At 70.2% G+C, this 111,796-nt stretch carries 107 protein-coding genes (2 of these 107 running past the window's edge); 54 read left to right on the forward strand and 53 right to left on the reverse strand.

Annotated features, from left to right (window positions below; genetic code table 11):
• A protein-coding gene (locus ACN6M5_RS10565) for a VOC family protein (protein WP_434949613.1) crosses the window boundary here: on the reverse strand, nt 1–101 show its 5' end (the start). The gene continues 313 nt to the left of window position 1, outside the view; 101 of the gene's 414 nt are visible here — the first part of the coding sequence; the start codon lies at nt 99–101; its stop codon lies off the left edge, out of view.
• A gap of 127 nt (nt 102–228) precedes the next feature.
• Between ACN6M5_RS10565 and ACN6M5_RS10570 the strand changes: the two genes are divergently transcribed.
• Entirely contained in the window at nt 229–690 is a 462-nt protein-coding gene (locus ACN6M5_RS10570) for a pyridoxamine 5'-phosphate oxidase family protein (protein ID WP_434949615.1), read from the forward strand.
• 58 nt (nt 691–748) lie between these two features.
• Here ACN6M5_RS10570 and mmsB read toward each other — a convergent pair whose 3' ends face one another.
• The 3 genes from mmsB to chvE form a co-directional block, all read right to left on the reverse strand.
• Nucleotides 749–1,924 carry a multiple monosaccharide ABC transporter permease gene (gene mmsB, locus ACN6M5_RS10575; protein WP_085369049.1) on the reverse strand — a complete coding sequence of 392 codons (1,176 nt, stop codon included), beginning with the start codon at nt 1,922–1,924 and terminating at the stop codon, nt 749–751.
• On the reverse strand, nt 1,921–3,465 hold the full coding sequence (gene mmsA, locus ACN6M5_RS10580; protein WP_085369050.1) for a multiple monosaccharide ABC transporter ATP-binding protein: 1,545 nt from the start codon (nt 3,463–3,465) through the stop codon (nt 1,921–1,923). Before mmsA ends, mmsB begins: the two co-directional genes overlap by 4 nt.
• A gap of 74 nt (nt 3,466–3,539) precedes the next feature.
• Nucleotides 3,540–4,667, reverse strand: a complete 1,128-nt coding sequence (chvE, locus tag ACN6M5_RS10585) for a multiple monosaccharide ABC transporter substrate-binding protein (protein WP_281727771.1) — start codon at nt 4,665–4,667, stop codon at nt 3,540–3,542.
• Nucleotides 4,668–5,032: 365 nt separating this feature from the next.
• On the opposite strand from chvE, the gene ACN6M5_RS10590 reads away from it, so the two are divergent.
• Complete coding sequence (locus tag ACN6M5_RS10590; RefSeq protein WP_168690289.1) at nt 5,033–6,061, forward strand: LacI family DNA-binding transcriptional regulator; 1,029 nt, start codon at nt 5,033–5,035, stop codon at nt 6,059–6,061.
• Between the two features lie 14 nt (nt 6,062–6,075).
• On the opposite strand, the gene ACN6M5_RS10595 is transcribed toward ACN6M5_RS10590, so the two are convergent.
• Nucleotides 6,076–6,276, reverse strand: coding sequence for a hypothetical protein (locus ACN6M5_RS10595; RefSeq protein WP_434949619.1), 201 nt, complete (start codon nt 6,274–6,276; stop codon nt 6,076–6,078).
• Nucleotides 6,277–6,375: 99 nt separating this feature from the next.
• On the opposite strand from ACN6M5_RS10595, the gene ACN6M5_RS10600 reads away from it, so the two are divergent.
• The gene (locus ACN6M5_RS10600) at nt 6,376–7,467 is read left to right on the forward strand and encodes a DUF5937 family protein (RefSeq protein WP_434949621.1); all 1,092 of its coding nucleotides are present in this window, start codon (nt 6,376–6,378) and stop codon (nt 7,465–7,467) included.
• A gap of 6 nt (nt 7,468–7,473) precedes the next feature.
• Here the strand turns inward: ACN6M5_RS10600 and ACN6M5_RS10605 are convergent, their stop codons facing one another.
• Nucleotides 7,474–8,325, reverse strand: coding sequence for a phosphotransferase family protein (locus ACN6M5_RS10605; protein WP_434949622.1), 852 nt, complete (start codon nt 8,323–8,325; stop codon nt 7,474–7,476).
• 85 nt (nt 8,326–8,410) lie between these two features.
• Here ACN6M5_RS10605 and ACN6M5_RS10610 point away from each other — a divergent pair, with 85 nt between their 5' ends.
• The 7 genes from ACN6M5_RS10610 to mgrA all read left to right on the forward strand — a co-directional run bounded on the left by ACN6M5_RS10610 (nt 8,411) and on the right by mgrA (nt 14,091).
• Complete coding sequence (locus ACN6M5_RS10610) at nt 8,411–9,712, forward strand: sensor histidine kinase (protein WP_434949623.1); 1,302 nt, start codon at nt 8,411–8,413, stop codon at nt 9,710–9,712.
• Nucleotides 9,709–10,383 (forward strand): response regulator, encoded by a 675-nt coding sequence (locus tag ACN6M5_RS10615; protein ID WP_434949625.1) that lies wholly within the window; start codon nt 9,709–9,711, stop codon nt 10,381–10,383. The genes ACN6M5_RS10610 and ACN6M5_RS10615 overlap by 4 nt, the downstream gene beginning before the upstream one ends.
• 91 nt (nt 10,384–10,474) lie before the next feature.
• Entirely contained in the window at nt 10,475–11,359 is an 885-nt protein-coding gene (locus tag ACN6M5_RS10620; RefSeq protein ID WP_434952377.1) for an ABC transporter ATP-binding protein, read from the forward strand.
• Nucleotides 11,356–12,495, forward strand: a complete 1,140-nt coding sequence (locus tag ACN6M5_RS10625; RefSeq protein ID WP_434949627.1) for an ABC transporter permease — start codon at nt 11,356–11,358, stop codon at nt 12,493–12,495. Before ACN6M5_RS10620 ends, ACN6M5_RS10625 begins: the two co-directional genes overlap by 4 nt.
• A gap of 24 nt (nt 12,496–12,519) precedes the next feature.
• Nucleotides 12,520–12,780, forward strand: coding sequence for a DUF1049 domain-containing protein (locus tag ACN6M5_RS10630; protein WP_434949628.1), 261 nt, complete (start codon nt 12,520–12,522; stop codon nt 12,778–12,780).
• 39 nt (nt 12,781–12,819) lie between these two features.
• Nucleotides 12,820–12,978, forward strand: coding sequence for a hypothetical protein (locus ACN6M5_RS10635; protein WP_168690303.1), 159 nt, complete (start codon nt 12,820–12,822; stop codon nt 12,976–12,978).
• Between the two features lie 75 nt (nt 12,979–13,053).
• Complete coding sequence (gene mgrA / locus ACN6M5_RS10640) at nt 13,054–14,091, forward strand: L-glyceraldehyde 3-phosphate reductase (RefSeq protein ID WP_434949630.1); 1,038 nt, start codon at nt 13,054–13,056, stop codon at nt 14,089–14,091.
• A 90-nt stretch (nt 14,092–14,181) separates the two neighbouring features.
• On the opposite strand, the gene ACN6M5_RS10645 is transcribed toward mgrA, so the two are convergent.
• Nucleotides 14,182–14,889, reverse strand: coding sequence for an SOS response-associated peptidase (locus tag ACN6M5_RS10645; RefSeq protein WP_434949632.1), 708 nt, complete (start codon nt 14,887–14,889; stop codon nt 14,182–14,184).
• Nucleotides 14,890–15,002: 113 nt separating this feature from the next.
• On the opposite strand from ACN6M5_RS10645, the gene ACN6M5_RS10650 reads away from it, so the two are divergent.
• The 6 genes from ACN6M5_RS10650 to ACN6M5_RS10675 all read left to right on the forward strand — a co-directional run bounded on the left by ACN6M5_RS10650 (nt 15,003) and on the right by ACN6M5_RS10675 (nt 26,456).
• Nucleotides 15,003–15,572 carry a DUF2087 domain-containing protein gene (locus ACN6M5_RS10650; protein WP_434949634.1) on the forward strand — a complete coding sequence of 190 codons (570 nt, stop codon included), beginning with the start codon at nt 15,003–15,005 and terminating at the stop codon, nt 15,570–15,572.
• Nucleotides 15,573–15,998: 426 nt separating this feature from the next.
• Complete coding sequence (locus ACN6M5_RS10655) at nt 15,999–17,519, forward strand: sugar transferase (protein ID WP_434949636.1); 1,521 nt, start codon at nt 15,999–16,001, stop codon at nt 17,517–17,519.
• Nucleotides 17,520–17,580: 61 nt separating this feature from the next.
• A complete protein-coding gene (locus ACN6M5_RS10660; RefSeq protein ID WP_434949638.1) occupies nt 17,581–22,299 on the forward strand; it encodes a PKD domain-containing protein in 4,719 nt (1,572 codons plus the stop codon).
• Between the two features lie 8 nt (nt 22,300–22,307).
• The gene (locus ACN6M5_RS10665; RefSeq protein WP_434949640.1) at nt 22,308–23,459 is read left to right on the forward strand and encodes a glycosyltransferase family 4 protein; all 1,152 of its coding nucleotides are present in this window, start codon (nt 22,308–22,310) and stop codon (nt 23,457–23,459) included.
• Between the two features lie 83 nt (nt 23,460–23,542).
• Nucleotides 23,543–24,877, forward strand: coding sequence for a hypothetical protein (locus ACN6M5_RS10670; RefSeq protein ID WP_434949642.1), 1,335 nt, complete (start codon nt 23,543–23,545; stop codon nt 24,875–24,877).
• Between the two features lie 121 nt (nt 24,878–24,998).
• The gene (locus ACN6M5_RS10675) at nt 24,999–26,456 is read left to right on the forward strand and encodes a tyrosine-protein kinase domain-containing protein (RefSeq protein ID WP_434949644.1); all 1,458 of its coding nucleotides are present in this window, start codon (nt 24,999–25,001) and stop codon (nt 26,454–26,456) included.
• Nucleotides 26,457–26,632: 176 nt separating this feature from the next.
• On the opposite strand, the gene ACN6M5_RS10680 is transcribed toward ACN6M5_RS10675, so the two are convergent.
• The 4 genes from ACN6M5_RS10680 to ACN6M5_RS10695 form a co-directional block, all read right to left on the reverse strand.
• The gene (locus ACN6M5_RS10680; protein WP_434949646.1) at nt 26,633–27,328 is read right to left on the reverse strand and encodes a DUF4352 domain-containing protein; all 696 of its coding nucleotides are present in this window, start codon (nt 27,326–27,328) and stop codon (nt 26,633–26,635) included.
• Complete coding sequence (locus tag ACN6M5_RS10685; RefSeq protein ID WP_434949648.1) at nt 27,325–28,146, reverse strand: CDP-alcohol phosphatidyltransferase family protein; 822 nt, start codon at nt 28,144–28,146, stop codon at nt 27,325–27,327. The genes ACN6M5_RS10680 and ACN6M5_RS10685 overlap by 4 nt, the downstream gene beginning before the upstream one ends.
• The gene (locus tag ACN6M5_RS10690) at nt 28,146–29,366 is read right to left on the reverse strand and encodes a DUF1972 domain-containing protein (RefSeq protein WP_434949650.1); all 1,221 of its coding nucleotides are present in this window, start codon (nt 29,364–29,366) and stop codon (nt 28,146–28,148) included. Before ACN6M5_RS10690 ends, ACN6M5_RS10685 begins: the two co-directional genes overlap by 1 nt.
• 199 nt (nt 29,367–29,565) lie before the next feature.
• Nucleotides 29,566–30,471, reverse strand: a complete 906-nt coding sequence (locus ACN6M5_RS10695) for a glycosyltransferase (protein ID WP_434949652.1) — start codon at nt 30,469–30,471, stop codon at nt 29,566–29,568.
• Between the two features lie 74 nt (nt 30,472–30,545).
• Here ACN6M5_RS10695 and ACN6M5_RS10700 point away from each other — a divergent pair, with 74 nt between their 5' ends.
• Nucleotides 30,546–31,487 (forward strand): glycosyltransferase family 2 protein, encoded by a 942-nt coding sequence (locus tag ACN6M5_RS10700; protein WP_434949654.1) that lies wholly within the window; start codon nt 30,546–30,548, stop codon nt 31,485–31,487.
• Nucleotides 31,484–32,212 (forward strand): polysaccharide deacetylase family protein, encoded by a 729-nt coding sequence (locus tag ACN6M5_RS10705; RefSeq protein WP_434949656.1) that lies wholly within the window; start codon nt 31,484–31,486, stop codon nt 32,210–32,212. Before ACN6M5_RS10700 ends, ACN6M5_RS10705 begins: the two co-directional genes overlap by 4 nt.
• Here ACN6M5_RS10705 and ACN6M5_RS10710 read toward each other — a convergent pair.
• Nucleotides 32,202–33,248, reverse strand: coding sequence for a glycosyltransferase (locus ACN6M5_RS10710; RefSeq protein ID WP_434949658.1), 1,047 nt, complete (start codon nt 33,246–33,248; stop codon nt 32,202–32,204). The two genes, ACN6M5_RS10705 and ACN6M5_RS10710, sit on opposite strands and share 11 nt — an antisense overlap.
• A gap of 149 nt (nt 33,249–33,397) precedes the next feature.
• Between ACN6M5_RS10710 and ACN6M5_RS10715 the strand changes: the two genes are divergently transcribed.
• Together ACN6M5_RS10715 and ACN6M5_RS10720 are read left to right on the forward strand one after the other, a co-directional pair.
• A complete protein-coding gene (locus ACN6M5_RS10715) occupies nt 33,398–34,531 on the forward strand; it encodes a glycosyltransferase family 4 protein (RefSeq protein ID WP_434949660.1) in 1,134 nt (377 codons plus the stop codon).
• Nucleotides 34,528–35,877: an oligosaccharide flippase family protein gene (locus tag ACN6M5_RS10720; RefSeq protein ID WP_085369089.1), complete on the forward strand. Its 1,350-nt coding sequence runs from the start codon at nt 34,528–34,530 to the stop codon at nt 35,875–35,877. Before ACN6M5_RS10715 ends, ACN6M5_RS10720 begins: the two co-directional genes overlap by 4 nt.
• Before the next feature lie 98 nt (nt 35,878–35,975).
• On the opposite strand, the gene ACN6M5_RS10725 is transcribed toward ACN6M5_RS10720, so the two are convergent.
• On the reverse strand, nt 35,976–38,531 hold the full coding sequence (locus ACN6M5_RS10725) for a right-handed parallel beta-helix repeat-containing protein (protein ID WP_434949661.1): 2,556 nt from the start codon (nt 38,529–38,531) through the stop codon (nt 35,976–35,978).
• A gap of 445 nt (nt 38,532–38,976) precedes the next feature.
• Here ACN6M5_RS10725 and ACN6M5_RS10730 point away from each other — a divergent pair, with 445 nt between their 5' ends.
• Nucleotides 38,977–39,561, forward strand: coding sequence for an arsenate reductase/protein-tyrosine-phosphatase family protein (locus ACN6M5_RS10730; protein ID WP_434949663.1), 585 nt, complete (start codon nt 38,977–38,979; stop codon nt 39,559–39,561).
• Between the two features lie 90 nt (nt 39,562–39,651).
• Nucleotides 39,652–40,074, forward strand: coding sequence for an FAD synthase family protein (locus ACN6M5_RS10735; RefSeq protein ID WP_085369092.1), 423 nt, complete (start codon nt 39,652–39,654; stop codon nt 40,072–40,074).
• Nucleotides 40,075–40,154: 80 nt separating this feature from the next.
• Here ACN6M5_RS10735 and ACN6M5_RS10740 read toward each other — a convergent pair whose 3' ends face one another.
• The 3 genes from ACN6M5_RS10740 to ypfJ are packed head-to-tail and all read right to left on the reverse strand — an operon-like array spanning nt 40,155 to nt 43,202.
• Nucleotides 40,155–41,339, reverse strand: coding sequence for an amidohydrolase (locus ACN6M5_RS10740; protein WP_434949666.1), 1,185 nt, complete (start codon nt 41,337–41,339; stop codon nt 40,155–40,157).
• A 5-nt stretch (nt 41,340–41,344) separates the two neighbouring features.
• On the reverse strand, nt 41,345–42,301 hold the full coding sequence (pip, locus tag ACN6M5_RS10745; protein ID WP_434949668.1) for a prolyl aminopeptidase: 957 nt from the start codon (nt 42,299–42,301) through the stop codon (nt 41,345–41,347).
• 10 nt (nt 42,302–42,311) lie between these two features.
• Complete coding sequence (gene ypfJ / locus ACN6M5_RS10750; RefSeq protein WP_434949670.1) at nt 42,312–43,202, reverse strand: KPN_02809 family neutral zinc metallopeptidase; 891 nt, start codon at nt 43,200–43,202, stop codon at nt 42,312–42,314.
• A gap of 46 nt (nt 43,203–43,248) precedes the next feature.
• Between ypfJ and ACN6M5_RS10755 the strand changes: the two genes are divergently transcribed.
• Nucleotides 43,249–44,274 carry a malate dehydrogenase gene (locus tag ACN6M5_RS10755; RefSeq protein WP_434949672.1) on the forward strand — a complete coding sequence of 342 codons (1,026 nt, stop codon included), beginning with the start codon at nt 43,249–43,251 and terminating at the stop codon, nt 44,272–44,274.
• Nucleotides 44,275–44,376: 102 nt separating this feature from the next.
• Here the strand turns inward: ACN6M5_RS10755 and ACN6M5_RS10760 are convergent, their stop codons facing one another.
• Nucleotides 44,377–46,476, reverse strand: coding sequence for an acyl-CoA dehydrogenase family protein (locus ACN6M5_RS10760; protein ID WP_434949674.1), 2,100 nt, complete (start codon nt 46,474–46,476; stop codon nt 44,377–44,379).
• 188 nt (nt 46,477–46,664) lie between these two features.
• Here ACN6M5_RS10760 and ACN6M5_RS10765 point away from each other — a divergent pair, with 188 nt between their 5' ends.
• From ACN6M5_RS10765 to ACN6M5_RS10775, 3 genes are read left to right on the forward strand one after another with little or no spacing between them, the layout of a single operon-like run.
• Nucleotides 46,665–47,162: an SRPBCC family protein gene (locus tag ACN6M5_RS10765; protein ID WP_434949675.1), complete on the forward strand. Its 498-nt coding sequence runs from the start codon at nt 46,665–46,667 to the stop codon at nt 47,160–47,162.
• A gap of 31 nt (nt 47,163–47,193) precedes the next feature.
• Entirely contained in the window at nt 47,194–47,739 is a 546-nt protein-coding gene (locus tag ACN6M5_RS10770; protein WP_434949677.1) for a helix-turn-helix domain-containing protein, read from the forward strand.
• A complete protein-coding gene (locus ACN6M5_RS10775) occupies nt 47,736–49,073 on the forward strand; it encodes an MFS transporter (protein WP_434949679.1) in 1,338 nt (445 codons plus the stop codon). The genes ACN6M5_RS10770 and ACN6M5_RS10775 overlap by 4 nt, the downstream gene beginning before the upstream one ends.
• Before the next feature lie 84 nt (nt 49,074–49,157).
• Here the strand turns inward: ACN6M5_RS10775 and ACN6M5_RS10780 are convergent, their stop codons facing one another.
• Nucleotides 49,158–49,628: a DapH/DapD/GlmU-related protein gene (locus ACN6M5_RS10780; protein ID WP_247597163.1), complete on the reverse strand. Its 471-nt coding sequence runs from the start codon at nt 49,626–49,628 to the stop codon at nt 49,158–49,160.
• Between the two features lie 148 nt (nt 49,629–49,776).
• Here ACN6M5_RS10780 and ACN6M5_RS10785 point away from each other — a divergent pair, with 148 nt between their 5' ends.
• A complete protein-coding gene (locus tag ACN6M5_RS10785; protein WP_434949682.1) occupies nt 49,777–50,346 on the forward strand; it encodes a YdeI/OmpD-associated family protein in 570 nt (189 codons plus the stop codon).
• 270 nt (nt 50,347–50,616) lie between these two features.
• Complete coding sequence (locus ACN6M5_RS10790) at nt 50,617–52,968, forward strand: lamin tail domain-containing protein (RefSeq protein WP_434949683.1); 2,352 nt, start codon at nt 50,617–50,619, stop codon at nt 52,966–52,968.
• Between the two features lie 213 nt (nt 52,969–53,181).
• Here the strand turns inward: ACN6M5_RS10790 and recQ are convergent, their stop codons facing one another.
• On the reverse strand, nt 53,182–55,239 hold the full coding sequence (recQ, locus tag ACN6M5_RS10795) for a DNA helicase RecQ (RefSeq protein ID WP_434949685.1): 2,058 nt from the start codon (nt 55,237–55,239) through the stop codon (nt 53,182–53,184).
• 114 nt (nt 55,240–55,353) lie between these two features.
• On the opposite strand from recQ, the gene ACN6M5_RS10800 reads away from it, so the two are divergent.
• From ACN6M5_RS10800 to ACN6M5_RS10845, 10 genes are all read left to right on the forward strand, one after another.
• On the forward strand, nt 55,354–56,535 hold the full coding sequence (locus ACN6M5_RS10800) for a hypothetical protein (RefSeq protein WP_434949687.1): 1,182 nt from the start codon (nt 55,354–55,356) through the stop codon (nt 56,533–56,535).
• Nucleotides 56,536–56,560: 25 nt separating this feature from the next.
• A complete protein-coding gene (locus ACN6M5_RS10805) occupies nt 56,561–57,124 on the forward strand; it encodes a dihydrofolate reductase family protein (protein ID WP_434949689.1) in 564 nt (187 codons plus the stop codon).
• Nucleotides 57,124–58,038, forward strand: coding sequence for an EamA family transporter (locus ACN6M5_RS10810; protein ID WP_434949691.1), 915 nt, complete (start codon nt 57,124–57,126; stop codon nt 58,036–58,038). The genes ACN6M5_RS10805 and ACN6M5_RS10810 overlap by 1 nt, the downstream gene beginning before the upstream one ends.
• A gap of 49 nt (nt 58,039–58,087) precedes the next feature.
• Nucleotides 58,088–59,668, forward strand: a complete 1,581-nt coding sequence (locus tag ACN6M5_RS10815; protein WP_434949693.1) for an amino acid permease — start codon at nt 58,088–58,090, stop codon at nt 59,666–59,668.
• 18 nt (nt 59,669–59,686) lie between these two features.
• Entirely contained in the window at nt 59,687–60,406 is a 720-nt protein-coding gene (locus ACN6M5_RS10820) for a helix-turn-helix transcriptional regulator (protein ID WP_434949695.1), read from the forward strand.
• 96 nt (nt 60,407–60,502) lie between these two features.
• Nucleotides 60,503–60,910, forward strand: coding sequence for a VOC family protein (locus ACN6M5_RS10825; RefSeq protein WP_434949697.1), 408 nt, complete (start codon nt 60,503–60,505; stop codon nt 60,908–60,910).
• 33 nt (nt 60,911–60,943) lie between these two features.
• Nucleotides 60,944–61,573 carry an ECF transporter S component gene (locus tag ACN6M5_RS10830; protein WP_434949698.1) on the forward strand — a complete coding sequence of 210 codons (630 nt, stop codon included), beginning with the start codon at nt 60,944–60,946 and terminating at the stop codon, nt 61,571–61,573.
• 5 nt (nt 61,574–61,578) lie between these two features.
• Nucleotides 61,579–63,297, forward strand: a complete 1,719-nt coding sequence (locus ACN6M5_RS10835; protein ID WP_434949700.1) for an ABC transporter ATP-binding protein — start codon at nt 61,579–61,581, stop codon at nt 63,295–63,297.
• Nucleotides 63,294–64,088 carry an energy-coupling factor transporter transmembrane component T family protein gene (locus tag ACN6M5_RS10840; protein WP_434949702.1) on the forward strand — a complete coding sequence of 265 codons (795 nt, stop codon included), beginning with the start codon at nt 63,294–63,296 and terminating at the stop codon, nt 64,086–64,088. Before ACN6M5_RS10835 ends, ACN6M5_RS10840 begins: the two co-directional genes overlap by 4 nt.
• A 91-nt stretch (nt 64,089–64,179) precedes the next feature.
• Complete coding sequence (locus tag ACN6M5_RS10845) at nt 64,180–64,656, forward strand: GyrI-like domain-containing protein (protein ID WP_434949703.1); 477 nt, start codon at nt 64,180–64,182, stop codon at nt 64,654–64,656.
• Nucleotides 64,657–64,691: 35 nt separating this feature from the next.
• Here the strand turns inward: ACN6M5_RS10845 and ACN6M5_RS10850 are convergent, their stop codons facing one another.
• The 9 genes from ACN6M5_RS10850 to ACN6M5_RS10890 all read right to left on the reverse strand — a co-directional run bounded on the left by ACN6M5_RS10850 (nt 64,692) and on the right by ACN6M5_RS10890 (nt 74,218).
• Complete coding sequence (locus tag ACN6M5_RS10850) at nt 64,692–65,147, reverse strand: MarR family winged helix-turn-helix transcriptional regulator (RefSeq protein WP_434949704.1); 456 nt, start codon at nt 65,145–65,147, stop codon at nt 64,692–64,694.
• Nucleotides 65,148–65,165: 18 nt separating this feature from the next.
• Nucleotides 65,166–66,908, reverse strand: coding sequence for an MFS transporter (locus ACN6M5_RS10855; protein WP_434949706.1), 1,743 nt, complete (start codon nt 66,906–66,908; stop codon nt 65,166–65,168).
• 78 nt (nt 66,909–66,986) lie between these two features.
• Nucleotides 66,987–68,039 (reverse strand): SIS domain-containing protein, encoded by a 1,053-nt coding sequence (locus ACN6M5_RS10860; protein ID WP_434949707.1) that lies wholly within the window; start codon nt 68,037–68,039, stop codon nt 66,987–66,989.
• Entirely contained in the window at nt 68,036–68,800 is a 765-nt protein-coding gene (locus tag ACN6M5_RS10865) for an ATP-binding cassette domain-containing protein (protein WP_085370510.1), read from the reverse strand. The genes ACN6M5_RS10860 and ACN6M5_RS10865 overlap by 4 nt, the downstream gene beginning before the upstream one ends.
• Nucleotides 68,797–70,023 (reverse strand): alanine racemase, encoded by a 1,227-nt coding sequence (locus tag ACN6M5_RS10870; protein WP_434949710.1) that lies wholly within the window; start codon nt 70,021–70,023, stop codon nt 68,797–68,799. The genes ACN6M5_RS10865 and ACN6M5_RS10870 overlap by 4 nt, the downstream gene beginning before the upstream one ends.
• A 27-nt stretch (nt 70,024–70,050) precedes the next feature.
• Nucleotides 70,051–71,031, reverse strand: a complete 981-nt coding sequence (locus tag ACN6M5_RS10875) for an ABC transporter permease (protein WP_434949712.1) — start codon at nt 71,029–71,031, stop codon at nt 70,051–70,053.
• Nucleotides 71,028–71,969 (reverse strand): ROK family protein, encoded by a 942-nt coding sequence (locus tag ACN6M5_RS10880; RefSeq protein WP_434949714.1) that lies wholly within the window; start codon nt 71,967–71,969, stop codon nt 71,028–71,030. Before ACN6M5_RS10880 ends, ACN6M5_RS10875 begins: the two co-directional genes overlap by 4 nt.
• On the reverse strand, nt 71,966–72,976 hold the full coding sequence (locus tag ACN6M5_RS10885) for a phosphotriesterase family protein (protein WP_434949716.1): 1,011 nt from the start codon (nt 72,974–72,976) through the stop codon (nt 71,966–71,968). The genes ACN6M5_RS10880 and ACN6M5_RS10885 overlap by 4 nt, the downstream gene beginning before the upstream one ends.
• Nucleotides 72,977–73,096: 120 nt before the next feature.
• Nucleotides 73,097–74,218 carry a substrate-binding domain-containing protein gene (locus ACN6M5_RS10890; RefSeq protein WP_085370515.1) on the reverse strand — a complete coding sequence of 374 codons (1,122 nt, stop codon included), beginning with the start codon at nt 74,216–74,218 and terminating at the stop codon, nt 73,097–73,099.
• A 245-nt stretch (nt 74,219–74,463) separates the two neighbouring features.
• On the opposite strand from ACN6M5_RS10890, the gene ACN6M5_RS10895 reads away from it, so the two are divergent.
• Entirely contained in the window at nt 74,464–75,645 is a 1,182-nt protein-coding gene (locus ACN6M5_RS10895) for an ROK family transcriptional regulator (protein ID WP_434949718.1), read from the forward strand.
• A gap of 7 nt (nt 75,646–75,652) precedes the next feature.
• Here ACN6M5_RS10895 and ACN6M5_RS10900 read toward each other — a convergent pair whose 3' ends face one another.
• Nucleotides 75,653–76,348, reverse strand: a complete 696-nt coding sequence (locus ACN6M5_RS10900) for an esterase/lipase family protein (RefSeq protein ID WP_434949720.1) — start codon at nt 76,346–76,348, stop codon at nt 75,653–75,655.
• On the reverse strand, nt 76,345–77,124 hold the full coding sequence (locus ACN6M5_RS10905) for an alpha/beta fold hydrolase (RefSeq protein ID WP_434949722.1): 780 nt from the start codon (nt 77,122–77,124) through the stop codon (nt 76,345–76,347). The genes ACN6M5_RS10900 and ACN6M5_RS10905 overlap by 4 nt, the downstream gene beginning before the upstream one ends.
• Before the next feature lie 107 nt (nt 77,125–77,231).
• Here ACN6M5_RS10905 and ACN6M5_RS10910 point away from each other — a divergent pair, with 107 nt between their 5' ends.
• Complete coding sequence (locus tag ACN6M5_RS10910; RefSeq protein WP_434949724.1) at nt 77,232–77,987, forward strand: alpha/beta hydrolase; 756 nt, start codon at nt 77,232–77,234, stop codon at nt 77,985–77,987.
• On the opposite strand, the gene ACN6M5_RS10915 is transcribed toward ACN6M5_RS10910, so the two are convergent.
• Nucleotides 77,984–78,961: an aldo/keto reductase gene (locus tag ACN6M5_RS10915; protein WP_434949727.1), complete on the reverse strand. Its 978-nt coding sequence runs from the start codon at nt 78,959–78,961 to the stop codon at nt 77,984–77,986. The genes ACN6M5_RS10910 and ACN6M5_RS10915 overlap by 4 nt on opposite strands.
• Nucleotides 78,962–79,123: 162 nt before the next feature.
• Here ACN6M5_RS10915 and ACN6M5_RS10920 point away from each other — a divergent pair, with 162 nt between their 5' ends.
• Complete coding sequence (locus ACN6M5_RS10920; protein ID WP_434949729.1) at nt 79,124–79,972, forward strand: helix-turn-helix transcriptional regulator; 849 nt, start codon at nt 79,124–79,126, stop codon at nt 79,970–79,972.
• Between the two features lie 49 nt (nt 79,973–80,021).
• Here the strand turns inward: ACN6M5_RS10920 and ACN6M5_RS10925 are convergent, their stop codons facing one another.
• From ACN6M5_RS10925 to ACN6M5_RS10950, 6 genes are all read right to left on the reverse strand, one after another.
• Nucleotides 80,022–80,486 (reverse strand): hypothetical protein, encoded by a 465-nt coding sequence (locus ACN6M5_RS10925; protein WP_434949731.1) that lies wholly within the window; start codon nt 80,484–80,486, stop codon nt 80,022–80,024.
• The gene (locus tag ACN6M5_RS10930) at nt 80,483–81,757 is read right to left on the reverse strand and encodes a signal peptidase I (RefSeq protein WP_434949733.1); all 1,275 of its coding nucleotides are present in this window, start codon (nt 81,755–81,757) and stop codon (nt 80,483–80,485) included. Before ACN6M5_RS10930 ends, ACN6M5_RS10925 begins: the two co-directional genes overlap by 4 nt.
• A gap of 8 nt (nt 81,758–81,765) precedes the next feature.
• On the reverse strand, nt 81,766–82,404 hold the full coding sequence (locus ACN6M5_RS10935; RefSeq protein ID WP_434949735.1) for a SipW-dependent-type signal peptide-containing protein: 639 nt from the start codon (nt 82,402–82,404) through the stop codon (nt 81,766–81,768).
• 7 nt (nt 82,405–82,411) lie between these two features.
• On the reverse strand, nt 82,412–83,086 hold the full coding sequence (locus tag ACN6M5_RS10940) for a SipW-dependent-type signal peptide-containing protein (RefSeq protein WP_434949737.1): 675 nt from the start codon (nt 83,084–83,086) through the stop codon (nt 82,412–82,414).
• 65 nt (nt 83,087–83,151) lie between these two features.
• On the reverse strand, nt 83,152–86,319 hold the full coding sequence (locus ACN6M5_RS10945; RefSeq protein ID WP_434949739.1) for an IPT/TIG domain-containing protein: 3,168 nt from the start codon (nt 86,317–86,319) through the stop codon (nt 83,152–83,154).
• An 83-nt stretch (nt 86,320–86,402) separates the two neighbouring features.
• The gene (locus tag ACN6M5_RS10950; RefSeq protein WP_434949741.1) at nt 86,403–88,988 is read right to left on the reverse strand and encodes a LuxR C-terminal-related transcriptional regulator; all 2,586 of its coding nucleotides are present in this window, start codon (nt 88,986–88,988) and stop codon (nt 86,403–86,405) included.
• A gap of 194 nt (nt 88,989–89,182) precedes the next feature.
• On the opposite strand from ACN6M5_RS10950, the gene ACN6M5_RS10955 reads away from it, so the two are divergent.
• Nucleotides 89,183–89,623: a MarR family winged helix-turn-helix transcriptional regulator gene (locus ACN6M5_RS10955; RefSeq protein WP_434949742.1), complete on the forward strand. Its 441-nt coding sequence runs from the start codon at nt 89,183–89,185 to the stop codon at nt 89,621–89,623.
• A 42-nt stretch (nt 89,624–89,665) separates the two neighbouring features.
• Here ACN6M5_RS10955 and ACN6M5_RS10960 read toward each other — a convergent pair whose 3' ends face one another.
• Nucleotides 89,666–89,860: a hypothetical protein gene (locus ACN6M5_RS10960; protein ID WP_434949744.1), complete on the reverse strand. Its 195-nt coding sequence runs from the start codon at nt 89,858–89,860 to the stop codon at nt 89,666–89,668.
• Between the two features lie 82 nt (nt 89,861–89,942).
• On the reverse strand, nt 89,943–90,908 hold the full coding sequence (locus tag ACN6M5_RS10965) for a diacylglycerol/lipid kinase family protein (protein ID WP_434949745.1): 966 nt from the start codon (nt 90,906–90,908) through the stop codon (nt 89,943–89,945).
• A 125-nt stretch (nt 90,909–91,033) separates the two neighbouring features.
• Between ACN6M5_RS10965 and ACN6M5_RS10970 the strand changes: the two genes are divergently transcribed.
• Nucleotides 91,034–91,726 (forward strand): GNAT family N-acetyltransferase, encoded by a 693-nt coding sequence (locus tag ACN6M5_RS10970; protein WP_434949746.1) that lies wholly within the window; start codon nt 91,034–91,036, stop codon nt 91,724–91,726.
• A 24-nt stretch (nt 91,727–91,750) separates the two neighbouring features.
• Here ACN6M5_RS10970 and ACN6M5_RS10975 read toward each other — a convergent pair whose 3' ends face one another.
• The gene (locus ACN6M5_RS10975) at nt 91,751–93,106 is read right to left on the reverse strand and encodes a serine/threonine-protein kinase (RefSeq protein WP_434949747.1); all 1,356 of its coding nucleotides are present in this window, start codon (nt 93,104–93,106) and stop codon (nt 91,751–91,753) included.
• A gap of 105 nt (nt 93,107–93,211) precedes the next feature.
• On the opposite strand from ACN6M5_RS10975, the gene ACN6M5_RS10980 reads away from it, so the two are divergent.
• The 3 genes from ACN6M5_RS10980 (at nt 93,212) to ACN6M5_RS10990 (ending at nt 94,263) form a co-directional block, all read left to right on the forward strand.
• Nucleotides 93,212–93,712: a MarR family winged helix-turn-helix transcriptional regulator gene (locus tag ACN6M5_RS10980; RefSeq protein WP_143465973.1), complete on the forward strand. Its 501-nt coding sequence runs from the start codon at nt 93,212–93,214 to the stop codon at nt 93,710–93,712.
• Between the two features lie 112 nt (nt 93,713–93,824).
• Nucleotides 93,825–93,989 carry a hypothetical protein gene (locus ACN6M5_RS10985; RefSeq protein WP_168690344.1) on the forward strand — a complete coding sequence of 55 codons (165 nt, stop codon included), beginning with the start codon at nt 93,825–93,827 and terminating at the stop codon, nt 93,987–93,989.
• 16 nt (nt 93,990–94,005) lie between these two features.
• Nucleotides 94,006–94,263 (forward strand): DUF6458 family protein, encoded by a 258-nt coding sequence (locus ACN6M5_RS10990; RefSeq protein WP_085370523.1) that lies wholly within the window; start codon nt 94,006–94,008, stop codon nt 94,261–94,263.
• A 96-nt stretch (nt 94,264–94,359) separates the two neighbouring features.
• Here the strand turns inward: ACN6M5_RS10990 and ACN6M5_RS10995 are convergent, their stop codons facing one another.
• Nucleotides 94,360–95,709: a pyridoxal phosphate-dependent decarboxylase family protein gene (locus ACN6M5_RS10995; protein WP_434952379.1), complete on the reverse strand. Its 1,350-nt coding sequence runs from the start codon at nt 95,707–95,709 to the stop codon at nt 94,360–94,362.
• A gap of 202 nt (nt 95,710–95,911) precedes the next feature.
• Here ACN6M5_RS10995 and ACN6M5_RS11000 point away from each other — a divergent pair, with 202 nt between their 5' ends.
• The 3 genes from ACN6M5_RS11000 (at nt 95,912) to ACN6M5_RS11010 (ending at nt 97,838) form a co-directional block, all read left to right on the forward strand.
• On the forward strand, nt 95,912–96,430 hold the full coding sequence (locus tag ACN6M5_RS11000) for a hypothetical protein (protein WP_434949748.1): 519 nt from the start codon (nt 95,912–95,914) through the stop codon (nt 96,428–96,430).
• A gap of 73 nt (nt 96,431–96,503) precedes the next feature.
• Nucleotides 96,504–96,917, forward strand: coding sequence for a hypothetical protein (locus ACN6M5_RS11005; RefSeq protein WP_434949749.1), 414 nt, complete (start codon nt 96,504–96,506; stop codon nt 96,915–96,917).
• Nucleotides 96,918–96,938: 21 nt separating this feature from the next.
• Nucleotides 96,939–97,838, forward strand: coding sequence for an aminoglycoside phosphotransferase family protein (locus ACN6M5_RS11010; RefSeq protein WP_434949750.1), 900 nt, complete (start codon nt 96,939–96,941; stop codon nt 97,836–97,838).
• Nucleotides 97,839–97,953: 115 nt separating this feature from the next.
• Here ACN6M5_RS11010 and ACN6M5_RS11015 read toward each other — a convergent pair whose 3' ends face one another.
• From ACN6M5_RS11015 to ACN6M5_RS11070, 12 genes are all read right to left on the reverse strand, one after another.
• Nucleotides 97,954–98,814, reverse strand: a complete 861-nt coding sequence (locus ACN6M5_RS11015; protein ID WP_434949752.1) for a patatin-like phospholipase family protein — start codon at nt 98,812–98,814, stop codon at nt 97,954–97,956.
• Nucleotides 98,811–98,948 carry a hypothetical protein gene (locus tag ACN6M5_RS11020; RefSeq protein ID WP_434949754.1) on the reverse strand — a complete coding sequence of 46 codons (138 nt, stop codon included), beginning with the start codon at nt 98,946–98,948 and terminating at the stop codon, nt 98,811–98,813. The genes ACN6M5_RS11015 and ACN6M5_RS11020 overlap by 4 nt, the downstream gene beginning before the upstream one ends.
• A 20-nt stretch (nt 98,949–98,968) precedes the next feature.
• Nucleotides 98,969–101,254: a DEAD/DEAH box helicase gene (locus tag ACN6M5_RS11025; RefSeq protein WP_434949756.1), complete on the reverse strand. Its 2,286-nt coding sequence runs from the start codon at nt 101,252–101,254 to the stop codon at nt 98,969–98,971.
• Nucleotides 101,255–101,526: 272 nt separating this feature from the next.
• A complete protein-coding gene (locus tag ACN6M5_RS11030; protein ID WP_434949758.1) occupies nt 101,527–102,030 on the reverse strand; it encodes a hypothetical protein in 504 nt (167 codons plus the stop codon).
• Between the two features lie 148 nt (nt 102,031–102,178).
• Entirely contained in the window at nt 102,179–102,529 is a 351-nt protein-coding gene (locus tag ACN6M5_RS11035; protein WP_434949760.1) for a VOC family protein, read from the reverse strand.
• A gap of 78 nt (nt 102,530–102,607) precedes the next feature.
• Nucleotides 102,608–103,465 (reverse strand): MurR/RpiR family transcriptional regulator, encoded by an 858-nt coding sequence (locus ACN6M5_RS11040; RefSeq protein ID WP_434949762.1) that lies wholly within the window; start codon nt 103,463–103,465, stop codon nt 102,608–102,610.
• Nucleotides 103,462–104,313 carry a metallophosphoesterase family protein gene (locus ACN6M5_RS11045; RefSeq protein WP_434949764.1) on the reverse strand — a complete coding sequence of 284 codons (852 nt, stop codon included), beginning with the start codon at nt 104,311–104,313 and terminating at the stop codon, nt 103,462–103,464. Before ACN6M5_RS11045 ends, ACN6M5_RS11040 begins: the two co-directional genes overlap by 4 nt.
• A 9-nt stretch (nt 104,314–104,322) precedes the next feature.
• Nucleotides 104,323–105,255, reverse strand: a complete 933-nt coding sequence (phnE, locus tag ACN6M5_RS11050) for a phosphonate ABC transporter, permease protein PhnE (protein WP_434949766.1) — start codon at nt 105,253–105,255, stop codon at nt 104,323–104,325.
• The gene (gene phnE / locus ACN6M5_RS11055) at nt 105,252–106,049 is read right to left on the reverse strand and encodes a phosphonate ABC transporter, permease protein PhnE (protein ID WP_434949768.1); all 798 of its coding nucleotides are present in this window, start codon (nt 106,047–106,049) and stop codon (nt 105,252–105,254) included. The genes phnE (ACN6M5_RS11050) and phnE (ACN6M5_RS11055) overlap by 4 nt, the downstream gene beginning before the upstream one ends.
• The gene (gene phnC / locus ACN6M5_RS11060) at nt 106,046–106,846 is read right to left on the reverse strand and encodes a phosphonate ABC transporter ATP-binding protein (protein WP_085370548.1); all 801 of its coding nucleotides are present in this window, start codon (nt 106,844–106,846) and stop codon (nt 106,046–106,048) included. Before phnC ends, phnE (ACN6M5_RS11055) begins: the two co-directional genes overlap by 4 nt.
• Nucleotides 106,847–106,923: 77 nt before the next feature.
• Nucleotides 106,924–107,955: a phosphate/phosphite/phosphonate ABC transporter substrate-binding protein gene (gene phnD / locus ACN6M5_RS11065; protein WP_085370549.1), complete on the reverse strand. Its 1,032-nt coding sequence runs from the start codon at nt 107,953–107,955 to the stop codon at nt 106,924–106,926.
• A 90-nt stretch (nt 107,956–108,045) separates the two neighbouring features.
• The gene (locus ACN6M5_RS11070; RefSeq protein ID WP_434949773.1) at nt 108,046–108,795 is read right to left on the reverse strand and encodes an HAD family hydrolase; all 750 of its coding nucleotides are present in this window, start codon (nt 108,793–108,795) and stop codon (nt 108,046–108,048) included.
• 99 nt (nt 108,796–108,894) lie between these two features.
• On the opposite strand from ACN6M5_RS11070, the gene ACN6M5_RS11075 reads away from it, so the two are divergent.
• The 5 genes from ACN6M5_RS11075 to ACN6M5_RS11095 form a co-directional block, all read left to right on the forward strand.
• Nucleotides 108,895–109,278, forward strand: a complete 384-nt coding sequence (locus tag ACN6M5_RS11075; protein ID WP_085370551.1) for a hypothetical protein — start codon at nt 108,895–108,897, stop codon at nt 109,276–109,278.
• A gap of 115 nt (nt 109,279–109,393) precedes the next feature.
• Nucleotides 109,394–109,855, forward strand: a complete 462-nt coding sequence (locus ACN6M5_RS11080; RefSeq protein ID WP_434949775.1) for a hypothetical protein — start codon at nt 109,394–109,396, stop codon at nt 109,853–109,855.
• Between the two features lie 53 nt (nt 109,856–109,908).
• The gene (locus ACN6M5_RS11085; protein WP_434949777.1) at nt 109,909–110,499 is read left to right on the forward strand and encodes an RNA polymerase sigma factor; all 591 of its coding nucleotides are present in this window, start codon (nt 109,909–109,911) and stop codon (nt 110,497–110,499) included.
• Nucleotides 110,496–111,107, forward strand: coding sequence for a hypothetical protein (locus tag ACN6M5_RS11090; protein ID WP_434949779.1), 612 nt, complete (start codon nt 110,496–110,498; stop codon nt 111,105–111,107). Before ACN6M5_RS11085 ends, ACN6M5_RS11090 begins: the two co-directional genes overlap by 4 nt.
• A gap of 33 nt (nt 111,108–111,140) precedes the next feature.
• Nucleotides 111,141–111,796, forward strand: the 5' end (the start) of a protein-coding gene (locus ACN6M5_RS11095; protein ID WP_434949780.1) for a phytoene desaturase family protein. It continues 910 nt past the right edge of the window; only the first 656 of its 1,566 coding nucleotides appear in the window; it begins with the start codon at nt 111,141–111,143; the stop codon falls past the right edge of the window.

Raw genomic sequence — 111,796 nt, forward strand, 5'->3', positions numbered from 1 at the left:
CAACGCGTCGACGGCCCGAACTCGAGCACCCGCTCGAGCCAGTCGAGTGCTGCATCCGCGTCGTCGTAGTACAAGTAGGGAATCACTTCACCGAAGGCCATGGCATGCCCCTCTCGTCGCACCGATCCAAGCAGCGAACGCGCCGCACGGCAATACTCCGCTGCGCAGGAGCAGCAGCCGGAGGCAGACTGAGTTCACCCCCGCCACCGAGCGAAGGAGAAGACGACCATGACCGACCGTTCCGCCATCGAGGGCATCCTCGCCGCCAACCGCTACTGCGTGATCGGGAGCGCGGACGCATCCGGTGCGCCGTGGGTCACCCCGGTGTTCTTCGCTCCGCTCGACGCCGACCGGATCTGCTGGGTGTCGTCGCCGGATGCGCGGCACTCGCGCAACATCGCGAGCAGGGCCGCGGTCGCGATCACGGTGTTCGACTCCACGGTCGCCGTCGGCAGTGCGGAAGCTGCGTACTTCGACGCAGAGGCGTCCCCGGTGCCCGCCGATCAGGTCGCGGCCGCGCTGCTGGCGCTCAACCGGCGCCTGCCGGAGCAGAAGCAGTTGGAGCCGGCCGACCTCGAACCGGAGGGGCCGCTGGTGACGTATCAGGCGGTGGTGCTGCACCGGTACGTGCTGGTGCGCGGGGGCGACCCCGTGCACGGGAACACGCTGGACATGTCGCTCGAGGTGTGAACCACGGGGTGGACGACGCCGTGAGGCCAGGAGCGTTCCCGCTCCTGGCCTCACCGTGTCACTGGCCGACCGAGCGGCGCTTGTTGTACACGTCGAACGCGACGGCGGCGAGCAGCACCAGGCCCTTGATGAGCAGCTGGTAGTCGCTGTCGACACCGAGGATCGACATCCCGTTGTTGAGGACACCGATGATCAGACCACCGATGATCGCGCCAGGGACCGTGCCGATGCCGCCGGTGACCGCTGCGCCTCCGATGAACACGGCCGAGATGGCGTCCAGCTCGAAGCCGGTGCCCGCGCTCGGACTGGCCAGGTTGAGCCCCGCCGTGAACACGAGACCGGCGATCGCCGAGATCACACCCATGTTCACGAACAGCAGGAACGTCACGCGCTTGGTCTTGACACCGGACAGCTGGGCCGCGGCCAGGTTGCCGCCGATCGCATAGATGTGGCGGCCGAACACCGAGCGGTTCATCACGGCCGTGTACCCGACCACGAGGGCGCCCAGGATGATCAGCACGATCGGCGTCCCGTTGTAGCTGGCGAGCAGCAGGGTGACGATCAGCACCAGCAGCACCAGGAAGACCACCTTGAGCACGAACCACCAGATCGGCTCGTCCTCGAGGTCGTACTTGCGGCGCACCAGACGCTGACGCACCGCGCTCGCGACGATCGCGATGGAGGCCAGCAGGCCCAGGATGAGCGTCAGCGGTTCGTACCCGGAGGTGCCGAAGGTGGGCAGGAAGCCGGAGCCGATCGCGCGGAACTCCTTCGGGAAGAACGAGATCTGCTGGTTGCCGAGGGCGATCTGCGCCGCACCGCGGAAGACGAGCATCCCGGCCAGCGTCACGATGAACGCCGGTATGCCGAAGTAGGCGATCCAGTAGCCCTGCCAGGCGCCGACGATGGCGCCGAGCACGAGGCAGAGCACCACCGCGAGCGGCCACGGAAGGTGCCACTCCGAGATCATCACACCGGCCATCGCGCCGATGAACGCCACGACGCTGCCGACCGAGAGGTCGATGTGGCCGGCGATGATGACCATCACCATGCCGACCGCGAGGATCAGGATGTAGCTGTTCTGGACGATGAGGTTGGAGACGTTGATCGGTGCGAGCGTGATGCCCGCCGTGGTGATCTGGAAGAACAACACGATCACGATCAGGGCGATGAACAGGCCGATCTGGCGGAGCTGACCTGTCAGATAGTTGAGGGCCGTGCTGAGGGCTTTCATGCTGTGGTCTTCTCGCGTTCCTGGGTCATGAGTTGCATGAGGTATTCGGCGGTTGCCTTCTCGCGGGGGACATCCGCCGTGATGCGGCCCTCGCTCAGGGTGTAGATCCGGTCACAGATGCCGAGAAGCTCCGGCAGCTCGGACGAGATGACGATGATGCCTTTGCCCGCGTCGGCCAGCCGGTCGATGATTGTGTAGATCTCGTACTTGGCTCCGACGTCGATGCCGCGGGTCGGCTCGTCGAGGATGAGCACATCCGGGTCGGCGTACATCCACTTGGAGAGCACGACCTTCTGCTGGTTGCCGCCGGACAGCTTGCCCGTCAGGGTCGACACGCTCGGCGTCTTGATGTTCATGCTCTTGCGGTAGTCGTCCGCGACCGCGCGCTCCTTGAGCTCGTTGACGAACTTGAGCCAGTCGACCAGCTTGTCGAGCGCCGCGATCGAGATGTTGCGCTGGATGTTGTCGATCAGGTTGAGCCCGTACCGCTTTCGGTCCTCGGTGGAGTACGCGATCCCGTTGGCGATGGCCTTCGAGACGGTGCTCACCGAGATCGGCTCCCCGCGCTTGTAGACCTGGCCGCTGATGTTGACGCCGTAGCTGCGCCCGAACACGCTCATCGCCAGCTCGGTGCGCCCGGCGCCCATGAGTCCGGCGATGCCGACGATCTCGCCGGCGCGGACCATCAGGTTGGCGCCGTCGACCACCTTCCTAGCGCGGTCGAGCGGGTGGTGCACCGTCCAGTCCTCGATGCGCAGCAGCTCCTCGCCGATGTGCGGGACGTGGTCGGGGAACCTGCTCGCGACGTCGCGGCCGACCATCCCCTTGATGATGCGGTTCTCGCTCGGGTCGTCGCTGCGCATGTCCAGCGTCTCGATGGTCTGGCCGTCGCGGATGATCGTCACCTTGTCCGCGATCGCTTTGATCTCGTTGAGCTTGTGACTGATGATGATCGACGTGATGCCGTGATCCTTCAGCTGCCGGATGAGGTCGAGCAGGTGGGCGGAGTCGTCGTCGTTGAGCGCGGCGGTCGGCTCGTCCAGGATCAGGATGCGCACCTCCTTGGAGAGCGCCTTCGCGATCTCGACGAGCTGCTGCTTGCCGACCCCGATGTCCTTGATCTTGGTGATCGGGTTGTCGCGCAGGCCGACGCGTCGCAGCAGCTTGCCCGCTTCGACGTTGGTCTCGTTCCAGTCGATGAACCCGCCGCGCTGCCGCTCGTTGCCGAGGTAGATGTTCTCGGCGATCGAGAGGTACGGCGACAGTGCCAGCTCCTGGTGGATGATGACGATGCCTGCCGCCTCGGAGTCGTTGATCGACTTGAACTCGACCGGCTCTCCGTTCAGGAGGATCTCCCCGTCGAAGGTGCCGTGCGGGTACACGCCGGACAGCACCTTCATCAGCGTCGATTTGCCTGCGCCGTTCTCACCGCAGATCGCGTGGACGGTACCTTCCTCGATGGAGATCGAGACATCCTGGAGGGCTTTCACCCCCGGGAAGGTTTTCGAGATGCCCCGCATCTCGAGGATCGTGTCGGACATGGTCTCCCTTGTTTCTTCGCGAGAGGGTGGGCGCGGCTGTGGCGCCGCGCCCACCCCTGTTCATGCCCTGCGGGCTACTTCAGGTCGGATTCCTTGTAGTAACCGCTGTCGACGAGGACCTTCTGGTAGTTGTCCTTGGTCACGACGACCGGCTGGAAGAGGTAGCTCGGCACGACCTTGGTCTTGTTGTCGTAGCTCTTCGTGTCGTTGACCTCTGGCTTCTTGCCGGTGAGGATGTCGTTCGCCATCTTCGCGGCCTCGTTCGCGAGCTGGCGGGTGTCCTTGTAGATCGTCGAGTACTGGGTTCCCGCGATGATCTGCTTGACGCTCGCCACCTCGGCGTCCTGCCCGGTGATGATCGGGAGCTTCTTGCCGCCCGATCCGTAGCCCGCGCCCTCCAGCGCGCTCAGGATGCCGTCGGAGAGTCCGTCGTACGGGGACAGCACGCCCTGCACGGCCGCTCCACCGGAGTACGACTTCGCGACGAGGTCCTGCATCCTGGCCTTGGCGGTCGCCGGGTCCCAGCGCAGGATGGCGACCTGGTTGAACGCGGTCTGGCCGCTGCCGACCTTCAGGGTGCCGTCGGCGATGTACGGCTTGAGGGTGTCCATCGCGCCGTTGTAGAAGAACGTTGCGTTGTTGTCGTCCGGGCTTCCGGCGAACACCTCGATGTTGAACGGGCCCTTGGCGCCGGTCTTCTTGCCGTCTGCGTCGAGCACGCCCAGACCGGTGAGCAGCGAGTTGGCCTGATAGACGCCGACCTTGTAGTTGTCGAACGACACGTAGTAGTCGACGTTCTTGTCGCCGGTCAGGAGGCGGTCGTACGAGATCACCTTGATGCCGGCCTTGGCTGCCGCATCCAGCTGGTCGGTGAGCGAACCACCGTCGATGGATGCGATGATCAGGACCTTCGCACCCTTGGTGATCATGGTGTTGACCTGCTGCACCTGGGTCGGGATGTCGTTGTTCGCGTACTCGAGGTCGACCTTGTATCCGTTCTTCTCGAGGTCGCTCTTCACCGCGTTGCCGTCGGCGATCCAGCGCTCGGACACCTTGGTCGGCATGGCGACGCCGACCAGGGCGCCCTTGTTGTCGCTGCTTCCTGCGTCGCCTCCGGTGCCCGGCCGGCCGCCGGAGCAGGCGGCCAGCATGACGGCGACGCCGATGGCGACGGCCCCGATCGCAATTCTCTTCAATCTCACTGTGATTCCCTTCGAGCAAGGTGGTGGCCCGGGCGCCCGTCGCGCGCGGTGTCCAGCAGGACCGGGGCGGTCAGCGTTGGGGAGAGGTGAAGCTCAGCGGCGTCATGGAGCAAATCGCTTCCTCGCAATCCGTCGTCCATCTGTGCGACTCCCTCGTCATCCGCTAGGTTGGTCCCAAATATGTGACCGGTCCCAGAACGGTAAGACGTTATGCCCCTTCTCCCCCAGGCGTCAAGCATCCCGACGCAATTCGCTCACGATCCGTGTGGTCGCGCGAACAGCAGGACAGCATCCGCGCCCCCTAAGATCAGCAGCACACCGCGTGTGCAGACGGTCGCGTCGCACCGCCAGAACCCGGAGCGCGCATGACGGACAAAGTCGACGACGACTCTTCGCGCCCGCTGTCCATCCGCGACATCGCGCGGCTCGCCGGCGTCTCCCGGCAGACGGTCTCCCGGGTGCTCAACGGCGAGCGCTACATCAAGCCGTCCACCGAGGCGCAGGTGCGCAAAGTCATCGACGACCTCGCCTGGCGGCCGAACAGCGCCGCCCGCGCGCTCGCCACCTCGCGGTTCACGACCATCGGCGTCGTGGTCACGGCGCGCTCGCACTATGGGCCGTTCAGCGCGGCGGCCGCCGTCGACCAGGCCGCCAGGGCCCGCGGCTACGCCATCGTCTCTGCCACGCTCGCCCGCGAGGACGAGCAGAGCCTCGCGGCGGCCCTCGACACGTTCCTCGCCCACGGCGTGGACGGCGTGGTGATGATCGCCCCGCAGCAGCGCGCCCACGAAGCCCTGCAGCGGGTCTCCATCCGGGTGCCGTTCATCAGCCTGCAGTGGCGGGATGCCCCCGGCGAGCGCGTCGTGGCCTTCGACCAGCGGGAGGGCGCCCGCCTCGCCACTCGCCACCTGCTCGAACTGGGCCACTCGCGCATCCTGCACTTGGCGGGGCCGCAGGACTGGAACGAGGCGGAGGAGAGGATGCACGGCTTCCTCGAAGAGATGTCGGCCTGGGACATCGCACCTCCACCGCCCGCCCTCGGCGACTGGACCTCCGACCTCGGCTACGACGTCGGCCTCAAGCTGTTGCGCCCACGCGACTACACGGCGGTGTTCGCCTCCAACGACCAGATGGCCCTCGGCCTCATCCACGCGGCGGCCGACCTCGGCCTGTCCGTGCCCGGCGACCTGAGCGTGGTCGGCTTCGACGACATCCCGGAGGCCAAACACTTCAGCCCGCCGCTCACGACCGTCCGCCAGGACTTCAGCCTCCTCGGCGCGGTCGCGATCGACCTCCTGCTCGCCGAGATCGAAGGCACGAGCCCGCCGGACCGGCCGGAGTTCCCGGTGCCGGAGCTGATCGTGCGCGGAAGCACGGCGCCGCCGGGGAGGTAGGCGGGCGGGGGCTGTCAGAGCCAGAGCCGTCTGCGCTCGGCGCTGGTGCGGAGCGCGTCGACGCCGTCCAGCCGTTCCGCCAGGAGCCGGACCCGTTCCGGCGACCGCGACGATGACCGCATCCGCCGTCCGGCGGACGGCCGTGAGAGCGTCAGAAGCAGGGCGGCCAGGCGGGCGCTGAGGTGTCGGGAGATTCGGAGAGGTGCCGTTGTCATGACTCACACGATCGACGTTTCCGACACTGAGCGCGCTTGGATTGACCGTTATCGTCAATCGGTCGCGGGATCGCGCGTGATCCTTGGGACAATCACGGCATGAGCGTTTCGATCGACGTCAGCAGGATCGGCACGGAGGACTACCGGTTCTCCCCGTCCCCGCTCGCCGAGCTGGCCTCGGCGATCCACCTCCTCGTCGAGCCAGCCCACCATCCGGCCCAGCAGGGGTGGGTCGCTGCGGTGGCAGCATCCACCGAACCGCACCTGCTCGAACGGCTGATCGACGCCGACTTCCTCTGGCGCACCTCCCGCGCCGACATGTTCCTTCCCGCTCACCCCGGGGCCGAGCTCGCCGACGAACTGGATGCGGTCGACGCGCTGGACGACGAGCTCTGGGTGTCCGCATCCCTGCTGACCAGCAGTTGCGGAACCCTCCCCCTGTACCGCGAGCTCGGCTCGCCCCTCGTCGATGCGCGAGCGCGCGAGGTGGCACGCGAACGAGCGCTCGCCAGAGGACCGCGCCAGCTGGCGTTCGTCGACTTCGTGCTGTCCGACCCTCCGCGCGCCAGGACGATGATGCGGCAGCTGCTCGAAGACTGCGAATCGGCGTTCTTCGGCGAGCTGTGGCGGCGCCTCCGGCCTGCTCTGGCCGCCGACGCCCGGGTCAAGCACGACCTGCTGGCGACCGCGGGCCTGCCGCGGATGCTGGAGGTGCTCTCCCCCGCGGTGACCACCGACGAAGCGGCGACGCGCATCGTGGTCGACAAGCTGCAGGATGCCTCCACCACGGCGGGCGAGGCCGGGATCACCTTTCTTCCGAGCGTGCTCGGCCACCCCCATCTGCTCGTGGTGCACGCCCCGAAGTGGTCGCCCGTCATCCAGTACCCGGTGACCGCGGGCGATGCGTCGGCGTCGGCCACCGCCATCGACGTCATCGAGCAGCGGCTGCACGCCCTCGACAACCCCATCCGGCTGCGGCTCGCCAGGAGCCTCATCCGCGGGCCGCACACCACGGCGGACCTCGCAGAGGCGTGGCACCTGAGTGCCCCGGAGGTGTCCAGGCACCTGGCGATCCTGCGAGAGGCCGGATTCATCACGTCGACGAGACGCGGCCGCTACGTGGTGTACACGTTCGACGCGATCGTCGCCGCTCGGCTGGGGAGGGACATGATCGAGGCGCTGCTGCGCTGAGCCCGGTCAGCTCGCCAGCCGCGCGTTCGCGGCGGCGACGGCGCGGGCGACCTCGCCCAGCGGGCGCGCGTTGAGGAGCGCGAAGCAGATGACCTGCAGCGGGTAGGTCGCGGCGAAGGCTTTCGCGCGTTCCACCAGCTGCGGGTCGGCGGCCTCGGAGAGCTGCTCCCAGCCGTGCCAGTTCCCGAGCGCGGCCACATCCGCTGCCGGGTCGTCGGCGCTGGCGAGGTCCCAGTCGAGCACCCCGGAGATCCGGCCGTCCTCCCACAGGACGTTCGCGCCGGCGAGGTCGCCGTGGACGAGCACCGGCGAGACAGGGTCGAGGGCCGCGAGGGCATCCGCCGCCCGCCGTGCAGGAGCCTGCGCATCCTGGGCGAGCAGGGGGATCGCCTGGTCCGTCATGACCTCGAACCACCGCGCGCCGCCCATGTATGACCGCGCGGGAGCCAGGTCGTCGCTCAGCGGATCGAGAGGCACGCCGTGGATCGCATCCAGGACGGTCCGCAGCTGCCCGGGGTCGCCGCCCCCACTGGGATGCGGGGCGCCGGGAACCCGCCGCTGCGCGACCGCGGCGATGCCGCCCAGCAGCACCGGGGCGGCCACCGAGCGCGGCACCGCGAACGGGAGGTCGGGAAGCCGGTCGACGAGCCGCTGCGTGCGCAGGAGGTCGTGCACGGAGTCCGGCGTGCGCGTCACCCGCACAGCGACGTCGCCGGAGAGGACGATCAGGTTGACCGATCCGTGGTCGATCCGCGACCACACCCGCTGGTCGACCGGCGCGCCCGCCGCACGGAGCGCCTCGGTCGCGAGCTCGTCCACGAGCGCAGCGTCTGGGCGCACGAATCCGGTTTCGACCATGCTCCGAGCCTAAGCAGTCACCCACCGGCCGCGCCTCCCCCGCACGACGGATCCGGCGCCGCGTATCCACCGCTAGCGTTGGAGGATGACCAGCGCCTCACCACGACTGCTGGCCGCGCCGGCGAGCGAATGGCACCGCCCAGCCCCGGATGCCCGTGGCCGGCGAGCGGATATCGTGCTCGCCGTCGTCATGACCGCCGCGATGATCGGCTCGGTGTTCCTCTACCAGCGCACCGGGATCTTCGGCAACTCCGACGCATGGGTCGTGAGCGTCGTCTGGGCGGTCGCGAGCGGGGCGCCGCTCGCCGTGCGGCGGCGTTGGCCGGAGGCTGTCGCGATCTGCTCGGCCGTCACGTTCTGGTGGGGAGGCGAGTTCCGGGTCGGCGAGTACCTGTTCTCGAACATCGCCCTCTTCATCGCCATCTACACGCTCGGCGCGTGGGGTCGCCGGCGCACACTGGCGACGGTGCTGCGGCTCGCCATCGTCGCCGCGATGTTCGTCTGGCTGTTCTGGAACCTGATCGTCACCGCCGGGATCAGCTCCGTGGTGCCGGAGCTGTCGCGTGAGGGGACGCTCTCCCCGTACGTGGCGTTCGGCCTCATCCAGATCATCATCAACCTGCTCTACTTCGGCGGCGCGTACTACTTCGGCGACGCCGCATACCGGTCGGCGCGCGCGAGGCACGAGCTGGAGACGCTGACCCTGGCGCTGGCGGAGGAACGCGAGCGCACCCAGCAGCAGGCGATCGCGCTCGAACGGGTGCGGATCGCCCGCGAACTGCACGACGTGGTCGCGCATCACGTGTCGGTGATGGGGGTGCAGGCGGGAGCAGCGCGGCTCGTGCTCGACCGCGACCCCGCCGCCGCCCGCTCCTCCCTGCTGAACGTCGAGTCGAGTGCGCGCACCGCCGTCGACGAGCTGCGGCTGCTGCTCGGTGCCCTGCGCGACGACCGGGCGGCGCCCGCGGACGGCGCGGCGACGACGCACGGCGTTGACCAGCTCGGCGAACTGGTCGACGACGCGGTGAGCGCCGGCCTGCCCACGCGACTGCACATCGTCGGCAGCCGCAGGCCGGTGCCGGCCACCATCGGACTCTGCGTGTACCGCGTCGCCCAGGAGGCGCTCACCAACACCAGGAAGCACGGCGGGGCGGGAGCGACCGCCGAGCTGCGGCTGCGATACACCGACGACAGCCTGGAACTGGAGGCGTCGGACACCGGGCTCGGCGCCGGACGCTCCGCCACCGCATCCGGATCGGGGATGGGGCACCTCGGGATGCGCGAACGGGTCGCGTCCGTCGGAGGCAGCATCGAGATCGGGCCGCGCAGCCGCGGCGGATACCTCGTCCGCGCGCGCTTCCCGCTGGCCGCGGAGGTGACGAGGTGAGCATCCGGGTGCTGCTCGCCGACGACCAGGAACTCGTCCGCGCCGGATTCCGGATCATCCTGCAGACGGACGAGGCGATCGAGGTGGTCGGCGAGGCGGGCGACGGCCAGAGCGCCGTGCGGCTCTGCGAAGAACTGCAGCCGGACGTGATCTGCATGGACGTGCAGATGCCCGGCATGGACGGGCTCGAGGCGACCAGGCAGATCGTCGCCAGGCCGGACCTCGCGGCCAGCGTGCTCGTGCTCACCACGTTCAACCGCGACGACTACCTGTTCACCGCGCTGCAGGCGGGCGCGAGCGGGTTCCTGCTGAAGAACTCGTCGCCGGAGGAGCTGGTCAACGCGGTGCACGTGCTCGCCAGAGGGGATGCGCTGCTGTCTCCGAACGTGACCCGCCAGGTGATCAGCCGGTTCAGTAGTGGGCAGGACGGGGTGCCGATGGGTGGAGCGACCACCGCCACCGGCACCGCGGTCGACGACCTCACCGAACGTGAGCGCGAGGTTCTCGGCCTCCTCGCCGGCGGCCTGTCCAACGCGGAGATCGCCGGGCGCCTGTACCTCGGCGAGGCCACCGTGAAGACGCATGTGTCTAAGGTGCTGCTCAAGCTGGGGCTGCGCGACCGCATCCAGGCGGTCATCTTCGCCTACGAGAACGGGCTCGCCGGGCGCTGACCCCTCCGCCGAGCGGCGGACGACGGCAGGTGGATGCGGTGCTCCCCCGCGCATCCGTAGCGTGGAATCGACCACGGAAGGGACGGCGACAATGCTGCAGATCCAGAACGTCGAGAAGCGCTACGGGGACCGCCTCGTGCTGCGCGACGTGAGCTTCACGGTGCCGCGAGCGCGCATGACCGGCTTCGTCGGAGGCAACGGCGCGGGCAAGACGACGACCATGCGCATCATCCTCGGCGTGCTCGCTTCGGACGGCGGCACGGTGCTGCTCGACGGCCAGCCGCTCACCGCGGACGACCGCCGCCGCTTCGGCTACATGCCGGAGGAGCGCGGCCTCTACCCGAAGATGAAGGTCGCGGAGCAACTCGTTTACCTGGCGCGACTGCACGGCCTCAGCGCCGCTGCCGCCTCCCGCAACACCGACGCGCTGCTCGACAGGCTCGGCCTCGGCGAGCGCTCCGGCGACCTGGTGGAGAGCCTCAGCCTCGGCAACCAGCAGCGGGCGCAGATCGCCGCCGCCCTCGTGCACGACCCCGAGGTGCTGGTGCTGGACGAGCCGTTCTCCGGCCTCGACCCCCTGGCAGTGGATGTGGTGGTCGGCGTGCTCCGCGACTACGCGGCCTCCGGTGCTCCCGTGCTGTTCAGCTCGCACCAGCTCGACATCGTCGAGCGGCTCTGCGACGAGCTCGTGATCATCGCGGACGGCGAGGTCAAGGTCTCCGGCGGAACGGACGAGCTGCGGCGCGAGCACGGCGGCGGCCGCTACGAGCTGCTCGTCTCCGGGGACGCGGGCTGGCTCCGCGGCCTCGACGGTGTCACCGTGCTCGACTTCGACGGCGGATACGCGCTGTTCGAGTCCGACGACCCGACGGCGCAGGCCGTGCTCAAGCGGGCGACGGCCGACGGCGGCGTCGTCAGCTTCGGACCCCAGAACCCCTCCCTTGCACAGATCTTCCGAGAGGCCATCGGCAAATGAGCGCATCAGCATCCACCGGCACCGCATCCACCGGCACTCCGTCCACGCGCACCACCCCGCCAGCGCCGGGGTTCACATCCGGGGTCGGGCTGGTCGCCCGCAGGGAGATCGTCACCCGACTGCGCAGCAAGTCGTTCGTCGTCTCGGCGGCCGTGCTCGTGCTGCTCGTGCTCGCCTCCGTGCTGCTCGGCGGCATCTTCGGCGGGAGCGACAGCTCCACGAAGGTCGCCGTCGTCGGGTCGGCCGAGCAGGTCGTCGGCGCGGCGGACGGCCTGGATCCGGTGCAGGTCGATTCACGCGCCGCCGGGGAGGAGCTGCTGCGCTCCGGCGACGTGTCCGCCGTGGTGGTCCCCGCCTCTGGGACGCCGCCCGTGACCGTGATCGGTCTCGACAGCGCGCCTCAGGGCGTGCTCGCCGCCCTGAGCATCCAGCCGAAGGTGGAACTGCTCGACCCGTCCGCGCAGCCCGCTGCCCTGGTCTACATCATCGCCCTCGGTTTCGGGATCGTCTTCATGATGTCCGCCGTGACCTTCGGCACGATGATCGCCCAGAGCGTCGTCGAGGAGAAGCAGACGCGCATCGTGGAGATCCTGCTGTCGACGGTGAGCGCCCGCGTGCTGCTCGCCGGCAAGGTCGTCGGGAACAGCGTCCTCGCACTCGGCCAGATCGCCGCCATCGCCATCGCGGCGATCCTCGGGATGATGGTCACCGGCCAGCAGGTGCTGCTCGGCACCGTCGGTCCCGCCGTCGCCTGGTTCGTGGTGTTCTTCGTGATCGGCTTCGTGCTGCTGGCCGCCCTCTACGCAGCGGCCGCCTCCCTCGTCTCGCGCTCGGAGGACATCGGCTCGGTGACGTCGCCGGTGATGATCCTCATCATGGTGCCGTACTTCCTGGTGATCTTCTTCAACGACAACCCCACGGTGATGGCCATCATGAGCTACGTGCCGTTCGCCGCACCGGTCGGGATGCCGGTGCGCATCTTCCTCGGAACGGCGGAATGGTGGGAGCCGATCCTGTCGCTCGTGCTGCTCGTCGCATCCACTGCCGTGGTGATCGCGCTCGGCGCCCGCGTGTACTCGAACTCGCTGCTGCGGACCGGCGCTCGCGTGAAAGTCTCGGAAGCGCTGCGCGGCTGACCGGCCTGCGAGCATACTGAGCGCATGAGTGCTGAGGATGCTGGCCGCAGGGACAACGCCGTCGTTCGGTTTCTGAAACGGAAGTGGCTGGCCATCGTCCTGGTGGTGCTGCTGATGATCGTGGCCATTCAGAACGGGGTGGGCAACGACCAGGCCACCATCTACCTGCTGTGGGCGCAGTTGCGGATGCCGACGTGGGTGCTGGTGGTGGCGGTGTTCGTGGTCGGCGGCGTGGTCGGATGGGTGCTCGCGCGCAACAGGGCGGCTCGCAAAGCCAGACGCTGACCTTGACGCGGCGCAGGTGCGCGGAGTTAGGTTGCCTGCATGGTCACTCTCATCATCGTGCTTCTGGTCGTCTGGGCTGTGCTCGCGATCCTGGGCTTCGCGATCAAGGGTCTGCTGTGGCTGGCGATCATCGGGCTCATCCTGTTCGTCATCACGGCGATCATCGGCTGGCTGAGGCGCAGCGGCAGCAAAGGCTGATTCAGCGACCGCATCCCTGAATCGGATCACCGCGGCCTGTTGGACAGGACGGGCCGCACACGGAAAAGTGGAAGCATGGCCTACCACCCCCTCCCCGAGCGCTACGACCGGATGCAGTACCGTCGCACCGGGCGCAGCGGGCTCGACCTCCCAGCTCTGTCCCTCGGTCTCTGGCACAACTTCGGCGACGACCGGCCGTTCGCGACGCAGCGGGACATCGTGCTGCGGGCGTTCGACCTCGGCATCACGCACTTCGACCTCGCCAACAACTACGGCCCGCCGTACGGCGCGGCAGAGGTGAACTTCGGGCGCATCCTGCGAGACGACCTGCGCCCGTACCGCGACGAGATCGTGGTGTCGTCGAAGGCCGGCTGGGACATGTGGCCCGGTCCGTACGGCCAGGGCGGCGGCGGCCGGAAGTACATGCTCGCGAGCCTCGACCAGTCCCTGTCGCGGCTCGGTCTCGACTACGTCGACATCTTCTACTCGCACCGCCCGGACCCGTCGACTCCGCTGGAGGAGACGATGCAGGCGCTGGACACCGCCGTCCGCTCCGGCAAGGCGCTGTACGTCGGCATCTCGTCCTACGGAGCAGAGGATGCACGCCGGGCAGCCGAGATCCTGCGCGAACTCGGAACGCCCCTGCTCATCCACCAGCCGTCGTACTCGATGCTGAACCGCTGGATCGAGAACGAGGGGCTGCTGGATGCGGCGGGCGATGCCGGCTTCGGCGTCATCGGGTTCACCGCCCTGGCGCAGGGGATGCTCACCGACAAGTACCTGAACGGCATCCCGGACGGCTCGCGCGCCGCCGCGGGCAGCTCGCTCGACGCGGACTGGCTCACCGACGACGCGGTGGCGCGCCTGCGGTCGCTCAACGAGATCGCGGCACGGCGCGGCCAGTCGCTCGCGCAGCTGGCGCTCGCCTGGGCGCTGCGCGACGAACGCGTGACGTCGCTGGTGATCGGCGCGAGCAGCGTCGCCCAGCTGGAGCAGAACGTCGGAGCGCTGGACAACCTCGCGTTCACGGATGAGGAGCTGGCCGAGATCGACGAGCTGGCCGTGGATGCGGGCGTCGACCTGTGGGCGGGCGCGCGCCGCGGGGAGCTGTAGGGGGCGGGGCGGTCGCGGCAGGCGGGCTGACCGGGTCGGTGGGCCAGGTCGGTCGACCGGGTCAGCGGCTCGGCGGCTCTGTAGGCCCGGTCAGTCGATCGGGCGGATGAGCTCCGGCCCGTCTCCGGTCACCGGCCCGACGCGGTCGAACGCCAGCGACTCCGCGACGCCGACCGCCGCGCGAACGGCCTCGTCGAGCAGCGCCTGGTCGCCGACGACGGTCGGGTCGACCCAGTGGTCCCAGAGCTCGCGCGGCAGGGGCACCGGGTTGCGGTCGTGGATGTGCTCGAGTGTGTGCACAGCATCCGCCGTGAGGATCGTGGCGGTGAGGTGCCAGCGATCAGGGTCGCCGTGCTCCTTGGCCGGGTCTGCCCACCAGGCGTACAGCCCGGCGAAACCCATCAGCTCGCCGTCCGGCAGGTGGATGAAGTACGGCGTCTTCTTCTTGGTGACGGGATCGGTCTGCCACTCGTAGTATCCGATGGCCGGCACGATCGCGCGGCGGGAGGCGACGGACGCCTTGAACATGGGCTTCTCCGCCGCGGTCTCCGCGCGGGCGTTGAAGGTGGGAACCTTGGTCTTCAGTTCTTTCGACCACGAGGGCACGAGCGACCACCTGGCCAGTTCGAGCCGTCGGACGCTCGGCTCGTCGTTCTTCTTGCTCTCCAGGAAGATCGGGATGGGATCGGTGGGCGCGATGTTCCAGCTGGGCCGCCAGTCCCGGAAGTCGCCGCCCTCGGCGACGAACTCCTGGATCATGTCGTCCGTCTCTTTGTCCATCGCGAACCGTCCGCACATACCCTGACCATACCTCCCGCCTCCGACACCCGACGAGACACCACTATCTGTCGCAAAACGCCCGGGATGCGGCACAGTTACTGGTATCTCGATCGCTGGAGGGTGTGGATAACGTGGGCGACTGGCGGAGGATCGTGGCGGCGCTGGGGAACGCGGACGCCCGGGTGGTGTTCGCGGAGGTGGTGCTGGGTGGCGGGGCTGGTGGCGCAGGCGGCCCGGCTGGTGGAGCCGGTGAGCGGGGCGCCGATGGCACGGCTGGCGCGGCAGGCGCGGGGCTGTCGCCCGCGCGGCGGCGGCGCGCGCTGGAGGCGCTGACCGCATCCGGGGTCGTGGTGGAGCGGGACGGCGCGCTGGTGGTCGACGGCGCCGTGTTCGCCGACGCCCTCCGGGATGCGCAGCAACGGGATGCGCGGGGCAGGGCTCCGCGCACCGGCGTTCAGCGGTTCCTCGACGCGGACGGACGCATCGACCGGTTCCCGGCGAACGCCGGGGAGCGGCGGGAGCTGCTGGCGCTGGTCGCCTCCGCCGTGCTCGGGGATTCCGAGGTGGTGGACGAGCGCGAGCTGTCCGAGCGGCTGCTGCGGTTCGGCGACGACCCCGCTCTGCTGCGGCGGTATCTGGTCGATTTCGGGCTCGTCGAACGCACCCGTTCCGGGTCGGAATACGCGAGAACACGGGCCTGAGAGACCCATTCGGGCGCGCCTCAGAGCGCCCGAACGCAAAGATGAGTAATAATCACCCCCATAGAGGGCTCACGCGAACCTGAAAAAACGATGTAATCTCACTTTTGTGAATAGGTGAGAAACAGTCACTTTCCGTTCGCTGAACAAGCTCGTCGGTCTCACGAGTGGGACTCACCGGTTCACGCCACCCGAAAAAGCACCAACCCGACACACGCAGGGACGACCCGTGAACCCGCATCCGCCACGTCGAGCGACCCGTTCGCTCAACCCCCTCGAACAGAGGGCCGCTCGGCGCGCGCGGAGCAACGGGACGACCCTCATCAGCGGGGCCGGCGGCGGTGAAGCCGTTCGAGACCACGGCTTTCCCCCAGCCGTCGTCGGCTCTTCGGTCGGTGCATCCATCAGCAGCGCGGGGAGGGCGCTCCGATGACCGTACTCAAGCCACGCCTGACCACCATCGGCCGTTCGGCCGCACCGACCCAGCGCCGCAGCTCTGAGCGCAGCTGGGCGCGGCAGTACCGCGCCCGCCTGTTCGTCACGGACACCGCGATCATCCTGGCATCGACGCTCTGCGCGATGTTCCTGCGCTTCGGCCTCGACGACTCCGGCACCCAGTTCGCCGGATACCGCACCGACTACTTCACGCTGTCCATGCTCATCGCGGCGACCTGGATGTTCGCCCTCTCCGTCAACCACTCGCGCGACCCGCGCGTGGTCGGCGTCGGCGTCGCGGAGTACAAGAGGGTCGTGAACGCCAGCGCGCTCACCTTCGGCCTGCTCGCCATCGTCTTCCTGGTCGCCAAGGTCGACATCGCCCGCGGCTACTTCGTGCTCGCGCTCCCGCTCGGGGTCGTCGGCGTGCTGACGTCGCGCTGGCTGTGGCGGCAGTGGCTGATCCGGCAGCGGATGTTCGACCACTACCTCTCCCGCGCCCTCGTCGTCGGAGGGTTCTCCGACGTCGACTACGTGGTGCGCCAGATCCACAGCAAGTCCGGCGCCGCCTATCACGTGGTCGGCGCATCCCTCGACACGGGCAAGCGCAAGGGCGCCAAGAAGGACGCGGCGATGAAGAAGCGCATCGCCGCCCCCGACCGCGAGGTGCCGGTGGTCTCCGACCTCGAAGGCGTCGCGGACGCCGCCGCCCGCCTGGGCGTCGACACCGTGATCGTCGCCGGCCAGTCGCTGACCGGCGGCGACTTCGTGCGCACCCTGGCCTGGAAGCTCGAGGGCACGGCCACCGAGCTGGTGCTCGCGTCGCGCCTCACCGACGTCGCCGGACCGCGCATCCACTTCCGTCCCGTCGAGGGGCTGCCGCTCATCCACGTGGAGATCCCGCAGTTCGAGGGAGGCAAGCACGTGCTCAAGCGCGCGTTCGATTTCTTCGCCTCCGGCCTCGCGCTCGCCCTGCTCTCCCCCGTCTTCCTCGCCGTCGCGCTGTTCGTGAAGTTCGACGACAACGGCCCCGTCGTGTTCTCGCAGGAGCGCGTCGGCCGCAACGGCGAGACGTTCCGGATGTTCAAGTTCCGTTCCATGTGCGTCGATGCAGAAGCGCGCCTCGCCGAACTGCAGGCGAAGAGCGACGGCAACGGCGTGCTGTTCAAGCTCAAGGACGACCCACGCGTCACGCGCGTCGGCCGCATCCTGCGCAAGTACTCGCTCGACGAGCTGCCCCAGCTCGTGAATGTCTTCCTCGGCGACATGAGCCTTGTCGGACCGCGGCCTCCGCTGCGCTCCGAGGTCGAGGGATATGAGAACCACGTCCACCGTCGCCTGTACATCAAGCCGGGACTCACCGGCATGTGGCAGGTCAACGGACGCTCCGACCTCTCCTGGGAGGAAAGCGTCCGACTCGATCTCTACTACGTGGAGAACTGGTCGCTCACCGGCGACCTGGTCATCATGTGGCGGACGGTCAAAGTGCTCACCCATCCCGTCGGCGCGTACTGACGCGCCAGGGCCTGCTCTCACAACAACCCCCAACCCGACCCGAACAGACACCGAGGTTGTCATGACCACAGAACTCCGCCCACGCGCTCGCTCGCTGGGCATCCTGACCGCGATCGTCACAGCGGTGGGCTTGGTCTTCGGAGGACTCGCGATCGCATCGCCGGCCTCCGCTGACAGTGCCCCACCAGACCCGACGAATCCCGCCACTCCCACCACCGTCACCGACGACGTGCTCCCGACCCCCCAGATCAACGGCGTCGTGTGGGCTCAGGTCGTCGTGGGCAACACGGTGTACGTCGCGGGCAAGTTCACCTCCGCGCGGCCGTACGGCTCGCCGGCGGGCACGAACGAGACCCCCCGCAACAACCTGCTCGCCTACGACATCACAACGGGCAGCCTCCTCCCCTTCGCGCCGAACCTGAACGCGCAGGCCCTCGGGATCACAGCATCCCCCGACGGGTCGCGCATCTACGTGGTCGGCGACTTCACCTCCATCGACAGCAAGGGCTACTACCGTCTCGCAGCGTTCTCGACGGCGACGAACACCATCGTGACGGCCTTCCGCCCCATCATGGAGAGCCAGACCCGCGCAGTCGCGGCGTCGAACACCACCGTGTACACGGGCGGTGACGCCTCCAGCATCAACGGCGTCGCCCGCGCGTACGTCGGAGCGGTGAGCGCCACGGACGGCTCGACCCTCAACTGGCAGGCCAACGCCGACGCCCCGGTGGATGCGCTCGCGCTGACCAAGGACGGCTCCAAGCTGATCGTCGGCGGCCGCTTCCAGAACCTCGGCGGCGTCGCCAACTACGGCCTCGGCGCCGTGGATGCGAGCACGGCGGCGATCCTGCCGTTCGCCGCCAACCAGACCGTGCGCAACGCGGGGACGCAGGCGAGCATCACCGCTCTCTACACGACCAACGACCGCGTGTACGGCTCCGGATACGTCTTCGGCGCAGGCGGCAACCTCGAGGGAAGCTTCTCCGCCGACCCGAACACCGGCGCCGTCAACTGGGTCGAGGACTGCCACGGTGACACGTACTCGATCTTCGCGCAGGGCGACAAGGCCCTCTACGTGGCAGGCCACCCGCACTACTGCGGCAACATCGGCGGCTTCCCGCAGACGAGCCCGACCTGGACGTTCCACAACTCGATCGCCTTCAGCAAGGCGGCGACCGGCACGATCACGAACGACCCGTACGGCTACTTCAACTGGGCGGGCACCCCGTCCCCGTCGCTGCTCGACTGGTTCCCCAGCTGGACGGTCGGCACCTTCACCGGCCAGAGCCAGGCCACCTGGAGCGTCTCCGGCAACGACAAGTACGTCGTCTACGGCGGCGAATTCCCGACGGTCAACGGCATCCAGCAGCAGGGCCTGACGCGTTTCGCGCTGTCGAGCTCCGCCCCGAACAAGGTCGGCCCCCAGGGCATCCCGCTCGTCCCGAACGCTGCGTCGTTCAACGCAGGACAGGTCCGGGTGAGCTTCGCTGCGACCTACGACAACGACAACGGATACCTCACGTACAAGGTGTACCGGGATGCGGGCACAACGCCCGTCTATCAGACCACCGTGCGCTCCAACTTCTACACCCGGCCGATGATCGGGTTCGTGGACAGCGGGCTCACGCCGGGATCGCATCCGATCTATCACGTGAAGGTGTACGACCCGTTCGGCAACACCACCTCGCGTGACACGAACGCGGTGACCGTCGCAGCCACCAACAGCGGGGGCGCGTACTCCGACTCGGTGACGCAGGCGGGAGCATCCTCGTACTGGCCGCTGGACGAGTCGAGCGGCACAACCGGTTTCGACCACATCGGGTTCAACGACGTGCAGGAGACCGCCGTCACCCAGGGTGCGGCCGGCCCGATCACGGGCACCACCGCCAGCACGTTCAACGGGTCGACCAGCCTGGCCGTCACGCAGACCGCCATCCAGGCGCCTGACACGTACACGGCGTCCGCGTGGTTCCGCACCACGTCGACCAGCGGAGGCAAGATCCTCGGCTTCGGCAACGTGAACACCGGGCAGTCCGGCAGCTACGACCGTCACGTCTACATGGACAACGGCGGGAAGATCTGGTTCGGCGTCTACCCGGGAGGCGTCGCGACGCTGAACAGCTCCGGCTCGTACAACGACGGGCAGTGGCACCAGGTCGTCGCGTCGCTCGGCGCGAACGGCATGCGGCTGTACCTCGACGGCAAGCAGGTCGGCAGCCGCACGGATGTGACCAGCGGCCAGAACTACCAGGGCTACTGGCGCATCGGCGGTGACAACATCGGCGGATGGCCCAACCAGCCGGCGAGCAGCTACTTCGCCGGTGACATCGGCCAGGTGTCGATCTACCCGACGGTCCTCGACCGCAGCACCGTGGTGAACCAGTTCGTCGCATCCGGTCGTCCGTCCCCCCTCGCCCCCGCTCCCGCGGATGCATACGGAGCTGCCGTCTACAACGGCAACCCGGACATCTTCTGGCGTCTCGACGAGACCAGCGGCTCCGTGGCCAACAGTGCGGACGCGTACACCAACAACGGCACGTACTCCGGCACCGCGACCACCAAGAACCAGAGCGGCGTCCTGCCAGGCACGGCTGACAAGGCCGTGCGGTTCAACACGAACAACTCCGGATCGTCCGGCGGCATCGTGACGAGCAACCAGCAGTTCGCCAACCCCTCGGTGTACACCGAGGAGATCTGGTTCAAGACGACCACCACCAAGGGCGGAAAGCTGATCGGCTTCGGCGACCAGCAGACCGGCCTGTCGAGCAACTACGACCGCCACGTCTACATGCAGGACGACGGCCGCATCGTGTTCGGCGTCTGGACCGGTCAGGCCAACACCATCACATCGCCCAACCCGCTGAACAACAACCAGTGGCACCAGGCGGTGGCGTCGCAGGGGCCGAACGGCATGGCCCTCTACGTCGACGGTCAGCTCGTCGGCACCAACCCGCAGACGCAGGCGCAGGCATACAGCGGATACTGGCGCATCGGCGGTGACAACACCTGGGGCTCCACCGGACCGTACTTCAGCGGGACGCTGGACGAGGCTGCCGTCTACCCGAGCGTGCTGAGCGCTCAGGATGTGGCGAACCACTACTCGCTCGGAACGTCCGGCACCCTGCCGAACCAGCTGCCGACCGCGTCGTTCACGTCCTCTGCGACGTTCCTCGACGCGAGCTTCGACGGCACGGCATCCACGGACCCGGACGGCACGATCGCCTCGTACGCCTGGGACTTCGGAGACGGTGACACCGCCACCGGAGCCACGGCCACCCACACCTTCCTCCAGAGCGGCAGCTACCCCGTGAAGCTGACCGTGACGGACAACCAGGGTGGGACAGGCACCGTGACGAAGGTCGTGGCCGTCCAGGCCGCACCGCCGAACCAGCCGCCGGTGGCAGCGTTCACCTCCTCGGCGACGTTCCTCGACGCGAGCTTCGACGCATCCGGTTCGTCAGACCCGGACGGCACCATCGCCTCGTACGCCTGGGACTTCGGTGACGGAGCGACAGCGACCGGAGCGACGGCGACGCACACCTTCTCCGACACGGGCACATACCCCGTGAAGCTGACGGTGACCGACGACAAGGGCGCGACCGCGAGCATCACCAAGGGTGTCGCCGTTCAGGCCGCACCGCCGAACCAGCCGCCCGTGGCAGCGTTCACCTCCTCGGTGACGAACCTCGGCGCATCGTTCGACGGCTCGACCTCGAACGACCCGGACGGCACCATCGCCTCGTACGCCTGGGACTTCGGAGACGGAGCGACGGGAACCGGAGCGACGGCCACCCACACGTACGCCACCGGCGACACGTTCACGGTGACCCTCACGGTGACGGACAACCAGGGTCTGTCGACCTCGGTCTCGCACCAGGTCACCACGACCGTCCCGCCGAACCAGCTCCCGACCGCGTCGTTCACCGCAACGGTCACGAACCTCGGGGTCTCGGTCAACGGTTCGGCCTCGGCAGACCCGGACGGCACGATCGCCTCGTACGCCTGGAACTTCGGAGACGGAGCGACGGGAACCGGAGCGACCACGACGCACACCTTCGCTGCAGCCGGCCCGTACACGATCACCCTGACCGTGACGGACAACCGGGGAGGCACGGCCACCACCACCCGCGCGGTGACCGCGACCAACCCGGCCCCCAACGCCCTCGCCCAGGATGCGTTCGAACGCTCCGTGGCGAACGGCTGGGGAACGGCGGACAAGGGTGGGGCGTGGACGCTCTCGGGCGGCGCCACCAGCTTCAACGTCGCGAACGGCGTCGGCCAGCAGGTCGCAGCCGCCGGGACGACGAAGACGGCGACGCTGACCACGGTCACCCAGACGAGTGCCGATGTGACGGTCACGGTCTCCGCCGACAAGGCGGCGACCGGTGGCGGCATCTACTACTCGGCGATCGGCCGCATGATCGGCACGAACGACTACGAGGCCAGGGCATGGGTCAAGTCGACCGGTGCCGTGCAGCTCCAGCTGATGCAGGGTTCGACGACCCTGTCCGCGCTCAACGTCCCCAACCTGACGGTTGCCGCCGGTGACAAGCTGAAGATCCACCTGCAGGTGTTCGGCACGTCGCCGACTACGATCAGGGCCAAGGTGTGGTCCGCGTCCACCACGGAGCCCGCTGCCTGGCAGCTGACCTCCACGGATGCGACGGCAGCCCTCCAGGCCGCCGGGTTCACCGGACTCCGCACCTACGTCTCCGGAACGGCGACCGACATCCCGGTCACCACCCGTTTCGATGACTTCGTGGTGGTGCCCGCACAGTGAACGACCGGATGAACCGCACGCGGCGCACGGTTCTCGTGGCGCACCCGAGCTCGGAGCTGTACGGCTCCGACCGGGTGCTCCTCGAGAGCGTCACCGCCCTCGTGGACGACGGCTGGGATGTGGTGGTGACGGTGCCGGACGACGGCCCGCTGCTGCCCGAAGTCGTCGCCCGCGGGGCGAGGGTCAGGAGGTGCGCGGCACCCGTGGTGCGCAAGAGCGCCCTCCGCCCCCTCGGCTTCGTGCGGTTCGTCGGCACGGCCGTCCGCGGCCTCGTCGACGGGATGCGGATGCTCCGCCAGGAGCGTCCGGCCCTCGTCTACGTGAACACGGTCACCGTGCCCCTCTGGATCGGACTCGGACGCCTCGCCCTCGTGCCCGTGCTCTGTCACGTGCACGAGGGCGAGAGCTCCGCCTCCCCTCTGCTCCGGCGCATCCTGGCGCTGCCGCTGCTGCTCGCGAACACCATCGTGGCCAACAGCAGGTTCAGCGTCGGCGTGCTCGGCGGGTCGTTCCCGTCGCTGGAGCGCCGCGCGGAGGTCGTGTACAACGCCGTCCCCGGCCCGCCGGAGCGCACGCCCGTGCGGGCGAGCATCGACGGCGACCTGCGGGTGACGTACATCGGCAGGCTCTCTCCCCGCAAGGGCGTCGATGTCGCCATCGACGCGATCGCCGAGCTCGACCGTCGCGGCGTGCCGGCGACGCTCGACCTCGTCGGAGCGGTGTTCCCCGGCTACGAATGGTACGAGACGGCACTGCGCGAGCAGGTCGAGAAGAAGAAGCTCGGCGACAGGGTCAGCTTCCGCGGGTTCCAGCCGTCGGTGTGGGAGTACGTGCACGGCGGCGACGTCGTCCTCGTGCCGTCGCGCGCCGACGAGCCGTTCGGCAACACCGCCGTCGAAGCCATCCTGAGCGGCCGTCCGGTCATCGCGAGCGCCACGAGCGGTCTCCTCGAGGCGACGGCGGGATACGCGACGGCCACCACCGTCGTCCCCGGCAGCTCGGACTCGCTGGCGGACGCCCTGGTCGGAACCATCGCGGACTGGGAAGACACCAGGGCGAACGTCGGTTCGGACGCCGAGGCGGCCGAACGCCGGCACAGCCCGGACGCCTACCGCCGCAGGATCGCCGCGATCGTGCGCGGCAACGCTCGCACGCGCTGACGACCGGCGCTCGCGAACTCGAACGGGCGCTGCGGCGCCCGCTGGCTTAACATGGGCGGAAGGGGGTGATGAGGATGTTTCACATGGCGGCGCTGACCGGTCCGGTCGTGGACAGGTCGCTCCTGCTGGCGCTCGCGCTGGTGGTCGCCTTCGTCGGCTTCCTCGTGCTCCGCCGCTCGCCCAGGCTCGCCGTCTGCGTCTGGATCTGCGTGCTCGCCTTCGTGCCGATCTGGCTGGGCGTCAACGTCGGCTTCAACGGCAACTACTACCTCCCTCCCGCGACGGCTGCCGGGCTCCTCGTGCTCGCCGCCCTTCTGCCCATCCCGCGCCTGCGGCTCAGCTGGGTGGACGGGCTGGTGGTGCTTGTGGTGGTCGCCGCGGTGTGCTCGCTCTACACGGGCAGCGCATCCATCGCCGTCAGCGCGCTGTTCAGCATCGTCACCTACTACGTCATCGCCTATCTGGTCGGCCGGTTCGCTCCGCTGAAGGTGGATGCGCGCTGGCTGCACGCCGCCATCGCCATCGTCTTCACCGTCGTCGCCCTCCTCGCCGTCATCGAGGGGCTGACGCACTGGAACCCGTTCGTGGAGATCCACGCCGGCAACTCGCTCTACACGATCTGGGGCAGCATCCAGGAGCGCGGCGGCGTCCCGCGCGCCGAGGGGGCGTTCGGCCACTCCATCGCGCTCGGGTCCAGCCTGGCTCTGGCCGTTCCGCTCACGCTGGCCGCGCCGTTCCGGCTCTGGGTGCGTGCCGGCATGGTGCTGCTGATGCTGGTCGGGACCGTGTTCACCTTCAGCAGGATCGGGATGATCTGCGCACTGCTCGGGCTCGTACTGAGCATCCTGTTCATGCGCGACGCGATCACCAGGAAGGCGAGGATCGTGCTCGTCGCCGTGATGCTCGCCGTCTCCGCCGTGCTGTTCCCGCTGGTCGCCGCGGTGTTCGACGACGCCGGCTCCGAGGCGAGCGACAGCGCGAACTACCGGGGAGACCTGCTCTCGCTGATCGGCACGATGAACCCGATCGGCGTCGCGACGTCCGCCGAGAAGAACTCGGCGGGCAACCTCTACTTCGGGGACTTCCGCTCGATCGACAGCCAGCTCATCCTGACCGGGCTCACCAATGGCGTGATCGTGCTGCTGGGCATCCTGGTCGCTCTCGCCGGCGGCATCATCCTGCTGGTCAGGCGCAAGGCAAGCCCGGCGACGATCGCGCTGGTCGCCCAGATCCCCGCCTTCGCGACGGTGGCCCTCATCACCCAGTACTCGATCTTCGTGTGGTTCGTCGCCGGACTCGCAGCGACGACGCAGCTGCTCCCCCTCAATTCCGCGGGAGTCATGCTGGACGGCCACTCGCAGGAGCACCCGCGTCACACTCGCACCGACGCGCGTCCTCCGGTGAGGAGCGCCGCCTAGAATGCCTTCAACGACGCCCGACCGCGTCCCCCGTCCGCCAGACACCCGAGCGATCCACCGCTCGCTGCCCGGCGAGCGAGCGGCGCCTGCCATCACATCCGACTCCCTGGGAGGCCCGTCCATGAACACGCACCAGTACCTCACCGCATTCCGGCGGTTCTGGTACGTGATCGTGATCGCGACCATCGTCGGCGGCCTCGCCGGTTTCGGTCTGTCACAGATCGCGAAGCCGGTGTACACGGCCACCTCCGGTCTCTACTTCTCGCTGAACTTCGGCGGGTCGGCCAGCGACCTCAGCCAGGGTTCGACGTACACCCAGAACCAGATGCTGTCCTTCGCCCAGCTGGCGGAGTCGCCCGTCGTGCTCCAGCCGGTGGTCGACGACCTCGACCTGGATGTGACCGCCAAGGGCCTCGCGGACGCCATCGCCGTCAGCACCCCGCAGAACACGGTCATCCTGGAACTCGCGGTGACGGACCCCGACCCCGCGCAGGCCGCGAAGATCGCGAACGCGGTCGCCGCCAGCCTCAGCAAGACGGTCGAGCAGATCGCGCCGAAGAACGCTGAGGGGCAGACCACGGTGTCCGTCCGGGTGATCGAGAACGCGAGCGAGCCGAAAGACCCGTCATCGCCGAACACCCGCCTCAACGTGGTCACCGGGCTGCTGCTCGGCCTCATCGTCGGCGTGCTGATCCTGGTGCTCAGGGCCACGCTCGACACGCGCGTGCACAGCGCAGAGATCGCGGCCGCGGTCACCCAGGCTCCGCTGCTCGGCTCCATTCAGAAAGAGCGGGGCAAGCATCCGCGTCCCGTTCTCGCCGTCGAGCCGCTGTCCAACTCGGCGGAGAACTATCGGCAGCTGCGGTCGAACCTGGAGTTCGTCACGCTGGGCTCCCCCTCGCGGGGCATCGTGGTCACCTCGTCCATCCCCGCTGAGGGCAAGTCGATGATCGCCACCAACCTGGCGCTCGCCCTCGCGGAGACCGGCCAGCGCGCCCTGCTCATCGACGCGGACCTGCGCCGCCCGATGGTCGCCAACTACTCCGGACTGGTCGGAGACGCCGGCCTCACCTCCGTGCTCGCCGGCCGGGCGGAGTTCTCCGACGTCGTGCAGCGCTGGGGCGAGGGCAGCCTGGACGTGCTCACCTCCGGTCCGATCCCGCCGAACCCGAGCGAGCTCCTCTCGTCGCGGGCGATGACCGAACTGCTCGGCCGCCTGGTCGCCGACTACGACGTGGTCGTGATCGACACGGCCCCGCTCATCGCGGTGGCAGACGCCGCGATCCTCGCCCGCCAGGTGGGCGGAGCGATCGTGGTCGTCGACCGCACGCACGTCCGTCGCCAGCAGCTCACCCAGACGATGGACTCCCTGGAGAAGTCGGGCGTCACGGTGCTGGGCATCGTGCTCAACCGGGTCAGCGCGCAGAAGAACAGGGACGTGTACTACCCGGCGGCCAAGCAGCCGCAGCGTCGCTTCGGCCTGCCGACCCGTGCATCGTCCACCGCCGCCGGCACAGCAGCGGCGCCGGACGACGCCGACTCCGCAGAGTCGTCGGAGTCGGTGCCCACCCACAAGTAGTCGGCGGGTGCGGCTCCGCTCGCGCGGAGATTGCGGCGGGCCGGCGCCGAAAGTCCGTTTGAGCGGACTTTCGGTCGGCGAGTCGCTGGCGCCCTCCGTACGTGCGGAAGCGCCAGCGAGGGCTGACGCGTCGTGTCCGCGTTTCCGACCTGAATTTGCTGGTGATCGGTTGACGCTCAGCGCGCTCCGGTGAACACCACGAGCTTGGCGCCCGCGGCGTCGGCGAGGGTGACGGTGACCGTCTTCGCGTCGTCCGGCACGGTGAAGACGTAGGTGGCCGTCGCCGTCGCGCCGGGCGCGAGTTCGGAGCCGAACGGCTTCGTGGCCTTGTCACTGTCGACCCTGGCCGCCGGCGTCGCGTCGTCTCCGTAGTATCCGTTGACGGTGACCGCGGTGAGCGGCACGGCAGCGCCCGTGTTGTTCGTGAGCGTGATCGTCGCCTTCACCGACGGTCCGCTGACCTCGCCTGCACGGGATGCGGTGGCGGTGTACGCCTCCAGCTTCGTGACGGCGGCGGTGAGACCGGCCGGCGTCTTCGCCTTCTGCTTGGTGCTCACCGTCTCTGCGACCTTCTGGCCGTACTTGACCTCGTCGCTGCGGGCAGCGGGAGCCTCGCTCTTCGTGCCGCCCGGCGCGGGCGTCGCTGTGCTGTTCGACCCGCCGGTCGCCGGGGTGTCGGACGGTGCGGCCTGCTGCGTCGCCACCGGCTGCAGCGCGTTCGGCACTGGGCCGCCCGGCTGTGCGCCGTGGATGCCGGCGACGATGAGGCCGGCTGCCACCGCTGCGACGGCGACACTGCCGACGACGATGAGCGTGATGCGGTTGCGGACGTGGTGGTCCGGGCCTCTGGTGGCCTCTGTTGCGTCGGTCATGATCGTCCTTCTTCGGTGCTCTGGCGTTGGTCGGTTGCCAGGTGCTGGTCGGGGGTGGCCGGGGCGCGCAGCTCCCGGAACCAGCTGGCAGCCGCCAGCAGGAGGAACGCGGTCGTGGCCGCGAAGAGCAGGGTGTACACCACCAGGAACAGCGGCAGTGCGCCGAGGAGCACGAACGAGAGGCAGAGCACGCCGTAGTCCATCGGCAGGACCGCGATGGCGCGCATCCATGACGGGCGTCCTGGGGCGTCGGCGGCGATGGATGCGCGCCCGCGCTGCCGGCGGAGCTGCTCGGTCAGGATCATGCCGAAGAACAGCACGGACGAGACGATCGAGAACGCCACGGGGATGAGCAGCCACCAGGTCGGCGCGGAGCCGTGCAGCCAGAAGCCGACGGCGAGCGCCAGCGGCATGGTGACCACCTTGGTCGCGTCGACCATGTGATCGAGCCATTCGCCCGCCGGACTGCTGAGTCCGGTGAGCCGGGAGACCTGTCCGTCAGCGCTGTCGAACGCGTAGCCGACGAGCAGCAGCACGGCGACGGTGATCCCGGCCCACCAGGACGGAGGGAAGACGACGAGGATGGCGATGGCCGCGAACGTCCAGACGGCGCTGATGGCGGTGACGGCGTTCGGGGTGAGTCCTGCGCGGTACGCCCACGCGGCGAGGTAGCGGCCGATGCGGCGGTTGACGTAGCGGGAGTATGCCGGCGCACTCCTGGCTGCCGGCTTCTGCGCCGCCGCCAGGCGGTGCACCACGTCGAGGTAGCTCTCGCGAGCGGCGCCCGCTGCCGCCGCTTCTGCCGATCCGGCGCTCATCAGCTGGTCCGCTCTGCCGGGACGGCCACGGAGGCCAGTCTGCTCTGCCCGTTCACGCGCTGCCCGAACACGGGACGCTTCGGCTTGACCGCCCTGCGCTCCACGAGGTCACTGCAGAGTGCTTCGTATGCGTCGGCGACCGCATCCCAGTCGTAGCGCTTCGCGCGCTCGCGGGTGGCCGTGCTGCGCGCGGCGTGCTGCTCGACGGCCGCCTCTGCGAAGCCGATGGTGCCGGAGAGGTCGGAGGCGGCAGAGAAGTAGAGGCCTGCGTCGCCGAGGACCTCGCTGTTGAACGGGACGTCGTACGCGATGGTCGGCGTGCCGGCCCCGACGGCCCTGAGCAGCGACGGGTTCGTTCCGCCGACCGAGTGGCCGTGCAGGTAGGTGTATGCCGACGCGTAGAGCTGATCGAGCAGCTCCTGGTCCCAGACCCCGCCGAGGAAGCGCACCCGGTCGTCCGCGAGGGCGCGCACCCTGCGCGTGTACTCCTCGGCGTACGGTGCGGAGCCGACGACGACGAGCGGCAGCTTCGCGTCGCTCCTCCGGTAACCGTCCACGATGGTGTCGACGTGGTTCTCCGGCTCGAAGCGAGCCACGACGAGGTGATAGCCGTGCGGTGCGAGGCCCAGTTCGCCGAGGCGGTGGGTGGCTCCCGCGACGGTCGGCGCTCCGTAGGCGATCAGCCTCGTGCCCGCCGCGAACTCGGTGGTGTAGTAGTCGGCGATGCCCTGCGCGTCGGCGATCAGCGCATCCGACCAGCGGACGGCGGCGGACTCGGCGAAGCGGTAGTACCGCCTGCCCATCGCACCCCACTTGGCGCGCTGCCACTCCAGTCCGTCGACGTGGGTCGCGACCGGGATGCGCGCAGCACGCAGCATCGGCAGGTACAGCGAGTTGGCCGCGTTGAAGACGATCGCGGCGTCTGTCCGGTGGGTGAGCAGGTGGCCGACCGAGAGTCCGGTGTGACTGAGGGTTTCGAGCGACCTGCGCCGCATGGCGCCCTGGTGCACGAGGGTCATGCCCTTGTAGCTCGCCGGCTCCTCCTGCGGCTCTGCGCCGTCGGCGGTCTCCACACGACGGCAATAGACCCGGACGCTGTGGCCGCGGTCGGCGAGCCGGCTTCCGACCTCTTCGACGCACGTCTCGAACCCGCCGTACCGAGCCGGGACGCCACGCGTCCCGACCAGTGCGATGCTGAGTTGCTTTCCCCCTGCGCCCATCGGATTTCCGCTCCCCGTCGTGTCTGGCCGTCTCCGGCCGTCGGTTCGCCGACGTCGGCACGGTCCGCGCTCCGACTGGACCGAGTCGGGGCACACCACGGGTGGAAAGGATCGCTTCAGCGTCGGGCTGCTGTTGCCCCGCCAGTCTAATCCGAGAAATCCTCATTGAATGCCCCCTTCTTCGGGGGGCGAGTGTTTCTCACTTCTTTCGGGACGCCCGCAACCCGTCCCTGACACCGGTGAACGCCGCCCGGAGCGGAGCGACCGGGTGCGCGAACTGGCGCCGCCCGCCCTGCAGCAACACCTCCCACGCGATGGGGAGGCTCGCCCTCCTCCACCTCCGCACGGTCGCCGCATCCAGATTCCGCGACGCGAACACCAGCCGGTTGCGGATGTTGAAGTAGTAGTACCCCTCGGACTTCGCGGCGCCGGCGCTCTCCAGCCCGTCGCCCTGGGTGCCGCCCTCCGCGTGCACGGCGACCGCCGCATCCACCACCCGGACGCTCGCCCCCGCCCTGCGCGCCCGATAGGACAGCTCCACGTCCTCCCAGTACAGGAAGTACCCGTCGCCGAACCCGCCGATGCGATCCCACAGCTCGGCGGACACCATCAGGCAGGCACCGGACAGCCACTGCTCGAGGCGCGGATCGTCGGCGACGGCCCGCTTGCGCGTCGCGGTGATCCGCCCGTCACCGAGATCCAGGTCGGACCCGTCGAACCAGACGGACCCGTCCGGCCGCAGGATGCGCGGGGCCAGCAGGGCAAGCGGCTCGGCGGCGACGGCGGCGGCGAGCGTCTCCACCGCATCCCGCGCGATGGTCGCATCCGGGTTCAGCAGCAGGAAACTGCTCGCACCGGCCGCGCGCGCGGCATCGACGCCCGCGTTCATCCCGAGCCCGAAACCGAGGTTGCCCTCCGGCGTGACGATCAGCCAGCCGCGCTCGGCGCCGAGAGCGACGACGGCGGCGCGTTCGCCGGCATCGGAGAAGTTGTCCACCACGACGAAACGCGCTTCGGGCATGGCGTCGGCGAGCGGGACGAGGTTGGCGCGCAGCAGGGACGACGAGCCGTAGTTCACAACGACGACCGCGAGCTGTCCGACCATCCGCGGATGGTATCACGGGGGTGCTGCCCGGCCCGGGGCAGACGAACGCGGCCGACTGTGGATAGGTTGTCCCTGTGCCGAACCTGACGATCGCGGTGCCCACATACCACCGCCCTGACGACCTGCGCGAGCTGCTGCCCGCCCTCGTCGCGCACGGACGCGCTCTCGAAGCGGAGGACGACAGCGATTACACCGTCGAGGTGCTCGCCGTCGACAACGACCCGGAGGGAAGCGGCAGGGCGGCGGCGTCCGCGGTGGAGGGCGTGCGGTACGTCGTCGAGCCGCACCCCGGGATCGCCGCCGTGCGCAACCGGGCCATCGACGAGGCGTCCGGGTCGCGGCTGCTGGCGTTCATCGACGACGACGAGCGGCCGCATCCCGGCTGGCTGGCCCAGCTGGTGCGGGTGTGGGAGGCGTCGGAGGCCGCCGCGGTGGCCGGGAGGGTGGTCGCGGCGTTCGAGCGGCCGCTCGACCCGTGGCTGAAGGCCGGCGACTTCTTCACCCGGCGTTCGCTGCCGACGGGGACGGACATCGACGTCGCCGCAGCGGGCAACCTGCTGCTCGACCTCGACCAGGTGCGCAGCAGCGCCGTGCGGTTCGCCGTCGACCTCGGACTGAGCGGCGGAGAGGACACCCTGTTCAGCCGCCAGCTGCACCACGCCGGGTTCCGGATGGTGTGGTGCAACGAGTCCGTGATCACCGACCTCGTCCCTCCCGCGCGGCAGAACAGGCGGTGGGTGCTGCGGCGCGCGTGGAGTCACGGCAACTCGGCGGCCGTGGTGCGGCTGCGGCTCGCCGAGGGCGCGGGCGGGATGCTCGCCGCGCGGCTGTGGGCGGTGGTCGGCGGCGCGGCCAGGGTCGTCGGCGGGGTGCTGAGGGTCGCGCTCGGGATCGTGACGGGCTCCCTGCGGCACCAGGCCCGCGGTTCGCGGGCGGCATACCGGGGACTCGGGATGATCTGGGGAGCGTTCGGCGGCGTCTACCAGGAGTACGCGCGCACGGAGGCCGCGGCATGAGCGCGCTGCACAGGCTGCGCAACGGCGCCGTCACGGCCGTGCGCCGCGTCGGCGCGCCGGTCGGCTCCGTGATGCGGGTGCGGACGGATGCGCCGCTCGTCGCGCTCACCTTCGACGACGGGCCGGTCGACGGCGACACGCAGAAGGTGCTCTCCGCGCTCGGCGACGCCGGAGCGACGGCCACGTTCTTCGTGCTGCTCACCCGCGTCCGCCGTGCGCCCGCGCTGCTGCGCGACGTGGTGGCCGCCGGTCACGAGATCGCCCTCCACGGGCCGGACCACCAGCGCCTCACCACCCTCCCGCCGGACAGCATCCGCTCCAGGATGCGCGACAGCCGCTCCGAGCTCGAAGACGCGGCGGGCGTCCCCGTGCGCTGGTTCCGGCCGCCGTACGGCGCGCAGAACATGCGCGTCTGGCGGGCGACCAGAGCCGCCGGGATGACGCCCGTGCTGTGGGGGCCGACGCTCGCCGACTGGCGGACGACATCGACCGAGGAACGGCTGCGGCTCGCCGTGCAGGGCGAGCGCGGCGCGATCATCCTCGGGCACGACGGGTTCGCCGACGCGGTCGACGGGGTCGACGACGGGCCGGCGCCCGAGCTCGACAAGGGGCGATTGGTGTCGGCCGTCGCCGCGGGTTACGCGGACAAGGGGCTGAGCCTGCGGTCACTCGGTGAGGTCGCAGCGACCGGCAGGCTCGTGCGCGAGGCCCGCTTCACGCACTGACCGAGCGTCGCCTCGCCGCCCTGCTGCCCGCCAGGGCGATCGCCTGACGGTAGGCGTCCGCGTGCTGCTCGCCCGCCTTCGCCCAGTCGCGCGCGCTCAGGTCCGGCCTGCCGGCCGGCGGCGTCTCCGCGACGTCCGCGATGGCGGCGGCCAGCGCATCCGGTGTCAGCGCCCCGGTGTACCTGTGCACCCACGCCTGGCCGACCTCCTCGGCAAGCGCCGCCGTCGTCGGGTTGTCCGGCACCAGGATCGGCCGGTCGAGCGACAGCGCCGTGAGGGCGCCTCCGGAGTTGTGCATCTCGCGGTACGGCAGAGCGATCAGCGCCGCCCGCGACACCAGCTCGACGATCTCGGCGTCGTGCAGGAACGCGAGGGTGACGTCGACGCGGTGGTCGCGCTCCGCCCGTTCCAGGACGGAGGTGGCGAGTTCGTCGCTGGACGGCTTGCCTGCGACCTCGAGCCGGAGGTTGTCCCCCGGCACGGCGCCGAACACATCCAGCAGTTCTTCGACGCCCTTGTAGCGGCGGATCAGCCCGAAGTAACCGACCCGCCCCTGCTGCGGGGAGCTCTTCGCGTATGCGGCGAACCAGTCTCGATAGTGGCCGTGCAGGATGGTCGCGTACTCCACGCCCGGCGCGAACTCGGTGGTCGGGTTCAGCCGGATGCGCAGGGTGGTCCTGTTGTCGAACCAGCGCAGCAGGGCGTGCTCGCGGCGGGAGATGCCGGTGGGCAGGTGAAGGTTGTGGGTCGTCCGGACGATGGGCGTCTTCGTGAGCGCGAGCTTCCACATCAGCAGCACGAACAGCGCCTGCCGGACGAGCGCCTTCGGCTTGCTCTGGCCCGCGACGAGGATCTCCGGCCAGTGCGCGTGGAACACGTCGTACCGGCCGAGCAGCGCCTTCTTCCAGGAGAACGTGCGCAGTTCGAGGTCGGGGGTCGAGCGCAGACTGTCGCGCAGCATGATGATGTACGGGTTCGTGGTCGGCCGCGGGTCGGGGAACGACTGCTGCACGACGATTCGCTCTGCGGCTGTCATGGTGCCACCCACAATAGGCCCACCGGGATGCGTCCCCCACAAGCAGGGGACATTTGATGAGAAATGCTCGTTATTGATCCGGATTCGTCCTAAGCTCGTTCGACAGAGCCAGCGAACCGACCCTCGCCGGCCGAAGGACGTTCGACGAGATGGCCACCGCAACCAGCCTGCAGCACCCCCGCGTGCGGCTCTACGACCAAGTGCGCAGCGTGCACCTGGAGCGGGCGCGCGAGCTGGAGCCTGCTGCCATCGTCTTCCGCAGCAAACGCTACGACTTCGACGAAGACCTCACGGACGGCCTCGAGCTCGCCCAGGCGGGCACCATCGCCGCAGCGCGCCTCGCCCTCACCAGCAGGATCACCCACCTCGAGATCAACGAACCGCTCTACCTGGATGCGCTGCCCCGCACCGCGGTCACCCTCTTCGCCATCGGCCTCCGCCGCATCGTCGGCGGCCGCCGCGTGACCGTCGCCACGTATGCCATCGAGAACCTCGACCCGTTCGCGACCACCCCTCCCCGCTTCAAGACCCGCGTGCGCCGCGGCATCGAACGCCTCCTGGCCGAGTACGTCTGGCGCAGGGTCGACAACGCGGTGTTCGGCACGGCAGGGGCGCACGGGCTCTACGCGCAGTCGTTCCGCACGCAGCCGCGGCGGCACTCCACCGTCGAGGCGCTGCCGAGCCCGTGCCCGTGCGTCGGCGACGCGAGCGACGCGGGCAACTCGGACAGCGGGAACGGCGACAGGAACAGCGTCGTCTTCCTCGGCAACTTCGGAGCGCGCAAAGGCTTCAGCGACGTGCTCGCCGCCTGGCCGCTCGTCCGGGAGAGCAGGCCGGATGCGCGGCTCACCCTCCTCGGCACCGGCAGCCAGCTCGACGACGCCCGCGCCGCAGCGGCCGCGGACCCGACGATCACCCTCCACATCGACCCTCCCCGCTCCGAGATCCACGCGCACCTCCGCACCGCGCACGCCCTGGTGCTCCCGTCGCGCAGGATGCCCGGCTGGCGCGAACAGGTCGGCCTGCCCATCGTCGAAGCGCTCGCGCACGGCTGCGAGATCGTGACGACCGACGAGACCGGCATCGCGGACTGGCTGCGCGAGAAGCGGCACAGGGTGCTCCCGTCCGACGCGAGCGCCGCGCGCATCGCCGGGGCGATCGCCGCCGCCGTCGACGCCGATCGTGCCAAGGCCGACATCCTCGCCACGCTGCCCGCCGTCGACGGGCGGATCGCGGCGGGACGCCTGCTGTTCGACGACCCTGCGCATCCGGTGGCCCGATGAGCCACGCGAGGGCCGCAGGCACAGGGATGCTCAAGTCGGTCGGATCGACGGCCGTCATGAAGGTGCTCGTGATGGGCGTCTCCGGCATCATCGGCATCGTCAACAGCCGCCTCATCATCCAGAACTTCGGCACCGACGCGTACGCCCAGTACGGGCTGCTCGCCGCGCTCCCCGCCCTGCTGCCGTTCGCGGACCTCGGTATCGCCGCCGTCGCGATCAACGCGGTCGCCGGCTCCTCCGACCCGCGCAGCGACCCCGTGGTGCGGCGCACGCTGACGACGGCGTTCCGCATCCTGTTGCTGTCCGGCGCCACGATCATCGGGATCGGCATCGTCATCTCGCTGCTCGGCTGGTGGCCGCTGCTGCTCGGCCAGGGACTGCTCCCGGACGGCGGCAGCCTTGCGGCGATGCTCTGCCTCGGCACGTTCGGGCTGGTGCTTCCGCTGAGCGTCGGTTCGCGCATCCTGGTCGGGCTGGGCAAGACGAGCACCCAGGTGGCGAGTCAGGCCGTGGTCGCGCCCGCGATGTTCCTCGGCATCGCGACGCTGGTGGCGCTGTCAGCGCCCGCGGGGAGCTTCATCGCGATCCTCTCCTACATCGCCAACGGGCTGGCGTCGCTGATCTGCCTGCTGGTGGCGGCCAGGATGATCAAGCCACAGGTCGGAGCCGCGCTGCGCGAGGTGCCGTTCCCCCGCCGCTACCCCGGCGTGCCCGCCATCGGCGTCGCCTGGCCGATGCTCGTACAGATGGTCGCGCTGCCGATCGCGATGCAGACGGACCGGCTGCTGCTCAGCCACCTGACGACCGGGACAGAACTCGCGCAGTACAACCTCGCCTCCCAGCTGTTCGGCCTCGCCGTGCAGACGATCGCCGCGGCCGGCGTCGCGCTCTGGCCGATCTACGCGCGCGCCCGCTCGGAGCGCAGGGTCGAGTCCCCGCTCAAGCCGACGATCTGGTTCCTCGCGGGCGGCCTCGCCATCGGGCTGGCCCTCGCCGTGCTCGCGCCCTGGCTCACGAAGTTCATCGCCGGCGACGCGCTCACGCTCGACCCGTGGCTGATCGGCGGCTTCGTCGTGTTCGTCGCGCTGCAGGCGGCCAAGTACCCGGTCGGGATGTACATGACCGACCAGCGCGGCCTCACCTTCCAGGTCTGGCCGATCCTCGCGAGCATCCCGCTGAACCTCGGCCTCTCCTGGTGGCTGATCGGAGTGATCGGCGCCGGAGGGCCGATCGTCGGCTCCGCGGTCAGCGTGCTGCTGTGCCAGGTGATCCCGAACCTCTGGTTCGTTTCCCGCGATCTGCGCCGCCGTCGCGCCGAGCTGGCCGACGTGCCCGCCCCGGTCTGAAACGCACGCAACAACAGCGAGCCCAGGGCTCCCGCCTGACGACCATGTCGTGAGGCGAAGAACCCTGGGCTCGAGTGCTGCGGGGTGGGAGCTCCGGGCTACCAGGCCCCGAGGTGGACGCTTCCTGCAGGCTTGCCCGCCAGAGAGGCGAGCGCGGCCGGGATACCGGTCGGCACACTGGTGAGCGCCGCGGCGATGCCGGTGAGCTGGGTGGGCGCCGCGGACGCCGCGCCCTCCTGGAGCACACTGTGCGCATCCTGACCGGTCGCCGCGGTGAAGGCGGAGAAGGTCGGGTAGATCGCCGGGTCACCGGCCCCACGGGACCAGATCACTGCCCACGACGGCGCGCTCGCCGACGGGCGGCGGTACAGGTTGTGGTCCGCCGTGATCTTCATCTGGGCCGCAGAGAACTGGTGCGAGTAGTCCTCGACGCAGAGCAGGCAGTTGCCCGAGCCACCGGAGATCACGTTGTTGCTGATCGAGATCGGGCCGGTGATCCAGGTCATCGTCGGGTCGGGGAAGGCCTGGCGCTGGTCGTGACCGGCGTCGGACGCGTTCGCCCCACGGCGCGAGTCCTGGGTGATGTCCAGGTTGCGCACGTTGTTCGAGATGGTGTTGTTCCAGACCTGCGCGTTGCTCACGTCGTTCAGCTTGATGCCGGACTTCTGGTTGCCGGACACCACGTTGTCGACGAGGTTGGCCGTAGCCGAGATCTCGATGACGATGCCGTTGCCGACATTGTTGAGCGAGTCGTTGCCCGCGACGGTCATCCCGTACACCGACTCGTCGAACCACAGGCCGTGGCTGGCGTTGTTGAGGAACGCGCTCGACCGGACGTCGACCCCGCGCGACCGGGTGATCTTCACGCCGCCGCTGACGGGCGATGTGTTGAAGTTCTCGCTGTTGTCGTTGGCCGCGAGCACACCCGTCAGTTTGAGGTTGTCCGAGTTGTTCGCGTGGATGCCGAGCAGGCCGTTGCGGGCCGCCGTCACCTGGCGGAAGGTGTTGCCGGAGCCGCCGACCGACACCCCGGTGGTGGCGTTGTCGAGGAACGAGACGTTCTCGAACGTCGCGCCGCCCTTGTAGTCGGTGACCGTGCCCATGTCAGGGACAGACGGGGCGTAGCGGCGCACGCCGACACCCTTCAGGGTGAAGCCGGTGCTGCCGACCGAGATGGCCTTCTGCAGGTCGCTCGCGCGGACCTCCTTGCCGGTCGGGTCGGACCCCATCACGAGTGCCTTGGCTCCCGTGTCGTAGAAGAACGTGCCCGGCTTGACGGCGGCGCGGCTGGAGACCTGCGTCTGCGCGACCCCGCCGACGAACAGCTGGTCGGGATGCGCGGCCATCGGGTATGCGGGGTTCAGCCACTGCCAGCCCGCTGCCGTACCGTCGGATGCTCCACGGTCGTACGTGGGGCTCGCGTCGAAGACGTGGTTCCAGCCGGAGGCGACCCAGGTCGTCCCGGACTTCGCCCAGCCGCCGACCACGGAGCTGCCATCGAACCAGGCGGCTTCCTTCGGGTACGACTGCACGGTGATGGCCTTGCCGGACGGCACGTTCACCGACTCGTGGTAGGTGCCACCGCGGAGCACGATGGTCGCGCCGGACGGTGCCACGTCGAGCGCGCGCTGCACCGTGCGGAACGGAGCAGCGACGGTGCCCGCCGCGGAGTCCGAGCCGGAGGGCGAGACGACGACCGCGTTGGCCGGCACGGCGTACGACGTGCTTCCGATGGCCGCTGCGCCTGCCGCGACGCGCATCCCGGTGGTGTCGATCGACGGGTCCGCTGACGGCGCCGGCTGCGTGGGCTGGGTCGGCTGCGTGGGCGTCGTCGGGGGAACCGGCTTCGCCGGGGTGGTCGGAGCCGGGGCCGGAGTGGTCGGCGCCGGGGCGGGCGTCGTGGTCGGCGGCTTCGTCGGGGCGGGAGCCGGGGTCGTCGTGGTGACGGGGACCAGGGTGCTCGCGCTCAAGTTGTCGAAGGCGACGTTCTGTGCGGCCGTGGAACCGGACAGGTACGACCAGGCAGCGATGCTGCCCGCGCGCTGGATGCGCTGAGCGCTGCTGTCGGATGCGGTTGCCTGCCAGTTGGGCTTGGCCGCGCCGTTCTGCCAGGCACGTGCGGAGAGGGCGACCGGGTTGGTGCCCGTCGCCTGGAACTCGAGCTGAACGCTGGCGCCGGGCTTCAGGCCGGTGGCGACACGCACCTCGGGTGCGACCGTCGTCTGGTTGGCGGTGGAACCGTTGACGCGCACGATCGTGAGCGTGAGGTTCCCTCCGGCGCCGACGCGCACGTTCGCCTGGTAGTACGACCCTGCTGCGAGGCGCAGCTGCAGACCGGCGTACACGCCGTTGCCACTGGTCGGGATGCGCGGCACGTCGATCGTGGTCGACGCCGTCACATCGTTCGCGCTGACCGCGGGAAGAGCAGCGGTGAGAGACGAACCCGGGCGGGGGAGCGCCATGACGCCCGTCTTCCCGTCGGCGGAGAACGACTTGCTGCTGCTGAGCGAGTAGCTGCCGCCGACCTGGGCTGCACCCCAGCCGTTCGGCTGGGTGCGGTCGAGGGAGTCGGCGACGATGCGCTGACCGACCTGGTAGCTCAGTGGAGCTGCGGTCGCTGCAAGCGCGGGCAGCCCGAAGGCCGCAACAGCCACGACGGTAGCGCCGGCGGCGATTCCGTATCCGAGTCTGCGGTTCTTTTTGGGGGTTTCATTACGGTGGGCAGGCTGACGAATCATCAATACGTCTGTCCAAACTTTCGTCGTTGTGGGGATGGAACAGTAGGTGAGACCAACGACTACTGAAATGCTGCTGAGCACGCTAGCAGACGGGATACGCCCGCGCGAAACATAAATCAATAAGAGTACCGCGTGTCTCACGATTGCTCTCACCATCAGCGACCCCCCATTCGGGTGGCGCGATCCGCGAGATAGCGCGCCATTCAGATTGGCCAACAAACGTTTTCTTGAGGAAAACACAGGGGTGAAGCGCTCTCACAGACCCACTTAGAGGGCCACCGCTCTCAGGGGATTGCCAGCCTGAAGGCCCCTGCGTCGCGTGGTAAGCGCATCCATCGCGGCGGTCCGCGAGAATGGTCTGGTGCCAGCACCGACCTTCCGCATCCTGACGCTCTGCACGGGGAACATCTGCCGGTCCCCCGCCGCCGATCTGCTCCTCGCGCACGCCCTCGCCGGCGACGAGCGCTTCGACGTCAGCTCGGCCGGCACGCACGCGATGACCGGATGGGGCATCTCCTCCCCGATGGACGAACTCCTCGCCGAGCGGGGCATCGAGAGCGACCAGTTCGTCTCCCGGCAGGCGGATCGCGCTCTGCTCTCCTCCGCCGACCTCATCCTCTCGGCCACCCGCGAACACCGCGAGTGGGCGGTGGGCGCCGCGCCGGGCACGGTGCGGAGGGCCTTCACGCTGACGGAGTTCGCGGATGCCGCCGACGCGCATCCCGAGCCTGCTGCGGTCACCGCCCGGGAGCTGACGGCGTGGGCGGCGTCGCACCGGCCGAGCGCCGCCGTCGCGAACCGCGGGGCGGCGACCAGGCGCGGGTATGTGGAGGGGGACATCCTCGACCCGTACGGGCGCGGGCGGTCGGCGTATGTGGCATCGCTCGGACAGATCGAACCGCTCACCGAGAGGATCGCACGGGTGCTGCTGAGCACGCATCCGTAGCCGGACGGAGCGAGTTTCGCGGATGGGGTGACAAATTCTCACTTATTCGACAGAATAGGTGAGGAAACCTCAACCCGGAAGGCGAAGCCCGTGACCCGACGCGTCGGCTATGCAGCGGGGGCGTTCGATCTGTTCCACATCGGACACCTCAACATCCTCAAGCACGCCAAGAGCCAGTGCGACTATCTGATCGCCGGCGTCGTGTCCGACGAGATGCTGCGGCAGGTCAAAGGCATCGACCCGGTCATCCCGCTCGCCGAGCGACTCGAGATCGTGCGGAACATCGGCTTCGTCGACGAGGCGGTCGCCGAGACGGTGCCGGACAAGCTCGACACCTGGCGCGAACTGCAGTTCGACGTGTTCTTCAAGGGCGACGACTGGCGCGGCACGGAGAAGGGCCTGCGCCTCGAACGCGAGTTCGCCGCCGTCGGCGTCGAGGTCGTCTACTTCCCGTACACGATGACCACGTCGTCCACCACGCTCCGCCGAGCCCTCGCGGTCCTCGCCGGCTGACCCCGAAACAATCGAGTCCGAACTTGTTCACGCCCCGCCTCGGCGTGTCGCGTGAATAAGTTCGGACTCGATTTTTTGGGTCAGGCAGGGAGTTCCTCGCCGGCGACGAGGACGAGCGAGCGGGGCGGCGCGGCGACGAGCGCCTCCGGAACGTTCTGCGCGTCGAGAAGCACGACGTCGGCGACCGAGCCGACCGTGAGGTCGTGGGTGGCCCTGCCGACGAACGACGCGGCGTCGCTCGTGGCGACGCGCACCGCATCCACCAGGTCGTCGTCGCGGCGGAAGCCGGACAGCTGCGCCAGCCTGGCCGCCAGCCGCAGCAGGTCGCCGTCACCGTACGGTCCCCACAGATCCCGGATGCCGTCCGTGCCGAGCCCGACGGGCACGCCGGCCGCGCGCAGCTCGGCGAGCGGCAGGCGGGGGGCGTTGATCGGGGCGACCGTGGTGATGGACACGCCGGTCTCGCGCATCCCGTCGATGAGCGCCCGCCGCCGCGCCTCCGGCAGCTCGCCGATGGCGAAGCCGTGCGCGACGTTCACCCGCCCGGCGAGCCCGGTCGCGCGCGTGCGCTCGATGATGAGCTCGTACTGGAACGCGCCGAGCTCCCCGCCGTCGTGCAGGTGGATGTCGATGCCGACGCCGCGCCGGTCTGCGATGTCGAACAGAGCGTCCAGCTGACCGACGGGGTCGCGGTCGATGGATGCCGGGTCGAGGCCGCCGATGTGCTCCGCGCCCTCGGCCGCGGCACGGTCGAGCAGGTCGAGCACGCCCGGCCTGCGCAGCACGCCGTCCTGCGGGAACGCCACGATCTCCAGCGCCACCGGCACGCCGAGCGCCGCCACAGCCTCCCGCACCACCCGGATGCCGTCGAGCCCGACCCCGAGGTCAACGTCGACGTGCGAGCGGAACGCCGTCGTCCCCTGCTCCACCAGCGCGCGCAGCAGCGCCAGCGTGCTCTCGCTGCTCGGGATGCCCAGCTCGCCCCGGTGCGCCCGCTCGTGCTCGATGCGCCCCTGCGTGGTGGCCTCGCCGCCGTACGACACCCACGGCTTGCCCCACCAGCTCTTGTCGAGGTGGGCGTGCGCGTTCACCAGTCCGGGCAGGGCCAGCAGCCCGTCCCCCTCGATGAACCGGGTGCCCGGGTCGCCGGACACGGCCTCCGCCGCCGGGTCGTGCCGCTCGACGGCGACGATCACACCGTCGGCGATCCGGAGGTCGCACGCCTCCCCACCCCACGGCCGCACATTGCGCAGAACGGTCTGCATCGCGCTCACCCGGCGAACCGGTCGGTGGCCTCGATCAGCGCATCCAGGATGCCCGGCTCGTCGAACGCGTGACCCGCATCCGGGATCATCCGGAAGTCGGCCTGCGGCCAGGCCCGGTGCAGATCCCACGCCGTCATCGCCGGGGTGCACGCGTCGTACCGGCCCTGCACGATCACGGCAGGGATGTCCGCCAGCACGTGCGCGTTCCTGATCAGCTGCTCCTCCTCGAACCAGCCGCCGTTCATGAAGTAGTGGTTCTCGATGCGCGCGAACGCCACGGCGTACTGCTGCTCGGTAAAGCTCTCCACCACATCCGGCCGGGGAAGCAGGGTGATCGTCGACGACTCCCACCGCGACCACGCGACACCCGCCGGGATGTGCACGGCAGGGTCCGGGTCGTTGAGCAGCCTGCTGTACGCCCGGATGAGCCTCCCGCGCTCGGCGACGGGCACGGGCTCCACGAAGCCCTCCCACAGGTCCGGGAACAGCGCGGCCGCCCCTCCCTCGTAGAACCAGTCGAGCTCGGCGGGACGCAGCGTGAAGATGCCGCGCAGCACCAGCTCGGTCACGCGGTCGGTGTGCGTCTCGGCGTACGCGAGCGCGAGCGTGCTTCCCCACGAACCGCCGAACACCATCCAGCGTTCCACGCCGAGGTGCTCGCGCAGCTTCTCGATGTCGGCCACGAGATGCCAGGTGGTGTTCGCGCTGAGGTCGGTCTCCGGCTCGCTGGCGTGCGGCAGGCTCTTGCCGCAGCCACGCTGGTCGAACAGCACGATCCGGTACTTCTCCGGGTCGAACGCGCGCCGCTGGTTCGGGTTCGTGCCTCCGCCCGGGCCGCCGTGCAGGAACACCACCGGCTTGCCGTCCGGGTTTCCGCTCGTCTCCCAGTAGAGCTGCTGGCCGTCGCCCACGTCGAGCAGGCCGGAGTCGTATGGCTCGATTTCGGGGTAGAAAGTGCGCATACGCCCGAGGCTACAGCGAGCCCGCCCGCACCGAGAACGTGTCGCAGGACGCCGCGCCGTTCTGGAACCCGGTGGAGAACCAGCGCTGCCGCTGCTCGGACGATCCGTGCGTCCAGGTGTCCGGCTGGATGTCGCCGGTGGATGCGCGCTGGATGCGGTCGTCTCCGACGGCGGAGGCCGCGCTGAGCGCATCCTGGATCTGGGCCTCGGTGATCGGCTGCAGGAAGGGCACGCCGTTCTCGTCCTTCGTGGTCGACGCCGCGCCCGCCCACGCTCCGGCGAAGCAGTCGGCCTGCAGCTCCAGCCGCACGCTGTCGGAGGCCGCGCCGCTGGAACGGCTGGGGTGCGCATCCATGATCCCGCCGATGTTCTGGATGTGGTGACCCCACTCGTGCGCGACAACGTACATCTCGGCGAGCGGGCCGCCGCTCGACCCGAAGCGGGTGCGCAGCTCGTCGTAGAACGCGGTGTCGACGTAGACGGTCTGGTCGGTCGGGCAGTAGAACGGGCCGGTCGCGCTCGACGCAGCGCCGCATCCCGTGCCGGTCTGGCCGGTGAAGAGCACGAACTGCGGGGAGGTGTACGAGCCGCCGAGCGCCGGCATCTCGGTGGTCCAGAACGCTTCGATGGATGCCGCCGCGCCTTTCATCCTGCAGTCGATGCGCGCGTTAGCGTCTGCGCCGGTCGTGCAGTCGGTGAGCTCCTCCCCTGTGCCGATCTGCTGGGTCTGGCCCTGGGACGCCCCGCCGTCGACGAACCCGGTGAGGTCGACGCCGAGAAGCTGCGAGAGCAGCAGGATGGCGATGGCGCCGAGTCCGACGCCACCGGCCGCGATCCCGGCCGTGCGCCCGCGCCGCTTGGTCTTTCCACCGCTGATGTCGGCGTTCGGGTTGAAGGTCATGCCCGCCACGGTAGTACGGGTTGGTGGCCCGTCATAGGCTGGCGGCATGAGCACCGCGAGCCCCGAGAACACCGCAGACGCCACCACCACAGGCCGGTCCCCCGTCACCGTCACGGTCACCGGGGCGGGAGGGCAGATCGGCTACGCCCTCCTGTTCCGCATCGCGTCCGGGCAGCTGCTCGGGCCGGACGTGCCCGTGCGCCTGCGACTGCTGGAGATCCCGCAGGGCCGCGCCGCCGCGGAGGGCACGGCGCTCGAACTACAGGACGGCGCCTTCCCGCTCGTGCACGACCTCAGCGTCACCGAGGACGCCACCGCCGCGTTCGACGGCGTCAACATCGCGCTGCTGGTCGGCGCGCGACCGCGCGGCCCCGGCATGGAGCGTGCGGACCTGCTCGAGGCCAACGGCGCCATCTTCGGCCCGCAGGGCGCCGCGATCAACGCGGGCGCAGCGTCCGACGTCCGCGTGCTGGTGGTCGGCAACCCGGCGAACACGAACGCGCTGATCGCCAGCGCCCACGCCCCGGATGTGCCGGCGGACCGTTTCACGGCGATGACCAGGCTCGACCACAACCGCGCGGTCGCCCAGCTCGCGGTGAAGCTCGGCGTGCCTGTGTCGGCGATCGACGGCGTGATCGTGTGGGGCAACCATTCGGCCAGCCAGTATCCGGACATCAGCCACGCCACCGTCAACGGCCGCCCGGTGACCGAGCTGGTCGACGAGGGCTGGCTGGCAGACGAGTTCATCCCCCGGGTCGCGAAGCGCGGGGCGGAGATCATCGCGGTGCGCGGATCGTCGAGCGCGGCCTCCGCGGCGAGCGCCGCGATCGACCACGTGCGCGACTGGGTGGACGGCACAGGCTCGCGCTGGACGTCGGCCGGCGTCGTCTCCGACGGCTCGTACGGCGTGGAGGCCGGCCTGATCTCGTCGTTCCCCGTCCGCTCGGAGGGCGGCGCGTGGCGCATCGTCGACGGCCTCGACATCGACGCGTTCTCCCGCGCCCGCATCGACGCCTCGGTCGCCGAGCTCCGCGAGGAGCGCGACGCCGTCCGCGCCCTCGGCCTCCTCTAACCCGCGCGCCCCACGCCCCACACAATCGAGTCCGGACTTATGCACGCCCTGACACGGCGTGTCGCGTGCATAAGTCCGGACTCGATTGTTTGGGGGCGGGCGTCAGCGCTTGGGCGACTTCTCCGGGGTGGGGGCGGTGCCGGAGGCGCGCTGGTCCGCGTAGTACGCGCGGGCCTCGGCCTGGCGCTCCGCCTCAGCGCCGGTCGCGATCTTCGCGCGGATGTGCTCCGGCCCGTAACCGAACGCATCCACCAGGTCGACGGCGTGCGGGCGGAGGCGGGTGAGCAACCGGTCGATGTACGCCGTGACCGCCTGCGCGCGCTGCGGAGACAGACGACCGTGGATGAGGTACCAGGCCAGGTGCTTCTCGATCAGCCCGAAGCCGAACAGGTCGCGCAGCCAGGTCAGGACCTGGCGGGTCCCCGCATCCGGAGCCTGCTCGAGGGCGTCGGTGAACGCCTCCCACTGCAGGAGTTCCGCGTGGGCGCGGGCCGCCTCGATGAGCTCGTTCTGCTGCGAGTTGAACAGGTCGGCCGCCGCCTTCTTGCCCAGCTTGGATGCCGGACGCAGCTTGCCGGCGACGTCGGCGATCATCGTCGCGACCCTGTCGGTGAGCAGTTCGCGCTGGGTGGTGGGCTCCTGCAGCCAGTTGACGGCGCGGGCGGTCGATCCGAAGTCCTTGACCGTCTGCGCGACCGACCGCAGGCCGGAGCCGTGGTAGGCCTTGCCCGCCGCCTGCGTGACGACGTAGCGGGCGAGCGCGCCGGTGTCGGCCTTGGCGAACTTGCGCGAGAAGTCGGTGAGCAGCCGCTTGGCGACGAGCTGCAGCAGCACGTTGTTGTCGCCCTCGAAGGTCACGTAGATGTCGAGGTCCTGGCGCAGGGATGTGAGCCGGTTCTCGGTGAGGAAGCCGGAGCCTCCGCACGCCTCCCGCGCTTCCTGCAGCGTGTCGAGCGCGTGCCAGGTGGACAGCGGCTTGAGGGCCGCCGCGATGGTCTCGAGGTCCTGGCGGTCGGTGTCGCTGTCCGCGCGCCCGCTGAACACGTCGTCGAACTTGTGCAGGAACACCTCGTGCGCGAACCCGGCCGCGTACGTGGTCGCGAGCAGCGGCAGCAGGCGGCGCTGGTGACGCTGGTAGTCGAGGATGACCTCTTCGTCCGTCTCGCTTCCCGCAGTGAACTGGCGGCGCTCGTTGCCATAGGTGATCGCGATCTTCAGCGCGACCTTCGCAGTGTTGACGGCGGAGCCGTCGAGCGAGACGCGACCCTGCACGAGCGTCCCGAGCATGGTGAAGAAGCGGCGGCCCGGGCTGCTGATCGGCGACGAGTACGTGCCGTCCTCCGCCACGTCGCCGTACTTGTTCAGCAGGTCGGTGCGCGGGACGCGGACGCCGGTGAAGTGCAGGCGGCCGTTGTCGATGCCGTTCAGGCCGCCCTTGAGGCCGTCGTCCTCCCCGCCGACACCCGGCAGGAACGCGCCGTCCGCATCCCGGATCGGCACGTAGAAGGCGTGGACGCCGTGGTTGACGCCCTTGGTGATGAGCTGCGCGAACACGACGGCCGCGATGCCGTCCTTCGCCGCGTTGCCCAGGTAGTCCTTCCACGCACCGCGGAACGGGGTGTCGATGACGAACTCCTGGGTCTCCTCGTCGTAGGTGGCCGTGGTGGCGACGCTGGCGACGTCGGAGCCGTGCCCGGTCTCCGTCATCGCGAACGCGCCAGGCACATCCAGCGACATGATCCCCGGCAGGTACTTCTCGTGGTGCTGGGCGGTGCCGAGCTGCAGCACGGCGGCGCCGAACAGCCCCCACTGCACGCCGGACTTGATCTGCAGAGACGGGTCGGCGACCACCAGCTCCTCGAAGCCGGCGATGTTGCCTCCGTTGTCGTCCCCGCCCCCGACGCTCTTCGGGAACGCGCGGTGCACCTGGCCGTTCTCGACCAGCAGCTTCAGCTGCTCGAAGGTGCGGGCGCGCTGGTCCGCGAGGCTGAGCCCCTCGACCTTCTGCATCTCGGGACGGCCGGAGAGTTCACGCGACGCCAGCCGGATCTCCGCCCAGTCGCCGAGCAGCTGACGCCCGAGCGCCTCGACGTCGACACGCGCGGACGGATCGCCGGGCGGAGTGGTCACCGATCGGGGGTCCGCCACCGGGGCGGTCGGCTTCTTCGCGGACGGAGTCGTGCGCTCGGCGGTATCGACCATCAGGGTTCCTCTTCGCTCTCGTGCGGGATATCGTCACGCTACGACGAGCATCCCCGTTCGCGAAGTCGTCGGTGCGCGGCCTACAAACCGCAGCCGGATGCGCCGCGACTGGTTTGCGGAATGCTCCAATCGCGGGGGTGCCGATTGTGCCTCTGTCCACAACAATGCATGGAAAGCGACGGAATGCCATGGGCGAGCACAGCGATGCGACGGGTGCGCAGAGCGCGCGCGTGACGAAGACGGTCGCAGCGGAGCGGCCGCTGGTCTGGGAGGCGTTCACTTCCGCGGACGCCCTGGCCTCGTGGTTCTGGCCGCCCCGGTTCGCCACGACGGCGACGATGGATGCGCACCAGGGCGGCGCGTGGAGCATCCGGTCGGCTCCGACGGCGATGGGCGCATCCGGGACGGTGGTGCGGGCGGTGGAGCCGGAGCGGCTGGAGCTGACCTGGCACTGGGACGGGGAGGCGGAGGAGACGCGCGTGGTGGTGGCGCTGGTGGAGGATGCGCTGGCGGAGGGCGACGGCGGCATGGCGGATGGCGTGGCGGATGGCGTGGCGGGTGCCACGACGATCACCGTCGCGCACGACGGCTTCGCGTCGGAGGAGGCGGCGGCCGACCACGTGGAGGGGTGGAGCGACTGCCTGGACAGGCTGGCGGCGCGACTCGACTCCCAAAGAACTGTTTGACAGTTACTGCGCCGGTGGCCAGACTGGGAGGGTGACCGACCAAAGCACCCAGACGCACCCGCCTGCGCCGCGCGAGCTGCGCGACCTGCGCGTCCTCGCGCATCCACTGAGGCTGCGGCTGCTCTCGCTCCTCGGCGGCGCCGCCCTCAGCGCGGCGGAGGCCGCCCGCGAGCTCGGCGACACCCAGGCGAACGTGAGCTACCATCTCCGGCGACTGCACGACGCCGGGCTCGTCGACGTGGTGGAGGAGGTCGCGATCCGCGGCGGCAAGGCCAAGCGCTACCGCCACGATCCCACCAGCGGCGAGCGCCTCGGGATGGCCGGAGCCCCCGAACTGTTCCTCGCCATGAGCGCAGAGCTCGCCCGCCGCGCCGTGCTGCAGGCGCCGGGCACGCGCTCCACCTTCACCGACGCGGAGTTCTCGATCGACGACGCCGCGTACCGCAAGGTGGAGGCGCTGGTGCGGGAGGCGGGCATCGTCCTGGCCGACGCCGCCCAGCCCAGCGGCACCGCCGGAACCCACCGGGTGGCGGCGACACTGGCGCTGTTCGAGCTGGCGCAGGGAGACGCGCAGTGAGCCGCGAGTCTTACGCCGACGTCCTCCGCATCCCGGGCGCCGCCGCGCTGTTCGGCTCCGCGCTGGTCGGGCGGCTCGCGTTCGCGACCGTCTCGCTGTCGCTGCTGCTCAGCGTGCAGGCGTCGACCGGAACCTTCGCCGCCGCCGGAGCAGCGACCGGCGCGTTCGGCGTGACCAACGTGATCGCCTCCCCCACCCGCGCGCGGGCCGTCGACCGGTTCGGGCCCACCAGGGCGCTGCTGGTGATGGGGGTGCTGTTCTCCGCATCCCTGGTCGCCACCGCGTTCGGCTGCCTGGCCGACGCCCCGGCCGCGGTGCTGATCGTCCTCGCGGCGGTCGCCGGCGTGTTCGCGCCGCCGCTCGGGTCGACCATGCGTGTGATGTGGGCGTCCATCGCCCCGGATGCGCGCATCCTGCCCCGCGCGTACAGCCTGGATGCGGTGGCGGAGGAGCTGCTGTTCACCACCGGCCCCCTGCTGGTCGGGCTGCTCGTATTCGTCGCCGGGCCGGTGACGGCGCTGTTCACCACGGCGGCAGTGGCGTTCGTGGGGACCGCGCTGTTCTGCCTGCACAGGCACGTGCGCGCGAAGGGCGCGGCGACGACGACCGCGCACGCGCACGAACGCCCGCTGCGGCAGCGCGGCTTCCCGACGGTGCTGGTCGCGCTGACAGGCGTCGGCCTGGTGATCGGCACCGTCGAGACGGCCGTGCCCGCGTTCACCGCCGAACGGTCGATGGCGGCGGCGTCCGGCATACTGCTCGCCCTGCTGGCGGCGGGGAGCGCGGTCGGCGGACTGGTCTACGGCCACCGCGCCTGGAAGCCTGCGCTGGCCATCCGGCTCACGGTGCTGAGCATCGCGTTCGTCGCGGTCAGCGCCATCGCCGCCCTCGCGCCGGACCAGATCACGCTCGGCGTCATCCTGTTCGGCCTCGGCCTGTTCCTCGCTCCGACGGTCATCACGGCGTACCTGCTCGCCGACGCGCTCACCGCCGAACACGTGCGCACCGAGGCGACCACCTGGACCAACACCGCCGTCAACTTCGGCGTCGCGGTGGGGGCGGCGGTGGCCGGCGTGCTCGTCGACCACGCGGGCACGACCACCGCCTTCGCGGTCGGCGCGGCGGTCGCGGGCGTGCTGGTGCTCGCCGCCGGCTCGCGCACGCGCGCCCTCGGCGCGGCCAGCGCGCCAGCGGCAGGTGGCGCGCCGGCGGCAGGCGGCGCGCCCGCCGCAGGTGGCGCGCCCGCCGCAGGTGGCCCCACCCTCCCCGAGGAGGACGGCACCACCCCCACAGCCGCCTCCGCCCCCGGCGACCTGCCCGCATCCCGGGACTGACACCCCCAGACAGACGAAATACCAGCAACTGTCGCGAAACGCGCGGGATGCGCGACAGTTACTGGTATCTCGTAGGGTGGGGCGCTACGCCGCGCGGCGGGTGGCGTCCCTCCGGGCGTGCTGTGCGGCGGGGCGCACGGGCGCCGACAGGGCGGCGCGGGCTGCGGCGGAGCCGCGGAGCTCGATCACCGTGCCGGCCTCCACCTGCGCGTCGCGGTCGATGCGCGCTCCGTTGCCGACCATGACGGCCTGGCCCAGCTTGGCGTTGCTGCCGATGCGCACACCGCTGCCGATCACGCATCCTGCTCCGACGTGGACGTTCGCGCCCACGAAGGTGCGGTCGCCGACCGTCGCACCGGTGTCGATCCAGCTGCCCGCGCCGACGTATGCGTCGAGTCCGACGCGGGCGTCCTTCTCGACGTATGCGGTCGCGTCGATGAACGCCGACTCCGCCACACGCGCGGTGGGCGCGACGAGGCCACGCCCGTTGACGTGCCTTTTGTACTTGATTACGGCGCCGGTCTCATCCTCGAGCTCTTCGATCATTCGTGCCATCGCGTCTCCCTTCGAGATCGTCGCTTCAGTCCACATTCTGATAACACGAGACGGCCAGGAAAGATTCCCTGATCGTCCCGCAGAACCGGGACAGTACACCGTCGCTTTCGTTACAGCCACCCCGTACTTTTCCGGGCAGTATTCAGGTATGGCCGAACACAGCATCCTGTACCTCCCCGACGCGGCAGCCTGGCGGGACTGGCTGCAGCGGAACCACGAGACGGAGGCGGGGGTCCGGCTCGCCATCGCGAAGAAGAACTCCGGCCACACGAGCCCCACCTACGCCGAGGCCGTCGACGGCGCCCTCTGCTTCGGCTGGATCGACGGCCGCAGGAACAGCCTCGACGACACCCACTTCCTGCAGACCTTCACCCCGCGCGGCCGCCGCAGCATCTGGTCGCAGCGCAACCGCGAACTCGTCGCGGCGCTCATCGAGTCCGGCGAGATGACCGAGCACGGGATGCGCGAGATCGAGCGAGCGCAGGCCGACGGCCGCTGGGATGCGGCCTACCAGCGCCAGTCGGACAAGACGGTGCCCGACGATCTCGCCGCCGCCCTCGCCGCCAACCCGGAGGCCGCGGCGTTCTTCGAGACCATCAGCGGCCAGAACCGCTTCGCGATCATCTTCCGCGTGTCCACGGCCAAGCGCGCAGACACCCGCGCCCGCCGCATCGCCACGTTCGTCGACCAGCTCGCCCGCCACGAGACGCTGTACTGACGGCGGGACGGGCTCCCCTCCATCCACGCCACCCGAGCCCGCGGATGTGAAGAACCTCAGACTCGATGGATGCGCGTCATCCGCCGTTCGCGAGCCGTTCATCCCGTGTTCCCGCAGCGTCACGAAGCTGCGAGTGTTCGCATCCACGTCGGAGCGGCGCGCGAGCTGCACCCGGGCGCGCCGCATCCATCCGGTGAGCCGCGCCAGCCGCGGTCGCCTCGCGGTCGCCGTCGATGCGCGCTCCCCCGTCGTCGCAGAAGGAGAACACGCTTGCGCACTCACTGGCGAGGAACGATGTCGGCCCTGGTGGCCGCAGCGTTCGCCACAGCTCCCCTGGTCGCGGTCGCGGCCCCCGCATCCGCAGCCCCCGCTCCATCGCCGGTGGTCATCAACGAGGTCGAGTCGAGCGGCGGAACGCCGGGCGACTGGGTCGAGCTGATGAACACGGGCACCACCACCGTCGACGTCACCGGCTGGTCGCTGCTCGACAACGACGACACCCACACGGCCGTTCCGCTTCCGGCAGGTTCGACCATCGCCGCCGGCGGTTTCCTCAGCGTCGACGAATCCCTGCTCGGCTTCGGCCTCGGCGGCGCGGACTCCGCCCGCCTGTACGACGCCTCCCACACGCTGGTCGACTCGTACAGCTGGACAGCGCACGCGACCACGACGTACGGCCGCTGCCCGGACGGCTCCGGCGCGTTCACCACCACCACCTCGCCGACCAAGGCCGCCGCCAACGACTGCAGCGTCCCCGTCGCCATCAACGAGGTCGAGTCGAACGGCGACGCCACCGACTGGATCGAACTCATCAACAACGGCTCCGCGCCGGTCGACCTGTCCGGGTACATCCTGCGGGACAACAAGGACAGCGACGCCTTCCCGATCCCCGCGGGCACCGTCGTCGCGGCGGGCGGCTACTACACGGCCGACGTGGATGCGGCGTTCGGACTGGGCGGGGCGGACTCCGCGCGCCTCTTCGCACCGGACGGCACGACCCTGGTCGACTCGTACGAATGGACGGCGCACGCCGCCACCACCTACGGCCGCTGCCCCAACGGCACCGGCGCGTTCGCCACGACCGCTGCCTCCACGAAGAACGCGCCGAACGCGTGCGAGGGCGATGTGCAGCTCACCCCGTGGCCGGGCGGATCGACGATCGCGACTGCCGACGACGCCACCGTGCTCGGCGGCAACATGAGCGGCCTCTACTACCAGGCGTCCGGCACCAGCGCGCCGGGCGTGCTGTGGGCCGTGAAGAACGGGCCGGGCACCCTGTACCGGCTGCTCTGGAACGGCACGGTCTGGACCCCGGACACGGCCAACGGCTGGGCAGCGGGTAAGGCACTGCACTACGCCGACGGCACGGGCGACCCGGACTCGGAGGGCGTCACCATCACCGGCACGGGTCCGGATGGCGGCATCTTCGTCTCGACCGAGCGCAACAACGCGAACAACGGCGTGAGCCGCCCGGCCATCCTCCGCTTCGACCCGGCACAGCCCGGCACGAGCCTGAACGCCACGGCCGACTGGAACCTCACCGCCGACCTTCCGGCGGTCGGCCCGAACCTGGGCCTCGAGGCGGTCACCTGGATCCCGGATGCGTACCTCACGGCCAACGGGTTCGCCGACCAGCACACCGGAGCGGCTTACGACCCTGCGTCGTACCCCGGACACGGCGACGGCCTGTTCTTCACCGGCCTCGAAGCGAACGGCTCCATCTACGCGTACGCGCTCGACCAGTCCGGCGCAGGATTCACCAGGGTCGCCACCATCGTGAGCGGGATGCCCGGCGTGATGGAACTGCAGTTCGACCAGGAGACGCAGAAGCTGTGGGCTGTCTGCGACGACACCTGCGACGGGCAGCACGAGACGCTGACGATCGCATCCACGGGTGCGGATGCGGGGGACTTCACGGTCGACACCACATACGCCCGGCCGACCGGGATGCCCAACTTCAACAACGAGGGCTTCGCGATCGCCCCGCAGGCGGAGTGCGTCGACGGCCACAAGCCGGTGATCTGGTCGGACGACACGAACGACGACGGCCACGCGCTGCGCGCCGGCACGATCGCGTGCACGGTGGTGACGGAGCCGGGCGGACCGGGTGAGCCGGGCGGCCCCGGTGAGCCGGGCGGTCCCGGTGAGCCGGGCACCACGCCCGCGACGGTGACGCTGTCGTCCGGGACGGTGGCGGTCGGCGGCGCGCTGAACGTCACCGCGTCCGAGTTCACGGCGGGCGAGACGGTCGAGGTGTGGCTGCACTCCACGCCGGTGAAGCTGGCGACGCTCACGGCATCGGGAACCGGCGCAATCTCCGCGACGGTGAGCATCCCGAGCGGGACACCGGCAGGCGCGCACACGATCGTGGTGACAGGCCTGACCTCGGGCGTCACGGGCTCGATGGCCATCACGGTGACGGCGGCCGCCGCCCCGGGAGGCACGGATCCGGGCACCACTCCGCCCGGCACGACCCCGACGGTCACCTCCCCGGCCGACAACACTCCTGCCGGACTCGCAGCGACAGGATCGTCGGTCACGGTGCCGCTGCTCGCGGCCCTCGCCGCCGCGCTGCTCGGAACCGTCCTGCTCCTGCTCCGGATGCGCCGCCCGGCCCGCTGATCGGGTAGCGCCGGGCCCGCAGGTCGGGTAGCGCCCGGCACACAGGTCGGGTAGCGCCCGGCCCGCTGACCGGGCGTTCGGCCGGACATGTCCCGCGACACGCCGCCGCGTTCTCCGTTCCGACGGAGAACGCGGCGGAGGTGGCGCGGGATGTCCGCTTTTACGAAGACATCACGCGGGACTGGCCGCCGCACCCCGCCAGGTGACGCCCGGCTACGCCGACGCCACCACTTCCAGCAGGGCCTCGCCGTATGCCTCGCGCTTCTTGGCGCCGATGCCGGTGATGCCGTCCAGGTCGCCGAGGGTGGCGGGTTTCGCGGAGGCGACGGCGCGCAGGGTGGCGTCGCCGAAGACGATGTATGCGGGGACGCCCTGCGATCTGGCCGCCTCTGCCCGCCAGGCGCGGAGGGCTTCGAACAGGGGGTGGTCCGCCGGTTCGAGGTCGGCGACGGCCGCTGCGGAGCGGGAGGAGCGCGCCGGGCGTTCCGGACGGTCCGGCTCGCGGCGGAGCACGACCGGGCGGTCGCCGGAGAGGACGGCGGCGCTCTGCGGGGTGATCGCGAGCACGCCGTATTCGCCTTCCGGCTTCAGCAGTTCCTGGGCGATCAGCTGCCGCACGACCCCGCGCCACTGGCTCTCGCTGAGGTCGGCGCCGATGCTCCAGGTGGCGAGCGCGTCGTGGCCGTGCTGCTCGACGCGCGGGGTGCGCTTGCCGCGCAGGATGTCGACGAGGTGGCCCGCGCCGAACTGCTGGTTGCGTTCGCGCTTCAGACGCACCACCGTCGACAGCAGCTTCTGGGCGGGGACCGTGCCGTCCCAGCTCTCCGGCGGGGTGAGGCAGGTGTCGCAGTTGCCGCACGGCTCCGCGCGCTGACCGAAGTAGTTCAGGAGGTTGACGCGGCGGCACTGCACGGTCTCGCACAGGGCGAGCATCGCATCCAGGTGCTGCGTCATTCGGCGGCGGTGGGCGAGGTCGCCGGGCGAGTCGTCGATCATGCGGCGCTGCTGCACCACGTCTTGCAGGCCGTAGGCGAGCCAGGCGGTGGACGGCAGGCCGTCGCGGCCGGCGCGGCCGGTCTCCTGGTAGTAGCCCTCGACCGACTTGGGAAGGTCGATGTGGGCGACGAACCGCACATCCGGCTTGTCGATGCCCATGCCGAACGCGATGGTGGCGACCACGATCACGCCCTCCTCGCGGAGGAACCTGGCCTGCGTCTGGGCGCGCACTCGCGCATCCAGTCCCGCGTGATACGGGAGCGCGTTCAGGCCGCGCGCGCTGAGGAACTCGGCCGTGCGCTCCACCGTGTTGCGCGACAGGCCGTAGACGATGCCGGCGTCGTTCGGGTGCTCCGTGGTGATGAAGTCGAGCAGCTGCTTGCGCACCTCCACCTTGGGAACGATGCGGTACTGGATGTTCGGACGGTCGAAGTCCGCGACGAACTGCGCCGCCTTCTGCATGCCGAGGCGCTCGGTGATCTCGCGGTGGGTCGCCTCGGTGGCCGTGGCGGTGAGGGCGATGCGCGGCACCTCCGGCCAGCGCTCCCCCAGCTCGGAAAGCGCCAGGTAGTCCGGACGGAAGTCGTGGCCCCACTGGGAGACACAGTGCGCCTCGTCGATGGCGAAGAGTGCGATCTTGCCGCCGGAGAGGAACCGCTTGGTCGCCTCGGAGGACAGCCGCTCCGGCGCGACGTAGAGCACATCCAGCTCGCCGGAGAGGTACGCGTTCTCGACCCTGGACCGCTCGGCGGAATCTTGGGTGGAGTTGAGGAAGGCGGCGCGCACGCCGACGGCGGTCAGTGCATCCACCTGGTCTTGCATGAGTGCGATCAGCGGCGAGATGACGACGCCTGTGCCCTCGCGCACGAGCGACGGGATCTGGTAGCAGAGGCTCTTGCCTCCACCCGTCGGCATGAGCACCACGGCGTCGCCGCCGCCGACGAGCTGGTCGATGATCTCGGCCTGCTCCCCGCGGAACGAGTCGTAGCCGAACACCGTGTGCAGCGCCTCGGCCGGACTCGCGAACTTGGCCGTGGATGCGCGGACCTCCCGCCGAGGAGCCGCCGCCCGCGCCGAGGCAGTCGCGGCCCCCGCAGTCGCAGCCCCCGCCGACGCACCGCCACCGAACGCCGCACCACCACCGAACGCCGCACCACCACCGAACTCCACCGCCCCGCCGAGGTACGCGTCGTCAGGTGGGAACGCCTCCTCCGGATACTCCGGTGGCGCGTCGCGCTCGTCCGGCTCCCAGGGGTGTTCCGCGTTCCAACTCATCCCCTGATCGTAACGAGCGGGACCGACGAAAACCTGGCCGTCGCAGATCTGTGGAAAACACCCCGGTTTTGATAGCTTGTGGAAGCTCGACCACGGGGGAAACCAAGGGGGACCATGACCGACGACGCCGCGCACCCGACCGCGCCGACCACCAGCCCCCGCGAACGCCGGCGCGCCCGGCCCTGGATCGTCGCCACCGCCGCCGTCCTGCTCGGAGCCGGTGTCGTCTCCGGCGCGGCGTACGGCTGGTCCGTGTTCGCCCAGGCGAGGTTCACGGTGGCGAACCAGCAGTCCGTGCAGGTCGCCCACGCGCTCACCGATGTCTCCGACCAGCGCGGCGCCGCCATCGACAAGGCGAAGGTCACCACCAGCGCCGTCGACAGCTTCGTCGCGCAGCCCCACACCGGATACGTCAGCGCCGCGGCACTGGATGCGCTGAAGAAGGCGGACAACGACCTCCACTCCGCGAGCAACGACCTCACGTACGCGCCGGAGGAGGTCACACCGGTCCCGTCCCGTCCGTCCGACCTCTGGCCGCTCACCGTCATCCGGGAGCTGCTTCTCATCCGGACGTCGACCGACGGCGAGGTCGCACTCCTGAAATCCCGCGCGGCGGAGCTCGCGGCGATGAAGACCGCGCAGAAGGAGATCGGCACCGCCGGCACGGCCGTCTACGGCGAGGTCAAGGCGCACGCGGAAGCCACCATGAAGGCGGCCGTCGACGCCACGTACGAGAGCAGGATCGGCCTCACGCACGCGCTGGCCGGAGCATCCGGTTCGGTCAGCTTCTCCGGGATGGGACTCCCCGCGATCATCAGTGCGTCCGACGCCGTCGCAGCGTCGGAGGCAGCGGGCCAGGCGGCGAAGCAGGACCCGGCATACCCCGCACACGCGGCGATCGAGGCGTACGCGCGGAGCATCGCGCACGGCGTCAACCTGGACTTCCAGTGGCACCAGGTGGTCGGCGGCTACGGCACCGGCTGGTACTCGGGCACCACCATGTATCACGAGGGGGACGGCGGCTGGGCGACCATCGACCTCAACTTCGACACCGTCGACGGCTGGTCGCGGGGCGACGTGGATGCGAAAGCACTCATCACGCACGAGGTGGGCCACTCGCAGGTGGTGCGCCCGGAGTGCCGCACGCTCTTCACCGGACCGGTGTTCAATTCGGACGACGAGATGTGGGCGACCGCGTGGGCGATCAGCATGGGCTTCGACGACGAGGGCTCCGGCATCCAGGCGTACGGGCGGCCGAGCGATCAGCAGATCGCGACCGCCGGGCAGTGCCGCTGACCGCAACAGCGGTACCATCGGCCACATGCGCCGATTGATCGTGACCGAGTTCATGACCCTCGACGGGGTCGTCGAGGCCCCGGGAGGGGAGCCGACGCATCCGCACGCCGGATGGACGATGCCGTACGGCACGGACGCCCTGTACGCGTTCAAGCTGCGCGAGACGATGGAGGCGGAGTCCCTGCTGCTCGGACGCAAGACGTTCGAAGGCTTCAGCGCTGCCTGGCCGGGGCGCGACGGCGAGTTCGCCGACAAGATGAACGCCATGCCGAAGCTGGTGGCCGCGAGCGGCACGGGCGACCTCGGCTGGAACGCCACGCGCATCCAGGGCGACGTACGCACGGCCGTCGCCGACCTGAAGGAGGGCGACGGCGGCCCGATCCTGGTGGCGGGAAGCGCGACCCTCGTGCGCTCCCTGCTGGTCTGGGGCCTCGTGGACGAGCTGCGCCTGCTCACCTACCCCGTGATGGTCGGCGGGGGCCTGCGCATCTTCCCCGACGACAGGGAGAAGTGGTCGTTCGAGCTGGCCGAGCTCGAACGGTTCGACAGCGGCGCCGTGCTGCACGTCTACCGGCTCGCCGGGAGCTGATGCTCACCGTCGTCCTCGGGCTGGTCGGGGCGTTCGTCTACGGGTCCGCCGACTTCCTCGGCGGGATCGCCTCCCGGCGGATCAGCGCGCTCAGGGTGACGGCGATCGGCGCGCTGTCCGGGCTCGTGCTGCTCCTCATCGCCCTGCCGGTCTTCGGTGGAGAGTGGTCGGCGGCCACGATCGGCTGGGGCGCCCTCTCCGGCGTGACCGGCGCCGTGGCCATCTCGCTGCTGTACGCGTGCCTCGCGATCGGGCCGATGAGCATCCTGTCCCCGCTCACCGCGCTGGTGTCCGCGATCGTCCCGATGACCTGGGGGCTGCTCGGCGGCGAGCAGTTCGCGCCGATCGGCTATGCGGCGCTCGGCGTCGCCCTCGTGGCGGTGGTGCTCGTCGGGTTCGTGCCGGAGAAGGGGGCGGTGCGGCCGAGCGTCCGCGGCATCCTGATGGCGGTCGGCTCCGGGACGATGATCGGCGCGTTCCTCATCATCATCGACCAGACGCCGGACTCGTCCGGGCTCGTGCCCCTCGTGCTGAACCGCGGCGTGAACGGGGCGATCATGCTGGCGGCGATCGGGCTGGTCGCGCTGCAGGCCAGGGCCAGACGGACGCGCGCAGCCACCCGCCAGGCACCGGATGCGGCCGTCGCCCCCGACGCGCGGCCCACCCTCGCCGCCGGCTGGCTGCCCGGGCTCCCGTTCGCGCTCGCCTGCGGGGTGCTCGACACCGTGGCGAACGTGGTGATGCTCGTCGGCCTTCGGCTCGGCGATCTTGCCGCGTTCTCGGTGCTGATCGCGCTGTATCCGGCGGGGACCATCGTGCTCGCCGCCGTGGTCCTGCGGGAGCGGATCGCCCCCATCCAGTGGGTCGGGCTGGCGCTCGCGATCGCGGCAGCCGGGATGCTCGCTGTCGCCTGACGCCGCATCGTTCACTAGTGTGAACAACTGAAACACGGAGGGGCTCGACATGACACAGCACGACCCGGCCGACGAGCTGGAGAACAATCGCGAACACATCGGCGACATGAGCCAGGCGGTTCAGGACTTCTCGAGCGAGCAGGAGGGCTACCACAAGAGCCTCAAGCCGCGGCAGGTGCAGATGATCGCCATCGGCGGCGCGATCGGCACCGGCCTCTTCCTCGGGGCGGGCGGCAGGCTCGAACAGGGCGGCCCCATCCTCGTCTTCGTCTACGCGCTGTGCGGGTTCTTCGCCTTCCTCGTGCTGCGCGCGCTCGGCGAGCTGGTGCTGCACCGGCCGTCGTCCGGTTCGTTCGTGTCGTACGCGCGCGAGTTCTACGGCGAGAAGATGGCGTACGTCGCCGGGTGGATGTACTTCCTCAACTGGGCGATGACGGCCATCGTCGACTCCACCGCCATCGCGCTCTACGTCAAATACTGGAGTGCATTCTCCTCGGTGCCGCAGTGGCTGCTCGCGCTCATCGCACTGATCGTGGTGGTGAGCCTCAACCTCATCTCGGTGAAGGTGTTCGGCGAGATGGAGTTCTGGTTCGCGCTGATCAAGGTGACGGCCCTGGTGGCGTTCCTCATCATCGGCATCGTCGTGCTCGCCTTCGGCTGGCCGACCGACCAGGGTGCGACCGGCATCGCGATGCTCGCGGAGAACGGCGGCCTGCTGCCGCACGGGATCGCGACGATCGGCATGGCGATCGTGCTCGTGCAGGGCGTCGTGTTCGCGTACGCGGGCGTGGAGCTGGTGGGCATCGCGGCGGGCGAGACCGAGCATCCGGAGAAGATCATGCCGCGCGCGATCAACAGCGTCGTGCTGCGCATCGCGGTGTTCTACTGCGGCTCGGTGCTGCTGCTCGCCCTGCTGCTCCCCTCCCATGTCTACAGCGGTGACGAGAGCCCGTTCGTGACGTTCTTCAGCCATCTCGGATCGCCGGAGCTGGGCGCCATCGTCGGCTCGATCATGAACTTCGTCGTGCTCACCGCCGCCCTGTCCAGCCTGAACGCCGGGATGTACTCGACGGGGCGCATCCTGCACTCGATGGCTCAGACGGGTGCGTCGCCGAGGTTCACCGGCCGGATGAACAAGCGCGGAGTGCCGTACGGCGGCATCCTGCTCACGGCCTGCATCGGTGTGCTCGGCGTGTTCCTCAACCTGATCGTGCCGGAGGAGGCGTTCAACATCGTCGTGAACGTGGCGTCCCTCGGCATCATCACCAGCTGGGGCATGATCGTGATCTGCCAGATGCAGCTGCGCAGGTGGGCACTGCAGGGCAAGCTCGAGCGACCGGCCTTCCGGCTGTTCGGGGCGCCGTTCACGGCCTACCTGACGCTGGCGTTCCTGGTGGCCGTCGTCGCGCTGATGGCGTTCGACTACCCCACGGGCACATACACGGTCGCGTCGCTCGTCATCATCATCCCGTTGCTGGTGATCGGCTGGTTCGCGCAGCGTCAGCGCATCCTGGCCATCGCGCAGGAGCGGCAGGGGTACACCGGCGCGCATCCGGTGATCGCGGCGCGGCCCGGCATGAACGGCGGCCGCCGTCCCCCATCGACGCCCTCCGATGACCCGCCGGCGTAGCCCGGTCTTCGTCGACGCATGAACCGCACGGACCGGCTGTATGCGCTTGTGGAGGAGCTGCGGGCCGTCGCGCCGCGGGCGCGGAGCGCGCGGTGGCTGGCCGAGCGCTTCGAGGTGAGCACGCGCACGATCGAGCGCGACCTGTCCGCCCTGCAGCAGTCCGGCGTGCCGATCTGGGCGGAGCAGGGCCGCACGGGCGGGTACTGCATCGACCCGGCACACACCCTCGCTCCGCTGGGCTTCACCCCGGATGAGGCGCTCGCCGTCAGCATCGGGCTCGGGATGCTCGCGGCGAGCCCGTTCGGCGATGCTGCGGCCTCTGCGGCGCGCAAGGTGGCGGCGGTGATGGACGAGCGCGGGCTCGCACGGACCGCCGAGCTGGCGGCGCGCATCCACCTACTGGACGACGGTCCCGTCCGGGATGCGCCGTCCGCGCTCAGCGACATGCTCGGCGGTGCGCTCAGTTCCCGGCGCGTGCTCACGATCGCCTACCGCGACCGCGCGGGGGCGGAGACCGTGCGCGACGTGGAGCCGCTCGGCTACGTCGGCAAGGGAACGGACTGGTATCTGATCGGCTGGTGCCGCCTCCGCGACGGCATCCGGGCGTTCAAGGGCGACCGGATCGTGCGGGCGACCCCGACCGGCGAACGGGCGCCGGAGCGCACTCTGCGGGCGGAAGACCTGGAGATCCCGTACGGCGAGCTGCGCACTGTCGGCCTCGGCCGGGACGCGGACTGAAACTCCCGCTAAACACCGACAGGACGGTGTCGCCTCGGCGGCCCACGATGGAGTCAACCGGCCGGATCGCGGCCGGACTCCCTCGAAAGGACACTCATGGACTTCGCCTCGATCAGGATCATCACCGACGACGTCGACAGGCTCGCGCACTTCTACGAGCTCGTCACCGGCACCCCCGCCGCGCGCCCCGCGCCGGTGTTCGCCGAGTTCCGCACGCAGAGCGCAACGCTCGCGATCGGCAGCACAGCGACCGTCGCCATGCTCGGCGACCAGGCCCCGCGCCCGGGCAGCAACGCCTCCGTCATCATCGAGTTCCAGGTGCAGGACGTGGATGCGGAGTTCGCGCGCATCCGGAACGACATCGGGGGCGCCGACGCGGCCACCGCCGACGCCGCCGTCGTGATGGAACCCACGACGATGCCGTGGGGCAACCGTTCCGCCATCGTCCGCGACCCCGACGGCAACCTCGTGAACATCTTCTCCCGCCCGGAGGCGCGCTTGTAAGGTAATCCTTACCTCATCTACGCTGGTGGGGACATGAAGAACACCAGCACCCGACTCCTCCTCACCTGCGCCGCGATCGGCGTCGCCGGTGGGATCGTGTTCTCGATCAGCGCGTACATCTCCGGCACTCTCGCCGCCGCTGCGCCGATGTTCTACGGCGCGGTGATCGGCGTGTACTTCCTGCCGGGCGTGATCGCCCAGGCCCTGCTGCGCCGGGGCGGTGTCGCGCTGATCACCTCGGTGATCGCCGGCCTGGTCTCCGTGCCGTTCCAGCCGATCGGTTTCGCAGCGGTGATGGCGGCCGGGTCGATCGGGCTGCTGCAGGAACTGCCGTTCGCGGTCACGCTCTACCGCTACTGGAGGGCGTGGCTGTTCTACGCGGCCGTGACGGTGGCCGGGCTGGTGTTCGGCATCGGTGTGTACATCGCGCAGGGAGCGGAGCAGAGCCAGCCGTGGGTGCAGGTGCTGCACATCGGCCTGTTCGTGGTGTCGCCGATCCTGTTCACCTGGGCTGGCCGCGCCGTCGCCGCCGGGCTCGACCGCACGGGGGCGGGCCGCGGACTGCAGCTGCCGCTGGTGCGCACGCGCCGCGGAAGCGGAGGGGACGCCGGTCCGGACGCGCTGCCGCTGCTCGCCGCGCCATCGCCGACTCTGTCGCTCTGAGCGCCGTGGCCCGCGAGCCCGCGCCCCCGCCGCTGTCGGTGCGCGGGGTGCGCATCCGGCACGATGGTGCCGACCAGTGGACGCCCGACGGGGTGACCTTCGACCTCCACCCCGGCGAGGTGCTGCTGGTGCTCGGCCCGAGCGGTTGTGGCAAATCGACGCTGGCCCTCGCCCTCAACGGTCTGGTGCCGCACGCGGTCCCCGCGACCCTCGACGGCACGGTGCTCGTGGCGGGCGTCGACACCGTGGATGCGCGGGTCGCCGAGCTGAGCGAGCACGTCGGCACGGTGTTCCAGGATCCGGATGCGCAGCTCGTCACCGCGACGGTCCTGGACGAGGTCTGCTTCGGCCCGGAGAACCAGCTGGTGCCCGCCGACGTGGTGCTCGCCCGCGCGGAGGCCGCGCTGCGCGCCGTCGGGCTGTGGGAGCGCAGGGGCGACAACCCGGACACGCTCTCCGGAGGAGGCAAACAGCGCCTCGCCATCGCCTGCGCGCTCGCCCTGGAGGCCCCGGTGCTCGTGCTCGACGAGCCGACGGCGAACCTCGACCCGGCGGGAGCGGAAGAGGTCTACGCGGTGCTCGCCGCGCTCACCGGACCGGGCTCGACCAGGGCGGTGGTGCTGGTGGAGCACAACCTGGATGCGGCGATGCCGGTGGTGGACACGGTGCTGGTACTGGATGCCGCGGGCAGGCAGGTGGCGCACGGACCGGTCGCGACGGTGTTCCGGGAGCGGGCGGAGGAGCTGGCGGCGCTCGGCGTGTGGCTGCCGGTGGCGACGCTCGCCGGGCTGCGGCTGCGCGCGGCGGGGTGGGACGTGGAGCGGCTGCCGGTGACGGCGGAGGAGCTGGCGGCGGTGGCGGCGGGGGCTGGAGCTGCGTTCGCGGGTGGCCAGCGCCCCCGGCCCGAGCGCACAGAGGCGACCACCGAGCCCGCCGTCGACGTGCGCGGACTGGAGGTGCGGCGCGGCAAGCGCACCGTGCTGCGCGACGTGCGGCTGCGGGTGGGGCGCGGCGACTTCGTCGCGGTGCTCGGCGCGAACGGTGCGGGGAAGACCTCGCTCGTGCAGGCCATCGCCGGGGTGGTGCGGCCGCCGCGCGGCACCGTGTCGGTGGGCGGGATCGACCCCGCCCGCGCGAGCGTCGCCGAGCTGACCGCCGCCATCGGGTTCGTGTTCCAGAATCCCGAGCATCAGTTCGTGGCCGACTCCGTCGAGGACGAGCTGGCGTACGGCCTCCGCGTGCGACGGACCCCCGCCGACGAGATCGCACGCCGCGTCGACGGGATGCTCGGCACGCTCGACCTCGCCGGGCACCGCCACGCGCATCCATACCTGTTGTCCGGAGGGCAGAAGAGGCGGCTGTCCGTCGGGACCGCGCTGATCGCCGGCGCCCCGGTGCTCGTGCTCGACGAACCCACGTTCGGTCAGGACCGCGAGCGCGCCACCGAACTGCTCACCATGCTGGCCGACCTCAACGAGCAGGGCACCACGGTGATCATCGTCACCCACGACCTGCAGCTGGTGGCCGAGTACGCCACGCACGCGGCGGTGCTGGTCGACGGCGCGCTCGCCGCCCACGGACCGACCGCAGACATCCTCTCCGACGCCGCCCTGCTCGAACGCAGCGGGCTGCGGCAGCCGCCACTCGCCAGGGCGCTCAGCGGAGTGCCCGGCTGGAGCCATGTCACCCGGCTCGCCGACCTGCCGGGAGGGGATGCGCCGTGACCTCCCTCTCCACCGACCCGTACGGCACCACCGCCGCGCCCGCCGGACGCTTCCTGCACCACCTGAACCCGCTCGCGAAGGTGGCCGCCGTCGTGCCCGCCTGGGTGGCGCTGCTGTTCACCCGCGACATCCTGACGCCGCTGATCTTCATCGTCATCGCCGTGCTGCTCATCCTGATCGGCGCCCGGCTGCGTCCGTCGATCGTCGTCGGCCTGCTGCTCGTGCTGCCCGCGCTCGTGCTGGTGATGGCGCTGAGTTTCGGGCTCTGGACCGACGCCTCCCGGGTCGCGGACCAGCGCATCCTGTTCTCCGTCGGGGAGTTCCACTACACCGTCGGCGCGTTCGCGGTGGGCCTCGCCACCTCGCTGCGGCTCGGCGCGCTGGTGACCCTCGCGCTCGTCGGCGGACTCACCACCACCGGGCCCGACCTGGCCCGCTCGCTCGTCGCGCAGCTGCGCATCCCGTACCGGATCGGATACACGGCTATCGCCGCCTACCGTTTCCTGCCGCGCTTCGGCAGCGAGCTCGCGCTGATCAGGCAGGCCCAGCGGGTGCGCGGCGTGGCAGGGGGATGGGGTCCCGTCGCGGCCCTGCGGCGCGCGTTCGCCGCGGTCGTGCCGCTGCTGGCGTCGTCGATCAGGCACGCCGAGCGTATGGCGCTGGCGATGGAGTCGCGGGCGTTCGGCGCGCACCCGACGCGCACGGAGCGCGCCCCGTCGCGCTGGCGCGTGCGCGACACGGTGTTCGTGGCGGTCGGCGTCGCCGTGACCGTCGCGGTATTCGTGATCTGACGAGGCGGCCGGTGCACGCGACGCCGACGGCGGCCGACCGGTATGTTCGGGGAACAACGCTGCCACCGCGTTGCGCTGCGAAGGAGCACGAATGTCAACATCCATCGAGTATCGGCCGCTGGATGCGGTCACTGTCTATGCGGTGCGCGGCACGGCGCCCGGCACAGGTCCGGAGAAGGTCGGCCCCGTCGTCGGGCCCCTGATCGGCGCGCTCGACCAGGCGCTGACCGCGGCAGGGCGTCCCCTTCTCGCCCCCTCCACGTTCTGGTACGAACCGCTCGACGATGGCGGGATGGCGGTCTCCATCTCGTATCCCGCCGAGAATCCGCCGCACCCGGGCGACGGTTACGACGTGGTCGAGCTTCCCGCGGTCCCGCTGGCGGCGACGCGGCTGCACCGGGGTGACATGTCCGGCATCGGCGACTCCTGGATGGCCCTGATCGACCAGCTTTCCGCGGACGGCTATCGCATCACCGGTCCGACGCGTGAGGTCTACCTGGAGGCGGCGGGGCACGAGCCGGGTCCCGACTGGGTCACCGAACTCCAGGCGCCCGTCGAGCGCGCGTAGCCGGCGGGTACGGAGCGCGACGACGGCCGACGCCGCTACGAGACGTGCGCGGCAGCCTCCAGCGCCGGCAGGGCCGCCGCGAGCGCCGTGACCTGCTCCGGGGTCAGCTCGGCGATGATCGACTGCACCGTGCGGGCCCGGTCGGAGCGGGCGCGCAGGAGCAGCTCGATGCCGGCCTCCGTGCCGCTGACGAACGACGAGCGGCCGTCGTCCGGGTCCGGTTCGCGCTGCACCAGGCCGCGCGACTCGAGGTCGGCGACCACGCGGGTTATGGTCGGGGCGGCGACCACCTCGATGGCGGCGAGCTCGCCGGGGCGCAGCGGCCCGCGACGGACGATGGTGGACAGCGCGGAGAGCTGGCCGTGGCTCAAGTCGCCGGCGGATGAGCGCATCCGGCGGTTGAGGCGGCCGACCGCGAGCGCCAGGCGTCCGGCGAGGTCGTCGTCGTTCAGGGCGGAGCGTCCGTCCACGGACCGCCCCTTCTCGGTCACCACGGTCGTTCCTTGACGCTATGCGCGGCTCGCACCGACTTCCTCGCCTTCTTCGCTGACCGCCCGGGATTCTGCGATCTTCTCCTCATGAACATACTTGCCGCCGCCTGCGAATGAGGCGATAGCTCCGATGATGCTCATGATGGCGGCGGCGATGAAGACGACGACGAGCCCGTCGTGGAACGGTCCGGAGATCAGCTGGGGGAAGAACTCCTTGCCGGTGAGGGTGGCCGCATCCACGTGGGGGCTGCTGAGCACGCCCGTCGGCCCGAGCAGGCTCGCGATCGGGTTGTAGCCGAGGAAGGCGGCGAACAGGCTGCCGACCGGAGGGGTGGCGCCGATCTGCGTCGCGACGGCGTGCGGGACGCCGTGCGTGGTGAGCCCGTTCGTGAGCGCCGTCGGCAGGGCCACGGAGAGGCCGGCGATCATCAGCGAGAAGAAGATGCCGATGGACAGCGAGCTTCCCGCATTGAGGGCGACGCCCGCCATCCCGGATGCTGCCCCGCGCTCGTTCGCCGGCACGCTGTTCATGATGGAGGTGCGGTTCGGCGAGGAGAACAGGCCGGAGCCGATGCCGTTGAGGCCGGTGAGCACGGCGAACTGCCAGTAGTCGAAGTTCACCGGGATGAGCAGCAGGCCCACGAAGGTGACCGCCACGAGCGAGAGGCCGACCGTCGCGAACACGCGCGAGCCGTACCGGTCGGACAGCGCGCCGGAGATCGGCCCTGCGACCAGGAAGCCGACCGTGATCGGCAGCATGTAGATGCCGGCCCAGAGCGGCGTCGACTCGTAGCTGTAGCCGTGCAGCGGCAGCCAGATGCCCTGCAGCCAGATGATCAGCATGAACTGCAGGCCGCCGCGCCCGATGGCGGCGAGGAACCCGGCGAAGATGCCGGACGAGAACGACCGGATGCGGAACAACCGCATGTCGAACATCGGCGACTTCACCCGCAGCTCGATCAGGACGAACGCCGCCAGCAGCACGATGCCGCCGATGATCGAGCCGAGCACCCACGGGTTGCCCCAGCCCTGCGAGCTTCCGCCATAGGGCTGGATGCCGTACGTGATGCCGGTGAGCAGGGCGATCAGGCCGACCGCGAACGTCGCGTTGCCGATCCAGTCGATCCTGCCCGGGTTCTTCTGACCGACCTCGTGCAGCGACTTGTACGACCAGATGGTCCCGACGATGCCGATCGGTACGGAGACGAAGAACACCGCACGCCAGTCGATCTCGGCGAGCACCCCGCCGACGATGAGGCCGATGAAGCTTCCCGCGATGGCCGCGACCTGGTTGAGGCCGAGGGCGAACCCGCGCTTGTTGGCGGGGAACGCATCCGTGAGGATGGCGGTCGAGTTCGCGAACAGCGCCGCGCCTCCGATGCCCTGCACGAACCTCCACACGATCAGCCACATGGCGGCAGGGCCGCCGGTGAACGGGTCGAGCGACAGCGCGATGGCGGCCACGGTGAAGATGACGAACCCGGCGTTGTAGATCTTCACGCGCCCGAACTGGTCGCCCATCCTCCCGAACATCACGACGAGCACGGCGGTGACGAGCATGTACCCCATCAGCATCCAGAGCAGGTAGGAGACGTTGCCCGGTTCGAGCGGGTTGAGCTTGATGCCGGTGAAGATCGCGGGGAGCGAGATGATGACGATCGACGAGTTGATCGTCGCCATCAGCATCCCGAGGGTGGTGTTACTGAGCGCGACCCACTTGTAGTGCGGGTGATCCTTGGCGAACATGCCGGTGCGTGGCAAAAGAGTGCGTCCTTCGAGTTGGTTTATATGCATTAACTATATAACTCGAAGGGCGGCGGGGGAACGGCCGCCAGAACGTCACACGGTCAGCGTGACCTTCTTCAGTCCGGCGGGGTTGTCCGGGTCGAGGCCGCGGCCGACGGCCAGCGCCAGCGCGATGCGCTGCAGTGGCACGATCTCGCGCAGGGGAAGCAGTTCGTCGTCCTGCTCGTCCAGCGGGAGGTGCACGGCGGCGCCGTCGACCAGGCCGGGGCCGAGTTCGATCACGCGTGCGCCGAGTGCCGCGGCGGCGGAGGCGAACGACAGCACGGAGTCGCGTCCGGCGGGGCTGCCGGTGAGGGCGACCACCACCGAGCCGGGGACCACCTGGCCGAGCGGGCCGTGCGTCGCGTCGGCCGCGCTCCATCCGGATGCCGCGATCGCGTTCGTCTCCATCAGCTTCAGCGCGCCCTCGCGGGCGGTCGACATCGAGTAACCGCGGCCGACCACGATCACCCTGTCGACGCCGGAGAGCGCTGCGACCGCGGCGTCCACGGCACGGGGAGCGGCGAGGTCGGCCGCGACCGAGGCGGCGATCCGGCGCACGCGCTCGTCGAGCTCCGGCCATCCCGTCCCCGCTGCGCGGTGCAGGGTCAGCGCGAGGGCGAGGAGCTCTGCGGTGTACGTCTTCGTGGCGGCGACCGACGTCTCCGCGCCCGCCGAAAGCGAGACGTGAACATCGGCGGCTCCGGCGAGCGCGCTGCCCGGATCATTGGAGAACGCGATCACCGGCACGTCGGCGGCCGCGATGGATGCGACGGTCGCCAGCAGGTCGGGAGAGCTGCCGGACTGCGAGACGGCGAGCGCGACCGAGCGCGGGAAGGCGAGCTGGGTGCCGAAGCCGGTGACACTGGCCGGGGTCGCGAGCATCGCCGGGATGCGCAGCAGGTTGTGGGCGAGGTACTGGGCGTACATCGCGGCGTGGTCGCTCGATCCGCGCGCCGCGAAGACCAGGAGTTCCGGCCGCTGCGACGCGATCAGCTCTGCCGCGGCGTCGATCGACGCGCGGGCATCGAGGAGGTCGAGCCAGCGGTCGGGTTGCTCGGCGATCTCCGCGCGCATCCGGTGGCCGGCGACGGTTCCGCCGCTCACGAGCTGAGCCCCGTGATCATCGCGACCAGTTCGTTGTGGCTGGTCTCGTCGATGCGCTTGGTGCCCACCTGCGTTCCCCGGCGCAGCACGGAGACGCGGTCGGCGACCCGGAACACCTGCTCCATGTTGTGGCTGACGATCAGCACGGCGGCGCCGCGCTCCTTCAGCTTCAGGATCAGCTCCTCCACCTTGGCGGTCTCCGCGACGCCGAGGGCGGCGGTCGGCTCGTCCATCAGCACCAGGCTGCTGGCCCAGTGGGTGGCCCGGGCGATCGCGATTCCCTGGCGCTGGCCGCCGGAGAGGTCGCTCAGCGTGGCACGCGCCGACGGGATGCGCACATCCAGTTCGTCGACGAGCGCCTGCGTGCGCGCGGCCATCGTCTTGCGGTCGAGCGTTCCGAAGGGCTTGCGCCGGAGCTCCCTGCCGAGGAACAGGTTCATGTAGACCGGCTGCAGGTCGACGAGCGCGAGGTCCTGGTAGACCACCTCGACTCCCCTGCTCCTGGCGTCCGACGGGTCGCGGAAGCTGGCCCGCTCTCCGTTGACCCAGATCTCGCCGTCCGTCGGCTGGTACATGCCGGAGATGATCTTGACCAGCGTCGACTTCCCTGCGCCGTTGTCGCCGACGAGGGCGACGATCTCGCCAGGCTCGATCTCGAGGTCGAAGCGCTTGATGGCGACGATGCCGCCGAAGTGCTTGGTGATGCCATCGAGCCGAAGCGGCTTCACCGTCGTGTCCTGCGGAGCGGTGGTGGGGGTCATGCTGTCCTCCCGGATGCGGCGAGCGCCGCCGCGGTCGTGATGGGTGCAGAGCCGTCGGCCGACCAGATGCCTGCGACGGTGGGGTTTCCGGTGCTGAGCCCGGCGATGCCGGCTGTGAGGCCGCGGGTGACGAAGACCTGCGGGCGGAATCCGAACAGCACGGTGTCCCCCGGCTGCACGGTGCGCCCGGAGAGCGGGATCGTGGCGTAGTAGTCGATGGCCTCCGGAGCCGGCATGTCGACCAGCAGTTCGGGGGCGGATGCGGTGTCCGCTCCCTCCCCGACGATCAGGGCACTCGTCGTTGTCCCGCCGAGCACGGGATCGACGTAGAGGCCGCCGCCGAACACGTACGCATCGCCGTTCCAGAGGTGCGACACCTCGGAGACGTACGCGATGGCCGGCTCCTCGATGAGGTCGTGGGCGGCGTGCAGCGGCGTCGTCCCCGTCAGGCCGTGGCCGGGTTCGACCTGATTCGCTCCTGCGGCGGCCAGGGTCTCGAGCACGGACACGGACGTGGTTCCTGGGGCGTTCACCTGCACGCCGGTGCGACCGGCGCCCTCGAGCGCCCGGAGCGCCGTCGTCAGGGTCTCCAGGTTGTGTGTGGAGCGGGCGGTGCCGGTCTCTGCGTCGAAGAGGGTCGCGGGGAAGGTGGTGATGCCGGCGAACCGCACGCCGGGGATGGCGTCGACCCTGTCGGCCGCCGCGACGATGTCCGCCGCGTCGAATCCGCCCTCGTGGCCGCGGTAGAACCGGTCGCCGGGAGCGGCGATGCGCAGCAGGACGTCCTGCACCCTGCCGCGTTCCGTTGCCGCCGCACCGGCCTCGCGGGCCTTCTGCTCGGAGAAGACGGTCCAGTAGAGCGGTTCGAGCGCCGCGGCGTCCGCGGCCGAGTGGCGGGGGATCTGCACGAGGTGGCCGAGGTGACCGGTGGCCAGGCCACCGCTCGCCGCTGCGACCGCGCACTCCAGGTCGACGCCGACGGCGTGGCCGATGCCTCCCGCCGCGATGGCACGGGATGCGTCCGGGTTGCGGCCGATCTGCTTGGTCATGGCGAACGGCGTGAGGCCGAGCCTGGCCGACTCCGCCGCGAGGGCGGAGGCGTTGCGGGTGACCGCATCCAGGTCGATGACGTAGGTGTTGGGCGGGATGGCGCCGCTCTGGTGGAACCGGGTGGCCGCGTCGAGCAGTGCCTGGTTGCGGCGGCGGAGGAGGTCGAGGAACATCGTTTGTCTTCCTTACTGTCTTCCCGGCTAGTTGCTCTTCTTGGCGCGGAGGGAGAGCGAGACCGCCACCAGGATGATCGCGCCGCGCACGATCATCTGCTGCGCCACCGTCAGCCCGCCGAGGAGCAGCCCGTAGTTGATCATGCTCATGAAGAGGCTGCCGACCAGGGCGCCGATGATCGAGCCCTTTCCTCCGGTGAGCGCGGTTCCTCCGACGATCACGGCGGCGAGCACGCTCATCAGGTCCGAGCTGCCGAGCGTGTACGTCGCACCGGCCAGCCGCCCGGCGTAGAGCAGACCGGCGAGTGCCGCCGTCACTCCGCTGACGATGAAGACGGCCATCCGGACGCGGTTGACCTTGATGCCGCTGACCGCGGCGGCCGCCGCCTTGTTGCCGACCGCGAGAACGTGGGCGCCGAACGCCCGCTGGCGCAGCACGTGCCAGCCGATCGCCGTCACCGCCGCCGTCCACCAGATCAGGATCGGGATGCCGAGCAGCGTTCCGCCACCGAAGAGCCAGCCGAACGTGGCGTCGGTCACCGGCACGGACTGCAGGTTGGTCGACTGCTGGGCGAGGCCGGTGATGAGTCCCATCGTCGCCAGCGTGACGAGGAAGGACGGCAGCCGCACGAGCGTGACGAAGATGCCGTTGACCGCGCCGATGACGGCGCCGACCGCCAGGCCGGCGATGGCCGCAATCAGCCACTGGTGCGTGCTCTGCAGCGTGACGGCCGCCACCAGGGCGGACAGGGCGACGGTCGAGCCGATCGAGAGGTCGATCTCGCCGAGGCTGAGCACGAACACCGTGCCGATCGCCATCACCGTGATCGGCGTCGCCTGGGTGATGATGTTGACCAGCGTCGTGCCGTTGAGGAAGTTGCCACCCTGGGTGATGGCGAAGTAGAGGAACACCACCACGAACCCGATATAGACGACGTACTGCCGCCAGTCCGCGTGACGCAGCCGTTCGCCGACGGTCATCCTGCCGTCGGTGGTCGATACAGTCATGATGCTTCTCTTTCCGTGCTGAGCAGTGCGGCGTCGATGGCGAGACGGACGGCGCCGAGGATGGGGGCGTTGGAACCGAGGCGGCTGATGCGCACCTCGATCGTCGGCCGGCCGAGTTCGCCGAGCCAGTGGAGGACGGGTGCGAGCAACTCCTCGCGGCTGCCGATGCCGCCGCCGAGGACGAACAGTCCAGGATCGACGACGGCGTCGACGGAGACGATCGCGTGGGCGAGCCAGCGCGCCTCCTCGTCGAGCGACGCCGCCGCATCCCGGTCTCCGCCGCCGGAGCGCTCGAAGACGTCGACGGTGGTCGAACCGGCGCTGCCGGATGCGCGCTCGTAGCGCTGGACGATCGCCTCACCGCTGACGACCTCCTCCAGCGGTCCGCGGCGGTGGTTGGCGGGGTCGAGCGGGTCGGCGCCGATCGGCAGGTAGCCGATCTCGCCCGCAGCGCCGCGGACTCCCTGCCAGACGCGGCGGTCGAGCACGAGCCCGACCCCGATGCCGGTGCCGACGGAGACGAAGGCGAAGCTGTCGACCTCTGTTCCCACGCCGTCGTGCAGTTCGCCGAGCGCTGCGATGTTCACGTCGTTGTCGATCACGACGGCGTGCCCCAGTCGCCTTTCGAGCTCGGCGACCACGCCGAAGCCTTCGAGGCCGCCGAGGTTCGGCGCCAGGTCGAAGTGGCCGGCGTCCGCGTCCGGCACGCCCGCCCCGCCGATCGCCGTTGCGACGATGGCCGCTCCGGATGCGCCGACCGCCGCGGCGAGGGCGGACACGATCTCCGTCACCTGGGCGACGATCTCCCGCCCGTCGAGGGTCGGCTGGGTCAGCTCGTGCAGGACGTCGCCCGTCATGGTCGCGATGCCTGCGCGGATCTTCGTTCCGCCGAGGTCGATGCCGACGACGTACCGGCCGTCGGTGCGCGCGGCGCTCATACGGCCTCCAGGACGGCAGCGGGGTTGGCAGCGAGCATCGTCTCGATGGCGGCGTCGGAGACACCACGCTCCTGCAGCGCGGGCACGAAGACCGTTCCGAGGTACGAGTATCCGAGGGCGCCGTGGGTGCCGGGGTTCATCCACACCTCCGCGCCGGTCAGGTCCTGTGCGAGCAGGATGCGGTCGGCCAGCCCGTCCGCGACGAGTCCGGCGACGAGGTCGGCGCGTCCAGCATCCGACCGGTGGAACGACTGCTTGGCGTACTCGCCGTCGTCGCGCGCGTCGGGCACCGGACCGAGGAAGAACTCCCAGTCCTCCTTGCCGATGGTGTCGACGGCCACCCGGGCGCCGGCGTCGATCACCCGGCGCGGCAGTTCGGAGCCGAGCTGGGTGTCGATGTGACCGACGACCACGCGGTCGAGGTCGACGCCCTCCGAGCGGAGGATGTCGAGCTGCTCGAGCGCCTGGGTGCCGTGCGTGGTGTGCGTCATGATGCCGAGTCCCGTCGCGCGCTGGGCCCTGGCAACGGCACGGAGGCACTTCTCCTCGTGCTGAGTGATCTCGCCCAGGCTGGTCGCCTGCTCGCCGAACACGCCGGCCCGGACACCAGAGTCGCCGATCCCCTGCTCGGCGTCGCGGATGAGGCGGGCGGTGAGGGCGTCGATGTCGGCGTCGAGCGCCCAGCCCGGCGCGTACGCCTCGAGGTAGAGCGCCGTCCCTGACACGATGTGCAGGCCGCTGCGCCGGGAGATCTCGACGAGCTGCGCGGCGTTGTCGCCGTTCGCGTCGCGGCCGACCACGTTGTACGGACTCAGGTCGACCACGGTTCCGAAGCCGAGGTCGCGGAGCCCGGCGAGCGCATCCACCGCCCTGTCGACGCTGTCGTCGCTGGTTCCCCCGGTGAGCCAGGGGCCCGGCGTGAGCGACAGCAGATGCTCGTGCGGCATCACCCGCCCGAGGTCCGCGGGGTCGACCGGGCCGAGCACGGTCATGACCTGCCGTGTCATCGTTCTCCTTCATGGTGCGTGCGGCAGGCGCTCGCGCGCTGTGCCGCCTGTTTCGTGTGCTGCTGGTGGAAGCCGAGCGGCCGGAGGGGGAGTCCGGCCGCTCAGCCGTTCTGGGGGGCGTCAGCCGGTGACGCTCGCCGGCGGCTTCACGCCGTAGTCGGCCTTCCACGCCTCGTCGAGATTGGCCTTCGTGACCTTGGTCGGAACGGACGCGACGAGCTCAGGGGCCTTCTTGCCGATGACTCCGTATGCGCCGGCCAGTGCGAGGCCCTTGCCGATGCCGATGGAGCCGTTGCCCACCATGCCCGCGACGTTCGTGCCGGACATCATCGCGGCGCCGAGCGTGGTGTCGAGGTCGTTGGTGACCACCTTGATGTCGCTGCGGCCGGACGCCTTGATGGCGGCGACGACGCCCTGCGCCGCTGTCGCCCAGGAGACGTAGATGCCCTTGAGGTTCGGGTTCTTGGCGATCATCGCCGCTGCGATGGTCTGCGTCGCCGTCTCGTCGGCGAAGCCCTCGGAGTCGACGATCTTCACATCCGGGTACTCGTAGGCCAGCCAGTCCTTGAAGGCCTTGTCGCGCTGGTTGGTGAACCAGAAGTTCGCGTTGTACGACAGGTAGCCGACCTCGCCCTTCTTGCCGAGGGCGTCGCCGAGGATCTCGGCGTTGTCCCTCCCAGCTGCTGCGAGGTCTTCGGTGACGATCGAGACGAAGTCCGTCCCCGCCTTGTATCCCTCCGGCGGCGTCGTCATGATGACGAGCTTCGTCCCGGCCTCGACGGCGGGCTTGAACGCCTTCGCCGCCGAGGTGGGGTCGACGGCGATCGTGACGATGATGCTCGGGTGCAGGGCGAGCACGGTCTGGACGTTGTTGGCCTGGGTCGCCGCGTTGAAGCTCGCCTGGGTGCTCGCCACCACGTCGATGCCGAGCTTCTTGAACTCGTCGCGGGCGCCCTTCTCGACGGCCGTGACGAAGTCGGACGAGGTGTGCCAGACGAACGCCGCCGTGTACTTGCCGTCCTCGACCTTCTTCTGCTCGTCGCTGGTGAGGGACAGCTCGGACAGCGCGCCCGGCTTCTCTCCGTTGGGACCTTCGAACACGAGGCTCGGCTTCTCGGCGGGGGTGGACGAGGAGGACGCCGCCGTTCCGGCCGAACAGCCGGTGAGCGCGAGGGCCAGTGCGAGGGCGCCGACCAAAGCGGCGCGGGCGCCGGGGCGCCGTGTGGGATGTGCTGTGCTCATGTGTGGATTGCCTTCCGGGACCGGGTTGAACTCCTGTGCGGTGGCGTCCCCCGGGCATCTCGTGACCCCGTCACCGTTGACTTGCTGAAGCCATTTTGATTTCAACAAGCAATCAAAGTCAAGCGCGAATTTGTGTCAGACAGGTTTCGGGGTGGTAAATCCTGCGAAATCGGGGCTGCGGGTGGCGCCGGATCCGCATCCTGAGCTAGTTTTGGGTTCACATTGAAGACAAAGGGGGTGGAGCGGTGCAAGACACCCGTGCCATCAACCGGAACGCCGTGCTCACCGCCCTGATGGGGTCGCGTCCGGCCAGCCGCAAACAGATCGCGGAGCTGACCGGCATCTCCGCCGCCACGGTCACCCGCTCGGTCGATCAGCTCCTCGCCGAGGGCATCGTGCGCGAGACGACGGAGATCGTGTCGGAGGCCAGAGGGCGCCGCGCGGTCGAGCTCGACGTGGTGGCGGACCGCTCGTACGTGGTCGGCGTCGACCTCGGCGCATCCAACACCCGCATCATCGTGGCCGACCTGCTCGCCCGCCCGGTCTTCGCCTCGGAGACGCCCACCCCGACCACCATGCCGGAAGCCGAACTGGTGGAGTGGATCGCCGCGACGGTCCGCGAGGCGGCCGCCGATGTCTGGGACAGCGTCGAGCACGTCTGCCTCGGCCTCCCCGGCGCGGTGAGCCAGCGGGACCTCACCGTCTCCAACGCCCCCAACCTGCTCCAGGTCGAGTCGCCCACCTTCCTCGCCGCCGTGCAGCGCGCGGTGGGGCGGGCGATGCACTTCGACAACGACGCCAACTACGCCCTCCTCGGCGAGATGCACTACGGCGCCGCCCGCGGAGCCCCCAACGCCGCGATGCTCACGATCGGCTTCGGACTGGGCGCCGGTCTCGCCATCGAGGGACGCATCCTGCAGGGCGAACGCGGACTGATCGGCGAGTTCGGCCAGCTGCCGATCGGCCCGCTCGGCACCCGGCTCGAACACATGGTGACGGGTGGAGGGATCCTGCGCAGGGCTGCGGAGGCCGGACTCCACCTGGATGCGCCGGCCGAGCTGTTCGCGGACGACGCCGGCCCCGGCCTGCTGTCGCTCAGAGGGCACTTCGACCAGGCGCTCCTCGTGGTGCTCACGGCCACGACGGTCTCCTGCGACCCGCAGACGATCGTGCTCGGAGGGGGCATCGCGAACTCGCTGATCTCCTCCATCGACCGCTACCGGATCGCCCTGGAGCAGAACCTCCGCATCTCCCCCGACATCGCCACGGCCGAGCTCGGCGACTTCTCCGGGGCCGTCGGCGCCGTCGTCGCGAGCCTGCATGCGGTCTACGCGGGACTCGGCGTCGAGGAGGTGGCGATCGTGAGCCTGCCCAACGGGGACGCGCTGACCGCCGACCAGGTCGCGCGCGCCAGAAGCCTCGCCTAGCTCCGGTCTACACGCACCCGTCCACCACCTCCAGCAGCTCCCTGCTCGCCAGGATCCGGAAGTGGCCGCCCACCGGCAGCTCGACGTTCCTCGCCCCTTCCAGCGCGCTTCCGCCCGGGATGTGCGGATCGAACCACCCGTAGACCGACACGATGCGCTCGTTCGCCGCGCTCTCCCGCCCGAGGCGGAGCAACGTCGCGTCGGTCGGCGCGAGCGAACGGAGGCTGCGCGTCGGCAGGTAGCGTGCGTACACCGATCCGGCGAACGGCGTGCACACGGTCACCGCCAGCCGTACCCGCCCGCCGGCCGGCAGCGACGACATCAGCTGCTTGGCGATCAGCCCGCCTTTGCTGTGGGCCACGATCGTCACGTCGTGCAGGTCGTGCTCGTCGAGGTGCGCGGCGACCAGCTCGGCGCCGTCCGCGATGCTCAGGCGGTTGCGACCGAGAGCGGCGATGACGTGCACGGCGTTGCCGCGGTCGTGCAGGTGCCTGGCGAGCGGGAGCATGAACCGCCAGGTCTCCAGGATCCCGGGCAGCAGCACGACAGTGGATGCGCCGGGCCGCCCAGCGGCGAGCACCTCCGGGTCGTCGCGGCTCACGGCGGCGCGCAGCTGATGCCGTGCCGCGTAGAGGTAGTCGAGCATCCACACCCCGGCCTTGCGGAGGGAGACGCCCGCCCGCCGGAGGGGCTGCGCGGTCACCGGACGGAACCGGCCAGGAGGGCGAGAAGCCCGTCCGTCGCCTCCGGTCGCGTGTGCATGGCGAGGTGGCGGGCGCCGTCGATGGTCTTCGCTCCCCCGCGCCCGGCCGACGCCGCAAGGACGGACACCCACCCGGCACGCGCGATGGGGTCCCGCTCGCCGCGGAGCACGAGCACGGGGCAATCGACCAGGGGGATGTCGTCCTCGATCCGGTAGGTCAGCATCGAGGGGAGCACGGCGAGGTACCACCGGAGGCCGCAGCGGGCGTAATCGCTGAGCACCAGCCAGTTGGCGCGCGGACGCTCCCCCGCGCAGTCGAGCGCCAGGAGGGCCGCCGCGCGGAACGGGGACCGGTCGCGCGGGTCCATCACCGGGCCCATCAGCGCGAGCGCCGCCACCGCCTCCGGCCGGTCGATGGCGAGCCTGGTGGCCACCTGCGTGCCCATCGAGTGGCCGAACACGACGCATCCGGACAGGCCGAGCTCGTCGACGACCGCCGCAACGGACTCGGCGAAGTCGTCGACGCCCAGGGCGCGGCCGGGCTTCGGAGCGCGGCCGAACCCCGGCAGGTCGACCGCCACGACGCGTGCGCGGCGGGCGAGCAGCGGGATGATGCGCTCGAAGTAGCGGGAGCTCACGCCGATGCCGTGGATGAGGAGGTAGTCGGGTCCGTCCGAGCCGTCCGGCGGAGCGCCGGTGTCGACGGTGACGACGGCGCGCGCCCGGTTTGCCTGCTGGGCGGTCCGGCCATCCTCGGTCTGGGCATCCTTGGTCACTCTCGAGTTGTACACCTGGCCGCGCCGGGATCAATGGCCGCGCACGGCCGACACAGATAGTCAGCCTGCTTATAATCGGCAATGACCGACCGAATCGAGGAGCCAGGATGCCGCGAACGAACCGCCGAGGGATGCGCACCGCCGTCCGCATCCTGATCTCCGTCGTCGCCGTGCTCGCCCTCGTGGTGGTCGGCTTCCTCGCCTGGGCGAACACGCCCATGATGGGCGACCGCGCACGGGCGATCGACGTGTGGACCAACTCGGCGGTCAGCATCACCGACGAGGGAGACTCGGTGCTGCTCGCGCCGACGGGGGACGCATCCGGCCAGGGGCTGGTGTTCGTGCCCGGCGCGCTGGTCGACCCCTACGCCTATCTCTACAAGCTCGCCGGCGCCGTAGAGGACACCGGGCTGACCGTCGTCGTGACCAAGCCGACGCTGAACCTGGCGTTCTTCGACCAGCGGCCACTGTCGACGTTCACCTCCCACGCACCGGAGGTGTCCTCGTGGTACGTCGGCGGCCACTCGCTCGGCGGGGTGCGCGCCTGCCAGCTCGCCGACGGCACGAGCGTGGACGGGCTCATCCTGTTCGGCAGCTACTGCGCGAACGACCTCAGCCGCAGCGACCTGCGCGTGCTCTCGATCGGCGGGGGCGCCGACGGCCTGAGCACCCCCGGGAAGATCGCTGCGGCCAGACCGCTGCTGCCCGCAGACGCCACGATGGTCGAGATCCCCGGCATGAACCACGCCCAGTTCGGCGACTACGGGCCGCAGCCGGGCGACAACCCTGCCGGCATCACGAACGCTCAGGCGCGCGACAGGATCACCGAAACGCTCACCGCGTTCCTCGGGAAGGCCGGCTAGAAGCCTTCCGCCCTCCGCGGCGTGTACGGGGCTTCGAGGGCCGCGCACTCCTCCGGCGTGAGGGTCAGGTCCACCGAGGCGACGGCATCCACCAGGTGCTGCTGCTTCGTCGCGCCGACGATGGGCGCCGTCACCGCGCCCTGCTGCCGCACCCAGGCGAGCGCCACCTGCGCCCGTGAGACGCCGCGCGCCTCCGCCACCTCGGCGACAGCGGCCACGATGCGCCGGTTCGACTCCTCCTCGCCGCGGTACAGCGTCGCGCCGAACACATCCCCGGCCGAACGGTCGGTGCTGACTCCCCATTCGCGCGTCAGCACGCCGCGGGCGAGCGGGGACCACGGGATGACGCCGACGCCCTGATCGACGCACAGCGGATGCATCTCCCGCTCCTCCTCGCGCTGCAGCAGGTTGTACTGGTCCTGCATCGAGACGAACCGCGCCCATCCATTGGCCTGGGCGGTGTGCTGCGCCTTCGCGAACTGCCACGCCCACATCGACGACGCACCGATGTACCGCGCTTTGCCGGAGCGCACGACGTCGTTCAGCGCCTCCATCGTCTCCTCGATCGGGGTGGACGGGTCCCAGCGGTGGATCTGGTAGAGGTCGACGTGATCGGTGCCGAGACGGCGCAGGCTGTCGTCGATGGCCGACAGGATGTGCGCCCGCGACAGGCCGGCCTGGTTCGGCCCCTCGCCCATCCGGCCGTGCACTTTGGTGGCGATGACCACCTCGTCGCGCGTCGCGAAGTCGGCGAGCGCTCTGCCGACGATCTCCTCGCTCGTGCCGTCCGAGTACACGTCGGCCGTGTCGAACGTGGTGATCCCGGATTCCAGGGCGCTCCGGATGAACGGCCGGCTCTGCTCCTCCGGCAGGCTCCACGGGTGCGCGCCGCGCTCCGGGACGCCGTAGCTCATGCAGCCGAGCACGACCGCCGAGATCTTCAGTCCGGTGCTGCCGAGGTTGACATACTGCATGGGTGCTCCGTTCGCTGCCGACTGGGGGCAACGCTACTCGCGCCCAGCGAGATGCCACCAACTGTCGCGAAACGCCCGGGATGCGGCGCAGTTACTGGCATCTCGCTGTGGTGGGACTACGGGGGCCAGGACAAGCGAAGCCGGGTGGCGCACACTGGATGCGTGGAAGCGAACGAGTTCGGGCGGATGGTGCGCCGCATCCGGGACAGGGTGACGCCGGAAGCCGTCGGCCTGCCGCCCGGCCGTCGCCGCCGCGCCGCCGGCCTGCGGCGCGAGGAACTCGCCGCTCTCGCCGGCATCTCGGCCGACTACCTGACCAGGCTGGAACAAGGGCGGGCGACCTCGCCGTCCGCGCAGATCGTCGCATCGCTCGCGCGGGCCCTCCGCATCTCCGACGCGGAACGCGAACTGCTCTACCGGCTCGCCGGGCACGCGGCCCCCGGCCTGGACGTGGTGCCGACGCGCATCCCGCCCAGCGTGCAGCGGATGCTCGACCGGCTGGCGAACACCCCGGTCGCTGTCTACGACGCCACGATGACGCTCATCCAGGCCAACGCCCCGTTCGACGCGCTGATGGGCGAGACGAGCAGCTGGCGCGGCAACGAACGCAACGCGGTCTGGCGCCACATCGTCGGTCCGGCAGGCCGAGTCCTGCAGTCGCAGGAAGACCACGACGACCTCGTCGCCGGGCTGGTCTCCGACCTGCGCCTCACCGCCTCCCGCTACCCGGCCGACCGCTCCGTCACCCGGTTGGTGGCCGCCCTCACGGCGGCGAGCCCCCAGTTCGTCGAGCTGTGGGAGAACGGCGACCTCGGCCCCCGCAGGCAAGACCCGTCGAAGCGCAAGACGATCGAGCATCCCCTGGTCGGACGCATCACCCTCGACTGCGACACCCTCATCGTCACCACCGACGACCTGCGCATCATGGTCTACACGGCCGAACCCGGCACAGAAGACGCGGAGCGGCTGGCGCTCGCGGTGGTGCTGGGGACGCAGACGCTGGTGGAGTAGGGGCGACAGCCCCGGGATCGTTGCGGTGAGTGGCCGCACGAACCACCGGTCACGCGCAGGTCCACGCGACCACGACGAGCACGCTGAGCACGGCCGTGATCGTCCGGGTCTGCAGCGAAACGGGAGACACCCAGTTGCCGTAGGTCGCGGTGACCGTCACGGTCATCGACCCGGCGACCGCGAGCACGCTGCCGGGGATGCTGGCGCTCGTCGTCGTCACGTTCTGGGTGCCGGAGCCTGCCGTGCCGGAGTAGTCGACACGGTAGCCCGTCGGGGCGACGGCGTTGCCGCCGGTCGGCGGGGCAGCCCACGTGATCGGGATGCTGACCGCGATCAGTCCGGAGGCGGCACCGCACGCGACCGTCGGCACGGCGTTCAGCACTCCGGATGCGGCCGACCCCGTCGCGAAACCGGGCCTCGCCCAGCTCGCGTCGGTTGCGGCGGGACGGGCGACGGGTGCGAGCACCGTCAGCAGGAGGAGGATGACCGTGGTGAGGGTCGCGAGGCGTCTCATCTCGGCCTCGCGTTCCCGCGTCGTGCGCCGGCGGTCCTGCGCCGGGCGACGGCTGCGGCGGCGACGCCGATCGTCACGGCGGCCGCCGCGAGACCGAACGCGAGTCCTGGTGCCTCGCTGCCTGTGCCGGCGAGCGCGGCGGTCGGCCCGCTGGTCTGCACGTCGTCTCCCGCACCCCAGGCGTGGATGCTGAGGTCGGCGCTGCTGCCCGGCCGCCATCCGGGCGGCAGCGTCACGTCGACGGCGAGCCAGCGCTGCTCCGTGGACGGCATGGTGCCGAGCTCGCTCACCCGGCCGGACGACGGCGAGCCGACCACCGAGGCGACCGGCTGCTCGGCGAGGAGCTTGATGGTGCGGCCGGGGCACTCCATCCCGTGCCATCTGACACTGCAGGCGACGACGGACACCCGCAGCCCGTCGGGTGCCGCCAGCATCCCGGACGCGCTCAGGCCGAGCGTGATGGTGGCCGGGTCCGGCGGATCGGCGCGGACGCCGACGGTCCAGCGCACCGGTGCGCCGGGTGTGAGGGCGGCGAACGCGTCGGCGTCGCCGATGGAGGTGAGGGTGATGTACCGGCCGGAGACCGTCGTCTGGGTCGTGTCCGCACGCGCCGGGGCTGGTGCGGCGAGAGCGGCGGTGAGCGCGGCGGCGAGGACGGTTGTCGTCAGCGCGGAGACGATGGATGCGCTGCCGACCGTGGTGCCGGTGCCGCCGCCTTCGCCGCCGCCGCCGCGTTCCTCGCCGTCATCGTCGTCGGCGTCATCGTCGTCATCCGGCCCGCGCGGCCAGAACGCCCAGCCGACGAGCAGGGCCGCCGCGATGGTCACGGCCCCGAGCACGACCGGGTTGGATGCGAACACGATCACCGACGCCGCTCCAGGGACGCTCGCGAGGACCAGCCGCACATGCGAGACGACGTACGGAGCCTGGTCGTCCTCGCGGTTGGCGTCGCCGCGCAGGGTGAGCGCCATTGTGCCGTGCCCCACCGGACGGATCGCCACGATCCTGTGCGTGATCGGCAACTCCCCCGGCCGGTCGACCGTCACCACGTCGCCGACCCGCACCTGTTCGGCCGGAACCTGGCGCACGACCGCGACCGAGCCGGCCGGGATCGTCGGGCTCATCGAGCCGGTCGAGAACATGATGAGGCTGACCTGGAGGAAGACGGAAGCGATCACGGCAAGGATGCACACGACGCCGCCGACCGCGGCAAGCGTCAGAAACACGCTGCCGACGGTGGAGGCGAGGCGGGAACGTCGCAGGCTGTGCATCCGGTGCCCTAGCTCGACGTGGCGGTGAACTGCCAGGTGGCCGTCGCCGTCTTGCCCTGCAGGCTGTTCGGGGCCGAGGCGGGGAGGGTGACCTCGAAGCAGAACCCGGTGGGCGCACCCGGTGCCGCACTGGATGCGGCGGCCAGCGTGTTGGTGACCCCGGTCTCCTGCCCCGCCGTCAGCGGCCTGGTCGTCCCCGCTGCGCCGACGACGAACGCAGGCGTCCCGGTGAACGCCGCCGCAGCGCAGGTGCCCGTCGTGCTGACCACCCGGTAGACCAGGGCGGCGCCGAGCGTCGCAGCATCCGTCCCCCCGACGATCCCGCCGTTCAGCACGAGCGCCCCGGCCACCGAGTTCGCCTTCGTGCGGATCAGCACGGGGAAGTACGACGACACCCCCGGCGCGAACGGCCCGGCGATGCTCACGGTCGGGCCGGGCGAGACATTGTTGTCCGCGTACGCGGCGCCGTTCACACTCGACTGCGTGTCGAACACCGACGAGGTGAACGATCCGGTGGCGAACTCGGTGTCGGTCCAGCTCGCGAGCGTGACAGCAGCCCCGACCCCGAGCACCAGCCCGCCCGCCAGCACCGCCCGCAGCCGGAGCGCCCGAATTCTCCGGCCGCGGGACGTCGACTGTTTCGACATGGTGCGCCTACTGCGACGCCGCCTGGAACTGCCAGGTCGCCGACCCTGTCTGCCCCTGCACGAGCCCCGCCCCCGCTGTCACCTTGAAGCACAGGAACACGGGGGCGCCTGCCGCCCCACCCGTCCCCGCCGCGAGCGGGAAGTTCGGCGTGCCGGGCACGGCGGTGAGAGCCGTGCCAGCTGGGACGAGGTCCGTGCCCGTGGTGGCGGACGCGCATCCGAAGGTCGTCGTCTGCAGCAGCTCGTATGTGAGCTGCGTCACGGTGCCCGTCGTGCCGCCGGCCGACACCGTGACGATCGCGCTGTTCGTGGTCGTCGCGTCGAGCTGGACCGCGAACGGCGCGTATGTGACGGAGCCGGGCGACATGGCCGCGGCGGGAACGGAGAACGTGAGCGGGGCGGCCGCGCCCGCTGTGGCGTGATCGGTGAAGGTCGTCCCGTTCGTGCTGCCCACCAGGTTGAATCGTCCGGCGCTGAACGTCCCCGTCGCGAACTCGGAGTCGTTCCAGGCCGCCAGCGTCACCGCAGCGCCGATGCCCAGCACCAGGCCGCCCGCGAGGATGGCTCTGGTTCTGCGCGACCGCATCCCGCGCCGGCCGCGGGCCGTTCTGCTGCCGCGGTTCGTGCCGCTGTTTCTGGCGCTGCTCGTGCCGCTGTTCGTTTCCGTGTCGGTGTCGGACATGGCTGTCTCCGTTCCCGTTCCCGTTCCCGTTTTCGCTTCGGTCTTTCGTCGCCCGGCGGCTCGCGTCAGGCCCTGCTCCTCCTGCGCCAGATCACCGCCCCGATGCCGGCGAGCATCAGGATCGCCGCGATCAGGCCGAGCTGCACGGCCTGGCCGCTGTCCGAACCGGTCGCCGCGAGCCCGCCCGCGGTGACGGTGGGTGTGGTGGGAGTCACCGGAGCGGTCGGGTCGATGTAGAGGAAGCCCTGCGGCAGGGTCCCCGATCCGCATTCGGCCGACCCGACGACCGTCACATCCACGATTCCGACGCCGGCCGGGCTGACCGCGGTGATGGTGGTGTCGTCGACCACCGTCACGTCGGTCGCCGGATGGGTGCCGAACAGCACGCCCGTCGCCGCTGTTAAGCAGTGTCCGATGATCGTCACGGGCGTCCCGCCGCTCTCCGGACCGGATCCGGGATTCACCGAACCCACGGTGGTGGCGGGGTCGTAGGTGTACGGCTGGGGGGCCGACGGCCCGCCGGCGCCGGTCACGACGACGCCGACAGCGCCGGGCGCGTGTGCCGGAGTGGTCACCGTGATCGTGGTGTCGTTCACCACGGTGAACGCCGTCCCCGCCGTCCCGTCGAACGTGACGCCGGTCGCGCCGGTGAACCCGGTGCCGGTGATCGTCACGACGGTGCCACCCGCCTCCGGGCCATGCGTCGGAGTCAGGCTCGTGATCGCCGGGGCGACCGGGGCCGCATCGAACGTGAACGGGCCAGGGGCGGAGTTGCCGTTGGGCGACTGCACCACCACGTCGGCAGCGCCGGGCGCGTGTGCCGGGGTGGTGACCGTGATGGTCGTGTCATTCACCACCGTGAAACCGGTACCGGCGGTGCCGCCGAAGGTGACACCGGTAGCTCCTGTGAACCCGGTGCCCGTGATCGTCACCACGGTGCCACCCGCTTCCGGACCGTGCGTGGGGGTGAGACTCGTGATCGTCGGAGCGACCGGGGCTGCATCGAACGTGAAGGTCCCAGGAGCAGAGTTACCGTTGGGCGACTGCACCACCACGTCGGTCGCGCCCGGCGCATGCGCCGGAGTCGTCACGGTGATCGTCGTGTCATTCACGACGGTGAACCCGGTCCCCGCCGTCCCACCGAAGGTGACACCCGTCGCCCCAGTGAACCCGGTGCCCGTGATCGTCACGACAGTTCCACCCGCTTCCGGACCGTGCGTGGGGGTGAGACTCGTGATCGTTGGAGCGACCGGGGCTGCATCGAACGTGAAGGTCCCAGGAGCCGAGTTGCCGTTGGGCGACTGCACCACCACGTCGGTCGCGCCCGGCGCATGCGCCGGAGTCGTCACCGTGATCGTCGTGTCATTCACCACCGTGAACCCGGTCCCTGCCGTCCCACCGAAGGTGACACCCGTCGCCCCGGTGAACCCGGTGCCCGTGATCGTCACGACAGTGCCGCCCGCCTCCGGGCCATGCGTCGGCGTCAGGCTCGTGATCGCCGGAGCGACCGGCGCCGCATCGAACGTGAACGTGCCAGGAGCGGAGTCACCATTGGGCGACTGCACCACCACATCGGTCGCGCCCGGCGCATGCGCCGGAGTCGTCACCGTGATCGTCGTGTCATTCACCACCGTGAAGCCAGTCCCCGCCGTGCCACCGAAGGTGACACCGGTTGCGCCGGTGAACCCGGTCCCCGTGATCGTCACCGCCGTGCCACCGGCCTCCGGCCCGTGCGTCGGAGCAACCCCCGTGATCACCGGAGCAGCGGCCGCCGCGAGTGCGTTCGGGCCAACGGACGCGTTGGCGACGTTGAGGACGAGCGCGGCAGCGGCGGGGAGCACGGTGGCCCGCAGGGCCGTCTCCGTGAAGACGCCGGCGGCCGTCGCCTGGTTGTTCGCGGTGAGCGTGAGCACACCGTTCAGCACGGGCTTGAGCGCGGGGATCAACGTGGATGCGACCGGTGCGATCACCGCTGGGCCGATCGCCGTCACGAGCGAGCCGACCGACTGCAGGGGCGTCAGCAGGCTGGAGAGCACGGCACCGACACCGATCGGGATGCCGACGACTGTGATGCCGCTGGTGGAGTTGCCGAGGAGGTTGCCGATCGTGTCGTCGACGGTGATGACGTTGCCGACGATCGGCAGCGACGACGCGACGTGGACGTGCAGACCGTCGATCGTCGTCGTCAGCGTGTCTGTGACCTTCGTGAGCAGCGAGCCGACCACGCCGGTGATGCGGTTCCCCAGTTCGGTGATCACCGCATCCGTGAGCAGGTCCGTGTTGGCCGGCAGGCCTTCGAGGGCCGTGATGGCGCCGAGGTCGACGCTCACCGTTCCCGTGCTGAGGTCGAGCGTCACGCCCGGGTAGGCCGGATCCGTGATCGGCCCAGTGAGCAGCGGAGCGACGGCGGTCTGCAGGTTGGACGAGTCCACCGTCGCGGTCGTGGTGAGGACGCCGCCGACGTTGAGCAGGCCGAGCGCGGTCGCGAGCGTGCCGCCCGATCCGGCGAGGCCGTTGACCGCGTTCTGCACGGGGACGATCTGCGCGTTGATGGCGGATGCGAGCCCGGCGACGGTGTTGCTCTGGAACGTGAGCCCGACCCCGGCGAGCGAGTAGCCTCCCGTCGCCGCTGCCGGAGCAGCCTGCGCGGCGCGTGCCGCCGTGACCCCGGCCGTCAGGTCGAGGTTGGCGAGCTCGTTCAGCGTGGCGGTCGGCAGCCCGAGGGACGACACGGCCTGACCGAGGTTGAGGTGCAGTGGTCCTGGCGCGACGCCGGGGGCCGGTGTGATGCCGGTGCCGATGTCGCCGTTCGCCGCGGTGAGGCCGGATGCGCCGACCGACGAACCGTTGCCGAGAGCCGACGCGTACTGCGAGACGACGCCCACCTGCCCGAGATCGATGGGCAGCTGGATGCCGCCGGGGGCCGTGAGGTTCACGGCGCCGAGGACGCCGACATCCAGGTTGTTCGCGTTGGTGGTGTCTGTGCCGGTGCTGGCCGCCGTCTCCCCTCCGAGAGACGCGATCAGAGCCGCATCCAGGCCGAGGAGCGAACCGCTCAGATACTGCCCTGTCGCGTGGGACGTGTCGCCAGGCGCCGCGTCGGCGGGTACGGCAGCCAACCCGACGGCGGCCAGAGCGATGGCCGTTCCGAACGCGGCGAGGCGGAAGAGACCTGGATGTTCACCTCCCCTGCCTGCGTGGAAGGACGGACGACGAACGAGACCATCGAGCATGTGCACAACCCCCAGAGATGCGTGTGGGTCGATACTCACTCGGAGCTACCGGTCGCCGTATCGTCCGAACCGGGTGAGATTGGCTACAGCAGGCCCACCCTGCGCGCGTTCTCGACGGCGGACGCGCGGTCGGTCGCGCCGAGCTTCTGGTAGATCGAGCGAAGGTGCGTCTTGACGGTGTTCGGGCTGACCGTGTGCTTGCGGGCGATGTCCGACACGCTCTGGTGAAGGGGAAGCTCGCGCAGCAGGTCGCGTTCCCTCGGGGTGAGGAGCGCGGGGTCGACGGTGCCGACGCGGCGGGCATCCGGGACCAGCCGACGGTATGCATCCACCACGGCCTCCGCGAAGCGCCCACTCGCCCCGAACGCGCCCTGGCGCTGTTCGACGAGGCGCGCCGCGGCTCCGCCGCCCGCGAGGAAAGGACGGATGCACCGCATCCGCTCACCCAGTTCGAGCGCGCCCTGGAGCCGCGCCTCGACCTGCTCCTCTCTGCCGGCCTCGGCAGCCCAGGTCGCGAGCAGGATCCACCCGAACACGAGGTTGCTGCCGTGCCAGGCGTGCGGACGGTCGAGCAGCGCTCCCTCCAGAGCGAGCTCCTCCGCGTCCTGCAGCGCGGTGCCGCCGTGAATCTGCGCCGTGGCCAACCGTGTCTCGAACGCCGAAGGGCCGAGAGATCGGGAGAGCAGGCCGACCGCGTCTCGCGCCGTCATCCTCCCCCGGTAGCGGAGGGTGAGGTCGATGTAGCGGAACGACCCGACGGCGAGGGTGCGGGGGTGCTTGACGATCGCGGACTCCAGCATCCGTTCCATCCGCTCGTACAGCGGTCGCGCATCGGGCTCGCTGTCCAGCTCGAACAGCACCCGGAGCACCCGCGGCGGCACGGAGAGCCCCGGGTCGAGGTTCCGCCACTCGGTCTGGATGATGTCCATCAGCCGCTCCGCGCTGTACGGCTCACACGCCTGGTACGCGGCCGCTGCGACAGCGAACTGGCTGTGCGCCGTGACGATGTCGGTCGGCGTCGCGTCGTCGGTCGACTGCTCCGCGATCTGCAACTCCAGCGACACCTGGAGTTGCCAGGCCCCCGCTCTGGCGGCGGCGTTCACCCCGATATCGAGGAGCATGGTCGCCAGCCACGGCCGGCTCGATTCGTGCGCGTCGTCCGCCGCTCGCACGGCGATGCGGACAGCCGAGTCGCTTTCCCCCAGCCAGAGAGCGCAGATCGCCCTGGCGGCTTCGGCGAACAGCAGCGCATCCAGCATGTTGGCCGGCGTCGATGCGTCGGACGGCGCTGCCGCCGCGGCGGCGACGGCAGCGTCCAGGTCGCTCAGAGCCCGCCGCGCCTGTTCGTCGTCGCGTGCGCGCATGGCGACGAGCGCCCGGAAAGCGAGTCTCGCAGCGGCGGACATGGACGACAGGCCCTCCTGCGCGAGGTGGATGAAGTGGTCGACGCGCACGGAGTCGAGCAGATGCGGGGCGCACAGCAGGGCGGAGAGCAGAGCGGTGAGCCCGGTGATGACGCCGCGGCTCTCCAGGAAGGTGAGCGCTCCGTGCACCACCGCCACATCGCCGGAGAAGATGAGGCCGAGCCCGTGCGTCTGCAGGACGTACTGGACCAGCTCGGTCGATTCGGAGGAGACCGCGTGCTCCACGGCCGCGCGATAGTCCCCGCGCGCGACCAGCCATTCGGCCGCGCTCACGTGCAGGCGACCAGGACGTCCGGCGTCCCTTCTGCGGAGCGCGTGCGCGAGATGCTGCCGGAAGGTCTCGTCGAAGGCGTACGGCGCATCCTCGTCGGTTGAAGGCCGTCGCCCGAGCAGTGTCGTGGAGGTGCAGAGCCATTCGAGGGTGGACCCGATGTCGGCTGATCCGGTGAGGTGCGCCGCGATCGGGATGCTCACCTCGTCCAGTACAGACAGGGCGACAATGTTGTCGGCGACCCGAGGAGGGAGGATCCCGAGGAGCGCCTCGACCAGGTGCTCCGCCGCGAGCCCCGGGTCGTGGATGAGGCGCTCCACCACGGCGTGAGGGTCTGTGGATGCGGCGGCGACCTGGGCGAACAGCGCCAGCGTGAACGGCTGCCCCTGCGTGTGGCCGACCAGATCGGCGAGGTCGGCGGGCTCCAGCCGGATCCCCGAGAGACGCACGAGCTCGTCCGCCTCCCTCGGGCTGAACGCGAGACCCCACTGCCCGACCTCGACGGCGGTCCAGCCGCGCAGCTGGCGCGTCACGGCGACAGGCTGGCTGCGCCCGCTGGACACGAGGAACTGTCCGGGAAGGAGGGACCGGCAGAGCGTCTCGAACGTTTCGCGGTCGGCGTGCGACTCGATCAGGTGCACGTCGTCGATCGCCACGACGAACGCGTCCGTCAGGTCCTCGCGCGTTGTCCCTGTGACGCGCACGAACGCGCGAGCCGTGGCCGATTCGAGCGAGCGATGCTCGGCGACGACCTCGGCCATGCCGACGCGCACGACGGGCGCTCGCCGTGCGGGGTCCGAGCACCACTGATCGAGCAGGGTGGTCTTGCCCCAGCCCGCCTGCGCGGTTATCGTGACCACCGACCGGCCGTCCTCCTCCGCACCATCGAGGAGCCGGCGGAGTCTGCGGCGATCCACGACCGCCGTCCGCAGCGAACCGACGTCGAACTCGTGACCGACCGCACCACCCCGCATTGTCCAACCCCCTTGAACAACCTGTGCTGACGATAACCTCCGGCCCGCTCTCCCGCCTCACCCGGATCGGGTGAGACCGACGATGTGCATCGGCGCGCGCGGCCATCTTCTCAGCAGGCTTATGATCGCACAGCGGACGGCGCAGAGACAGACCCTACTATTGGCAGACGCGACAGACCGACGAGGAAGCACCGATGGACGAGCAGACCGTGACCGCCGACGATCAGCGGCCGGAGAACTGGCCGATCGGCCGCCTGCTCGCCGTCGCATCCCGGGCGGTCGAGCGGAGCTGGGCGCAGGCGCTCGAACAGCGCGGACTGACCCATGCCGGGCTGATCGTGCTGCACTTCCTCGATGCGGGCATCACCTCCCAGGCCGAGCTGGCGCGGCTGGCCAGGGTGGAGGCGCAGACGATGTCGCGTACCATCGACCGGCTCGAACGCGAGGGGCTGGTCGCGCGCTCGCCGTACCCCGGCGACCGGCGCAGGCACGTGCTCAGCATCACCGCGGCCGGGCGGGAGGCGTTCGCGGGGGCGAGGAACCTGGAACGGGATGTGTTCCCGGCCGTCGACGACCCTGAGGCGTTGCGTGCGGCGTTGCTGCAGATCGTTGCGGCGGTGGGGGTGCGGGGCTGAGGCACGTTTCATCCGGTTCTCCGGGGCCGAACGGAGTTTCCGCTAGGCCGACAACAGGATGAGCGCGGTGGCTGTCGCGACGAGCAGCACGACTCCGACGGCGATCGGCCAGAGCGTGGCGCGGGGTGCGTCGCGGACGGGGTCTCTCCAGTTCGAGCCGAGCGGGTTGTGGTCCAGGCCAGGGGTGGGCGGGCGCTGGCGGTCGTCGAAGCGGTCGTCGAAGCGGTCGTCGTCCACGGTGTGCTCTACTCCGTCGGGGTTCCGGGCGGCGAGGCGCCGCATCCCCCGATGGACGCCCACCCCGCTGAAGCGCCCCCGCCTACGCCGCCCCCTCGGGCACCTTCACGACCAAACTCCGCGGGTCGATCCAGGTCTTGATCGCGGAGGCCTTGCCGAACAGGTCGCCGTCGAGTTCGACGTCTTCCGGGCTGCTGAGGCGCAGCACGAACTCGCTGCCCTTCAGGTAGTTGAGCGCCCTGACCTCCCTGGAGAGGCCCATCAGGCGTCGGCCCGCGGAAGTGCGACGCAGCACCCCGTTCTCCCAGAACACCTTCCAGACGATCTGCACCCAGCCGATGAACCCTTCCGGGCGGAGGACCACGATGTCGAACTCGCCGTCGTCGACCGCCGCATCCGGGAGCAGCAGGATGTTCGCGGGGAGCGACCCGCAGTTGCCGATCATCACGGTGTGCGCGCGTACCGAGTGCACCCGCCCGCCGTCGAGCTGGTAGCGGAGGCGCAGCTGGTTCTTGTCTCGGAGCACGGTGCCGATCGCCTTCACGTATGCCAGCCAGCCCGCCTTGGCCTTGAGGTCGTCGTCGGTTGCCGCCAGCATCTTCGCATCGATGCCGAGCCCGGCCATCACCAGGTATGCGCGCCTGCTCACCGAACCGTCCGCATCCCGGATGTCGGCCACGCCCACGTCGATCGGCCGGTCTTCGCCGCCGAACGCCGTCTGGAGCGCGTTCTCCACGTCGTCGAGGGTGAGGTTCAGGTTGCGGGCGAGCAGGTTGCCGGTGCCGGACGGCAGCAGCGCGAGCGGGGTGCCGGTACCGCGCAGCTCCTCGGCCACGGTCCGGACGGTGCCGTCGCCTCCGGCCGCGATCACCACATCCACGCCGCGTTCGAGCGCCTGCTTGGTCTGACCGGTGCCGGGGTCGTCCTCGGTGGTCTCCAGCCAGAGCGTCTCAGCCCAGCCGTGCTCGGCCTCCGCAGCGGCGACGGCCTCCTTGATCGCCGACAGGTCGACCTTGATCGGGTTCACGACGATGGCTGCGGTCTTCACGGAGTCCTCCTCTTGCGGGTGCGACGGCGAAAGCACGGGTCACGCCGCGACACTACTGGGAGGACGCCCCCGGCGTAACCGGGGCACGGCACATCCGCAGCCCCGCGGCATGGAAAGCTGGGGGGATGCACGTTCTCGACAACCCCGCCTGGCACGCACTCACCGGGGCGCACCGCTCGTTCGCCGTCGGGACGGAGGACGCCAAGCGTTACCGTCCGGACATGTCTCCGTTCGCGGCCGTCGCCGACCCGGACGGCCCTCTGGATGCGCTGACCGAACTGGTGGGCCTCTCGGGCGGCGGAGACTCCGCGCTCGGCGTGTTCGGCGCATCCACGGGGCCGGACGGCTGGGAGACGCTCGGCGCGTACGACTGCTGGCAGCTCGTCTACGAGCACGAGACGATGCCGCAGGTGCGGCAGCTCGGCGACGACGCGCGGCTGGTGGCGCTGGGCGACGACGACGTACCGGATGCGCTCGACCTGGTCGACCGGACCAGGCCGGGGCCGTTCCTCCCGCGCACGATCGAGTTCGGCGGGTACCGCGGCATCCGGGTGGGCGACCGGCTCGCGGCGATGGCCGGACAGCGGATGCGGCCGGACGGCTGGTGCGAGGTCAGCGCGGTCTGCGCAGACCCCGAGTTCCGTGGGAGGGGCTTCGCGGCGACCGTGATGGTCGAGGTGATGCGCGGGATCGTCGCCCGCGGAGAGCGGCCGTTCCTGCACGTCGAGGCGACCAACGAGCGCGCGCTCGGTGTGTACGAAGCGCTCGGGTTCACCCGGCGGCGGAGGGCGAACATCCTGGTGTGCCAGCCGCTTTGAGTGCAGCGCGCGGACGGTAGCCGGCTACTTTTCCTGGTTCTTGTCCTTGCCCTTTCCCGGGCCGTTTCCTGGGCCGTTACCTTTGCCCTTGCCCGGGTTTCCCTTCTCTTTCTGGCTCGGCGCAGGGGCCGGCGCTGGAGCCGGCGCAGGATCGGTGGTCGTGACGGGCGCGACGGTCGGCGCCACGCTCGGCGACGCGGGCGTGGAGGTCGTCGGCGACGGCGTCGACGGAACGCTCGACGGGTTGGTACCGGACGGCGCGAACAGCACGCCCAGCCCGATCGCGCCGGCGACCAGCACGACGAGCGCGCCGGCGACCAGCGCGACCAGGAGCCCGCGCCGACGCTTCGCGGGAGGGGCGACGACGGCCGTGGGCGCATCTGCGGCGCCCGCCCCAACCGGTCCGGCGTGCGGCACCGGCGGCGCCATCGCGACGGTGGGCTCCATCTGGTCCGTCGCACCCGTGGCGCCTGCAGCACCCGCGGCACCCGCGGCACCCGCCGACGGCATCACCGCGGTCGGCATCTCGTCGTCCGGCTCACCCGACGCATCCCATCCCGCCAGTTGCGGGGCCAGCTCGCGCGCCATCACCGCGATCTCCATCGCCGTGGGTCGCAGCGCCTGGCTGCGCGCCGTCATGGCGGCGAGCATCCCGCGCCAGTCGTCCGGCAGCGTACTCGGGATGCGCGGATCGTACGCCGCGCGCGCGCTCACCGACTCGACGGGCGAACCGGGGTAGCTGCGGCGGCCGGTGAGCGCTTCGAGCAGCACCAGCCCGAGCGCGTAGACGTCCGTGGACGCATCCGGCTCAGCTCCGGCGACCTGCTCCGGGCTCAGGTACGCGGCCGTCCCGATGACCGTGCCGTCGGTGGTGAGGCGTTCGGCCCCGAGCAGGTGGGCGATGCCGAAGTCGGCGAGCTTGGCGTGCAGACGGCCGCCGGGGACAGTGGATGCGGGCAGAAGGATGTTCGCCGGCTTGAGGTCGCGGTGCACCATCCCCGCGTCGTGCACGACCACCAGGCCTTCCGCGATCTCGGCAGCCAGTTCCGCGGCCTCGACGCCGGTCAGCGGGCCGTCGTCGAGACGCATGCGCAGGTCGGTTCCCTCCACGAGTTCCATCACGAGGAAGCTGGGGGTGTCGTCGTCCACGCCGGCGAGGTGGGCGTCGTGCAGCGTCACCAGATTGGGATGGCTGAGGCGCGCGAGCATCGTCGCCTCCGCGCGACGGCGGGCGTCGTCGACGGCCGTGCCGGACGCGAACAGCTTGACAGCGACGAACCGGCCCAGCTGACGGTCGAGGGCGCGGTACACCGTCGCCATCCCGCCGCGGCCGAGAGCCTCGCGCAGTTCGTAGCGTTCCAGAAGCACACGATCGTTCACTGCCCGAGCATACCCGCGTTATGCAACCCCATCCTGTCCGTGAATCAGCCGAAAGTGTGGCCGCACTCCCTTGCCAGATCGCCGAACCTGGGTTGAGTGAATAGTGTGAGCGACGAGACCGAAGTGCCCGACCAGCCGGAGACGGGTGTTCTGGAAGCGCTGCAGGTCTACCGGGCGGCGGAGGCGGCGATGCGCAGACGCACGGGCGCCGCAATGGGGATCGGGGACAGCGACCTCCTGGCGCTCCGGTACATCCTCGACCGCCGCGCCCTCGGGCAGGTGACCGCCTCCAAAGACGTCAGCGCCTACCTCGGCATCTCCAGCGCATCCACCACCGCCTTGATCGACAGGCTCGCCAAGGGCGGTTTCGTCGAGCGCAGGCCGAGCACCGTGGACAAGCGCTCCATCGAGATCGTGCCGACCGCCGCTGCACTGGGAGACACCGGCCCGATGCTGGAGGCCGCGCAGACCCAGATCGAGGCGGCCACGGCCGAACTGAGCCCGGAGGAAGCGGCCACCATCACGCGGTTCCTCACCAAGATGCGCGAGACCGTCGACCGCATCGCGACGAAACCACGGCGTTCCGGGCCGGCCGCGAGGTCGTAAGCCCTGCCGTGGCCGCGCGCGAGTAAAGCAGGATTTTCCGCCATGTCAAGGGGATTGCTAGGCAACTGAACTAGTAGTTCAGTGGTGTGGTCAAGGAAAGGACAACTCTGCCATGAACATCCTGCTCATCGTGATCGCCATCATCGCGATCATCCTTCTGCTTACCGGCGGTTTCGTGCAGTCCCTGAACTTCCTGCTCTGGGTCGGAATCGTGCTGCTCGTGATCGCGGTGATCGTCTGGCTTGTTCGGATGCTCACCGGAAGCCGACGAGTCTGACAGGACGGGTAAGACCATGAGTCTCGGAACCGGAATCGTCCTGTTCGTCATCGGCGCCATCCTGGCGTTCGCTCTGAACCTGCAGGTCGCCTGGATCGACCTCCACCTGGTCGGGTACATCCTGATGGCCGCCGGTCTGATCGGCATCATCATCGGCATCGTGCTGCTCACCCGCCGTCGCCAGTCTGTCGCCACCACGCGCAGCGCTGTCGACCCTGCGTCGGGCGAGCGCGTCACGCGCCGGACCAGCGAGAGCGACGACCCCATCGTCTGACCCGCCCCACACGCACCACACAGTCCGAACCCCTTCACGCCGGAGCTCTCGCGCCGGGTGGAGGGGTTCGGCTTTTCTGCGTCTCCGTGCCTGCGTCTACATCGTGTCGAGGATGGACGTGAGGTGCTCGAAGGTCGTGGTCGGGTTGACGATCGCGAACCGCGTGTTCGGCCGACCGTCGTGCGAGCTGGGCGTGACGAACGCCCGCTGCTCGTCCAGCAGCCTCGTCGACCAGCGCGCGTAGTCGTCGCGGGTCCAGCCCTCCCGCTCGAACACGACGACGGACAGCTGCGGCTCCCGCACCAGCCGGAACCCGTCGCGCGACTCGATCTCGCGCGCGATCCGCTGCGCCAGCTGCAGGGAGGCCGTCACCGCCTCCCGGTATGCCGCTGCGCCGTACGTGGCGAGCGAGAACCACAGCGGAAGGCCCCGCGCACGCCTGGTGAGGTGCGCCGCATAGTCCGACGGGCTCCACTCCGAGGTGTCGGTGAGCGTGTCGAGGTACTCGGCGTGCTGCGTGTGCGCCCTGCGCCCGGCCTCCGGATCCCGGTACAGCAGCGCGCAGGCGTCGAACGGCGCGAACAGCCACTTGTGCGGGTCGACGATCGCGGAGTCCGCGCGCTCCACCCCGGCGAACCGGTACTTGGCCTCCGGTGACAGCATCCCGGCCAGCCCGTACGCGCCGTCGACGTGCAGCCAGAAGTCGTATTCGTCCTTGAGCGCCGCAATGGATGCGAGGTCGTCCACGATGCCGAAGTTGGTCGACCCGGCCGTGGCGACCACCGCGAACACGGACGCGCCGTGCTCGTCCAGCGCCTCGCGCACGGCGTCGCCGGTGAGCATCCCGGAGTCGTCGGGGCGGACGGGCACGACCTCCACATCCATCACCCGCGCCGCCGACGCGATGGAGGAGTGCGCCTCTGCACTGCAAACGATCTTCCAGCGGCCGTGGCCGAGCTGGGCTCCGCGCTCGGCCTTGGCGTGCTCGCGGGCGGCGACGAGTGCCGACAGGTTGCCGAGCGTGCCGCCCTGCACGAACACGCCGCCGGCGGTGGCGGGCAGCCCGAATTCGGCGGCCAGCCAGGCGAGCACCTGGTTCTCGGCGAAGACGGCGCCGGACCCTTCCAGCCACGAGCCGCCGTAGACGGCGCTGGCGGAGACGACGAGGTCGAACGCGGTGGCCGCCTTGGTGGGCGCGGTCGGGATGAACGACAGATACTGCGGGTGGTCCGTGGTGATGCACGCCGGCGCGAGCACGTGCTCGAACAGCGCGAGCGCCCGCTCGGCCCCGATGCCGCCCTCCACCACCGTCTGCCCGGCCAGCCGGTTCAGCTCGAACTCGGACAGCGGCTTGTCGAGCGGGGTGTCCGTGCTCAGGATGCGCCGCCGCGAGTACTCGAGCACGAGGTCGACGAGGCTCCTGGTCTCGTCCGACACGGCGTGCATCCTGGTCGGGGTGCCGGTCTGCGTGGCGGTCGGGGTGCCGGTCCGGCTGTCGTCGGGTTTGCGTGTATCCATGTTTTCCTCTCGGGCCCAGAGCAGACTCTCACAACGCTTCGGCACTCGTTCGCCGTCCGGCGCAACGATCGGGCGCATCCCGCGCACTGCACGCAACACTTCGCCGCGCCCTGTGCGGTTGACTGGTCGGATGCACGACCACGCCCTCTTCCTGAACGGTACCGTCGGCGTCGGCAAGACCGCCACAGCGGACGCCATCAGCCGCATCCTGATCCAGCGCGGCATCGCGCACGCGATCATCGACCTGGATGCACTCCGCGCCGCCTGGCCTTCACCGGAGGGCGACCCGTTCAACAACGCGCTGGAACTGGCCAACCTGCGCGCCGTCGCCGCGAACCACCGCGCGGCCGGCGCGCGCATCCTGGTGCTGGCCGGGGTGATCGAGGACCCGGACGCCGTTCCCCTCTACCGCGACGCCGTCGGCGGCATCCCGCTCACGGTCGTGCGGCTCACCGTCGATCCGGCGGTCGGCGAGGCCAGGCTGCGCGCCAGGCACGGCGATGACCACGACGCCCTTGCCTGGCACCTGCACCGCCACGGCGAGCTGGATGCGGTGCTCGACGCCGCCCGCATCCCGGGCCCCACGGTCGACACGACGGGCAGGTCGCCGCACGAGGTGGCCGGGGCCGTGCTCGCGAGTTACCAGTAACTGCGCCGCATCCCGGGCGTTTCGCGACAGATAGCGGCATCTCGCTGCGCGGCCCAGCCGATAAGGTGAGCGCATGACGCACGTCCCCCTGCCCCAGCAGCCGCTGCCGCCCCAACCGCTCGTCTCGATCGGCAACGTGCACGCCACCCACGACTGGGTGGTCACGCCCGGCGGCACCTGGCCCACCGCCGACGTGAACGTCTCCACTAGCGACCAGACCGCCGTCACCACGCACACGCCGGCGTGGGCGATCGTGCTGGTGGTCGTCTTCATCTGGTTCTTCCTGCTCAGCCTGCTCTTCCTGCTCGCCCGCGAGCGCAAGGTCAGCGGCTACATCTCCGTCACCATCTCGTGCAACGGCCAGTGGTACACCGAGCAGGTTCCCGTCGCGGACGAGTTCCAGCGCGCCGACGTGCTCAACCGGGTCGCCTACCTGCAGTCGCTGATCGGACAGGCCAGGTACGCGCGCCAGTTCCGCCAGGGCTGACCCGTGCGGTAGCGTCGAGCGGTGCACACCCCGGAGGCAGACATCGCGAGCGACGCCGAGCTGGTCGCCCGGCTCGTGGATACGCAGCATCCCGACCTCGCCGGACCGCTCACGCTGGTGTCCGACGGCTGGGACAACCTGATCTACCGGCTGGGCAGCGAGTATGCGGTGCGCATCCCGCGCCGGGAGGTCGCCGCGCACCTGATCGAGCACGAGCAGCAGGTGCTGCCGGCGTTCGCCGCGCGCGTCGACGTGCCCATCCCCGCTCCGGTGCGGGTCGGGGCGCCGTCTGAGCTGTTCCCGTTCGCGTGGAGCATCGTGCGGTGGGTGGACGGGATCGATGGGGCGGACGTGACGGCGGAGGAACGCGCATCCATCGCCCTGCCGCTGGCTGCGTTCGTCGCGGCGTTGCACGAGCCGGCGACGGGCGATATCCCGGCCAACCCGGTGCGCGGCGTGCCGCTGGCGACCAGGGATGCGGCGGTGCAGGAGCGCCTGCGGCACCTGTCGGAGCGGAGAGAAGTCGCCGGTCTCGCCGAGGCGTGGCGGGATGCGCTCGACGCACCCACCTGGGACGGCCCACCGATCTGGCTGCACGGAGACCTGCATCCCGGCAACCTGCTGCTGACGCCGGACCGCTCCGGCCTCGCGGCCGTGGTCGACTTCGGCGACGTCACCGCCGGCGACCCGGCGACCGACCTCGCGACGGCGTGGCTCACGTTCGATCCGGATGCGCGGGCCCTGTTCCGCGACGAGCTCACCCGCCGCTCCCCCGCCGCCCTGCCGGCGCTGGCCGACGACGCCACCTGGCGCCGCGCCCGCGGCTGGGCGGTCGTCATGGGCTCCGCCCTCGCCGCCAACTCCGACAACAACCCCCGTATGGCCTCCATCGCCACCCACGCGCTCGCTCAGTTCCCCTGACCCCGGCCAGGGCCCCCAAAGAATCGAGTCCGAAGTTATTCACGCGACACGCCGGGTGGAGGCGTGCACAACTTCGGACTCGATTTTGTGGGGCCGGGCGGGGCGGGACAGCGGGTCAGTGGGTGCGGTCGAGGGCGGCCCGGATGCGCGGGGCGGCGACGACGCCGATGGCGCGTCCGGCGGCCGCTGCGGCTGGTCGGGTCGCGGGGTCGAGCGGGTTGACGCCGAAGGCGGCGGCCGAGGCGTCGTCGGCGTAGACGACGAACACGGGTGCAGGGTCGAGCGACGCCAGCTCGCCGGGCGGGATCTGGCCGAGGCCGGGCGCGCCCTCGATGGTCGGTGCGACGACGAGCACCCAGTCCGAGCTGGCGGCGAGGTCGGCGTTCGCCAGCGAGCGCGTCCCGCCGTCCATGTAGCGACGGTCGCCGATGGTCACCGGCGGCCAGACGCCCGGCACGGCACAGCTGGCGGCGACCGCCTCAGCGAGCGGCACCCCCGCGTCGGCGTCGAAGACGCGGAACTGGCCGCTCTCCGCATCCACTGCCGTGATCAGCAGGCGTCGCTCCGGCCACTCGCCGGACGGCAGCCGCCCCTCGATCGACACCATGCGCTCCGCCTCGGTGACCGTCTGCGCGTCGCGCGCGAGCCGTCCGATCGCGAGCAGAGTGTCCGACGGGGATGCGCCGGGTGACGCCGCCGCGGTGAACAGTTCCATCAGCGCGGTGAGGTCGACGCGGGGGTCGAACTCGGCCGTTTCGTCGGAGAGCTGCGCGGCGTAGAGCTCCTCCAGTCCGACGCCGCTGGCGAGCTGCGCCGCCACCGCGGAGCCGGCGGAGGTCCCGATGAACGTGACCTCCGGTGCGAGGAGATGTTCGGCGAGCTGCGGATCAGCGTCGGCGATCCCGGCGATCACGCCGATCTCCCACGCGATACCCGCGACACCGCCACCAGCGAAGACGATCGAACCGTTGGTCATGGGCACACGCTACTCCCCGCAGGGACGACGATGGCCGCAGGGACGACGATGGCCGCAGGGACGACGATGGCCGCAGAGACGACGATGGCCGCAGAGACGACGATGGCCGCACCGGATGCATCCGGTGCGGCCATGTTCGTGTGTTGCTGTCGCGCTACGCCTGCGCTGCCGCCTGGGCCAGGTCGGTGATGAGCTGGTCGCCGGGGATCGCGGGCACGAAGTCGGCCTCGATCTCTGCACGGCCGAGCAGTTCGGTCATGCGACGCTGACGCTGACGCGGGATGAGCGTGACGACGGTGCCCTGCTTGCCGGCGCGGCCGGTGCGGCCGGAGCGGTGCAGGTACGTCTTGTACTCGTCGGGCGCGTCGGCCTGGATGACCAGGTCGATGTCGTCCACGTGGATGCCGCGGGCGGCGACGTCGGTGGCGACCAGCACGTTGACCCGGCCGCTGGTCAGCTGACCGAGGTTGCGGGTGCGGCGCGACTGGTTGAGGTCGCCGTGCAGGCTGACGGCCGGGATGCCGGCGTCGTCGAGCTGGTCGGCGAGCATCTCGGCGAACGCGCGGGTGCGGGCGAAGACCAGGGTCTTGCCGTCGCGGTCGGCGAGCTGCTCGATGATCGCTGCCTTGTCGCGGTGCTCGATCACGAGCACGCGGTGGTCGATCGTGGAGGAGGCCTGGTCTTCACCGGCCACCTCGTGCACGGTCGGGTTCACCAGGAACTCGTCGACGAGCTGGGCGACACCCTTGTCGAGGGTGGCCGAGAACAGCAGCTTCTGGCCGCCCTCCGACGTCTCGCGCAGGATGCGCTGCACCGGCTCCAGGAAGCCGAGGTCGCACATGTGGTCCGCCTCGTCCAGGACGGTGATGACGACCTCGCTGAGGTCGAGACGACCCTGCTCGATGAGGTCCTCGATGCGGCCGGGGGTGCCGATCACGATGTCGACGCCGCGCTGCAGCGCACCGACCTGACGAGCCTGCGGAACGCCGCCGTAGATCTGGGTGGTGAACAGGCCGACGCTGCGGGCGATCGGCTGCACGGTGCGGTCGATCTGCAGGGCCAGCTCGCGGGTCGGGGCCAGGATGAGGGCGCGCGGTTTGCGGCCCATCTGACGCTTGCCGCCGGACTTGCCGGACTCGGCCCAGAGCGACATCAGTCGCTCGACCATCGGGGCGCCGAAGGCGATCGTCTTGCCGGAGCCCGTGCGGCCGCGGCCGAGCACGTCCTTGCCGGCGAGCACATCCGGAGTGGTGGCCGCCTGGATCGGGAACGGACGGTCCGCACCGAGCTCAGCGAGCGCGCGCACGATGTTGCCGCCGAGACCGAGGTCGGCGAAGGTCACGCCGTCGACGTCCTCCGCCTGGATGGCGTCGGCCTCGAGGCGCTCGAGCACGACGTCGTCGTTGGACGTGAACGCGGGCTTCTCGTCGCGCGACGGGTAGAACGAGGACGAGCTGTCACGGCGCGGGGCGCGGTCGGCGTCGAAGTCGCGGCGCGGGGCGCGGTCGCCGTCGAACGAACGACGGGGACGGTCGTTGTCGAAGGAACGACGCGGACGGTCGGTGTCGGAATCGCGACGCGGGCCACGGTCGCCGTCGAAGGAGCGGCGCGGGGCGCTGTCCTTGTCGAAGTCGCGGCGGGGCGCGCGGTCACCGTCGAAGGAACGACGGGGACGGTCGTTGTCGAAGTCACGACGCGGAGCGCGGTCACCATCGAACGAGCGGCGCGGACGGTCGTTGTCGAAGTCACGACGCGGGCCACGGTCACCATCGAACGAGCGGCGCGGGGCGCTGTCCTTGTCGAAGTCGCGACGGGGAGCGCGGTCCTTGTCGAAATCGCGACGGGGAGCGCGGTCCTTGTCGAAATCGCGGCGGGGAGCGCGATCGTTGTCGAACGAACGACGGGGACGGTCGTTGTCGAAATCACGACGCGGGGCACGGTCGCCATCGAACGAACGACGCGGACGGTCGTTGTCGAAGTCACGACGCGGAGCGCGGTCACCGTCGAACGAACGACGCGGACGGTCGTTGTCGAAGTCACGACGCGGAGCGCGGTCACCGTCGAACGAACGACGAGGACGGTCGTTGTCGAAGTCGCGGCGGGGAGCGCGGTCGTCACGGCCGCGCGAGCGGTCGCCGTCCGGCTGCCAGGTGCGGCGTGCGTCCTTGCCGCGGGGCTCCCAGTTGGGGCGCTCCTTGCGGGCTCCGGTCGAGCCTGCGCCGTCACGGCCGCCGTCACGCGCTCCGTCACGACCGCCATCGCGGCTGCCGTATGTGGCGCGGCCTCGGGCGGCGCGGTCCTCCTCGGACCAGCGGGCCTTCTTCGGGCCGCCCTCTTCCGCGCGGTATCCGCGGTGGTTGGGGCTGCGGCTGCCTGCCTTGGGCGCACCCTTGCGGGCGCCGCCGGCGCTGTTGTTTCCGTGCTTCTTGAATCCGGGCATGGATGTCTTCCTGGGTTGTTCTCGTTATGCATGACGAAGCGCGCGGATCATTTCCGCGCTTCAAGGAGAACCCGGGCAGTCTTTGGCCGGGGCCGTTCACATACAGTGATCATTCGCCTGCCGAACGGCAGCGAAACCGGCCCACCTGACTTACAAACCCATCCGCACGAACGTGCGGTGTCAAGAGCCGACTTATCTACGATACAGGAACAAGCCTGAGCGTGGGCGGTGACTTTCGCCACCGCCCACATCCCGAGCCTGTCAGGTGCGGATCAGACCCGCTTGCTCGCCTTCACGGCGGCGAAGTACTCGTTCGCCGGCTTGAGGAAGATGAGCACGGTGGCGATGACACCGACGACCACGCGGGCCGCGCCGAGACCGAAGCCGCCGAGGATGCCGAACAGCGACAGCACGGTGACGATGAGCAGCACGATGCGTGCCCAGTTCGCACCGCGACGCATGAAGAACGCGAACAGCACGTACGCGGCGATGTAGAGGATGCCGAACACGACGGCGAAGGTCACGGACACGCCGACGGTCGCGTTCAGCGTCGCGTCGGAGATCTGCTGACCCTGGTTGGCGAGCTGCTTCTGTACGTCGTCCTTCAGCGACCCGACGGTCGCCAGCGAGACGATGAGCGCGATCAGGCTCAGCGCTGCGCCGACGATGTAGAGCCAGAAGGCGATGTTCACCTGCTGCGGCGGGGCGACGGGCGCTCCGCCTCCGGCCGGTGACGAGGATGCTGGGTAGCTTGCCGGTGGAGTGCGATCACTCATGTTGTTCTCCTAGAACGTCGATCGAGCACAAAATTGCCGGGCTGCAAAGACCGGCGCCGCACACGGTAGCCCTTCCCGCGCTGGTGAGCAATAGTCGGTTACGGCGCGTCGCCATGCCCGGAACGCTCGGACCGGATGCTCCTACGGTTCAGACCGGAGCCTCCCACAGCTCGATCGGCAGCCCCTCCGGATCGTGGATGCGAGCGAACCGCCCGTACTCCGTCTCCCATTCGTCGCGGCGCTCGACCGGGATGCCCGCCTGCGTCAGGCGCTCGGCCAGCGCATCCAGGTCTGTGACCCGGAGGTTGAGCATGAACGCCTGGTCGGCGGGGAAATAGTCGGTGTCGGCGGGGAACGGCGCGAAGACCGTCATGCCCGCCTCCTGGTTCCAGACGGCGTTGCTCCCCGCGTCGATGCCGAGGTTCTCCGCGTACCAGGCGGCCCTGCCGTCGGGGTCTGCGCTGCGGAAGAAGAGTCCGCCGATTCCTGTCACCGCCATGAGCTGCCTCCCCTGGTTGCCGGATGTGGTGTCATTCTGCCCTGCCTGGCCCGCCTGGCGCGATGCCGAGCGCGGCGGTCACTCGGCGAGGTTGTCGCTGATCGCGTCGAGCGCGAGCGACTTCGCTGTGGTGGCCGCGTCGCCGAGGCGCTGGGTGACCGCCGCCACGAGCCCCTCGATGAGGATGGCCTGCGGCAGACGGGACGCGAGGGTGATCTCGTCGCGGAAGGTGAGGTCGGGCATCGTCACCACGAGGCCGATGTCCGCCGCCTGCGCGATGGGGCTGCGCACGAACGCCGTCACCGCGATCACCGTGGCACCCCCCGCCGTCGCCGCGCCGACCGTGCGGAGAGTGGAGGCGTTCGAGCCGCTTCCGCTGACGGCCAGCAGCACGTCGTCCTGCGACAGCAGCCGCGCGGTGATCTGCTGCCCGATCACGTCGAGCGGGGCCTCCGCGGCGCGGCCGACGCTTGTGAGGCGGGCGGCCGCATCCAGTGCCAGCGGTGCCGACAGACCGTTGCCGACCGCGACGACGCGGCGGGCGGCGACCAGCGCATCCACTGCCCGCTCCACCGCGTCGGCGTCGAGGAGCGCGACCATGTCGTCGACGCGCCCCGCGATGTGGGTGAAGGTCTGCGTGACGATCCCCGCCGCCCCCACCGGCGAGGCGGTCGCTGCGGGGGTCGGCCGGTAGCCCGCGTCTCTGGCGAGCAGCACGCGCAGCTGCTGGTAGCCGGTGAAGCCGAGGCTCTGGCAGGTGCGCACCACGGTGGCCCTGGATGCTCCTGCCAGCTCGGCGACCTGCTGCGAGCTGAGCTCGACGATCTCGGCCGAACGTTCGAGCAGCACGGCGGCGACGGCCTGCTCCGTCGGCAGCAGGGAGGGAAGCACGGACCGGATGGTCGCGATGACCTCGCCGGGGCGGTGGTCGTTCATCGGGGCTCCTTCGGTCCTGCCGCCGCTGCGATGCGTTCGACCTCTGCGGCGTCGAGATCGAAGATCTCGGTCCCGTCGTCTGCGCTCGGGGCCGCGACGAAGACGGCGGTCGGCTCCCCGTCGATCGGCAGGTCGACCACGGCGAAGCCGGAGCCGACGGTCGCGCGCTCGGTTCCCGCCGCCGCGATCGGATCGGACGAGTTGGCCGTGCCGGGCGCGACGACCACGGGGATGCCGGAGGCGACCGTGCTCAGAGCGTGGTGGTAGTGGCCCGCGAGCACCAGGCGCACGTCGCCGGAGGCACACGCGTCGAGCACGTCGGCGGGGTTCTGCAGTTCGAGCGCCGCCAGCAGCGCGCTCGCGGCGGGCACGGGCGGGTGGTGCAGCACCACGACGGTGCCGTGCGCGGACGGAGAGGCGACGATGCCGCGCAGCCGGTCGAGGGCCGCCGCATCCACCGCCCCGTAGCCGGCGCCGGGCACGGAGGTGTCCACCGTGACCACGCGGAATCCGGCGACGTCGATCACCGTCTCCCGCGCGCCGAGGACGCTCTCGAAGGCGTCGCGGAGGTCGTGGTTGCCCATCGCGTAGACGATCACGGCGCCGTGCTCCGCTGCCCAGGGCGCGATCCGGCCGGCCAGCAGCCGGTACGACTCCGGGCTGCCGTCGTCGGACAGATCGCCGGAGACGGCCACGACGTCGACGGCGCCGAGCGTCGCCGCCCTGCCGAGGACGCGATCGAGCGCGGCGAGCGTGTCGACCATCCCGTAGTGCAGGCTGCCGTCGCCGAAAAGGTGCGTGTCTGACAGGTGCAGGATGCGCAGGCCGCGCTCAGCCGGGAAGCTCACGAAGTCACCCTATTCCGTCGCCTTCAGCTCGATGCTCTCCGCCCGTGCCCTGCGCGCGGAACGGCGGCGAACGGCCGTGACCACCGGCAGCTCCCAGTGCCCGGAGATGATCCGGTGGCGCACCAGGCCGGAGAGCTGGTCGATGATCATGGTGACGACGATGACCACAATCATCAGCATCCCGACCACGTCCCACACCCGGAACTGGATGTTGTCGACGAGCATCTTGCCGATGCCGCCCGCGCCGATCAGGCCCAGGATGGCGGACGCGCGCACGTTGATCTCGAACCGGTAGAGCCAGAACGCCAGCACGTCGGGTTTCGCGTTCGGCCAGACGCCCCAGCGCATGATCTGCACCCGGGACCCGCCGGACGCCGTCGCCGCCTCGATGGCTCCCCTGTCGACGGACTCGAAGCTCTCGTAGCCCCACTTGCCGAGCGTTCCGATCGAGCCGATGGCGATGGCCAGCGCGCCGGTGTACGCGGTGAGCCCGGTAACGGACAGCATCAGCACGGCGATCACCACCTCCGGCACGGCACGCAGCACGGCGAACACCGCGCGCAACGGCCAGCGCACCACGGCGGGGGTCAGCCCGCGCGTGGCGAGGAGGCTCAGCGGGAAGGAGACGATCACGCCGATCACGGTGCCGAACCAGGCCATCGCGACGGACAGCATGGTCGCGGACAGCGCATCCGGGAGCTTGTCCCACGCCGGTGGCAGGAACATCAGGCCGAGGTAGTGGGCGAGCTTCTGCGGCAGCTGCCAGAGCGCATCCCAGGAGATGTCGACGCCCCAGAACGCGGCCACCACTACGAGCGTGACGACCGCCCACACCACGGCACGGGCCACCCGCAGCGGCTTGCGGGGCCGCTGCCCACGCTGCCCGTCGCCCGGGATGCCCGCGGCCGACCGTGCGATGTCGGCGACAGTGGATGCGCTCATCGGATCAGCCTCCGCCGCGTGTACGAGCTGAGCAGTTCGAGCAGCACGACGAGGACGAGGATCTCGAAGATGATCATGCTGAGGTAGTGGTACTGGTAGAAGGTGCGCACCTTGTCGATGAGCATCCCGAGGCCGCCGGCACCGACCAGGCCGATGACGGTCGAGGCACGGATGTTCAGTTCGAGAACGTAGATCGCCTGCGACAGATAGGTGGGCGCGACCTCCGGCACCATCGCAGCGCGGTTGGCCTTGAACCAGGTGCCTCCCGCGGCGAGCGCGGCCTCCTGGCCTCCGCGGTCGAGGCCGTCGAGGGCTTCGGAGACGAGCTTGACGATGATGCCGACGTTGAACAGCACGAGGGCGAGGATGCCGGACAGCGCCCCCGTGCCGACGACGGTGACGAACAGCGAGGCGTAGAGCAGGTCGGGCACGCTGCGGACGATGTTCATCACAAACCGCACGATGCCGAGGACGACGCTGTTCGGGTTGGTGGCGCGCGAGGCGAGGAACGACAGCGGGAGGGCGATGACCACGCTCACGGCGGTGGAGATGACGGCCATCTGCACGGTCTGGAGCAGCCACGGCAGCGTCTCGGGGAAGAAGGTGTAGTCGGGCTGGAACAGCTGCACGAGGGTGTTGGATGCGTTCTGCGCGTTGGCGAACAGGGCGCCCACATCCACCTGGACCGCGACGGCGGACCAGACCGTGATCGCGGCGAGGATCGCCAGCGTGACCACGACCTTCCACGCCGACCGCGGCTTGACAGGGCGCGCGCCCGCTGCCGCGCTGGTCACGGCAGCACCGCCGGGGCGTCGAGCACGTCCTCCGCGGTGAGCGAGCGGCCGTAGATCGACTCGAACACCGACTCGTCCGCCCCTGCGCCCGGTCCGTCGTAGACGACCTCGCCGTTGCGCAGACCGATCAGCCGCGTGCCGTACCGACGGGCGAGGTCGAGGAAGTGCAGGTTGACGACCACGGTGATGCCGAGCTCGGCGTTGATGCGCTGTAGGTCGCGCATCACGACGTGGGAGGTGGGAGGGTCGAGGGACGCGACCGGCTCGTCGGCCAGGATGACCTTCGGCCGCTGAGCGAGCGTGCGGGCGATGGCCACGCGCTGCTGCTGGCCGCCGGACAGCTCGGAGGCACTGGAGTACGCCTTGGAGACGATCTCGACACGTTCGAGCGCCTGCATCGCGAGCTCGACGTCGTCGGCCGACCAGGCCGCGAGCAGCGTGCGCCAGGCGGAGGTGTGGTGCAGACGACCCATCAGCACGTTGTTCAGCACCGTGGTGCGCTTGGCCAGGTTGAAGCTCTGGAACACCATCCCGACCTCGCTGCGCAGCGTGCGCAGGCGCTTGCCGCGCAGGCCGGAGAGCCGGTAGTCGCCGACCGTGATCTCCCCCGAGGTGATCGGGACGAGGCCGTTGATGGTCCGGATGAGGGTCGACTTGCCTGCGCCGGACAGTCCGACGACGGCCACCATCTCGCCGGGCTCGATGGTGAGGTCCACATCCCGCAACCCGGAGAATCCGTTGGGGTACGTGACGCCTACCCGGTCGAACCGGATGCGCGCTCCTGCCGTCTCCGTCATCTCTGTCCCTTTCGTCAAGCGGTGATGCGGGGTGGCGATGGCGTCTCCGCCCCACCACCCCGCTCAGGTCAGTGCGATCAGCCGAGGCCGATCGACGCTGCTGCGTCCTGCGTCTTCTTGAGGCTCTTCGGGTCCGCGTCGACCAGACCGGTGATCTGGTAGATCGCGGTGAGCGCCTTCACGCCCTCCGGAGTGCCCGCGTAGTCCTTCATCGCGTCGGCGATCTTGGTCTGCCAGGTCTTGCTGAGCTTGCTGCTGATCGAGGCGCCGTCGTTCGGGATCTCGTCGGTCAGCGCGAAGACCACGACCTTCTCTCCCACATCCGGGGTGTCCTTCTGCACGACGGAGCGGGCGTCCCAGTAGCTGGTGCCGACCTCGGCGTCGCCGTTGTAGACGGCGAGCACGCTGGCGTCGTTGGCCGTGACCTGGACGGTCTTGATGTCTTTGTCGACGTCGAGCCCGGCCTTCTTCATGGCCGCGACGGGGAAGATGTAGCCGGCCGGGGATGCCGCCTGCAGCAGCGAGACCGTCGCACCCTTGATCTTCGTGATGCTGTCGAGCCCGGCAGGACCGGTGCCCTTCTCCGTGCCGTTGCAGTAGAGCATCCCGTTCGCGCCCGTGACCGGGGTGTCTGCGCAGTACTTCTTGGGGTCGTTGGTGAAGAACTGCGCGGCGTACGAGCTCTTGCCGTTGCGCTGGGTCTGCAGGGCCGGGACAGCGCCGTACTTGTCGCAGGCCTGGCTCATCTGCAGGCTGGGGAGCATCCCGATCTGCGCCTGGTTGCTGCCGATCGCCTCGACGGCCGCCTGGTAGTCCTGCGTGATAACGCCCTTGACCGGGATGCCGAGGCGCGAGGTGAGGGCCTCCTCCAGCGGCTTGACGGTCTCGACGAGCTTGGCGGCGTCGCCGGACGGGACGAGCGCGAGGGTGAGCGAGGTGGGCGCCTTGGCCGCGTCGTCCGAGGTGCCCGTGCACGCGGCAGGAGCGGCCCCGCCGGATGCGGTGGCGCCGGATGCGGTCTGCTGCTGCACACCGCATCCACTCAGCGCGAGCGCGGTGAGGATGGCGAGGCCAGAGGCGCTCGCGACGGCGATCTTCCGGATTTTCATGACGTTCCCATTCTGTGCGGAGGTAAGGACTGCGAGTGGTGGGTGGTGCGATCTGTGGATGGACGAGCGGGGTGTGGAGAAGTCGTGCGGTCAGGCGGTGGTGGCGGCGGGCTCGTGCGCGGCCGCGAACCCTGCCGGGTCCTCCGCCCAGCGGTGGATGCCGTCGTACAGTCCGGGGAAGTCGGCCGCCACGAGGTGGGCCGGGCCGGCGCGGTGGCCGAACCGGTCGATGAGGGCGGTGACGCATCCCGCTGCCAGGGGCTGCTCGAGGTCGTTTCCCCAGATGTCGCCCACCGACAGCAGCTGCGACGGCTCCCTGCCGTCGAGGAGCTGCGGCAGGATCGTGGTCCAGCCGGCGGGTTTGTCCGCGTCGGTGACGATCCGGTCGATGCTCCCGGCCAGCCCGATGGCCGCGAGCGTCTCCCGAACCCCGTCGAGCGGCGCGTTCGTCACGAGCACGCGCTCGACGCTCTCCCCCAGGCTGCCGAGGAATCCGGCGAGCCCGTCCGGCGCGGACACCGCGACGGTTCCCCCGGCGAGCGCCCGCCGGCTGGTCTGGTACGCGCTCTGCAGCAGGTCGTCGTCTGCGTGCTCTGCCGCGAGCGCTGCGACGGCCGCGTAGCCGTCGATGTATGCGGGCGAGCCAGGCTCGCCGTCGAGGAACGCGCCGAGCCTGGCGCGAAGCGAGGCGTCGAGGTCGACGGCGGCAGCGGATCCCGCGTCGAGGATGCCCGCGATGACGGCTTCCGCGTACTCCCACACCGGCGCATCGCCGACGCACACCGTCCCGTCGAAATCGAGGACGAGGATCGGTCTGCTGGGGGTCTGGCGGTCGTTCACGAGTGCAGCCTATGCGCTGATGAACACTCTGTTCACGTTTTTTTGTCTGATGAAACAAGTGTTCACATCAAGTTAACCTCGCACGATACGCTCATCCTCATGGCCAAAGCGCACGACTTCTTCATCCTCGGCGACCACGAGAGCGGCAAGCACCTGGTCGCATCCGCACTCCAGAGCGAAGGGTTCACCGTCACGACGACGCCGACCGGCGGCCTGCTCGCCAAGCGCGGCAGCACAACGGCGACGGTGCTCCTCGGCGGTCTCGCCGGGAACAACTTCCAGATCACCTTCACCGTCGACTTCATGGTCGACGAACAGGGCAGGCTGGTCGCCCGCCTGAACCGCAACATGTCCGGCGGAGCCCTCAAGGGCGGCGCGATCGGCGCGTCGAAGACCGACACGGCGTTCCAGCGCACGGCCAACACCATCGGCGCTGCGCTGCACGGCGCTGGGACGCTGGCGGACAGCATCTCGCAGGTCTGAGGCAGTACCCCTCCGACTGCTGCGACCATCGGGAACCGTTTCGCCGGTGCGGACATTACCGTTGTGCATCCTGATCCGGATGTTCCGTTGCAGCAGTCACTTTCGGGGGTTCATCGTGAAGACACACACATCCACATCCAGGCAGGCGCTCGCGGCGTCTACTGTCGTTCTCGCCGTCCTCGGCGCACTCTCGGGATGCGCGGGGTCTCGCCCGGCTGCCTCCCACGAGGCGAGCGCGTCGGCCATCGACGCCAGCACCAGCACCAGCACGACGCCGGCGCCCACCCCCACACCCGCCACCCCCTCACCGGACGACCCCATCGACGCCCTCACCGCGTGGCACGCGTGCGCCGTGCTCGGCCTGGAGAACTACGTGGCGCAGAACCCGGGGGCGGCGCTGCATCCGTACGATGCCTCCGTCCCGCCGACCAAGAATCCGGACGGCAGCTTCCAGGCGATCGCGTCCTTCTCCCTGCCGCAGCCCGTCGAGGGTGCGAAGAGCATCGTCTACATCTGCACCATCGGAGGGACCCTCGGAAACCCCACCCTCCTGAACGTGACGACCAAAGACGTTTAGGCTGGCCGGTCGCGTGACGGGAACCGTTTCGCCGATGCGGACATTATCTGAGTGTGACGACCGATGACACCGAGGAGCTGGGGGTGATCCCGACGACTCGACGCGACGATCCGGAGGCGTTCGGGGAGTTGTTCGACCTCCACCGCGATCGCGTGTTCCGCCACGCCCTCCGGCTGACGCGCTCGGTGCACGACGCCGAGGACGTGACGGGCATGGTGTTCCTCGAAGCCTGGCGCCGTCGCGACGCGATGCGGGAGGTGGACGGGTCGGTGATCGGCTGGCTGCTGGTCACCGCGAACAACGTGAGCAGGAACTTCGCCAGGTCGAGCCGCCGCTACGCGCACGTGCTCAGCATCCTTCCTGCGCAGGGGACCACCCCCGATCACAGCGAAGCGGTGGATGACCGGCTCGACTCCGACGAGCAGCGGAACGCCCTCCGCGTCGCGCTCGCTCAGCTGCCGAAGCGCGACCTGGATGTGCTGTCGCTGTGCGTGATCGAAGAGCTCAGCACCGCCGAGGCCGCCGCCGTGCTCGGCGTGGCGCTCGGCACCGTGAAGTCCCGGCTGTCCAGGGCGAAAGCACGACTCGGCGGGTTGCTCGCCGAAACGGCCCAGCTGACCCAGACGGAAGGAGGCACCCGATGAACGACGACCGGCCACTCGACGACCAGCACTTCGACGACCAGCACCCCGACGACCCGCGGTTCGACGACCGTCGCAGCGCCGCCTGGCGCAATGCCATCGTGGAGTCCGCCCGCGCCGACCTGGCCAGGGGCGGACACGGCAGAAAACACGTGTGGACCGTCGTCGGCCTGGTGATCGCCGCGCTGGTCGTGTCCGGCAGCGGTGTCGCGTACGCGCTCAGCACCACGATCCTGAGCGACCGCTCCGCCCCGGCGACGTCCAGCGCGACCGCGACACCGACCCCGGAGGAGAGAGATACGCCGACCGTCATCCCCGCACCCGTCACCCCGACCGTGTCGCCGGACGACCCCATCGACGCGCTCGGTGCGTGGCAAGCGTGCGCCGACGTCGGCGTCGAGCACCTCAAGGGGGATGGCCCTGACCCCGTGCTCACCCCGTACGACCCTGCCGACCCGCCGACCAGGAACGACGATGGGACGTACCGGGCCGTCGTCGCGTTCACCCCCGCCGTGCCGACCCCGGGCGTCGGCAGCATCGTCACCATCTGTACCGTCGGCGGAACCAGGGGCGACCCCGTCATTCTGGACTGGACGACCAAGGACATCTGACCGCGTTCGCCAACGAGGGGTATACAGGGAGGCATGAGTTCCACACCACCGGATGCGATCGTCATCGGTTCCGGACCCAACGGCCTCGCCGCCGCCGTGACGCTCGCCCGCGCCGGCCTCGCGGTGCGCGTGTACGAGCGCAACGCGACGGCGGGCGGCGGCACGCGGACCGAGGAGGTGACGCTTCCCGGATTCCGGCACGACATCTGCTCCGCCGTGCATCCATTGGCTTTCGCGTCCGGGTTCTTCCAGCGGTTCGGGATCGAGGAGCGGGTGCCGTTCATCGTGCCGACCGCGTCGTACGCGCATCCCCTGGACGGCGGGAGAGCTGCCGTCGCATACCGGGACTTCGAGCGAACGGTGGATGCGCTCGGCGTCGACGGGCCCGCGTGGCGCCGGATGCTCGGGCCGCTCGTGCGGAACGCGGACGCCGTCGCGCAGTTCACCGGCTCCCAGCTGTTCCAGGTGCCCCGCCACCCACTCGTGGCCGCCAGGCTTGGCGCGACGATGCTGGCGCAGGGCGGGCCGTGGTGGGATGCGTTCTTCCGCACAGAGGCGCCGGGTGCGCTGCTCACCGGGGTGTTCGCGCACTCCACCCTCCCGTTGCCGAGTCTCGCGGGTGCGGCCGCCGGGCTGACGCTCGCGACGTACGCGCACGCCCGCGGCTGGCCTATCCCGGTGGAAGGGAG

Source organism: Leifsonia araucanica, assembly GCF_051161895.1.
In the GTDB taxonomy this organism is placed as follows: Bacteria; Actinomycetota; Actinomycetes; order Actinomycetales; family Microbacteriaceae; genus Leifsonia.

What these genes read in the sequence shown, in the direction of transcription:
- ACN6M5_RS10570 (WP_434949615.1), top strand. Translation starts at nt 229, where the DNA reads ATGACCGACCGTTCCGCCATCGAGGGCATCCTCGCCGCCAACCGCTAC.
- mmsB (WP_085369049.1), bottom strand. Translation starts at nt 1,924, where the DNA reads ATGAAAGCCCTCAGCACGGCCCTCAACTATCTGACAGGTCAGCTCCGC.
- mmsA (WP_085369050.1), bottom strand. Translation starts at nt 3,465, where the DNA reads ATGTCCGACACGATCCTCGAGATGCGGGGCATCTCGAAAACCTTCCCG.
- ACN6M5_RS10590 (WP_168690289.1), top strand. Translation starts at nt 5,033, where the DNA reads ATGACGGACAAAGTCGACGACGACTCTTCGCGCCCGCTGTCCATCCGC.
- ACN6M5_RS10595 (WP_434949619.1), bottom strand. Translation starts at nt 6,276, where the DNA reads ATGACAACGGCACCTCTCCGAATCTCCCGACACCTCAGCGCCCGCCTG.
- ACN6M5_RS10600 (WP_434949621.1), top strand. Translation starts at nt 6,376, where the DNA reads ATGAGCGTTTCGATCGACGTCAGCAGGATCGGCACGGAGGACTACCGG.
- ACN6M5_RS10605 (WP_434949622.1), bottom strand. Translation starts at nt 8,325, where the DNA reads ATGGTCGAAACCGGATTCGTGCGCCCAGACGCTGCGCTCGTGGACGAG.
- ACN6M5_RS10610 (WP_434949623.1), top strand. Translation starts at nt 8,411, where the DNA reads ATGACCAGCGCCTCACCACGACTGCTGGCCGCGCCGGCGAGCGAATGG.
- ACN6M5_RS10620 (WP_434952377.1), top strand. Translation starts at nt 10,475, where the DNA reads ATGCTGCAGATCCAGAACGTCGAGAAGCGCTACGGGGACCGCCTCGTG.
- ACN6M5_RS10625 (WP_434949627.1), top strand. Translation starts at nt 11,356, where the DNA reads ATGAGCGCATCAGCATCCACCGGCACCGCATCCACCGGCACTCCGTCC.
- ACN6M5_RS10630 (WP_434949628.1), top strand. Translation starts at nt 12,520, where the DNA reads ATGAGTGCTGAGGATGCTGGCCGCAGGGACAACGCCGTCGTTCGGTTT.
- ACN6M5_RS10635 (WP_168690303.1), top strand. Translation starts at nt 12,820, where the DNA reads ATGGTCACTCTCATCATCGTGCTTCTGGTCGTCTGGGCTGTGCTCGCG.
- mgrA (WP_434949630.1), top strand. Translation starts at nt 13,054, where the DNA reads ATGGCCTACCACCCCCTCCCCGAGCGCTACGACCGGATGCAGTACCGT.
- ACN6M5_RS10645 (WP_434949632.1), bottom strand. Translation starts at nt 14,889, where the DNA reads ATGTGCGGACGGTTCGCGATGGACAAAGAGACGGACGACATGATCCAG.
- ACN6M5_RS10655 (WP_434949636.1), top strand. Translation starts at nt 15,999, where the DNA reads ATGACCGTACTCAAGCCACGCCTGACCACCATCGGCCGTTCGGCCGCA.
- ACN6M5_RS10660 (WP_434949638.1), top strand. Translation starts at nt 17,581, where the DNA reads ATGACCACAGAACTCCGCCCACGCGCTCGCTCGCTGGGCATCCTGACC.
- ACN6M5_RS10665 (WP_434949640.1), top strand. Translation starts at nt 22,308, where the DNA reads ATGAACCGCACGCGGCGCACGGTTCTCGTGGCGCACCCGAGCTCGGAG.
- ACN6M5_RS10670 (WP_434949642.1), top strand. Translation starts at nt 23,543, where the DNA reads ATGGCGGCGCTGACCGGTCCGGTCGTGGACAGGTCGCTCCTGCTGGCG.
- ACN6M5_RS10675 (WP_434949644.1), top strand. Translation starts at nt 24,999, where the DNA reads ATGAACACGCACCAGTACCTCACCGCATTCCGGCGGTTCTGGTACGTG.
- ACN6M5_RS10680 (WP_434949646.1), bottom strand. Translation starts at nt 27,328, where the DNA reads ATGACCGACGCAACAGAGGCCACCAGAGGCCCGGACCACCACGTCCGC.
- ACN6M5_RS10685 (WP_434949648.1), bottom strand. Translation starts at nt 28,146, where the DNA reads ATGAGCGCCGGATCGGCAGAAGCGGCGGCAGCGGGCGCCGCTCGCGAG.
- ACN6M5_RS10690 (WP_434949650.1), bottom strand. Translation starts at nt 29,366, where the DNA reads ATGGGCGCAGGGGGAAAGCAACTCAGCATCGCACTGGTCGGGACGCGT.
- ACN6M5_RS10695 (WP_434949652.1), bottom strand. Translation starts at nt 30,471, where the DNA reads ATGGTCGGACAGCTCGCGGTCGTCGTTGTGAACTACGGCTCGTCGTCC.
- ACN6M5_RS10705 (WP_434949656.1), top strand. Translation starts at nt 31,484, where the DNA reads ATGAGCGCGCTGCACAGGCTGCGCAACGGCGCCGTCACGGCCGTGCGC.
- ACN6M5_RS10710 (WP_434949658.1), bottom strand. Translation starts at nt 33,248, where the DNA reads ATGACAGCCGCAGAGCGAATCGTCGTGCAGCAGTCGTTCCCCGACCCG.
- ACN6M5_RS10715 (WP_434949660.1), top strand. Translation starts at nt 33,398, where the DNA reads ATGGCCACCGCAACCAGCCTGCAGCACCCCCGCGTGCGGCTCTACGAC.
- ACN6M5_RS10720 (WP_085369089.1), top strand. Translation starts at nt 34,528, where the DNA reads ATGAGCCACGCGAGGGCCGCAGGCACAGGGATGCTCAAGTCGGTCGGA.
- ACN6M5_RS10740 (WP_434949666.1), bottom strand. Translation starts at nt 41,339, where the DNA reads ATGCAGACCGTTCTGCGCAATGTGCGGCCGTGGGGTGGGGAGGCGTGC.
- pip (WP_434949668.1), bottom strand. Translation starts at nt 42,301, where the DNA reads ATGCGCACTTTCTACCCCGAAATCGAGCCATACGACTCCGGCCTGCTC.
- ypfJ (WP_434949670.1), bottom strand. Translation starts at nt 43,202, where the DNA reads ATGACCTTCAACCCGAACGCCGACATCAGCGGTGGAAAGACCAAGCGG.
- ACN6M5_RS10755 (WP_434949672.1), top strand. Translation starts at nt 43,249, where the DNA reads ATGAGCACCGCGAGCCCCGAGAACACCGCAGACGCCACCACCACAGGC.
- ACN6M5_RS10760 (WP_434949674.1), bottom strand. Translation starts at nt 46,476, where the DNA reads ATGGTCGATACCGCCGAGCGCACGACTCCGTCCGCGAAGAAGCCGACC.
- ACN6M5_RS10765 (WP_434949675.1), top strand. Translation starts at nt 46,665, where the DNA reads ATGGGCGAGCACAGCGATGCGACGGGTGCGCAGAGCGCGCGCGTGACG.
- ACN6M5_RS10780 (WP_247597163.1), bottom strand. Translation starts at nt 49,628, where the DNA reads ATGGCACGAATGATCGAAGAGCTCGAGGATGAGACCGGCGCCGTAATC.
- ACN6M5_RS10785 (WP_434949682.1), top strand. Translation starts at nt 49,777, where the DNA reads ATGGCCGAACACAGCATCCTGTACCTCCCCGACGCGGCAGCCTGGCGG.
- recQ (WP_434949685.1), bottom strand. Translation starts at nt 55,239, where the DNA reads ATGAGTTGGAACGCGGAACACCCCTGGGAGCCGGACGAGCGCGACGCG.
- ACN6M5_RS10800 (WP_434949687.1), top strand. Translation starts at nt 55,354, where the DNA reads ATGACCGACGACGCCGCGCACCCGACCGCGCCGACCACCAGCCCCCGC.
- ACN6M5_RS10805 (WP_434949689.1), top strand. Translation starts at nt 56,561, where the DNA reads ATGCGCCGATTGATCGTGACCGAGTTCATGACCCTCGACGGGGTCGTC.
- ACN6M5_RS10810 (WP_434949691.1), top strand. Translation starts at nt 57,124, where the DNA reads ATGCTCACCGTCGTCCTCGGGCTGGTCGGGGCGTTCGTCTACGGGTCC.
- ACN6M5_RS10815 (WP_434949693.1), top strand. Translation starts at nt 58,088, where the DNA reads ATGACACAGCACGACCCGGCCGACGAGCTGGAGAACAATCGCGAACAC.
- ACN6M5_RS10820 (WP_434949695.1), top strand. Translation starts at nt 59,687, where the DNA reads ATGAACCGCACGGACCGGCTGTATGCGCTTGTGGAGGAGCTGCGGGCC.
- ACN6M5_RS10825 (WP_434949697.1), top strand. Translation starts at nt 60,503, where the DNA reads ATGGACTTCGCCTCGATCAGGATCATCACCGACGACGTCGACAGGCTC.
- ACN6M5_RS10830 (WP_434949698.1), top strand. Translation starts at nt 60,944, where the DNA reads ATGAAGAACACCAGCACCCGACTCCTCCTCACCTGCGCCGCGATCGGC.
- ACN6M5_RS10845 (WP_434949703.1), top strand. Translation starts at nt 64,180, where the DNA reads ATGTCAACATCCATCGAGTATCGGCCGCTGGATGCGGTCACTGTCTAT.
- ACN6M5_RS10865 (WP_085370510.1), bottom strand. Translation starts at nt 68,800, where the DNA reads ATGACCCCCACCACCGCTCCGCAGGACACGACGGTGAAGCCGCTTCGG.
- ACN6M5_RS10870 (WP_434949710.1), bottom strand. Translation starts at nt 70,023, where the DNA reads ATGTTCCTCGACCTCCTCCGCCGCCGCAACCAGGCACTGCTCGACGCG.
- ACN6M5_RS10875 (WP_434949712.1), bottom strand. Translation starts at nt 71,031, where the DNA reads ATGACTGTATCGACCACCGACGGCAGGATGACCGTCGGCGAACGGCTG.
- ACN6M5_RS10880 (WP_434949714.1), bottom strand. Translation starts at nt 71,969, where the DNA reads ATGAGCGCCGCGCGCACCGACGGCCGGTACGTCGTCGGCATCGACCTC.
- ACN6M5_RS10885 (WP_434949716.1), bottom strand. Translation starts at nt 72,976, where the DNA reads ATGACACGGCAGGTCATGACCGTGCTCGGCCCGGTCGACCCCGCGGAC.
- ACN6M5_RS10890 (WP_085370515.1), bottom strand. Translation starts at nt 74,218, where the DNA reads ATGAGCACAGCACATCCCACACGGCGCCCCGGCGCCCGCGCCGCTTTG.
- ACN6M5_RS10910 (WP_434949724.1), top strand. Translation starts at nt 77,232, where the DNA reads ATGCCGCGAACGAACCGCCGAGGGATGCGCACCGCCGTCCGCATCCTG.
- ACN6M5_RS10915 (WP_434949727.1), bottom strand. Translation starts at nt 78,961, where the DNA reads ATGCAGTATGTCAACCTCGGCAGCACCGGACTGAAGATCTCGGCGGTC.
- ACN6M5_RS10925 (WP_434949731.1), bottom strand. Translation starts at nt 80,486, where the DNA reads ATGAGACGCCTCGCGACCCTCACCACGGTCATCCTCCTCCTGCTGACG.
- ACN6M5_RS10930 (WP_434949733.1), bottom strand. Translation starts at nt 81,757, where the DNA reads ATGCACAGCCTGCGACGTTCCCGCCTCGCCTCCACCGTCGGCAGCGTG.
- ACN6M5_RS10935 (WP_434949735.1), bottom strand. Translation starts at nt 82,404, where the DNA reads ATGTCGAAACAGTCGACGTCCCGCGGCCGGAGAATTCGGGCGCTCCGG.
- ACN6M5_RS10940 (WP_434949737.1), bottom strand. Translation starts at nt 83,086, where the DNA reads ATGTCCGACACCGACACGGAAACGAACAGCGGCACGAGCAGCGCCAGA.
- ACN6M5_RS10945 (WP_434949739.1), bottom strand. Translation starts at nt 86,319, where the DNA reads ATGCTCGATGGTCTCGTTCGTCGTCCGTCCTTCCACGCAGGCAGGGGA.
- ACN6M5_RS10950 (WP_434949741.1), bottom strand. Translation starts at nt 88,988, where the DNA reads ATGCGGGGTGGTGCGGTCGGTCACGAGTTCGACGTCGGTTCGCTGCGG.
- ACN6M5_RS10955 (WP_434949742.1), top strand. Translation starts at nt 89,183, where the DNA reads ATGGACGAGCAGACCGTGACCGCCGACGATCAGCGGCCGGAGAACTGG.
- ACN6M5_RS10970 (WP_434949746.1), top strand. Translation starts at nt 91,034, where the DNA reads ATGCACGTTCTCGACAACCCCGCCTGGCACGCACTCACCGGGGCGCAC.
- ACN6M5_RS10985 (WP_168690344.1), top strand. Translation starts at nt 93,825, where the DNA reads ATGAACATCCTGCTCATCGTGATCGCCATCATCGCGATCATCCTTCTG.
- ACN6M5_RS10990 (WP_085370523.1), top strand. Translation starts at nt 94,006, where the DNA reads ATGAGTCTCGGAACCGGAATCGTCCTGTTCGTCATCGGCGCCATCCTG.
- ACN6M5_RS10995 (WP_434952379.1), bottom strand. Translation starts at nt 95,709, where the DNA reads ATGCACGCCGTGTCGGACGAGACCAGGAGCCTCGTCGACCTCGTGCTC.
- ACN6M5_RS11000 (WP_434949748.1), top strand. Translation starts at nt 95,912, where the DNA reads ATGCACGACCACGCCCTCTTCCTGAACGGTACCGTCGGCGTCGGCAAG.
- ACN6M5_RS11005 (WP_434949749.1), top strand. Translation starts at nt 96,504, where the DNA reads ATGACGCACGTCCCCCTGCCCCAGCAGCCGCTGCCGCCCCAACCGCTC.
- ACN6M5_RS11015 (WP_434949752.1), bottom strand. Translation starts at nt 98,814, where the DNA reads ATGACCAACGGTTCGATCGTCTTCGCTGGTGGCGGTGTCGCGGGTATC.
- ACN6M5_RS11020 (WP_434949754.1), bottom strand. Translation starts at nt 98,948, where the DNA reads ATGGCCGCACCGGATGCATCCGGTGCGGCCATCGTCGTCTCTGCGGCC.
- ACN6M5_RS11025 (WP_434949756.1), bottom strand. Translation starts at nt 101,254, where the DNA reads ATGCCCGGATTCAAGAAGCACGGAAACAACAGCGCCGGCGGCGCCCGC.
- ACN6M5_RS11030 (WP_434949758.1), bottom strand. Translation starts at nt 102,030, where the DNA reads ATGAGTGATCGCACTCCACCGGCAAGCTACCCAGCATCCTCGTCACCG.
- ACN6M5_RS11035 (WP_434949760.1), bottom strand. Translation starts at nt 102,529, where the DNA reads ATGGCGGTGACAGGAATCGGCGGACTCTTCTTCCGCAGCGCAGACCCC.
- ACN6M5_RS11040 (WP_434949762.1), bottom strand. Translation starts at nt 103,465, where the DNA reads ATGAACGACCACCGCCCCGGCGAGGTCATCGCGACCATCCGGTCCGTG.
- phnE (WP_434949766.1), bottom strand. Translation starts at nt 105,255, where the DNA reads ATGAGCGCATCCACTGTCGCCGACATCGCACGGTCGGCCGCGGGCATC.
- phnC (WP_085370548.1), bottom strand. Translation starts at nt 106,846, where the DNA reads ATGACGGAGACGGCAGGAGCGCGCATCCGGTTCGACCGGGTAGGCGTC.
- phnD (WP_085370549.1), bottom strand. Translation starts at nt 107,955, where the DNA reads ATGAAAATCCGGAAGATCGCCGTCGCGAGCGCCTCTGGCCTCGCCATC.
- ACN6M5_RS11075 (WP_085370551.1), top strand. Translation starts at nt 108,895, where the DNA reads ATGGCCAAAGCGCACGACTTCTTCATCCTCGGCGACCACGAGAGCGGC.
- ACN6M5_RS11090 (WP_434949779.1), top strand. Translation starts at nt 110,496, where the DNA reads ATGAACGACGACCGGCCACTCGACGACCAGCACTTCGACGACCAGCAC.